The organism is Luteimonas endophytica (assembly GCF_029887875.1).
GTDB lineage: Bacteria > Pseudomonadota > Gammaproteobacteria > Xanthomonadales > Xanthomonadaceae > Luteimonas > Luteimonas endophytica.
This window is the reverse complement of sequence record NZ_JARXRM010000028.1, coordinates 208,150-308,030: the sequence shown is the minus strand read 5'-3', so window position 1 is coordinate 308,030 and position 99,881 is coordinate 208,150. Positions and strand designations below refer to the sequence as shown.

General features: G+C 72.1%; 98 protein-coding genes, 2 tRNA genes and 2 pseudogenes. 63 read left to right on the top strand and 39 right to left on the bottom strand.

The window, feature by feature from the left end; all coding sequences use genetic code 11:
- Positions 1-82 precede the first annotated feature (82 nt).
- A complete protein-coding gene (locus QFW77_RS08865) occupies positions 83-1,033 on the top strand; it encodes an IS481 family transposase (protein ID WP_280572438.1) in 951 nt (316 codons plus the stop codon).
- Here QFW77_RS08865 and QFW77_RS08860 read toward each other — a convergent pair.
- Complete coding sequence (locus tag QFW77_RS08860; protein ID WP_280574168.1) at positions 1,030-3,426, bottom strand: phosphoketolase family protein; 2,397 nt, start codon at positions 3,424-3,426, stop codon at positions 1,030-1,032. The genes QFW77_RS08865 and QFW77_RS08860 overlap by 4 nt on opposite strands.
- 213 nt (positions 3,427-3,639) lie before the next feature.
- Between QFW77_RS08860 and QFW77_RS08855 the strand changes: the two genes are divergently transcribed.
- From QFW77_RS08855 to QFW77_RS08845, 3 genes are all read left to right on the top strand, one after another.
- The gene (locus tag QFW77_RS08855; RefSeq protein ID WP_280574166.1) at positions 3,640-4,551 is read left to right on the top strand and encodes a DUF808 domain-containing protein; all 912 of its coding nucleotides are present in this window, start codon (positions 3,640-3,642) and stop codon (positions 4,549-4,551) included.
- A gap of 171 nt (positions 4,552-4,722) precedes the next feature.
- Positions 4,723-5,907, top strand: coding sequence for a BaiN/RdsA family NAD(P)/FAD-dependent oxidoreductase (locus QFW77_RS08850; protein WP_280574195.1), 1,185 nt, complete (start codon positions 4,723-4,725; stop codon positions 5,905-5,907).
- 374 nt (positions 5,908-6,281) lie between these two features.
- Positions 6,282-8,597, top strand: a complete 2,316-nt coding sequence (locus QFW77_RS08845; protein ID WP_280574165.1) for a methyl-accepting chemotaxis protein — start codon at positions 6,282-6,284, stop codon at positions 8,595-8,597.
- Between the two features lie 194 nt (positions 8,598-8,791).
- On the opposite strand, the gene QFW77_RS08840 is transcribed toward QFW77_RS08845, so the two are convergent.
- Positions 8,792-8,965, bottom strand: coding sequence for a hypothetical protein (locus QFW77_RS08840; protein WP_280574164.1), 174 nt, complete (start codon positions 8,963-8,965; stop codon positions 8,792-8,794).
- Positions 8,966-9,153: 188 nt separating this feature from the next.
- Here QFW77_RS08840 and motA point away from each other — a divergent pair, with 188 nt between their 5' ends.
- From motA to QFW77_RS08815, 5 genes are all read left to right on the top strand, one after another.
- Complete coding sequence (motA, locus tag QFW77_RS08835; RefSeq protein WP_280574162.1) at positions 9,154-10,017, top strand: flagellar motor stator protein MotA; 864 nt, start codon at positions 9,154-9,156, stop codon at positions 10,015-10,017.
- Positions 10,014-10,919, top strand: coding sequence for a flagellar motor protein MotB (gene motB, locus QFW77_RS08830; RefSeq protein ID WP_280574160.1), 906 nt, complete (start codon positions 10,014-10,016; stop codon positions 10,917-10,919). The genes motA and motB overlap by 4 nt, the downstream gene beginning before the upstream one ends.
- Before the next feature lie 194 nt (positions 10,920-11,113).
- Positions 11,114-11,353, top strand: coding sequence for a hypothetical protein (locus QFW77_RS08825; protein WP_280574158.1), 240 nt, complete (start codon positions 11,114-11,116; stop codon positions 11,351-11,353).
- A 5-nt stretch (positions 11,354-11,358) separates the two neighbouring features.
- Positions 11,359-11,688, top strand: a complete 330-nt coding sequence (locus QFW77_RS08820) for a thioredoxin family protein (protein ID WP_280574157.1) — start codon at positions 11,359-11,361, stop codon at positions 11,686-11,688.
- 225 nt (positions 11,689-11,913) lie between these two features.
- Positions 11,914-12,306, top strand: coding sequence for a host attachment family protein (locus QFW77_RS08815; protein ID WP_280574156.1), 393 nt, complete (start codon positions 11,914-11,916; stop codon positions 12,304-12,306).
- Positions 12,307-12,349: 43 nt separating this feature from the next.
- Here QFW77_RS08815 and QFW77_RS08810 read toward each other — a convergent pair whose 3' ends face one another.
- The 4 genes from QFW77_RS08810 to QFW77_RS08795 all read right to left on the bottom strand — a co-directional run bounded on the left by QFW77_RS08810 (position 12,350) and on the right by QFW77_RS08795 (position 17,123).
- Complete coding sequence (locus QFW77_RS08810; RefSeq protein WP_280574155.1) at positions 12,350-12,976, bottom strand: exopolysaccharide biosynthesis protein; 627 nt, start codon at positions 12,974-12,976, stop codon at positions 12,350-12,352.
- A 75-nt stretch (positions 12,977-13,051) separates the two neighbouring features.
- Positions 13,052-13,273, bottom strand: coding sequence for an oxidoreductase-like domain-containing protein (locus tag QFW77_RS08805; protein ID WP_280574154.1), 222 nt, complete (start codon positions 13,271-13,273; stop codon positions 13,052-13,054).
- A gap of 80 nt (positions 13,274-13,353) precedes the next feature.
- Positions 13,354-14,535 (bottom strand): peptidoglycan DD-metalloendopeptidase family protein, encoded by a 1,182-nt coding sequence (locus tag QFW77_RS08800; RefSeq protein WP_280574153.1) that lies wholly within the window; start codon positions 14,533-14,535, stop codon positions 13,354-13,356.
- A gap of 173 nt (positions 14,536-14,708) precedes the next feature.
- Positions 14,709-17,123 (bottom strand): PAS domain S-box protein, encoded by a 2,415-nt coding sequence (locus QFW77_RS08795; RefSeq protein ID WP_280574152.1) that lies wholly within the window; start codon positions 17,121-17,123, stop codon positions 14,709-14,711.
- A 116-nt stretch (positions 17,124-17,239) separates the two neighbouring features.
- On the opposite strand from QFW77_RS08795, the gene QFW77_RS08790 reads away from it, so the two are divergent.
- A complete protein-coding gene (locus QFW77_RS08790; RefSeq protein ID WP_280574151.1) occupies positions 17,240-17,773 on the top strand; it encodes a DUF1993 domain-containing protein in 534 nt (177 codons plus the stop codon).
- Between the two features lie 27 nt (positions 17,774-17,800).
- Here QFW77_RS08790 and QFW77_RS08785 read toward each other — a convergent pair whose 3' ends face one another.
- Positions 17,801-18,319 carry an adenine phosphoribosyltransferase gene (locus QFW77_RS08785; RefSeq protein ID WP_280574150.1) on the bottom strand — a complete coding sequence of 173 codons (519 nt, stop codon included), beginning with the start codon at positions 18,317-18,319 and terminating at the stop codon, positions 17,801-17,803.
- A 239-nt stretch (positions 18,320-18,558) separates the two neighbouring features.
- On the opposite strand from QFW77_RS08785, the gene QFW77_RS08780 reads away from it, so the two are divergent.
- On the top strand, positions 18,559-18,921 hold the full coding sequence (locus QFW77_RS08780) for a glycine zipper 2TM domain-containing protein (RefSeq protein ID WP_280574148.1): 363 nt from the start codon (positions 18,559-18,561) through the stop codon (positions 18,919-18,921).
- A 153-nt stretch (positions 18,922-19,074) separates the two neighbouring features.
- Entirely contained in the window at positions 19,075-19,503 is a 429-nt protein-coding gene (locus QFW77_RS08775; protein ID WP_280574147.1) for a DUF4920 domain-containing protein, read from the top strand.
- A 108-nt stretch (positions 19,504-19,611) separates the two neighbouring features.
- On the opposite strand, the gene QFW77_RS08770 is transcribed toward QFW77_RS08775, so the two are convergent.
- A complete protein-coding gene (locus QFW77_RS08770; protein ID WP_280574146.1) occupies positions 19,612-20,787 on the bottom strand; it encodes a PQQ-dependent sugar dehydrogenase in 1,176 nt (391 codons plus the stop codon).
- A 495-nt stretch (positions 20,788-21,282) separates the two neighbouring features.
- Between QFW77_RS08770 and QFW77_RS08765 the strand changes: the two genes are divergently transcribed.
- From QFW77_RS08765 to QFW77_RS08745, 5 genes are all read left to right on the top strand, one after another.
- Positions 21,283-21,645 (top strand): EF-hand domain-containing protein, encoded by a 363-nt coding sequence (locus QFW77_RS08765; protein ID WP_280574145.1) that lies wholly within the window; start codon positions 21,283-21,285, stop codon positions 21,643-21,645.
- Between the two features lie 152 nt (positions 21,646-21,797).
- Complete coding sequence (locus QFW77_RS08760; RefSeq protein WP_280574144.1) at positions 21,798-22,565, top strand: HAD family hydrolase; 768 nt, start codon at positions 21,798-21,800, stop codon at positions 22,563-22,565.
- 48 nt (positions 22,566-22,613) lie between these two features.
- Entirely contained in the window at positions 22,614-23,330 is a 717-nt protein-coding gene (locus QFW77_RS08755) for an energy transducer TonB (RefSeq protein ID WP_280574143.1), read from the top strand.
- Between the two features lie 172 nt (positions 23,331-23,502).
- On the top strand, positions 23,503-23,946 hold the full coding sequence (locus QFW77_RS08750) for a hypothetical protein (protein ID WP_280574142.1): 444 nt from the start codon (positions 23,503-23,505) through the stop codon (positions 23,944-23,946).
- A gap of 112 nt (positions 23,947-24,058) precedes the next feature.
- Positions 24,059-24,451, top strand: coding sequence for a hypothetical protein (locus tag QFW77_RS08745; RefSeq protein ID WP_280574193.1), 393 nt, complete (start codon positions 24,059-24,061; stop codon positions 24,449-24,451).
- 9 nt (positions 24,452-24,460) lie between these two features.
- Here QFW77_RS08745 and QFW77_RS08740 read toward each other — a convergent pair whose 3' ends face one another.
- Positions 24,461-24,658, bottom strand: coding sequence for a hypothetical protein (locus QFW77_RS08740; protein WP_280574141.1), 198 nt, complete (start codon positions 24,656-24,658; stop codon positions 24,461-24,463).
- On the opposite strand from QFW77_RS08740, the gene QFW77_RS08735 reads away from it, so the two are divergent.
- Positions 24,657-24,953, top strand: coding sequence for a hypothetical protein (locus QFW77_RS08735; protein ID WP_280574140.1), 297 nt, complete (start codon positions 24,657-24,659; stop codon positions 24,951-24,953). The two genes, QFW77_RS08740 and QFW77_RS08735, sit on opposite strands and share 2 nt — an antisense overlap.
- Before the next feature lie 55 nt (positions 24,954-25,008).
- Positions 25,009-25,566, top strand: coding sequence for a hypothetical protein (locus QFW77_RS08730; RefSeq protein ID WP_280574138.1), 558 nt, complete (start codon positions 25,009-25,011; stop codon positions 25,564-25,566).
- Positions 25,567-25,587: 21 nt separating this feature from the next.
- Here QFW77_RS08730 and QFW77_RS08725 read toward each other — a convergent pair whose 3' ends face one another.
- Positions 25,588-27,018, bottom strand: coding sequence for an aspartyl protease family protein (locus QFW77_RS08725; RefSeq protein ID WP_280574137.1), 1,431 nt, complete (start codon positions 27,016-27,018; stop codon positions 25,588-25,590).
- Positions 27,019-27,067: 49 nt separating this feature from the next.
- Between QFW77_RS08725 and QFW77_RS08720 the strand changes: the two genes are divergently transcribed.
- The 6 genes from QFW77_RS08720 to QFW77_RS08695 are packed head-to-tail and all read left to right on the top strand — an operon-like array spanning position 27,068 to position 33,640.
- On the top strand, positions 27,068-27,589 hold the full coding sequence (locus QFW77_RS08720; RefSeq protein WP_280574136.1) for a DUF2975 domain-containing protein: 522 nt from the start codon (positions 27,068-27,070) through the stop codon (positions 27,587-27,589).
- Between the two features lie 10 nt (positions 27,590-27,599).
- Positions 27,600-27,848, top strand: a complete 249-nt coding sequence (locus QFW77_RS08715; protein WP_280574135.1) for a helix-turn-helix domain-containing protein — start codon at positions 27,600-27,602, stop codon at positions 27,846-27,848.
- A gap of 42 nt (positions 27,849-27,890) precedes the next feature.
- Positions 27,891-28,496: a transcriptional repressor LexA gene (gene lexA, locus QFW77_RS08710; protein ID WP_425603299.1), complete on the top strand. Its 606-nt coding sequence runs from the start codon at positions 27,891-27,893 to the stop codon at positions 28,494-28,496.
- Positions 28,496-29,107, top strand: coding sequence for a translesion DNA synthesis-associated protein ImuA (imuA, locus tag QFW77_RS08705; RefSeq protein ID WP_280574132.1), 612 nt, complete (start codon positions 28,496-28,498; stop codon positions 29,105-29,107). The genes lexA and imuA overlap by 1 nt, the downstream gene beginning before the upstream one ends.
- A gap of 10 nt (positions 29,108-29,117) precedes the next feature.
- Positions 29,118-30,524, top strand: coding sequence for a Y-family DNA polymerase (locus QFW77_RS08700; RefSeq protein ID WP_280574130.1), 1,407 nt, complete (start codon positions 29,118-29,120; stop codon positions 30,522-30,524).
- Positions 30,521-33,640 (top strand): error-prone DNA polymerase, encoded by a 3,120-nt coding sequence (locus QFW77_RS08695; protein ID WP_280574128.1) that lies wholly within the window; start codon positions 30,521-30,523, stop codon positions 33,638-33,640. The genes QFW77_RS08700 and QFW77_RS08695 overlap by 4 nt, the downstream gene beginning before the upstream one ends.
- Positions 33,641-33,987: 347 nt before the next feature.
- On the opposite strand, the gene QFW77_RS08690 is transcribed toward QFW77_RS08695, so the two are convergent.
- The gene (locus QFW77_RS08690; RefSeq protein WP_280574125.1) at positions 33,988-35,469 is read right to left on the bottom strand and encodes a phytoene desaturase family protein; all 1,482 of its coding nucleotides are present in this window, start codon (positions 35,467-35,469) and stop codon (positions 33,988-33,990) included.
- Positions 35,470-35,531: 62 nt separating this feature from the next.
- On the opposite strand from QFW77_RS08690, the gene QFW77_RS08685 reads away from it, so the two are divergent.
- The 6 genes from QFW77_RS08685 to QFW77_RS08660 all read left to right on the top strand — a co-directional run bounded on the left by QFW77_RS08685 (position 35,532) and on the right by QFW77_RS08660 (position 41,023).
- A complete protein-coding gene (locus QFW77_RS08685; protein WP_280574123.1) occupies positions 35,532-36,152 on the top strand; it encodes a TetR/AcrR family transcriptional regulator in 621 nt (206 codons plus the stop codon).
- Between the two features lie 193 nt (positions 36,153-36,345).
- Entirely contained in the window at positions 36,346-37,350 is a 1,005-nt protein-coding gene (gene dusA, locus QFW77_RS08680; protein WP_425603298.1) for a tRNA dihydrouridine(20/20a) synthase DusA, read from the top strand.
- A complete protein-coding gene (locus QFW77_RS08675; protein ID WP_280574118.1) occupies positions 37,347-38,258 on the top strand; it encodes an arginine deiminase-related protein in 912 nt (303 codons plus the stop codon). Before dusA ends, QFW77_RS08675 begins: the two co-directional genes overlap by 4 nt.
- A gap of 38 nt (positions 38,259-38,296) precedes the next feature.
- Positions 38,297-38,758: a hypothetical protein gene (locus QFW77_RS08670; RefSeq protein WP_280574117.1), complete on the top strand. Its 462-nt coding sequence runs from the start codon at positions 38,297-38,299 to the stop codon at positions 38,756-38,758.
- A gap of 50 nt (positions 38,759-38,808) precedes the next feature.
- The gene (locus QFW77_RS08665) at positions 38,809-39,495 is read left to right on the top strand and encodes a response regulator transcription factor (protein WP_180677195.1); all 687 of its coding nucleotides are present in this window, start codon (positions 38,809-38,811) and stop codon (positions 39,493-39,495) included.
- A gap of 163 nt (positions 39,496-39,658) precedes the next feature.
- Positions 39,659-41,023, top strand: a complete 1,365-nt coding sequence (locus QFW77_RS08660) for an ATP-binding protein (protein ID WP_280574191.1) — start codon at positions 39,659-39,661, stop codon at positions 41,021-41,023.
- 179 nt (positions 41,024-41,202) lie between these two features.
- Here the strand turns inward: QFW77_RS08660 and QFW77_RS08655 are convergent.
- Positions 41,203-41,999, bottom strand: a pseudogene (locus QFW77_RS08655) (M90 family metallopeptidase).
- Positions 41,966-42,232: a hypothetical protein gene (locus QFW77_RS08650; protein WP_280574115.1), complete on the bottom strand. Its 267-nt coding sequence runs from the start codon at positions 42,230-42,232 to the stop codon at positions 41,966-41,968. Before QFW77_RS08650 ends, QFW77_RS08655 begins: the two are co-directional and overlap by 34 nt.
- A gap of 160 nt (positions 42,233-42,392) precedes the next feature.
- On the opposite strand from QFW77_RS08650, the gene birA reads away from it, so the two are divergent.
- The 7 genes from birA (at position 42,393) to QFW77_RS08615 (ending at position 46,852) form a co-directional block, all read left to right on the top strand.
- A complete protein-coding gene (gene birA, locus QFW77_RS08645; RefSeq protein ID WP_280574113.1) occupies positions 42,393-43,388 on the top strand; it encodes a bifunctional biotin--[acetyl-CoA-carboxylase] ligase/biotin operon repressor BirA in 996 nt (331 codons plus the stop codon).
- The gene (locus QFW77_RS08640) at positions 43,385-44,128 is read left to right on the top strand and encodes a type III pantothenate kinase (protein WP_280574111.1); all 744 of its coding nucleotides are present in this window, start codon (positions 43,385-43,387) and stop codon (positions 44,126-44,128) included. Before birA ends, QFW77_RS08640 begins: the two co-directional genes overlap by 4 nt.
- Before the next feature lie 50 nt (positions 44,129-44,178).
- Positions 44,179-44,961 carry an SPOR domain-containing protein gene (locus tag QFW77_RS08635; protein WP_280574110.1) on the top strand — a complete coding sequence of 261 codons (783 nt, stop codon included), beginning with the start codon at positions 44,179-44,181 and terminating at the stop codon, positions 44,959-44,961.
- Positions 44,962-45,075: 114 nt separating this feature from the next.
- Positions 45,076-45,151 (top strand) — tRNA-Thr (locus tag QFW77_RS08630).
- An 18-nt stretch (positions 45,152-45,169) separates the two neighbouring features.
- Positions 45,170-46,093: an arginase gene (gene rocF / locus QFW77_RS08625; protein WP_280574109.1), complete on the top strand. Its 924-nt coding sequence runs from the start codon at positions 45,170-45,172 to the stop codon at positions 46,091-46,093.
- 171 nt (positions 46,094-46,264) lie between these two features.
- Complete coding sequence (locus tag QFW77_RS08620; protein ID WP_280574107.1) at positions 46,265-46,420, top strand: entericidin A/B family lipoprotein; 156 nt, start codon at positions 46,265-46,267, stop codon at positions 46,418-46,420.
- Positions 46,421-46,654: 234 nt separating this feature from the next.
- A complete protein-coding gene (locus QFW77_RS08615; RefSeq protein ID WP_280574105.1) occupies positions 46,655-46,852 on the top strand; it encodes a CsbD family protein in 198 nt (65 codons plus the stop codon).
- A gap of 122 nt (positions 46,853-46,974) precedes the next feature.
- On the opposite strand, the gene QFW77_RS08610 is transcribed toward QFW77_RS08615, so the two are convergent.
- Complete coding sequence (locus QFW77_RS08610; RefSeq protein WP_280574104.1) at positions 46,975-47,757, bottom strand: hypothetical protein; 783 nt, start codon at positions 47,755-47,757, stop codon at positions 46,975-46,977.
- Between the two features lie 150 nt (positions 47,758-47,907).
- Here QFW77_RS08610 and QFW77_RS08605 point away from each other — a divergent pair, with 150 nt between their 5' ends.
- From QFW77_RS08605 to QFW77_RS08595, 3 genes are all read left to right on the top strand, one after another.
- Positions 47,908-49,245, top strand: a complete 1,338-nt coding sequence (locus QFW77_RS08605) for a tryptophan--tRNA ligase (protein ID WP_280574103.1) — start codon at positions 47,908-47,910, stop codon at positions 49,243-49,245.
- A complete protein-coding gene (locus tag QFW77_RS08600; protein ID WP_280574102.1) occupies positions 49,242-49,550 on the top strand; it encodes a hypothetical protein in 309 nt (102 codons plus the stop codon). The genes QFW77_RS08605 and QFW77_RS08600 overlap by 4 nt, the downstream gene beginning before the upstream one ends.
- Positions 49,551-49,632: 82 nt before the next feature.
- Positions 49,633-50,565: an MBL fold metallo-hydrolase gene (locus tag QFW77_RS08595; protein ID WP_280574101.1), complete on the top strand. Its 933-nt coding sequence runs from the start codon at positions 49,633-49,635 to the stop codon at positions 50,563-50,565.
- A gap of 10 nt (positions 50,566-50,575) precedes the next feature.
- Here the strand turns inward: QFW77_RS08595 and QFW77_RS08590 are convergent, their stop codons facing one another.
- The 7 genes from QFW77_RS08590 to QFW77_RS08560 all read right to left on the bottom strand — a co-directional run bounded on the left by QFW77_RS08590 (position 50,576) and on the right by QFW77_RS08560 (position 60,521).
- Positions 50,576-51,463 (bottom strand): serine/threonine-protein kinase, encoded by an 888-nt coding sequence (locus QFW77_RS08590; RefSeq protein ID WP_280574099.1) that lies wholly within the window; start codon positions 51,461-51,463, stop codon positions 50,576-50,578.
- Positions 51,464-51,490: 27 nt separating this feature from the next.
- A complete protein-coding gene (locus QFW77_RS08585) occupies positions 51,491-52,243 on the bottom strand; it encodes a M23 family metallopeptidase (RefSeq protein ID WP_280574097.1) in 753 nt (250 codons plus the stop codon).
- Between the two features lie 166 nt (positions 52,244-52,409).
- Positions 52,410-52,793, bottom strand: coding sequence for a VOC family protein (locus tag QFW77_RS08580; protein ID WP_280574095.1), 384 nt, complete (start codon positions 52,791-52,793; stop codon positions 52,410-52,412).
- Positions 52,794-53,047: 254 nt separating this feature from the next.
- On the bottom strand, positions 53,048-54,469 hold the full coding sequence (locus QFW77_RS08575; protein ID WP_280574093.1) for a dihydrolipoamide acetyltransferase family protein: 1,422 nt from the start codon (positions 54,467-54,469) through the stop codon (positions 53,048-53,050).
- A gap of 82 nt (positions 54,470-54,551) precedes the next feature.
- On the bottom strand, positions 54,552-55,604 hold the full coding sequence (locus tag QFW77_RS08570) for an alpha-ketoacid dehydrogenase subunit beta (protein WP_425603297.1): 1,053 nt from the start codon (positions 55,602-55,604) through the stop codon (positions 54,552-54,554).
- Complete coding sequence (pdhA, locus tag QFW77_RS08565) at positions 55,601-56,674, bottom strand: pyruvate dehydrogenase (acetyl-transferring) E1 component subunit alpha (protein ID WP_280574189.1); 1,074 nt, start codon at positions 56,672-56,674, stop codon at positions 55,601-55,603. The genes QFW77_RS08570 and pdhA overlap by 4 nt, the downstream gene beginning before the upstream one ends.
- A 286-nt stretch (positions 56,675-56,960) precedes the next feature.
- Positions 56,961-60,521: a Calx-beta domain-containing protein gene (locus tag QFW77_RS08560; RefSeq protein WP_280574091.1), complete on the bottom strand. Its 3,561-nt coding sequence runs from the start codon at positions 60,519-60,521 to the stop codon at positions 56,961-56,963.
- A gap of 119 nt (positions 60,522-60,640) precedes the next feature.
- Between QFW77_RS08560 and QFW77_RS08555 the strand changes: the two genes are divergently transcribed.
- Together QFW77_RS08555 and QFW77_RS08550 are read left to right on the top strand one after the other, a co-directional pair.
- Entirely contained in the window at positions 60,641-61,513 is an 873-nt protein-coding gene (locus QFW77_RS08555; RefSeq protein ID WP_280574089.1) for a tryptophan 2,3-dioxygenase, read from the top strand.
- 263 nt (positions 61,514-61,776) lie between these two features.
- Positions 61,777-63,366 carry an AbgT family transporter gene (locus QFW77_RS08550; protein WP_280574087.1) on the top strand — a complete coding sequence of 530 codons (1,590 nt, stop codon included), beginning with the start codon at positions 61,777-61,779 and terminating at the stop codon, positions 63,364-63,366.
- A 284-nt stretch (positions 63,367-63,650) separates the two neighbouring features.
- Here the strand turns inward: QFW77_RS08550 and QFW77_RS08545 are convergent, their stop codons facing one another.
- Together QFW77_RS08545 and QFW77_RS08540 are read right to left on the bottom strand one after the other, a co-directional pair.
- Positions 63,651-65,138 carry a peptide MFS transporter gene (locus tag QFW77_RS08545; RefSeq protein WP_280574085.1) on the bottom strand — a complete coding sequence of 496 codons (1,488 nt, stop codon included), beginning with the start codon at positions 65,136-65,138 and terminating at the stop codon, positions 63,651-63,653.
- A gap of 169 nt (positions 65,139-65,307) precedes the next feature.
- On the bottom strand, positions 65,308-65,784 hold the full coding sequence (locus tag QFW77_RS08540; RefSeq protein WP_280574083.1) for a MarR family winged helix-turn-helix transcriptional regulator: 477 nt from the start codon (positions 65,782-65,784) through the stop codon (positions 65,308-65,310).
- Between the two features lie 104 nt (positions 65,785-65,888).
- Here QFW77_RS08540 and hppD point away from each other — a divergent pair, with 104 nt between their 5' ends.
- Positions 65,889-67,001 carry a 4-hydroxyphenylpyruvate dioxygenase gene (hppD, locus tag QFW77_RS08535; RefSeq protein WP_280574081.1) on the top strand — a complete coding sequence of 371 codons (1,113 nt, stop codon included), beginning with the start codon at positions 65,889-65,891 and terminating at the stop codon, positions 66,999-67,001.
- Between the two features lie 64 nt (positions 67,002-67,065).
- Here hppD and QFW77_RS08530 read toward each other — a convergent pair whose 3' ends face one another.
- Entirely contained in the window at positions 67,066-67,434 is a 369-nt protein-coding gene (locus QFW77_RS08530) for a DUF5362 family protein (protein ID WP_280574079.1), read from the bottom strand.
- Between the two features lie 78 nt (positions 67,435-67,512).
- Here QFW77_RS08530 and hmgA point away from each other — a divergent pair, with 78 nt between their 5' ends.
- Both hmgA and QFW77_RS08520 read left to right on the top strand, forming a co-directional pair.
- Positions 67,513-68,826 (top strand): homogentisate 1,2-dioxygenase, encoded by a 1,314-nt coding sequence (gene hmgA, locus QFW77_RS08525; RefSeq protein WP_280574077.1) that lies wholly within the window; start codon positions 67,513-67,515, stop codon positions 68,824-68,826.
- A gap of 71 nt (positions 68,827-68,897) precedes the next feature.
- On the top strand, positions 68,898-69,563 hold the full coding sequence (locus tag QFW77_RS08520) for a lectin (protein WP_280574075.1): 666 nt from the start codon (positions 68,898-68,900) through the stop codon (positions 69,561-69,563).
- Positions 69,564-69,602: 39 nt separating this feature from the next.
- Here the strand turns inward: QFW77_RS08520 and QFW77_RS08515 are convergent, their stop codons facing one another.
- The 6 genes and pseudogenes from QFW77_RS08515 to QFW77_RS08490 form a co-directional block, all read right to left on the bottom strand.
- Positions 69,603-69,968, bottom strand: coding sequence for a Na+/H+ antiporter subunit G (locus QFW77_RS08515; protein ID WP_280574073.1), 366 nt, complete (start codon positions 69,966-69,968; stop codon positions 69,603-69,605).
- On the bottom strand, positions 69,965-70,207 hold the full coding sequence (locus QFW77_RS08510; protein WP_280574188.1) for a K+/H+ antiporter subunit F: 243 nt from the start codon (positions 70,205-70,207) through the stop codon (positions 69,965-69,967). The genes QFW77_RS08515 and QFW77_RS08510 overlap by 4 nt, the downstream gene beginning before the upstream one ends.
- Positions 70,208-70,230: 23 nt before the next feature.
- Positions 70,231-70,716 (bottom strand): Na+/H+ antiporter subunit E, encoded by a 486-nt coding sequence (locus QFW77_RS08505; RefSeq protein WP_280574071.1) that lies wholly within the window; start codon positions 70,714-70,716, stop codon positions 70,231-70,233.
- Positions 70,713-72,239, bottom strand: coding sequence for a monovalent cation/H+ antiporter subunit D (locus QFW77_RS08500; protein WP_280574187.1), 1,527 nt, complete (start codon positions 72,237-72,239; stop codon positions 70,713-70,715). Before QFW77_RS08500 ends, QFW77_RS08505 begins: the two co-directional genes overlap by 4 nt.
- Positions 72,239-72,595 carry a Na+/H+ antiporter subunit C gene (locus tag QFW77_RS08495; protein ID WP_280574186.1) on the bottom strand — a complete coding sequence of 119 codons (357 nt, stop codon included), beginning with the start codon at positions 72,593-72,595 and terminating at the stop codon, positions 72,239-72,241. The genes QFW77_RS08500 and QFW77_RS08495 overlap by 1 nt, the downstream gene beginning before the upstream one ends.
- Before the next feature lie 59 nt (positions 72,596-72,654).
- Positions 72,655-75,399: pseudogene (locus QFW77_RS08490) on the bottom strand (monovalent cation/H+ antiporter subunit A); the annotation flags it as partial.
- Between the two features lie 119 nt (positions 75,400-75,518).
- On the opposite strand from QFW77_RS08490, the gene QFW77_RS08485 reads away from it, so the two are divergent.
- Positions 75,519-76,436: an NAD-dependent epimerase/dehydratase family protein gene (locus QFW77_RS08485; RefSeq protein WP_280574069.1), complete on the top strand. Its 918-nt coding sequence runs from the start codon at positions 75,519-75,521 to the stop codon at positions 76,434-76,436.
- 26 nt (positions 76,437-76,462) lie between these two features.
- Here QFW77_RS08485 and QFW77_RS08480 read toward each other — a convergent pair whose 3' ends face one another.
- From QFW77_RS08480 to QFW77_RS08470, 3 genes are all read right to left on the bottom strand, one after another.
- Positions 76,463-77,377, bottom strand: coding sequence for a DMT family transporter (locus tag QFW77_RS08480; RefSeq protein WP_280574067.1), 915 nt, complete (start codon positions 77,375-77,377; stop codon positions 76,463-76,465).
- 4 nt (positions 77,378-77,381) lie between these two features.
- A complete protein-coding gene (locus QFW77_RS08475; RefSeq protein WP_280574065.1) occupies positions 77,382-77,870 on the bottom strand; it encodes an Mpo1 family 2-hydroxy fatty acid dioxygenase in 489 nt (162 codons plus the stop codon).
- A 79-nt stretch (positions 77,871-77,949) separates the two neighbouring features.
- Entirely contained in the window at positions 77,950-78,879 is a 930-nt protein-coding gene (locus tag QFW77_RS08470) for a phosphoribosylaminoimidazolesuccinocarboxamide synthase (RefSeq protein ID WP_280574063.1), read from the bottom strand.
- 125 nt (positions 78,880-79,004) lie between these two features.
- On the opposite strand from QFW77_RS08470, the gene QFW77_RS08465 reads away from it, so the two are divergent.
- The 9 genes from QFW77_RS08465 to QFW77_RS08425 all read left to right on the top strand — a co-directional run bounded on the left by QFW77_RS08465 (position 79,005) and on the right by QFW77_RS08425 (position 86,980).
- Complete coding sequence (locus QFW77_RS08465; RefSeq protein ID WP_280574061.1) at positions 79,005-79,334, top strand: J domain-containing protein; 330 nt, start codon at positions 79,005-79,007, stop codon at positions 79,332-79,334.
- Positions 79,335-79,391: 57 nt separating this feature from the next.
- Entirely contained in the window at positions 79,392-80,066 is a 675-nt protein-coding gene (gene rpe, locus QFW77_RS08460; RefSeq protein WP_280574059.1) for a ribulose-phosphate 3-epimerase, read from the top strand.
- 292 nt (positions 80,067-80,358) lie between these two features.
- The gene (yegS, locus tag QFW77_RS08455) at positions 80,359-81,333 is read left to right on the top strand and encodes a lipid kinase YegS (protein WP_280574057.1); all 975 of its coding nucleotides are present in this window, start codon (positions 80,359-80,361) and stop codon (positions 81,331-81,333) included.
- A 349-nt stretch (positions 81,334-81,682) separates the two neighbouring features.
- A complete protein-coding gene (trpE, locus tag QFW77_RS08450) occupies positions 81,683-83,191 on the top strand; it encodes an anthranilate synthase component I (RefSeq protein ID WP_280574054.1) in 1,509 nt (502 codons plus the stop codon).
- 1 nt (position 83,192) lies between these two features.
- On the top strand, positions 83,193-83,768 hold the full coding sequence (locus QFW77_RS08445) for an anthranilate synthase component II (RefSeq protein ID WP_280574053.1): 576 nt from the start codon (positions 83,193-83,195) through the stop codon (positions 83,766-83,768).
- 248 nt (positions 83,769-84,016) lie between these two features.
- Complete coding sequence (gene trpD / locus QFW77_RS08440; protein ID WP_280574051.1) at positions 84,017-85,069, top strand: anthranilate phosphoribosyltransferase; 1,053 nt, start codon at positions 84,017-84,019, stop codon at positions 85,067-85,069.
- The gene (locus QFW77_RS08435) at positions 85,066-85,416 is read left to right on the top strand and encodes an antibiotic biosynthesis monooxygenase family protein (RefSeq protein ID WP_280574049.1); all 351 of its coding nucleotides are present in this window, start codon (positions 85,066-85,068) and stop codon (positions 85,414-85,416) included. Before trpD ends, QFW77_RS08435 begins: the two co-directional genes overlap by 4 nt.
- A complete protein-coding gene (gene trpC, locus QFW77_RS08430) occupies positions 85,413-86,258 on the top strand; it encodes an indole-3-glycerol phosphate synthase TrpC (protein WP_280574047.1) in 846 nt (281 codons plus the stop codon). The genes QFW77_RS08435 and trpC overlap by 4 nt, the downstream gene beginning before the upstream one ends.
- Positions 86,255-86,980 (top strand): haloacid dehalogenase-like hydrolase, encoded by a 726-nt coding sequence (locus tag QFW77_RS08425; protein WP_280574045.1) that lies wholly within the window; start codon positions 86,255-86,257, stop codon positions 86,978-86,980. The genes trpC and QFW77_RS08425 overlap by 4 nt, the downstream gene beginning before the upstream one ends.
- 168 nt (positions 86,981-87,148) lie before the next feature.
- Here QFW77_RS08425 and QFW77_RS08420 read toward each other — a convergent pair whose 3' ends face one another.
- The 3 genes from QFW77_RS08420 to crp all read right to left on the bottom strand — a co-directional run bounded on the left by QFW77_RS08420 (position 87,149) and on the right by crp (position 89,135).
- Positions 87,149-87,904 (bottom strand): sulfite exporter TauE/SafE family protein, encoded by a 756-nt coding sequence (locus QFW77_RS08420; protein WP_280574044.1) that lies wholly within the window; start codon positions 87,902-87,904, stop codon positions 87,149-87,151.
- Between the two features lie 134 nt (positions 87,905-88,038).
- Positions 88,039-88,500 carry a GNAT family N-acetyltransferase gene (locus tag QFW77_RS08415; RefSeq protein ID WP_280574043.1) on the bottom strand — a complete coding sequence of 154 codons (462 nt, stop codon included), beginning with the start codon at positions 88,498-88,500 and terminating at the stop codon, positions 88,039-88,041.
- A gap of 2 nt (positions 88,501-88,502) precedes the next feature.
- On the bottom strand, positions 88,503-89,135 hold the full coding sequence (gene crp, locus QFW77_RS08410; RefSeq protein ID WP_425600453.1) for a cAMP-activated global transcriptional regulator CRP: 633 nt from the start codon (positions 89,133-89,135) through the stop codon (positions 88,503-88,505).
- 188 nt (positions 89,136-89,323) lie between these two features.
- Here crp and speD point away from each other — a divergent pair, with 188 nt between their 5' ends.
- A complete protein-coding gene (gene speD / locus QFW77_RS08405) occupies positions 89,324-90,115 on the top strand; it encodes an adenosylmethionine decarboxylase (protein ID WP_280574041.1) in 792 nt (263 codons plus the stop codon).
- 176 nt (positions 90,116-90,291) lie between these two features.
- Here speD and coq7 read toward each other — a convergent pair whose 3' ends face one another.
- Positions 90,292-90,936: a 2-polyprenyl-3-methyl-6-methoxy-1,4-benzoquinone monooxygenase gene (gene coq7 / locus QFW77_RS08400; RefSeq protein WP_280574040.1), complete on the bottom strand. Its 645-nt coding sequence runs from the start codon at positions 90,934-90,936 to the stop codon at positions 90,292-90,294.
- Positions 90,937-91,161: 225 nt separating this feature from the next.
- Between coq7 and rplM the strand changes: the two genes are divergently transcribed.
- From rplM to QFW77_RS08370, 6 genes are all read left to right on the top strand, one after another.
- Positions 91,162-91,590: a 50S ribosomal protein L13 gene (gene rplM / locus QFW77_RS08395; RefSeq protein WP_180677147.1), complete on the top strand. Its 429-nt coding sequence runs from the start codon at positions 91,162-91,164 to the stop codon at positions 91,588-91,590.
- Between the two features lie 7 nt (positions 91,591-91,597).
- A complete protein-coding gene (gene rpsI, locus QFW77_RS08390; RefSeq protein ID WP_280574038.1) occupies positions 91,598-91,990 on the top strand; it encodes a 30S ribosomal protein S9 in 393 nt (130 codons plus the stop codon).
- 78 nt (positions 91,991-92,068) lie between these two features.
- Positions 92,069-92,143 (top strand) — tRNA-Gln (locus tag QFW77_RS08385).
- Between the two features lie 139 nt (positions 92,144-92,282).
- Entirely contained in the window at positions 92,283-93,035 is a 753-nt protein-coding gene (locus QFW77_RS08380) for a 2OG-Fe dioxygenase family protein (protein ID WP_280574036.1), read from the top strand.
- Positions 93,036-93,095: 60 nt separating this feature from the next.
- Entirely contained in the window at positions 93,096-93,647 is a 552-nt protein-coding gene (locus QFW77_RS08375; RefSeq protein ID WP_280574035.1) for an ECF-type sigma factor, read from the top strand.
- 29 nt (positions 93,648-93,676) lie between these two features.
- A complete protein-coding gene (locus QFW77_RS08370; protein WP_280574034.1) occupies positions 93,677-96,451 on the top strand; it encodes a serine/threonine-protein kinase in 2,775 nt (924 codons plus the stop codon).
- Between the two features lie 62 nt (positions 96,452-96,513).
- Here QFW77_RS08370 and QFW77_RS08365 read toward each other — a convergent pair whose 3' ends face one another.
- Both QFW77_RS08365 and QFW77_RS08360 read right to left on the bottom strand, forming a co-directional pair.
- Positions 96,514-98,706 (bottom strand): YadA-like family protein, encoded by a 2,193-nt coding sequence (locus QFW77_RS08365; RefSeq protein ID WP_280574033.1) that lies wholly within the window; start codon positions 98,704-98,706, stop codon positions 96,514-96,516.
- A 337-nt stretch (positions 98,707-99,043) separates the two neighbouring features.
- A partial coding sequence (locus QFW77_RS08360) for a YadA-like family protein (protein ID WP_280574032.1) occupies positions 99,044-99,881 on the bottom strand: 838 nt, incomplete at its 5' end.

Below are 99,881 nucleotides of genomic sequence, written 5' to 3'. Positions count from 1 at the left end.
TGTGATCTCTCAGTAGGTTGTTCATCCGGGGTGATCCCGGAACACTGGAGGTGCGACCCATTCAGCACCCCAGGAGCCCCGGATGAACCTGCATAAACATGCCCGTCTTACGCCTCGCGGTCGAGCCCTGCTTGTGGAACGGGTGATCGAGCACGGTCTTCGGGTCGAAGAAGCCGCCCACGCTGCGGGTGTGAGCACTCGAACGGCCTACAAGTGGTTGCGCCGCTTCCGCGAGGAAGGCCCGGGAGGGCTCCAGGACCGTTCGTCGCGCCCGCTTCGCTGCCCCAGTGCCACGCCGGCGCCGGTCGTCGAGCAGGTAGTCGCCCTGCGTCGCCAGCGGCGGACCTATCGCCAGATCTCGCTGGCACTGCCCGTCGGCCGGAGCACGATCGCGCGGCTGATGCGTCGTGCCGGTCTGCATCGACTGGCCGAGCTGGCGCCAGCGCGCCCGGACCACCGCTACGAGTACCCACAGGTGGGTGATCTGTTGCATCTGGACATCAAGAAGCTGGGCCGGTTCTGGCGCCCCGGACATCGCGTCACCGGCGCTCGCCAGGGCACTTCGGATGGCGCCGGTTGGGAGTTCGTCCACCTTGCCATCGACGACCACTCCCGGATCGCCTTCGGTACCGTCGAGAACGACGAACGTGGCACCAGTGCGTGCCGGGCGCTGCTGCAAGCGCTACGGTACTACCGCGGCCTTGGCATCACCTTCGCCCGGGTCATGACCGACAACGGCGCCTGTTACAAGTCCCGGCTGTTCCGCCGGCTCCTGCGCCGACTGGGCCTGCGCCACCTGCGCACGCGCCCCTACACGCCCCGTACCAACGGCAAGGCCGAACGACTGGTCCAGACCACATTGCGCGAGTGGGCTTACGCTCGCTCCTATGACAGCTCAGACCAGCGGCGCCAGGCCCTGCCTCACTGGCTCCATCAGTACAACTGGCATCGACCACATGCCAGCCTCGGCTACCGGCCGCCTATCAGTCGCCTCCAGCGTCCACTGAACAACGTCCTGGGTTTACACACCTAGACGCCCGTGTCCGCAGGCCAGCGCCAGCCGAGGATCTCCGGCATGTCCTCGCCGTGGGCGTGGACGTACTGCCGGTGCGCGATCAGCCGGTGGCGCATCCGCTGCTTGGCGTAGGCCGCCCGGGCACCCAGCCCCGGGACCCGGTCGATCACGTCGATGACCAGGTGGAAGCGGTCGATGTCGTTGAGCACCGCCATGTCGAACGGGGTGGTGGTGGTGCCTTCCTCCTTGTAGCCGCGTACGTGCAGGTGGGCGTGGCCCGCGCGCCGGTAGGCCAGGCGGTGGATCAGCCACGGATAGCCGTGGTAGGCGAAGATGATCGGCCGGTCGCGGGTGAAGATGCCATCGAAGTCGCGGTCGGACAGGCCGTGCGGATGCTCGGACTCCGACTGCAGGGTCATCAGGTCGACCACGTTGACCACCCGCACGCGCAGCTCCGGGAACTCCTCGCGCAGGATCGCCACGGCCGCCAGCGTCTCCAGGGTGGGCACGTCGCCGCAGCAGGCCATCACCACGTCCGGCTCGCCGCCCTGGTCGCTGCTGGCCCATGGCCAGATGCCGACCCCGGCCTCGCAGTGGCGGATCGCCGCCTCCATGTCGAGGTACTGCGGCTGCGGCTGCTTGCCGGCGATGATCACGTTGACCAGATCGCGCGAGCGCAGGCACTGGTCGGCCACGCACAGCAGGGTGTTGGCGTCGGGCGGCAGGTAGACCCGGATCACGTCCGCCTTCTTGTTGACCACGTGATCGATGAAGCCCGGATCCTGGTGGCTGAAGCCGTTGTGGTCCTGGCGCCAGACATGCGAGCTGAGCAGGTAGTTGAGCGAGGCGATCGAGCGCCGCCACGGGATCTCGCGGCACACCTTCAGCCACTTTGCATGCTGGTTGAACATCGAGTCGACGATGTGGATGAAGGCCTCGTAGCAGGAGAACAGGCCGTGGCGGCCGGTCAGCAGGTAGCCCTCCAGCCAGCCCTGGCACAGGTGTTCGGACAGCACCTCCACCACCCGCCCGTCGGGGGAAAGGTGCTCGTCGACCGGCAGCAGCGGGCCGATGTGGCGCTTGCCGCTGGCCTGGTAGATGTCGGCGAGGCGGTTGGATGCGTTCTCGTCCGGAGCGAACACCAGGAAGTTGCGCGCCTCCAGGTTCTTCTCCATCACCTCGCACAGGTAGCCGCCGAGTACGCGCGTGGCCTCGGCGTCGACGGCGCCCGGGGCGGGGACGTCGACCGCGTGGCCGCGGTAGTCGGGCAGGCGCAGGTCGCGGAGCAGGGCGCCGCCGTTGGCGTGGGGCGATGCGCCCATCCGCCGGGTGCCGGCCGGCGCCAGTTCGCGCAGCGCAGCGACCGGGCCGCCGCGTTCGTCGAACAGCTCCTCCGGGCGGTAGCTGCGCATCCAGGCCTCGAGCTGCGCCAGGTGCCCGGGGTGGTCGCGCAGGCCCGCCAGCGGCACCTGGTGCGAACGCCAGGTGCCCGCCACCGGCTTGCCGTCGACGCTGGCGGGGCCGGTCCAGCCCTTCGGCGTGCGCAGCACCAGCACCGGCCAGCGCGGCCGTTTCGAAGGCGCGCCGGCGCGCGCCTCGGCCTGGATCGCGGCGATCCGGTCGAAGACCGTGTCCAGGGTTCGCGCCATGTCCCCGTGCACGGTGCCCGGGTCCTCGCCGCCGACGAAGAACGGCTCGTAGCCGTAGCCGCGGAACAGCTGCTGCAGCTCCTCCAGTTCCATGCGCGCGAAATAGCTCGGGTTGGCGATCTTCCAGCCGTTGAGGTGCAGGATCGGCAGCACGGCGCCGTCGCTGGCGGGGTTGAGGAACTTGCTGGCGTGCCAGCTGGCGGCCAGCGCGCCGGACTCGGCCTCGCCGTCGCCGATCACGCAGGCGACGGTGAGCGCGGGATTGTCGAACACCGCGCCGTAGGCGTGCGCCAGCGAATAGCCGAGTTCGCCGCCCTCGTGGATCGAGCCGGGCGTCTCCGGGGCGACGTGGCTGGGGATGCCGCCGGGGAAGGAGAACTGGCGGAACAGCAGGCGCATGCCCTCGGCGTCCAGCGAGACCTCGGGGTAGACCTCGCTGTAGCTGCCTTCCAGCCAGGTGTTGGCGACCATCGCCGGTCCGCCATGCCCGGGCCCGGCGATGTACAGCATCTCGAGGTCGCGCTCGCGGATCAGCCGGTTGAGGTGCACGTAGATGAAGTTGAGGCCGGGCGTGGTGCCCCAGTGGCCGAGCAGCCGCGGCTTGACGTGGTCGAGCGTCAGCGGCTCGCGCAGCAGCGGATTGTCCTTCAGGTAGATCTGGCCGACCGAGAGGTAGTTGGCCGCGCGCCACCAGGCGTCCATGCGCCGCAGCAGTTCGCGGTCGGGCCCGGTGCTCGTGCTGGTGCTGGCGTTGCTGGGCATGCCTGTCTCCGGGGCCGGCGCGGGGGCGCCGCACGCGGCGCCAGCCCGAGTATGGCCAAGGCCGGGTCATGGTCGCGTGGCGGCGTGGCGCCGCCTTCGCGGCTCAGCGGCGTGCGGCCGGTCGCACGCCGGGCGACCGCCGCGAACGCCCACGGGTGCCACCGCACCCGCCGAATCGGCGAGAATCCCGGTTCTTCCCCAAGGATCCTCCGCATGGCCGGTGCCAGCCTGCTCACCCTGCTCGACGACATCGCCAGCATCCTCGACGACGTGTCGGTGCTGACCAAGGTCGCCGCCAAGAAGACCGCCGGCGTGCTCGGCGACGACCTGGCGCTCAACGCCCAGCAGGTGACCGGGGTCAAGGCCGACCGCGAGCTGCCGGTGGTCTGGGCGGTGGCCAAGGGGTCGGCGCTCAACAAGGTGATCCTGGTGCCGGCGGCGCTGGCGATCAGCGCCTGGCTGCCGTGGGCGGTGCTGCCGCTGATGATGATCGGCGGCGCGTATCTGTGCTACGAGGGCTTCGAGAAGATCGCCCACAAGATCCTGCACCGCGACGAGGCGGCGCGGCGCCACGCCGAGCACCTGCAGGCGATCGCCGACGAAGGCGTCGACGTGGTGGCGCGCGAGCGGCAGAAGATCAAGGGCGCGATCCGGACCGACTTCATCCTCTCGGCCGAGATCATCGTGCTCTCGCTGGGCGTGGTGGCGGGCCAGCCGTTCCTGCAGCGGGTGCTGGTGCTGGTGGCGATCGCCGCGGCGATGACTGTGGGCGTGTACGGGCTGGTGGCGGCCATCGTGAAGCTGGACGACCTCGGGCTGCACCTGGCCGGCCGCGGCGGCGCGCGCGCGGCGATCGGCCGCGCCATCCTGGCCGGCGCACCGTGGCTGATGAAGGGACTGTCGGTGGCCGGCACGGCGGCGATGTTCCTGGTCGGCGGGGGCATCCTGGTGCATGGGGTGCCGGCACTGCATCACGCCATCGAGGCGGCGCTCCCCGACGGAATGCTGGGCTCGCTCGGTGCGGCGCTCGCCAACGCGGCGGCCGGCATCGTCGCCGGTGCGGTGGTGCTCGCCGCGGTCTCGCTGTTCCAGCGCCTGCGCGGCGGCGCGGCAATGGCCCACTGAGCCGGCGGCGACCGATCGCGTCGTGACCGGCCTGCCGCCGCCGGCGATCATCGCGCGGGCCAGGCCGCTGGCTCCGCGGCGAGAGCGGCCCGCGCCGGACCCGGAGCCCCGCGGCGCTTGCCGTGGACAGGCGCATCGCCGGCGATGCTGCGGCGGGGGCCGGTGAGCGCGATGGAGGCACGGGTCGACGTGGCGGTGATCGGCGGCGGCGCGGCCGGGTTGATGTGCGCGCGGGTCGCCGGGGCGCGCGGCCTGCGGGTGCTGGTGCTGGAAGGGGCCAACCGCGTCGGCAAGAAGATCCTGATGTCCGGGGGCGGGCGCTGCAACTTCACCAACACCGGCACCGCGCCGGAGAACTTTCTCTCCGCCAACCCGCACTTCTGCAAGTCGGCGCTGGCGCGGTACACCCCCTGGCAGTTCCTGGAGCTGGTGGAGCGGCACCGCATCGCCTGGCACGAGAAGGAACTCGGCCAGCTGTTCTGCGACGAGTCGTCGAAGCTGATCGTGCGGATGCTGCTGGACGAGTGCGCGCGGGCCGGGGTGCGCATCGAGACGCAGTGCGGCATCGAGCGGGTGGAGGTGCAGGACGACGGCGCCTTCGCGATCGACGGCCGCTTCGGCCGGGTCGTCGCCGGCAAACTCGTCGTCGCCAGCGGCGGACTGTCGATCCCGAGCATGGGCGCGAGCGGTTTTGGCCATGCGCTGGCGCGCCAGTTCGGCCACGCGCTGCAGCCCACCCGTGCCGGGCTGGTGCCGCTGACCCTCAGCGGCCGCCACCTGGAGCGGCTCGGGGACCTGAGCGGCGTGGCGCTGCCGGTCGCCGCGACCTGCAACGGGCAGACGTTCCGCAATGCGATGCTGCTCACGCACCGCGGCGTCAGCGGTCCGGCGATCCTGCAGATCTCGTCCTACTGGCAGCCCGGCGATCCATTGCAGCTGGACCTGCTGCCCGGGCGGGACGCGCTCGCGCTGCTGCAGCGCTGGCAGCGCGAGCGCCCGGCCGCCGAGCTGCGCACGCTGCTGGGCGAGGTGATGCCGAAGCGCTTCGCGCAGCGCCTGTGCGAGCACTGGCTGGCGAGCCGGCCGATGCGGCGATACCTCCCGGCGGAGCTGCAGGCGATGGCCGCGACGTTGCGCGAGTGGCCGCTGGTCGCCAGCGGGACCGAGGGGTACCGCACGGCCGAGGTCACGCTGGGTGGGGTGGATACCGGCGAGGTGTCGTCGTCGAGTTTCGAGTCGCGGCGGGTGCCGGGGCTGTACTTCGTCGGCGAGGTGCTGGACGTGACCGGCTGGCTCGGCGGCTACAACTTCCAGTGGGCCTGGGCGTCGGCGCATGCGGCAGGGGAGGCGCTGTGAGGTCCGCGGGCGCGGGGAGGCGGGCCGGGGAGGCGTGACACGTCGCTCCCCGATGCGCGTTCGGTCGTCACTCATCCCCGGCCCGCCCGGTGGCGATGGAGCGATCTGGCCGGGAAGCGGCTCGCGGAACGCTCGTGCGGCGTCGATTTTGTTTTTCCGCTTTGCGCGAGATGCCGCGTGGCTCTTCCGGCGTTCGGCCGCGCACCTGCGGTCGCCCGCCGGAGCAGTCAGGAACGCCGCGTGGTGCTTGTGGCCGGCTGAACGGTAAAGGTGCGGTTCTTCAGGCCGCCGGGGGCGGGCCGATAAGGCACGTACCGGCAGTTTCCGTCGGCGGCGCGTTCGCCGCCTGCGGCGCCATCACGCAGATGAACGCCATGAGTACGCCCCCCCCGAACAGCTTCGCCGCACTCCGGGCCAGGTTTTCACAAACCGGGCTCAAGACCCGCTTCCTGATCCTGGGGTTGTCCAGCGCCGCCGCCCTGGTCGCCATGGCCGGGTTCGGCCTCTATGCCGAGCGCAACGCGCTGCTGAGCGAGCGCCAGGCCGCGGTGCGCGCCACCGTCGACGTCGCCCACGGCGTGATCGAGGGCTACGTGGCGCTCGCCGCCGACGGCACCCTGGACCAGGCCGAGGCCCGGGCCGGCGCGCTGGCGGCGGTGCGCCGGCTGCGCTACGGCGCCAGCGGCGACGACTACTTCTGGATCAACGACATGCACCCGCGCATGGTCATGCATCCGATCAACGCGAAACTGGACGGACAGGACCTGAGCGAGTACGAGGACCCCGAAGGCACACGGCTGTTCGTGGCCTTCGTCGACCAGGTGCGTGCGCACGGCTCGGGCTTCGTGCCCTACCTGTGGCCCAAGCCGGGCCATGAGGAGCCGGTGGCCAAACTGTCCTACGTGCGCGGCGTGGAGGCCTGGGGCTGGGTCGTGGGCTCGGGCGTCTATCTCGACGACGTCGACGCCGCGGTGTGGGCGACCGGCCGGCAGGTCGGCGGTTTCTTCCTGGTCACCCTGATGCTGCTGCTGGGACTGAGCTGGGCGATCGCCCGGAGCATCGTCCGGCCGGTCTCGGCCGCCACCACGGCCGCGCGTCAGATCGCCGCCGGCCAACTCGACGGCGCGGCGCTGCAGGGCGGGCGCGACGAGGTCGGTCAGCTGCTCGAGGCGATGCAGACCATGCGCGACCGCCTTGGCGCGGTCATCGCCGGCCAGGTGGAGATGGAGCGCCGCCACGATGCCGGTGAGCTCAGCTACCGGATCGACACCGGCGCCTTCGAAGGCGCGTACGCCGAGATGGCCGCCAAGACCAATGCCCTGGCCGCATCGCACATCGACGTGATGAACCGCCTGGCGGAACTGACCCAACGCTACGCGGTGGGCGACCTGTCCGCCGACATGCCGCAACTGCCCGGCGAGAAGGCCGCGCTGACCGAGGCGATGCGCGCGACCAAGCGCAACCTCGGTGCGGTCAACGCGGAGATCGGGCGCCTGGCCGCCGCGGCCGCGCAGGGCGACTTCAGCGCCCGCGGCGACGAATCGCAGTACCAGTTCGCATTCCGCGAGATGGTCACCGCGCTCAACACCCTGATGAGGGAAGCGGATGCCGGCCTCACCGATGTCGGCAGGATCATGGCGGCGCTGGCGGATGGCGACCTGACCCAGCGCGTGGAGCGCAGCCACCAGGGCGCGTTCGGCGAGCTGGCCGGCGACGTCAACCGGACCGTCGAGCGGCTGGCGACCATCGTCCGCGGGATCCAGGCCTCGGTGGCCTCGATCCGCACCGCTTCGGGCGAGATCGCCGCCGGCAACTCGGATCTTTCGGCGCGGACCGAACAGCAGGCCGCGTCGCTGGAGGAGACCGCCAGCTCGATGGAGGAACTGACCTCCACGGTGAAGGCGAACGACGAGGGCGCGCGCCAGGCCAACCAGCTGGCCGCCGGTGCCGGGCAGGTGGCCGAGGCCGGGGGCAAGGTGGTGGCCGAGGTGGTGACCACCATGGGCGCGATCAGCGAATCGTCGAAGCGCATCTCCGACATCATCGGCGTGATCGACGGCATCGCTTTCCAGACCAATATCCTGGCGCTCAACGCCGCGGTGGAAGCTGCGCGCGCCGGCGAACAGGGCCGCGGGTTCGCGGTCGTGGCCTCGGAAGTGCGCAGCCTGGCGCAGCGTTCGGCAGCCGCCGCCAAGGAGATCAAGTCGCTGATCGAGGACTCGACGCGCAAGGTGGCGCTGGGCACCAGCCTGGTGGACCGCGCGGGCACCACCATGCAGGAGATCGTGACCTCGGTGAAACGGGTCAACGACCTGATGAGCGAGATCACCGCGGCCAGCGCCGAGCAGAGCTCGGGCATCGAGCAGGTCAACCTGACGGTGATGCAGCTCGACGAGATGACCCAGCAGAACGCCGCACTGGTGGAGGAAGCGAGCGCCGCGGCGCGCAGCCTGGAGGATCAGGCCGGCGGGCTGGCGACGGCGGTGGCGGTGTTCCGCATCGGCCAGGAGACGGCGGGGCCGCGGCAGCCGGCGTCGCCGACCCCGGCGGCGGCGCGTCCGGTGCCCCGGGCGGCATCCGGCGGAGCTGCCGGAGGGCGCAGTGCGGGCTCAGGTACGCGGCCCGCACCGAAGGCGCCCCCGCCCCGGCCTTCGCTGGCCGCCGCCGAGGACGACTGGCAGGAGTTCTGAACGATTGGCGGCGCCGGCCGGCCGACCTGGCCGGCGGGGCCGCCATCCGCGTGGATCCTTGTGGATCGTGAGCGACTGCTGCGCGAACATGCCCGGCAGGGCGTTTTCCGGTCGCCCGCATCTCGCGGGAGGACGCCGTGATCGATCCGCTCAGCGCCGACTAGGCGCGCCGCCGCCGACGACCAGGCGGACGCTCAACGCCCGCCGCCGCTGTCGGGGTCGCGGATCGGCGGAATGGTCGGATCGGTCGGCTGATCGGGCATCGGATCGATGGGCCGGTCGGGCACCGGGTCGCGGCCCGGGTTCGGCACCTGGCCGGGGATCGGGTCGGGCCGGTCTGGGTCCTGTCTTGGATCGTGGGTCTGCATCGTTATGCGGCTCCGTGGTCCGGTCGCCCGACGATGCGCGCGCGAGCGCGTGGCCTGCGTGAAAACGGAGCGCGGACGGACCGCGCCTGCCGCCGAGGTCGCGGCCACCGGGTCATTTCGCCGGGCCGCTCAATCTGGCCGGCTCGGCGCCGATATCGAATGCGCCCCCGCTCCAGTGTCCCTTCGCCATGCTCGTCATCGCCGGTTTCGTCGTCGTCATCCTCAGCGTGGTGGGCGGCTATCTGCTTTCGCACGGCCAGCTGCTCGCGCTCTGGCAGCCGTTCGAGCTGCTGATCATCGGCGGTGCCGCCCTGGGCGCGTTCGTCGCCGGCAACCCGATGAAGGTGGTCAAGGGCGCCGCCCGCGGTATCCCCGGCCTGCTGAAGGGACCGAAATACACTCGCGACGACTACCTCGAAATCCTGTCGATGGTCTACGACCTGCTGCAGAAGATCCGCCGCGAGGGATTCATCGGCATCGAATCCGACATCGAGCAGCCCGGCAGCAGCGCGCTGTTCGCCCGCTACCCGCGGCTGGCCGCCGACCATCACCTGATGGAGTTCGTGACCGACTGCCTGCGGCTGATGGTGGGCGGCGGCCTGGCGCCGCACGAACTGGAGCAGTTGCTCGAGGTGGAGCTGGAAACCCACCATGCCGAAGCGGCCGAGCCGGCCCACGCCGTGCAGACCCTGGCCGATTCCCTGCCCGGTTTCGGCATCGTTGCCGCGGTGCTCGGGATCGTGATCACGATGGGCATGCTGGGCGGCGAGACCTCGGCGATCGGCGCGCACGTGGCCGCGGCGCTGGTCGGCACCTTCCTCGGCATCCTGCTGGGCTACGGTTTCGTGGGCCCGCTGGCCTCGGCGCTCGCGCACCGCGCCCACGAGGAAGGCAAGGCGTTCGAGATCATCAAGATGGCGCTGGTCTGCAACCTGCGCGGCTATGCGCCGCAGGTGGCGATCGAGTTCGCGCGCAAGCTGCTGTTCTCCGACGTGCGCCCCAGCTTCACCGACCTGGACGTCCGGCTGCGCGCGCGCAAGGCCGCGGGATGAACGCCACCGAACAGCCGATCATCATCGTGCGCCGCGTGCGCAAGGTGGCCGGCAAGCACCACGGCGGCTCGTGGAAGGTCGCCTTCGCCGACTTCGCCATCGCGATGATGGCGTTCTTCCTGGTGATGTGGCTGATGGCGGTCGCCTCGCCGCAGGAGAAGGCCGCGATCTCGGAGTACTTCCGCAATCCCAGCGCGGTGCCCGGCACCAGCCTGGTGCCCTCGGCGGGCGCGATCGGCGCCGGCGGCGCCGCCAACGATGTCATCCGCGTCAGCGGAGCGATGGACCCCCCGACCGGCCCGGGCACCGACATCGGCGGCGCCACCGATGCCGCGGAACAGGCCCTGCGCGAGCAGGACCGGCGCCAGCTCGAGGCGCTCGAGCGCGAACTGGAAGCGGCGATCGAGGCCAGCCAGGCGATGGCGCCGTTCAAGGACCAGCTGCTGCTCGACATCACCCCGGAAGGATTGCGCATCCAGATCGTGGACCGGCAAAACCGGCCGATGTTCGAGCTCGGCCGGGCCGAGCTGATGCCGTACGCCGATGCGATCCTGCGCGAGCTGGTGGTGTCGCTGGACGCGGTGCCCAACCGCCTCAGCCTGGGTGGACACACCGACGAGACGCCCTACCAGGGCGGCGAGCGCAGCTACGGGAACTGGGAGCTGTCGGCCGATCGCGCCAACGCCGCACGCCGCGCGCTGGTGGGCGGGGGGCTGCCGGAAGGGAAGGTGGCCCGGGTGGTCGGGCTCGGCGCTTCGGTGCCGTTCGACAAGGCCGACCCGCGCGGTGCCGTCAACCGCCGCATCAGCCTGATCGTGATGAACCGTGCCGCGGACGAGGCCGCGGCCGAAGGCACGTTCCATGCGGTCGCAGGAGGCGACGCGGTCGCCGCCTTGCGCTGACGGCAGCGCCGCCGCCGCGGCCGCATGACCTGCGGAATCATGGCGACGTGACGTCGAACGGCGCGGCGCGCGCGACCTCGCCGCGGGTCGCCAATTCGCGAGGTGTGCGCCGGCTGGCGGGTGGCCGCTGGCATGTTGGCGAGGGCTTCACCGCAGCCCTGCCAGGGTGGCGCTTTCCGCCGCGGACACCCGCCATGACCGAGCGCAACGAAAAGGCCGACAAGAGCACCGGCGAGAGCCGCCATGAACCGGCCGGTGCGCGGGTGCCGCGCGAGCGCCGGCGACAGGCGAACACGGCGGTGAACGACCAGAAGGCTTCGAAGGGCGACGCGTTCTCGCGTGGCGACAACGTTTCCGGCGAGAGCAACGACCCGAGCCTGGTGCACGGGCCGACCCGGGTCCGCAAGGTGCCTCCGGGCGACGCGGACGCCTGAGCGCAATGGCCTACCAGACCGCCTTCGCAGCGGAGGAGCCGTCGGTCGAGGCGGTGGCGTCGCTGCCCGGTACGACCGTGCTCGAGTTCGGTGCGTCCTGGTGCGGGCACTGCATCGCCGCGCAGCGGCTGGTGCAGCCGTTGCTGGAGACCCGCGGCGACCTGCGCCACCTGCGTATCGAGGACGGCCGTGGCAAGCCGCTCGGGCGCGCCTACCGGGTCAAGCTCTGGCCCACCCTGGTGCTGCTGCGCGACGGCCGGGAAGTGGCCCGACTGGTGCGCCCGCAGGACGCCGGCGAGATCGAACGCGCGCTCGCCGCGTTGGACGCGGGGTAGCCGGACCGACCGGGTCCCGGCGAACGGCGTCCGGCTGGACCCTGGCGTCGGCGGCGTTTCGAGGCGCGGGCGGCGCCGGCCCTCGGGTCGGTCGCGATGAACGGCCGTCGCGCCGGCCACGCCTCGGTGCTTGCCGCCGTCGGGCGGATGGCACGGCCGTCACGCGCGGCCGCCTAGACTGCGGCCCTTCGCGCCGGCACGGCGCATGCGACTTGAGGAGACAGGATGAAGATGCCCGAGGGAACCCTGGTAGTGGTCGCGGACGGCGGCGGCGCGCGCGTGTTCCGCAACGTCGGCGACGAGCGCGCCCCGGCGTTGAGGCAGGAGGGCCTGCTCGAGCTGATGAACATGAACGACGATGGACCGGCCGGCTCGATGCCGTCCGAATCCAGCGGCATGCAGATCGACGAGGCCACCTTCGCCAAGCAGCTGGCGCAGGGCTTGAACGAAGGCGCGCTGAAGAACGCCTACCGGCACCTGGTGCTGATGGCCGACCCGCAGACGCTGGGCCGGATCCGCCCGCTGCTGCACAAGCAGACCGAAGAGCGGCTGCTCGCGGAAGTGGCCAAGACCTTCACCAACGCCCCGCTCGAGGACATCGAGCGCGCGCTGGCGTAGACGCCATCGGGCCGGCTGACCTGACGGCGCCGGCGTCCCGTCTTCAGCCGGCCCAGGGCAGGTTGAACGCCAGCAGCCCGGCGCCCGCCGTGCAGATCGCCGCCGCGGCCAGCACCAGCAGGCCGTCGCCGGCGACCAGGGCGAGGCCGATGACGGTCAGCGCGGCGCCCGCCAGCGAGTTCGCGAACGGCACCAGTTCCATCGGTGGCATGGTCAGCGCGATCGACATGCACACCAGCGCCACCGGGTACGCGGCGGCCCCGCCGGTATCGGCCAGCCGCCGCAGCCGCGGCCGGATCAGGCGGTCGAGCACCCGCGCCGCCGGGCGCAGCGCCCGCACCGCGCGCTGCAGCGGGCCACGCCGCACGGGCCGGCGCAGCGCCCAGCCGGGCAGCCAGAAACTGCGCCGCCGCAGCAGCAGCTGTGCGGCCACCAGCAGGACCACCACCGCCATCGCGGTGGGCAGCCCGGGGATGCCGCTGAGCGGCGACAGCACGATCACTCCCGGAACCAGCAGCAGCGGGCCGAACGAACGCGCGCCGGCCGCGTCGAGCAGATCGGCGACCGACAGCCGCGCCTGCCCCTCGGCGGCGCGGGCGAGACGGTCGAGCAGGTCCTCCATGCCGGCGACCGTGTCGCCGGCCGGCGATACTGGGAAGCGTTGTTCCACGGCGGTGCGCGGGGTGGGTTGCGGCCACCCTAGCGGCGTGGGCATGGGCGCGGCGTGGAGGGGGCGCCGCCGCACTCACCCGCCATCGGTGCCCGCGTCGGCATCCGGGTGGCGCGTGCGCCAGGCGGCAAGCGCCTCGCCGTACAGCGCGAGCTCGTCGGCATACAGGTCGTACACACAGGTCTGGCAGCCGCTCTCGCAGCAGTCGCTCGGCAACGGCTTCGGTGGCGGCTGCGGTCGTGGATCCGGATCGTGGTCGACGGCCCGGCGCCTGGCGTGTTCCGGTGGCGTGGTCACGCCATCGATGATGCCGCATCGGTACGCGGGCGGGGGTGGAGGCGGCTTTTTCCACCGCGGCGGCGGCGCGGCTCCCGGCGCTAGGGCTGCGCGGGCGCGCCGGCTTCGGCCGTGCCTGCCGGGAACGCCAGCACCACGTTCGGCGCCGGGCGCTCGCGCTGGCGCAGCGCGCCCGCGCCGGGCTCCAGCGGCTCCCAGCCCGCGGTGCCCAGGGCCTCGATCGCGGCCAGGCGGCCGAGCAGCTGGAAGCGCGCCAGCTCGAACGGCAGCCCTTCGCCGCCGAGCGGGGAGGGCGAGTCGGCGACGTGGAAGTGCAGGTGCGCGCGCCGCGAATCGCCGGTGGAGCCGAGCGCGCCGAGGACGGCGCCGGCCGCCACCCGTTCGCCGGGATCGACCCGCACGCTGCCGGGGGCGAGATGTTCGTAGAACACGTGGCGGCCGTCGTCCAGGCGCAGCACCACGTGATTGCCGGCGGCATCGGCCAGCGCGCGCTTGGCGGGCGGACCATCGGCACCGGCCTCCGGGTAGTCGTCCCGCGTGGCGACCACGGTCGCGTCCGCGACCGCCAGCACGTCCTCGCCGTAGCCCCACGCCTGTTGCGGGGCAGCGGCGCCGTCCGGCGCCAGGCGCCCGGCGTCGTCCAGCCGGAACCAGTCGATCGCCAGCCGCCCGGGCAGCGTCGCCCGTCCCTCGGCGGCGTAGAACACGCGGCGGTGGCCGCGTTCCCATTCGGGCCCGTAGACCGCCGCCCACGGGCCTCCGCGCAGCGGCGGCCCCAGCGCCGCCGCCCGCGCCCGGATCGCCGTCACGGCGCCTTCCACGACGAAAGTTTCCGCTCCCTCGCCGCCCGCCTCCGCATACCCGATGCGGTGGCGGAGGGCCGCAGGTGCTGTTCCCGGCGGCACCGCCAGTTCCAGGTACAGCACCCGCCGCGCGCCGGGGGGCAGGCTGGCGGGGTCCGCGGCATCGCCCGCGGGAGCGATCGGCGCCAGCCGCGACCGCAGTCGCGGGCCCTCGAACCGCTCCAGTACCACGCCGCTGGCCGCGTCCAGGACCTCCACGGCCCGCGGCGCCAGCGGCTGCCGGGAAAAATTGGTCAGGTGGACCTCGTAGACCAGCAGGTCGCGGCCCTCCACGGCGAACGGCGCCGGCGCCACCGGAACCCGCAACTCGAAGGATTCGCGCACCGCGCCGGCGGCCCGGACGGGCAGCGTCGACAGGCAGGCCAGCGCGAGCATCGCGCCCAAGACAACGTGCCGCATCGGCAAGTTCCGGATGACCGGCGCCCAGGCTAGGGCCCCGGTGACGCGCGCGGATGTGCCGGAAGGCCGGGGTGGGGGCGTCCGATCGTCGACGCGCGCGCTGCTGAAGCCAGGGGCGCGACCAGACCGGCTGCACGCCCAGGAGATGCCCCCCGAACGGCTGCTCCGGCCGGTCAGACGCGGGCACCGCCCGGCCAGGGCGAGGCGCAGCGCTTGCCCGCGCGCTTGGCGATGTAGAGCGCCTCGTCGGCGCGCTTGAGCGCCGCCGACAGCTGGATGCGCGCGGGATCGGCGACGTGGTAGCCGACGCTGCACGACGCCTGGCCGCCGCTGCTGGTGGCGTAGCGCGCCGTCACGGCGGAGACCGCCTCGATGAGCTTGGCGGCGACCCGGCCTGCGGCGGCGTCGTCGGCGACCTGGACCGCGACCACCGCGAATTCGTCGCCGCCCATGCGCGCCAGCAGGTCGTCGTCGCGCAGCGCCTCGTCCAGCGCCGCCGCGACGTCGACGAGCAGGGCATCGCCGACCGCGTGGCCGAGGTCGTCGTTGACCGCCTTGAAGTCGTCCAGGTCCACGAAGAACGCCGCCACCGGCTGTTGCGCCGCGGCCGCAGCCTGCCAGCACCGCTGGGCGCGAATGTCGAAGCCGGACCGGTTGAGCAGGCCGGTCAGCGGGTCGCGGTCGGCGCGGTCGGCCAGTTCGCGCTGCCGCGCCCGCTCCAGGGTGACGTCGCGCAGCATCACGTGCACCCCGTCGACCCGGCCGCGGTGGTCGTGCTGCGGAATGAAGACCGCATGCCAGGTGCGCAGCACCGCGCCGTGCGGATCCTCCAGCTCCACCTCGTGCTGCTCGCCCTCGAGCGCGCGGTAGATCCCCTCGACGAAATACGGCGTGGCCGGCTCCCGGATCAGCTCCACCAGCGGGCTGCCGACGATCTGCGTGGCCGGGCGCTGCAGCTCCTCCAGCCAGCCGCGGTTGGCGAACTCGACCCGGCCGTTGCGGTCCAGGAACATCAGCAGCAGCGGCAGGGCGTCGGCGAGAGTGGCCAGGCGCCGCTGTCCGCGCCTGGTCGCCGCCTGCGCTTCGCGTTCGCGGGTGATGTCCTGGACCGTGCCGACGAAGCCGGTATGCGCGCCGTCCACGGTCACCCGCGCCGCGCGCACCTGCACGGTGACGACGCGTCCATCGGCATGCAGGAAGCGGTGCTCGCCGGAATAGCGGCCCTCTTCGCTGCCGGCCGCCTTTACCCACTCCGCGTGCACGCGCTCGCGGTCGTCGGGGTGAACGGCAGCGGCCCAGCCGTGGCCCAGCGCCTGCGCCCCGTCCAGCCCCGAAAGCCGCTCGAAGGTACGGTTGACGTAGGTGCACATCCCGGCGACGTCGGTATGGAACAGGCCCAGCGGCGCGGCGTCGTTGATCGCGGCCATCTCGGCGGTCCGGGCGCGCAGCGCCTGTTCGGTGCGGCGCTGCTCGGTGATGTCCTGGGCGTAGGCCAGCACGATCGGCGGTTGCCCCGCAGCGCGGAACAGGCGGTTGTGGTAGATCCAGGTGCGCGGCGCGCCGCTGCGGTGCAGCGGCGTGATCAGGCCACGATCCTCGCCGTGGGCGCGGATCCGCGCCAGGTATTCGGCGAACGGCTGCTGTGCCCCGGACGGGAGATATTCCGAGAGGCGGTGCCCGATCATTTCGGCCGCATCGCGTCCCAGCGCGGCGGCGGCGGCGGGATTCAGCGCGATCAGCACGCCATCCAGGTCGTGGGTGCAGAAGCAGCCGAGGCTCTGCTCGAACACCGCGCGATAGCGTTGTTCGCTCTCGGCCAGGCGCTGTTGCGCCTCGCGCTGCGCGGTGACGTCCAGGACGATCGCGATTCGGCAGTCGCGGCCCTGGAAGCGGATCCGGTCGGTGTGGACCTGGACGCTGAGGGCGCGGCCGTCGGCGGTGACGTGGCGGCAGTCGCGGGGGTCGCGACGGTCTCCCGGAGCCGCGCGCAGTTCGTCGATGAACGCGTCGTGCTCCTCCGGGGCGCGGACGTCAAGCGCGCTGAGCGCCAGCATCGCCTCGCGGGAGTAGCCGTAGAACTCCAGCGCCGCCTCGTTCACCGCCAGCAGGGCGAGCGTGTGCTCGTCGTACACGAACACAGGCGCCGGGTTGCGGTCGAACAGCGCCCGCAGTTCCTGGCGGGACTCGCGCTCCTCGTTCTCGTTGCGTTGCCGCACCGAGGCATAGCGCAGCGACCGCTCCAGGGTGTCGGCGCGCGCCTCGGCCTTGCGCAGGTAGTCCTGGGCCCCGGCGGCGATCGCCTGGTCGCCGATGCCGGCTTCGTCGTTGCCGGTCAGCACGATCACCGGCACCCCGGGGTAGCGGCCGACGATGCGTTCGACGCCCTCCAGCCCGCGGCAGTCGGGCAGCCCCAGGTCGAGCAGCACCGCATCGTACGGGCTGGTCGCCAGCATCTGCAGCGCCGCGCCGAGGGTGGGGGCGAAATCGACGCGACGGCTCGCGTGCTGCGCGCGCTTGAGCAACGCCGCGTAGAGCATCGCGTCGCTCCGGGTGTCCTCGACCAGCAGGATGGTCTGCGCCGGGTTCATCCGCCCCAGGGTAATCGAACACGCCGCAGGAAGACGTGCGCGAAGACGCTGTCCGCGGCTACCGGCCGCGTTCGTCCACCGGCTAGGCTTGGCGGCCCGATCGAGGAGACCCATCCATGGCCGCGCCCCTGTCGATGTACCAGGCTTCCGTTCCCGTGTTCTCGCGGATGCTGGGCAACCTGGCCCACCTGCTGCGCCGCGGCATGGCGCATGCCCGCGCGACCGGCACGGCCGAGGCGCTGCTGGATGCGCGGCTGGCGCCCGACATGTACCCGCTGCTGCGCCAGGTGCAGATCGCCACCGATCTGGCCTGCGGCGGCGCCGCGCGGCTGGCGGGCGCCGAACCGGAGCCGATCGCCGACACAGAAGCCGATTTCGACGCGCTGCTGGCCCGCATCGTGCGGGCGCGCGCCTGCCTGGAAGGCTTCGGCCCGGAGCGGATCGACGGCTCGGAGGATCGACCGATCTCCATCCACGTGCCTACCGGCGGTGCGCTGGACTTCGACGGCAGCGGGTATCTCACCGGCTTCGTGCTACCCAACCTCTACTTCCACGTCTGCATGGCCTACGCGATCCTGCGCAACCAGGGGGTGGCGCTGGGGAAGCTAGACTACTTCGGCGTCGAGGCGCCGGCGCCGGCGTCTGATTAGGGTCCGCGGGCGAGGGCGGGCGCCGCGTCAGAGGGTCGCCGCGGCGGTGAGCGGCGGCCAGGCGGGCCAGTGCGCGCGACCGCCCAGCGCCGCCATTTCCACCAGCACCGCCGCGCCCGCGACCTCGGCACCCTGGCGCTCTACCAGCGCCAGCGCCGCCAGCAGGGTCCCGCCGGTGGCGAGCACGTCGTCGACGAGCAATGCGCGCGCCCCGGGCGGCAACGCGTCGGCGTGCATTTCCAGGCGGTCGCTGCCGTACTCGAGCGCGTAGTCCTGGGCCAGGGTGCGCGCCGGCAGCTTGCCGGGCTTGCGGACCGGCACGAACCCGACCTGCAGCGCATGCGCCAGCGCCGCCCCGAGGATGAAGCCGCGCGACTCGATCCCCGCCACCGCGTCCAGCCGGGTGCCGCGCCAGGGGGCGGCCATCGCGTCCACCGCGGCGGCGAACGCGCTCCGGTCGGCCAATGCCGGCGTGATGTCCTTGAAAGCGATTCCGGGTCTGGGGAAGTCGGGGACCTCGCGGATCAGTGCCTGCCACTCGCCCATGCGCCACCCCGCCCGGAAACGCCGCATCGTACAGGCGCTCCCTGGCCGCGCCCGCCGCCGCCACGCTGGCGATTCAGGACGGGTCCAGGGACCGCCTGCGCGCGCAGCGGCGGGATTGCGATGGGAAGCTGCGCCCTGGGCCCGGCGCGTCGCGGTTCGACCGCTGGGCCGGTTCACCGCCCGTTCGCACCGCCGGGGCGAGCATCCGCCGCACCTCCCACCCTGCGAAGGAGTGCGCCATGAAAGCCATCGCCAACCTGATCTGTCTGGGGGCGCTTGCGCTGGCCGGGGCGGCTGCGGCACAGCCGGCCTACGGCCCGGAGGACGAGGGCCGCCGCTTCGACGATGGCAGCCGCGTGGTCTGCGAAGACGTGGAGGTGCAACGCAACAGCACCGACCCCAACCGCGTGGGCGGCACCGTCGCCGGCGCAGTGATCGGCGGCCTGGTCGGCAATCAGGTGGGCAGCGGCGACGGCCGCAAGCTCGCCACCGCGGGCGGCGCGATCGCAGGCGGCGCGATCGGCCGCAAGGTTCAGGGCGACCGGCAGGAGGCCGCCGGGGACCGCATCGTCGAGACCCGCTGCCAGCGCGTCCGGCGCTGAGCTCGGCGCCGTCGCTCGCACCGGGGCGGACATGGATGTCCCGCGGCCGCGGCGGCCGGCGGGCGCAGGCCGGGTCGCGCTGCGGTCGCGCGCCTGGTTGCGTGGCGACCGATCGGCGCTATCTTGGACGCCCCGTTCCATCGAGCGATGCCGATGCGTCCACCCGTCCTTTCACTCGCGCTGCTGCTTGCCTCCGGCGCGGTCCATGCCGGGCCGCAGGTCTATGGCGAACCGCTGCCGCCGGGAGAGGCTGTCCCGGTTTCGGCCGCGATCGCCGATTTCACCGCCCACGCGGAGACGCCGCGCCGCTTCAGCGGCCGCATCGCCCAGGTCTGCCAGGCCAAGGGCTGCTGGATGATGCTGGAGCAGGATGGGCGCGCCGCGCGGGTGATGTTCGGCGACCACGCCTTCTACATCCCCAAGGACAGCACCGGCGCCGCCGAGGTGCACGGCGTGCTGACGCGGCACGAACTGACCGAAGCGGCCGCGCGACACCTGGCCGAGGACGCAGGTCAGGCTGCCCCGGCACCGAGCGTCGAGTACCGGATCGTCGCCGACGGCGTGGAGATCGCCGCGCCCTGACGCGCGTTGCAGCAGGTCTACGCCATGCGCTGCGCGCCGCCCGGCCGGCCGGGTTCGGCGGCGTCGCATGACGCGCGCCGCCGCCAGCGACGGAGTTTGCGCCGGTGCTCAGGCGCTGCCGGCAGGGGTGAGCTTGAACAGCCGTCCCTCGGCGCCGCGCCCGCCATCCTCGAGCAGCCAGATCGCGCCATCCGGGCCCTGTTCGACCTCGCGGATGCGCGTGCCCATGTCGAAACGCTCGGCCTCGCGCGCGCTCCGGCCGTCGAATTCGATCCGCACCAGCGACTGCGACGACAGCCCGCCGATGAAGCCGTTGCCGCGCCAGTCCGGGAACTGCTCGCCGTCGTAGATGATGAAGCCGGCTGGCGAGATCACCGGGGTCCAGCTGATCACCGGTGCGCGGTAGTCGGGATTGGTGCTGTGGTCGGGAATCGGGCGGCCATCGTAGTGTTCGCCGTTGGAGACGATCGGGTAGCCGTAGTTGGCCCCCTTCTCCACCAGGTTGAGTTCGTCGCCGCCCTTGGGGCCCATTTCGTGATTCCACAGGCGCCCTTCGGCATCGAACGCGATGCCGAGCGGGTTGCGATGGCCCAGCGACCAGATCTGCGCGGTCGCGCCGCCCTGCTCGGCGAAGGGGTTGTCGGCGGGCACGCTGCCGTCGTCCTCGAGGCGGACGATCTTGCCCATGGTCGACTGCATGTCCTGCGCCGGGTCGAACTTCTGGCGATCGCCGGACGAGATCCACAGCATGCCCTCGCGATCGAACGCGATGCGGTGGCCGTAGTGGCCCTGGCCGGAGACCTTGGGCGTCTGCCGCCAGATCACCTCCAGGTCCTCCAGGGTTCCGCCGCCGCTGCCGTCCAGGACCAGCCGGGCGCGCGCCACCGCGGCGCCCGCGCCGCCGTCGCCGGCTTCGGCGTAGCTGATGTAGACCATGTGGTTGTCTTCGAAGTCCGGGTGCAGCACCACGTCGCCCAGGCCGCCCTGGCCGCCGTAGGCGACTTCGGGCACACCGCCTATCTCGCCGCTGCTGTCGCGCTCGAGGTCGTACAGTTTCAACGTGCCCGGCTTCTCGGTGATCAGCAGGCGGCCGTCCGGCAGGAAGGTCATCGCCCAGGGCTCGGCGAAGCGGGCGATCTCCTCGACGGCGAAGGGGCGGCCCTCGGCAGCGGGCGCGGCTTCGGTTTCGGATTGGGCCTGGGCGGTCGGCGCGGCGGTGGTGTCGCCGTTGCAGGCGGCCAGCAGGAAGGCGGCGCAGGCCGCGGCGAGCAGGTGCTTGCTCATGGGATGTCTCCGGTGGATCGGTAGGGGCAGGCCCTACGATATCCCGAACCGGAGCCGGCGCGGCGGGAAAGGATTCCCGGGCCTGCCGGCCCCGTGTGCCAGCGAGGGCAGGAGGCGCGCCGCGCTCGCGCCGGACCCCGCCCGAGCCTTCGGGGCAGGCGATCCAGCGGCGCCCTCGCGGGTGCGCATGTAAATGTTGTGTTGCGTTCAGTGCTGGTCGCCTGCCGCCCGCATGGCATGGCGCCGGCGCGGCGCGCGTAAATCACTGACGGGCCGGCGCTCTCCCGGCGCATGCCGCCCGCACCAGTTGCGCACCTAGCGGCAAACGCCGCCGACGTGGTTAACGAAGCGTTCCGCAGCGAATCCGCAATCGTTCGTCATTCAGCCGCGCAGCGACAGGCTGGGCGCCGTGGAATGCAGGCGGTCGACCAGGGGGGCGGTCCGCGTCGATCCATCCGTTCGCATCCGCACTTGGCTACCCAACTGGAGATTCCGATGAACGACAACAGCACACGCAAGCCGCTCGCCGCCCTCATCGCCCTCGCCGCCGCCGCCGCCATGCCGCTGGCATTCGCGCAGGAGGCGACCACCGCGCCGCAGGATCCGACCCAGGCCGCGCCGACCGAACAGGCGGCACCGACCGGCCAGCCGCCGGGCCAGGCCGCCGAGGGCCAGGTCACCTGGGCCGACCTCGACGGCGACGGCGACGGCAACCTCAGCCAGACCGAGGCCTCCGCGCATTCGGCGCTCGCGGGCGTGTTCTCGCAGGCGGATACCGATGGCGACGGCCAGCTGACCCCGGACGAGTACCGCAACTTCGCCGCTTCGCAGGGCGCCGGCGCACCTCCGTCCGAGTAAGTGCCGCTTCATCCCGGCGCCCTGCGGGCGCCGCGTGCAACCCAGGGAGCGGCCGCAGGGCCGCTCTCTTTTTTTGGGAAGCTTGCCCTTCACCCGTGCAAGGTCCCGCCCTCCGGCTGGCGGCGCGCCGCCGGCGTCCCTAGACTTGCGGCATGAAGACGACGGACACGCACGGCATCGCCCTGGTGGGCTTCGACGGCGACGATACGCTGTGGCGCAGCGAGGACTATTTCGACGAGGCGCAATGCGAGTTCGAGGCGATCGTCGGCGCGTACGTCGACCTGGGCGATGCGCGCGCGCGCGAGCGCCTGTACGCGATCGAGAAGGGCAACCTGGCGCTGTTCGGTTACGGGGTCAAGGGCATGGCCCTGTCGATGATCGAGGCCGCCGTGGACATCACCGGCTCGCGGATCGGCGCCGACGCATTGCACCGGATCGTCGAGCTGGCCAAGCGCATGCTGCAGCACCCGGTGGAACTGCTGCCGGGGATCCGCGAGGCGGTCGAGGAGATCGCCGCCGCGCACCCGGTGGTGCTGATCACCAAGGGCGACCTGTTCCACCAGGAGGCCAAGGTGCGGCGCTCGGGCCTGGCCGATCTGTTCGGGCGCATCGAGATCGTCAGCGAGAAGGATCCGGCCACCTACGCGCGCGTGCTCGGCGAGTTCGACCTCGCCCCCGGCCGCTTCGTGATGATCGGCAACTCGCTGCGATCCGACGTCGCGCCGGTGCTGCAGCTCGGCGGCTGGGCGGTGCACATGCCCTATCACCTGACCTGGGAGCACGAGCGCGAGGTCCGGCTCGGCGACGACCTGGAGCGCATGCGCGAGGTGGGCGCGCCGGCCGAACTGCCGGCGGCGGTGCGCGACATCGCGAACGCCAGCGCTGGCGCCGGGGCGCCGCTTGCGAACGCCCGCGCGTGATGGAATGATCGGGGAACCGGCGCAGGCCGGAATCCCGGGGAGGGAAGGATGCGCGCCTGGCTGTTGCTCTCGCTGTTGGTGCTTCTGTCGCCCGCGTTCGCGCAGGACGCCCCGCGCAGCGTCGACCTATGGCTCGGCGCCGAGGTCACCATCGACACCGACGGCCGCATCGCCTCGCTCGAATGGAAGGAGCAGAGCGACACCGACAGGATCGTCATCGACCAAATCGAGCCGATCGTGCGCAGCTGGGAATTCGTGCCGGGGACGGTGGACGGCGTTCCTGCGGTCACTCGCACCGGTCTTTCCTTGCGGACCCGCATCGTGGAAGGAGGGGACGCCATCTCGGTCTACATCGAGGACGCCTCCACAGGAGCCTCGACCACCAGCATGCATCCGCCATCCTATCCGGGAGCGGCCCTGAGGGACCGGGTGAGTGCCGAGGTGATCGCCGAGATCGAGATTGCCGCCGACGGCGCTGTCGTCCTAGTGGGCACCCGTTTCGAGGGCAGTCGCGACACCCTGCATCGCCGGCAGTTCCTGCGCGCGGCGGAGGATGCGGTCCGAGACTGGGAATTCACGCTCGAAGAGGTCGGCGGCCACCCGGTCGCGACGCGCATGAGCGTGCCGATTACCTTCTGCGTCGACCCCTCGGGTTGGTGCCGGCAGCGTGAGCGTGCCGCTGCGATGCGGCCGGTCGCACCTGGTCAGGCGCTCGCGCTCGAGAGCGCGGTAAGCCTCAAGTCGGATCCACGCACCGGCATCTAGCGGCGCTTCACCGATCTCCCTCGCTGGAAACGGTTACGCCGCCGCTGGACTTGCTGCAGGCTGACCCGGCAACGCGCGGTGAAGGCCGGGTTAAAAGCGGATTCATCGCCGGGCCCGCATGGTGCAGGTGAACTCCGCGACTGGCGCTGGAGACCTTGCAGAGGATTCGGCCATGACCCTGTTGACCCGCTGGCTCGCCCCGGTCGCCCTGGCCGCAGGTTTCGGCGCGGCGGCCATCGCCCCCGCGCCGGCCCGCGCGAACGACGACCTGGTCCGGGTGCTCGTCGATGTCGCGGACGTGGTGCTGCGCGGCGACGCGCCCTACTACCGCCATGGCAACTACGGCTACAACGACCGCCTGATCGTGGGCCGCGACCGCTACGGGCGCCCGGTCTATTACCGGCAGGTGCCGCGCCACTACCGGGCGACCCGCTACGATCACTACCGCCCAGGGCCGCCGCGGCACGCGCCGGCCCACGGCTACCGCAGCCGCAACGACGTCCGCTGCGACCGCAACGGCCGCTGCACAGCGCGCTACTACGATCCGCGCTACGATCGCGATCGCTACCGCGGGTACCGGGAGCGCGACCGCCACCGGGTCCGCTGGGGTCACTGAACCGGCGGGCCGGGAGCGCCGTGGCCCGCGCCGCCCCCGTTCATTCGGAGTCGAGATGAAGGCAGGCCCGCTCTCCACTCTGGCGTTCTCCGCCCTGGCCGTCGTTTTCGGCATGGCGGGGGCGCCGGCCGCGGCCGCCGGGCCGCTCTCGTGCCGGCTCGACTTCAGCCTCTCGGGCTGGTCGGCGATCTACCGCACCGCCGACGGCACCGGGACCGTGAGCTGCAGCAACGGCGCGCGCCTGCCGGTGCGGATCAGCGCCCGCGGCGGTGGCCTCAGCGTGGGCAAATCTCGCATCGACGACGGCCGCGGCACGTTTTCCGGCGTCGGCAACATCCGCGACGTGCTGGGCGGCTATGCCGCCGCCGAGGCGCATGCCGGCGCGGTGAGATCCGCGCGCGCCCAGGTCGTGACCAAGGGTCCGGTGTCGCTGGCGCTGGCCGGGACCGGGGAAGGCTGGGATCTGGGGATCGCGTTCGGCAGTTTCGTGATCTCAGAACGCTGAGCGGCGGCGCTACTCCGGCACGTGCTGCGCGTCATCCAGCAGCGGAGCTTCGCGCAGGCTGCTCTGGACGCCTTCGCCGACCTGCAGGGTGAACCAGTGCAGCGCCGCGGCGTAGACGGCGAGCAGCGCGGCAAGGATGGCGAGACCGATCAGCCAGCGGCGCAGGCGGTGCCGCGACGGGCTGGAGTTGGCGCTTGGTTGGTTCATGGCTGGATCCCCCCTGGGACTGGTCGAGTGGCGGGACGTTTGGAACGTCCGCCTTGCCGCCAGCATGGCGCCGGCAGCGTCTGCGCGGCGTGGAGGCGACGCGTCGCTTGCGCTGCGGCACAATCGCCGCCATGCGTCGCGCAGTGCCGCGCTGCGCCTGCACGGCGATGGCGGAAGCGAACGGCTCTACGCGGTGCTGCCGGATGGCCGCCTGCAGGCGCTCGACGGTGCCGGGCGCAGGCTGGGCGGCGGCAGCGGCGGTGCGCTGCAGCCGGCCGGCGCCGCCGGCCCATGAACCATCTACCCGGACGCGGCGCCGCCGCGACCCGGATGCGAAACGAGGAGACCCCATGCACGTGCGCGCCAGGCACACCCGCCACCCGTCCATCCGCCACCGGATCCGCGCGCTCGCGCTGGCCCTGCTGCTGCCGTGGGCGGCCGGCGCCATCGCCCAGGACTACGCGTACGCCTGGGATCCGCGCAGCGGCGACCCCTGGGTCGACGCGCAGCTGGGCGACATCAACGACTACGGCCGCCGCCACCGCGCCCCGTTCATCGACGAGCTGGTGCGCTACCGCGGCGCCCCGCGCGAGCTGGTGACCGAGCTGCTGGCCGAGCGCGGCTGGGCCCCGGGCGACGTCTACTTCGCCTGCTCGATCGCGCAGGTGATCGGCCGATCCTGCCGCTACGTGGTCGGCGAGTGGGATCGCAACCACGGCGAGGGCTGGGGCGCGCTGGCGGCGCGTCTCGGCGTGGCCCCGGGGTCGGAGGCGTTCCTGCGCCTGAAGCAGGGGGTGGTGTCGAGCTACCAGCACTGGGCGCGGCCGCTGGAGCCGGATGCCGAGCTGCGCAAAGCCGCGCCCGCGGCGGAGGCCGATGGCGCGAAGCAGCCCGCCGGAGCGGGTTGAAGCGCCGGCGAGTGCCGCTTTTCAGTCGGCCGGATTCTCCGGGTGGCCGGTGCCGGCCGCGTCCGGCTCCGCTCCCCCCGGGGCGGAGGTCGCTGGCGCGAGCGGTTCGCCCAGCTCCAGCCGCATCCGCGCGAAGTCGATGGTGTAGGCGGAGAATGCATCGAGCACGTCGCCGCCGAGGATCCCCAGGTTGCGGGTGGCGACGTCGGCCGAGTCCTCCACCGCGACCGACAGCTCGGGCAGCACCGTCTCGCGCCCGTCCAGCCGCACCCTGGCGCCGGTCCAGAGCGCCGCCTGGCGCGCGGTGACGCCCCCCGCGCCGCCCACCTGCTGGGTCTGGCGCTGCAGGCCTTCCAGCCGTTCGGGATAGCGTTGCGCGAACCGCGCCGACAGCGACGACTGCGGGGCGCCGGTGTCCAGGTGCAGCGACAGCGGCAGGTCGTCGACCGTCAGCGAGACGTACAGGTCGCTGCCGACCACGCGCAGGTTGCCCGCTGCCGGGTCGGCGGCCGCGCCGACCGCTTCGGGTGCCAGGGTGCCATCGGCGCCGAAGCGGATGCGGCCGAGCGCGCGCAGCACCGGGAAGCCGAGGATCGCGTCGATCCGGTAGCCGCCCGGAATCGGGATCTCCAGCTGGGCGTCGTCGAGCACCAGGAACGCCACGTCGGCCAGGGTGGCGCCGGCGAACTCGAGGCGCTCGGCGATGCCGACCCGGGTCGGCACCGCGTCGCGGCTGCCGCTGCCCACGCTGGCCCCGCCGTCGAGCATGCGCAGGCCAAGCCGCTGCGCCGTGCTGGCCGAGACCACCGAAAGATTGGCCCCGGTGTCGAGCACGGTGTCCTGGCCGGTGCCATTGACGGTCACGGTGGCGCGGGTCAGGCCGACCTTGTCGCGGCGGGTGGGCACCGCTTCGGGGGCGAGCCCCAGCAGCCGCTGCGGCTGCGCCCGGGCCAGCAGGGTGGCGACGGCGTGGAACTGGGATACGTCCTGGGTGCGCCCGTCGGGGTCGCCATGCGCGGCCAGCAGTTTCCCCCAGGCGGCGGTGGCGCGGGCGGCGCCGGCGTAGTCGCCGGCCGCGAAACTGGCGTCGGCGGCGATCGGCCAGGCCAGGAGCAGCAGGGTCGGATCGCTGTCCGCCGCGGGGGCCAGCAGGGGCTCGAGCTGGCGCAGGGCCTCGCCGTGGTCCAGCCGCGCGGCCGCGATCCGGGCGCGCGCGAGCCTGGCCAGCCGCGGCTGGTCGATCCGCGGCAGGACCGCCTCCAGCGCGAAGACGTCCCCCCGGGCGGCCTCCTTCAGCAGGGTCTGGACCTCCGCAGCGGGCAGGGGGGCGGGCCCATCGGCGTGCAGCGGCGCCTGCAGCGCGATCGCGCTGGCCAGCAGCAGGGCCAGCAGCAGCGCAGGGCGGGCCGAACGCGGTGCGGCCGGGCTTGTCGGGAAAGGGCGGGCGGTCATACTTGGATCTCGTGTTGTGCGCAGAAATTATCGTAAAACAGAAATAAATATGAATACAACAAAAAAAACAGCCGGGCTGTACGGCCGTGCGCGCTGGCTGCGGCGGGTGGCGCTCTTCGGGGCGGGGCTGTGCCTGGCGGTGACCCTGCTGGCGGTGTTCGGGCCGGCGGCCGGGGTCCCCGGCCTGCTCGCCGCCACCCTCCACACCGATGGGCTGCCGCACCCCTGGGCGGGGGCGATCGCGCTGCTGCTGGCGGCGCTGGTGGCCGCCGCGCTGTGGCAGCTGGCGAGGATGCTCGGCGAGGTGGAGCGCGGCGCCCTGTTCGCGCCCGGGGCGACGCGGCATTTCCGCCGCTTCGCGCTGCTGTTGCTGGTGGCGGCGCTGCTGCGGCTGCTGCTGCCGCCGCTGGCGGTGCTGGCCCTGGTGGCCCTGGAGCGCAGCGCCACGGTGACCCTGTCGTTCTCCGGCGGCGATGTGCTGGCGCTGTTCGTGGCGGTGGTCCTGTTCTTCGTGGCGCGGCTGTTCGACGAGGCCGCGCGCCTCGAAGAAGACAGCCGCTCGATCGTCTGAGGAGGGCGCGATGGCGATCGTGGTCCGCCTCGACGTGATGCTGGCGCTGCGCAAGGTCCGCTCCAAGGATCTGGCCGCGCACGTCGGCATCACCGAATCCAACCTGTCGCTGCTCAAGTCCGGCAAGGTGCGCGGGATCCGCTTCGAGACCCTCGGCCGGATCTGCGAGTACCTGGACTGCCAGCCCGGCGACCTGCTGGCCTGGGAGCCGGATCCGCCGGGCACCGGGGCCGCGAGCGGGGCCGGCGACGCACCCTAGCCAATCCGGGTGGCGATGGAGTACAAATGTACTCCGATGGACATGCCCCTCAGCCCCCGCCGCGCCCGCGTGCTGGCCCTGATCCGCGACCGCGTCGCGGCGCACGGCCAGCCGCCGACCCTGGCCGAGATCGCCGCCGGCTGCGGCCTGGCCTCGCGCGGGGCCGCGCGCAAGCACGTGCAGGCGCTGGCCGCGGCCGGGCTGGTGGAGGTGACGCCGGGGCAGGCGCGCGGGATCCGCCCGGCCGGGCTGCGCGCCCGCGCCGACCTGCTGCGGCTGCCGGTGCTGGGGCGGGTGGCCGCCGGCGCGCCGATCGGCGCCGATGCCGGCCTGGCCGACACCCTCACCCTCGACGCGCGGCTGTTCGGCCAGGCGCCGGACTACCTGCTGCGGGTGCAGGGCGATTCGATGATCGACGACGGCATCCTCGACGGTGACCTGGTCGGGGTGCGCCGCAGCGCCGACGCCCGCGACGGCCAGACCGTGGTGGCGCGGCTCGACGGCGAGCTGACCATCAAGCGGCTGGCGTTGGGCGCCGAGGCGCTGCGGCTGCTGCCGCGCAACCCGGCCTACGCGCCGATCGTGGTGGGCCCCGGGCAGGAGTTCGCCATCGAGGGCGTGTTCTGCGGCCTGGTGCGGCGCGGCTGATGGGCGCGGTGGTCGCCCTGGATGCGCTGCTGCAGGAGCGCCGGGTCTGGAAGGGCCGGCCGGCGCCGGCGCCGGCCAGCGCCCGGCCCACCGGGCATGCGGCGCTGGATGCGGCCCTGCCCACCGGCGGCTGGCCGGAGGCGGCGCTGTCCGAGATCCTGGTGGAGGCAGACGGCATCGGCGAGCTGCGGCTGCTGTGGCCGGCGCTGGCGCGGCTGGCGCAGGCCGGCGAGCGCATCGTGCTGGTGGCGCCGCCGTACCTGCCCTATGCCGCCGCCTGGCAGGCGGCCGGCATCGACCTGCGCCAGCTGCAGGTGGTGAACACCGCGCGCCCGGCCGAGGCGCTGTGGGCCACCGAGCAGTGCCTGCGCTCGGGCAGCTGCGGCGCGGTGCTGTGCTGGCCGCAGGGCGCCGACGACCGCGCGCTGCGCCGTCTGCAGGTGGCGGCCGAGACCGGCCGCACCCTGGGCTTCGCCACCCGCCCGCTGGCGGCGGCGCGCAATCCCTCGCCGGCGCCGCTGCGCATCGCCATCGACGCGCGCCCGGCGCAGCTGCGGGTACTCAAGTGCCGCGGCGGGCTGGCCCCGCCGCAGGCGCTGCCGTTGCACTGATGGCATCGCCATGCGCTGGGCCTGCATCCTGCTGCCGCAACTGGCGCTCGACGGCGCTCTCCGCCGCCGCGCCGATCCCGAAGCGCCGCTGGTGCTGGTGGCCGGCAGCGCCCAGCGCCGGGTGCTGCACGCCGCCAATCCGGCCGCGCGCGCGCTGGGGCTGCGCCCCGGCATGGCGCTCACCGCCGCGCAGGCGCTGGCCACCGGCTTCGAGGTGCTCGACCACGACCCGCGGGAGGTGCTGCGCTGGCAGCGCTTCCTCGCCGCCTGGGCCTACCGCTTCAGCTCCCAGGTCAGCCTGCGCCATCCGCATGCGCTGATCGTCGAGATCGGCGCCAGCCACGGCCTGTTCGGGCCGTGGCCGCGGTTCGAGGCGCGGCTGCGCGAGGAACTGGCCGCGCTCGGCTTCCGCCACCGCATCGTCGCCGCGCCCAACCCCGCCGCCGCGCGCGCGCTGGCCAACGTCCACGACGGCCTGGCGGTACCCGACGGCGAGGCCCTGCATCGCGCGCTGGGGCAGCTGCCGGCGGCGCGTGCCGGCTTCGCCCCCGAGGTCGCCACGGCGCTGGCGCGGATGGGCCTGCGGCGGCTGGCGCAGGTGCGGGCGCTGCCGCGCGCCAGCCTGGCGCGGCGCTTCCCGGCCGCGGTGCTGGGGCATCTGGACGCGCTGTGGGGAGATGCCGCGCAGCCACTGGAGTGGTACCGGCCGCCGGACCGCTTCGACGCGCGCATCGAGCTCGGTTTCGAGGTGGAGTCGCACCAGGCGCTGCTGTTCCCGCTGCGGCGCCTCACCGCCGACCTGGCCGCGTACCTGGCCGGCCGCGACGGCGGCGTGCAGCGCTTCGAGCTGCACCTGGAGCACGAGGACGCCGCCGACAGCGTGGTCACGGTGGGCCTGCTGGGCACCGAGCGCGAGCCGGCACTGCTGTTCGACGTCGCCCGCACCCGGCTGGAGCGCGCCGGAGTGCCGGCGCCGGTGCGCGGGCTGCGGCTGCTGGCGCGCGAGCTGCCGGCGTTCGCGCCGGCGCACCGCGAGCTGTTCGAGGACCGCCCGCAGCAGTCGATGCCCTGGGAACAGCTGCGCGAGCGCCTGCGCGCGCGCCTGGGCGACGACGCGGTGCACGGCCTGCGCGTGCATCCGGACCACCGCCCCGAACACGCCTGGCGCGGCGAGAGCGCGGCAAAGCCGGGCGCCGGCGTGGCCGCGCCGCGCCCGGGCTGGCTGCTGCCGCGGCCGATCCCGCTGCGCGGCAGGCCGGAACTGCTGGCCGGCCCGGAGCGGATCGAGAGCGGCTGGTGGGACGGCGACGTGCGCCGCGACTACTACCGCGTCGCCACCCGCCAGGGCCAGCAGGCCTGGGTGTACGCGCCGCCGGGCGAGCAGGGCGGCTGGATGCTGCATGGGTGGTTCGGATGAGCGCCGCGCCCGACTACGCCGAGCTGCATTGCCTGTCCAACTTCAGCTTCCAGCGCGGCGCCTCCAGCGCGCCGGAGCTGTTCGTGCGCGCGCTGCAGCAGGGCTACCGCGCGCTGGCGATCACCGACGAATGCACCCTGGCCGGGATCGTGCGCGCCTGGCAGGCGGCGCGCGAGGTCGGCCTGCCGCTGATCGTAGGCAGCGAGCTGCGCCTGGCCGACGGCCCGGCCTGCGTGCTGCTGGTCGAGACCCTGCAGGGCTACCGCACCCTGTGCCGGCTGATCACCGACGCCCGCCGCCGCGCCGACAAGGGCGATTACCGGCTGCTGCGCAAGGATTTCGCCGGCGGCACCGAGGGCCTGCTGGCGCTGTGGCTGCCGGGCGAAGCCGCCGACCCTGCCGAGGGCCGCTGGCTGCAGGCGCTGTTCCCAGGCCGCACCTGGCTGGCGGTGGAGCTGCACCGTGGGCCGGACGACGCCGCACGGCTGGCGCGGCTGCAGGCGCTGGCGCGGCAGCTCGACATGCCGGCGGTGGCCGCCGGCGACGTGCACATGCACGCCCGCGGCCGCCGCGCGCTGCAGGACACCATGACCGCGATCCGCCACCACGTCAGCGTGGCCGAGGCCGGGCAGCGCCTGTTCCCCAACGGCGAACGCCACCTGCGCCCGCGCCAGGTGCTGGCGCAGCTGTATCCGCCGGAGCTGCTGGCCGAGAGCGTGCGCATCGCGCGGCGCTGCACGTTCGACCTGGGCGAACTGAAGCCGCACTACCGGTACCCGCGCGAGCTGGTGCCCGAAGGCCACGACGCCGCCAGTTGGCTGCGCAGCCTGGCGCTGGAAGGCCTGCAGCGGCGCGCCGGGCAGGGCGCGCTGCACGACCTGGACAGGATCGACGCGGTGCGCACGCAGATCGACAAGGAGCTGGCGCTGATCGCGCACAAGGGCTACGAGAACTACTTCCTCACCGTGCACGACATCGTGAACTTCGCGCGCGGCCGTGGAATCCTCTGCCAGGGCCGCGGCTCGGCCGCCAATTCTGCGGTGTGCTTCGCGCTGGGCATCACCGAGGTGGACCCATCGCGGCAGCGGCTGCTGTTCGAACGCTTCATCTCCGCCGAGCGCGACGAACCGCCGGACATCGACGTCGACTTCGAGCACGAGCGCCGCGAGGAAGTGATCCAGTACGTGTTCGGCCACTACGGCCGCCACCGCGCCGCGCTGGCGGCGGTGGTGATCAGCTACCGCGGCGCCGGCGCGGTGCGCGACGTGGCCCGCGCGCTGGGCCTGCCGCAGGACCGCATCGACGCGCTGGCGCGGGTGTTCGAGCGCTGGAGCGTGGAGCTGCCGCCGGATGCGCTGCTGCGCGAGCACGGTTTCGATCCGGACAGCCCGCTGCTGCGCCGGGTGCTGGCATTGACCGCGCAGCTGGTCGGCTTCCCGCGGCATCTGTCGCAGCACCCGGGCGGCTTCGTGATCTCAGAGCACCCGCTGCATACCCTGGTGCCGGTGGAGAACGCGGCGATGGAAGACCGCACCGTGATCCAGTGGGACAAGGACGACCTGGACGCGGTGGGCCTGCTCAAGGTCGACGTGCTGGCGTTGGGCATGCTCACCACGCTGCGCCGCTGCCTGGACCTGCTGCGCAGCCACGGCGGCCCAGACCTGGCGCTGGCGACGATCCCGCCGGAGGACAAGAAGACCTACGACATGATCTCGCGCGCCGACACCATCGGCGTGTTCCAGATCGAATCGCGCGCGCAGATGGCGATGCTGCCGCGGCTGCGCCCGGCCGAGTTCTACGACCTGGTGATCCAGGTGGCGATCGTGCGGCCGGGGCCGATCCAGGGCGACATGGTGCATCCGTACCTGCGCCGCCGCTGCGGCGAGGAGCAGGTGACCTATCCCTCCGAGGCGTTGAAGAAGGTGCTGGTGCGCACGCTCGGCGTGCCGCTGTTCCAGGAACAGGTGATGGAGATCGCGATCGAGGCCGCCGGCTACACCCCGGGCGAGTCCGACGGCCTGCGCCGGGCGATGGCGGCGTGGAAGCGCCATGGCGGTCTGGAGCCGCACCGCGAACGGCTCACCCGCGGCATGCTCGAGCGCGGCTACACCGCCGAGTTCGCCGCGCGCATCTTCGAGCAGATCAAGGGCTTCGGCAGCTACGGTTTTCCGGAGTCGCACGCGGCCAGTTTCGCGCTGCTGGCCTACGCCAGTTCCTGGCTGAAGTGCCATCACCCGGCCGAGTTCGCCTGCGCCATGGTCAACAGCTGGCCGATGGGCTTCTACAGCCCCGACCAGCTGCTGCAGGACGCGCGCCGCCACGGCATCGGCGTGCGTCCGGTGGACGTGCGCCACAGCGACTGGGACTGCAGCCTGGAGCCGGAGGCCGGCGCGAAGCCCGGCCGGCCGTTCGCGATCCGCATCGGCATGCGCCTGGTGCGCGGGCTGCGCGAGGAAGACGCGTTGCGGGTGATGGAGGCACGGTCGCGGCGGCCGTTCGCCGACATCGGCGACCTGTGCGAACGCGCCGGCCTGGACGCCCGCGCCCGCGCGCTGCTGGCCGACGCCGGCGCGCTGCGCGGCCTGGCCGGGCACCGCCACCGCGCGCGCTGGGCGATCGCCGGGGTGGAAGCGCAGCGGCCGCTGTTCGGCGCCGAGACTTCCGCCCCGGAACAGACGGTGCTGCTGCCACCGCCGGGCACAGCAGAGGACGTGGCCGCCGACTACGCCAGCACCGGCACCACCCTCGGCCCGCACCCGCTGCGGCTGCTGCGCGCCAAGCTGCGCGCGCGCCGCTGCCGTGACAGCCGCGACCTGGCCGCGCTGCCGCACGGCCGCAGCGTCACCGTGGCCGGCCTGGTCACCCTGCGCCAGCGTCCGCAGACCGCCAGCGGCGTGACCTTCATGACCCTGGAGGACGAGCACGGCATGGTCAACGTGGTGATCCGCCGCGACATCGCCGAAGCCCAGCGCCGCCCGTTTCTGGAATCGCGCCTGCTGCAGGTCGAGGGCCGGCTGCAGGCGGTGGCCGGCGTGCGGCACCTGGTCGCCCGGCGGCTGCACGATCTCACCGCGCTGCTGCAAGGGCTGGATGTGCGCAGCCGGGATTTCCACTGAGAGCCTCTGCCACAGAGTCGATAGCAGCAGAGGAAACGTCACATTGGCGGATGCTCGCCGCATCGACGAGATCCAGACCAGGCATTCTTCCAGACCGCGGAGGCGGCGGGCCTACCGCGATCGCTTGTGCGAAGCGCCATCGAGGACGTCGCCACCCGGATGGACGGCGCCATCGCGTCGCTCGAAGCCGAACTACCGGCGGATTCTCCGCAAGCCTCGAATCCCCGGTGGTTCGGGGCAACGCGTGGGAATGCGTGTCTTGATTGGTCATTTGCACTGCCCGGGAGGCCAACGAGAAACGGTGACCGGCGATCTTCCGCCCTCATCGTGCTGGATGCGCGATCCGTTCACCGGCGCGCCCGCCGTTGGTCCCGAAGCATCGCATCGGCCGCCTGCAGGCCCGACCAGACGGCCGGCGCGACGCCGTAGCCCGGAAAGGTCGTCTGCCCCGCCAGGTACAGGCCTTCGACGCCGGCGCGGTGCGGGAACAGCCGGTGCGGCGCAACGCCGGGCGCGATGCCGTACAGCGCGCCTTCGTAAAGATGGCGCTGCCGCATGAACTCCGCCGGCCCGATCGCGCGCACCGTCTCCACGGACAGCCCCGGCAGCCGGTGCTGCAGGGCCTCGACGTACCGGTGCACGGTGGATTCGGTTTGTTGGGGCGACCACTCCGAAGCCCGGCCGATCCCCGAGGCGGGTGCGTAGCATTCGATGATCGACTTGCCCGCGGGCGCCAGCCCCGGTACGACCCGCGTCGGCGCGGTGTAGGACAGCCAGTCCGGCCGTGCTTCCCTGGTCTGGTGCAGGAGCCCCTGGCGCGCCAGCGCCGGCACGTGGTTCACGATGAAGGCGCCTGGCCCGGGCGGCGCCGCGCAGCCCAGCTGGATCGAGACCGCGCGATGCGACAGGGGCGCGTTGCGGGCGGTCCGGGCAAGCCGGGAAGGCACCGTTCCGGGCGACAGCAGCCGTTCGACCACCTCGAATCCGGCCGTCGTCGCCAGCACGCGGGCCGTCGCGATGCGCTCGCCGCCGGCGAGGCGGACGCCGCTCACCCGCCCGTCCGCCAGCTCGATGCGCTCCACGGCCTGCCCCAGCCGCACCGCCACCCCCGCGGCATGCGCATGCCGGAGCAGTGCATCGCTGATGGCGCCCATGCCGTGGCGGGGCAGGTGGAAGCCTTCCTCCATCAGCGCCAGCAGGCCGATGATCTGGTTGGCGGGCAGGCGTTCCGGCGGCACCCCGGTGTACAGCAGCAGCGAGCCGACGGCGGCCTGCACGCCCGCGTCCGGAAACCGCCGCTCGATGAGCGCCGCAGCGCTCCCGGCCATCTTCGGCAGGTGGGGGCCGAGCCGCAGCAGGGCATGCCATGGCGAGGGTCCGCGCGGCAGCACGTGTTCGACCAGGGCCCGGTAGACCGGCGCCCAGTCCTGCCGCAGCCGGCCCAGGCCGTCGCGCAGGATCCGGGTCCGCTCCGCGCTGCGGGGCCCCTCCACGCAGGAGGTGGCGGTATCGGTCAGGTGAACCACGCCGCCGTCTTCGAGATGGGATTCGAACGGGCGCTCGATGGCGGCCATCGGCACTTCGTCATCCAGGTCCGCCCCGAGCTGCTCGAACGCCGCGCGCAGCAGGGAGGGCACGGCCACGTACACCGCGCCGTTGTTGAAGCTGAAGCCGTCGACGCGGGTGGTCGAACAGCAGCCGCCATGGGCGGGCTGGGCGTCGAACAGCACCACCGCGCGCCCCGCCCGCGCCACGCGGACGGCGGCCGCCAGGCCCGCCAGGCCGGCGCCGATCACGACGGTCGCAGCGTTCGAGTCAGCGATTCGCATCTGGCAGGGACCACCACCCGCGGCTAAAATAGACAGTGTCAAATAATATACAATGTCAAATTATGGCCGACAAGACCGCAGCAGGACCGCGCTCCGGCAAGCGCCAGCGGACGCGAGACCGGATCGCGCTGGCCGGCGTGGCGCTGTTCCGGGAGCAGGGCTTCGAGGGCACCACCATGGAGCAGATCGCCGCCGCGGCCGACGTCGTGCGCGGGACCCTCTACAACCATTTCCCGGTCAAGGAGGCCATCGTCGTCCACTGGCTCCACGGCCAGCTCGCGGAGGCGCTCGGGCCGTTGATGGAGGAGGCGATGACCCGCCCCACCTTTCTGGCGCGCGTCGCGACGCTGCTCGACGCGTCGGCGGGGTGGTGGGAGCAGCACCGGTCGTTCGCGGCGCCGTACGTCCGTCATCGCTTCCAGGAGGTGCGCGAAGACCAGGGCGAGGAACCCACCTCCGAGATCGTCCCCGCCTACGAAGCGCTGATCCACCTGGGGCAGGAGGCGGGCGAACTCTCCACGGCCATGCCCGCCGGCCGGCTGGCCGCCTATCTGCACTTCCTGTCGCTGTGCGCGCTGCTCGACTGGGTGGCGAACCCGAAGATCTCGCTCCCGCTCAGATACACCGATGCCCTGGAGTTCTTCATGGAGGGCGCGCGTGCGCGCAAGGGACGGCCGAGATGAGGCCGGCCAGCGCCGTGGTCGCGGCCTCGACCAGCTGAAGCGACCGGCGGGAATCGCCGCCCGTCCGCCAGATCAGCCGCGGCTTCGGTCCGAATTCGACCCCGGGGTGGCGGCCGGCGAGAATAGCCGCCGTCTGCCGTGCCCATCCGCCGCTCCCGTCATGACCGCCTCCGGCCAATTTCCGTCCGCTTCGATGCCAGACCCGGCCGCCCTGCGCCTGTCGGTGGCCCCGATGATGGACTGGACAGATACCCACTGCCGGGTGTTCCACCGGCTGCTGGCGCCGCATGCGCGGCTGTACACCGAGATGGTGCACGCCAACGCGGTGATCCACGGCGACCGGTCGCGGCTGCTGGCGATGGACCCGGTGGAGCACCCGGTGGCGCTGCAGCTGGGTGGCAGCGAGCCGGCGCTGCTGGCGCAGGCGGCGGCGATCGGGGCCGCGCACGGCTTCGACGAGATCAACCTCAACTGCGGGTGCCCGTCGGACCGGGTGCAGGCCGGGCGCTTCGGCGCCTGCCTGATGCGCGAACCCGCCCTGGTCGCCGACAGCGTGGCGGCGATGATCGCGGCACTGGCGGACGCGCCGCACGCGGTGCCGGTGACGGTGAAGTGCCGGCTGGGGGTCGACGACGACCACGACTACGGGCGCTTCCGCGGCTTCGTCGACACGGTGGCCGATGCCGGCTGCCGCATCTTCGTGGTGCACGCGCGCAACGCCTGGCTCAAGGGCCTGAGCCCGAAGGAGAACCGCGAGGTGCCGCCGCTGCGCTACGACTGGGCCTGGCGGCTCAAGCGCGAGCGGCCGGCGCTGCGCGTGATCGTCAACGGCGGCATCGCCGCCGCCGCCGAGGCGCGCGCGCACCTCGACCATGCCGACGGCGCCATGCTCGGCCGTGCCGCCTACCACGATCCCTACCTGCTGCACAGCCTGGACCGCGCCTGGTTCGATGGCGCCGAACCGCTGCCGCGCGTGGACCTGCTGCGCGCGCTGCGCCCCTACGCCGAGGCGCAGCTGGCGCGCGGGGTGGCGCTCAAGCACATCACCCGCCATGTGCTCGGCCTGTTCAACAATCGCCCGGGCGGGCGCCGCTTTCGCCAGATCCTCAGCGAGCGCGCGCACCGGCCCGGCGCCGACTGGCGGGTGGTGGAGGAGGCGCTGGCCGCCGCCGCCGGGCCGCGGCGCGCCGCCGCGTGATCACCCGCGATCCCGACGCCTTCCTCCGCTTCGCGCGCGGCTGCGCGCCGGACTTCGGCCCCGCCACGGCGAAGGCGGCGTTCCTGGTGGCGCCGGAGGGGTTCGCCCGCGCCGAGCAGTCGGCCGCCGACAACCGCTACATGGCCGGCGCCGACGATTTCGACGCGGCGCGCGCGCTGGTCCAGCACCGGGCGCTGCAGGCGGCGATGGCGGAAATCCTGCCCACGGTGTGCTTCCCCGGCGACCGGCGGGCGCCGGACGGGCTGTTCCCCAACAACGCCTTCGCCACCGTGCCGGGCCGGCTCGTCGTCGGGCGGATGCGCCACCCGGTGCGCCAGCGCGAGGCCGCCCGCACCGACATCCGCGGCTTCTTCGCCGAGGTGCTGGGCTATGCGGTCGAGGATCTTTCCGCGCAGCCGCACCCGTGCGAACTGACCGGCGCGCTGGTGATCGATCGCGCCCGCGGCCTCGGCTTCTGCGGCCTGTCCGAGCGCTGCGATGCCGAGGGCGCCGCGCTGATGCACCACGCGTTCGGGCTGCGTGCCACCCTGCTGTTCGAACTGGCCCCCGGCGAGTACCACACCAACGTGGTGCTGGCGGTGCTGGCAGGGCGCGCCGCGCTGCTGTGCGACGACGGCCTGGCCGATCCCCGCGTCGCCGCGGCGATCGCGGCGCTGTACGCGCCGCATGTCGCCAGGCTCGGCCCGGGCGAACGCGCCAGTTTCGCCGGCAATGCCCTCGCCCTGTCGGCGGGCACGGTGTGGATGAGCGAGGCGGGCGGGGCCGCGCTGGCGCCACCCCACCGGGACGCCCTGGCGCGGGCCGGGTTCGGGATCCGTACCGTGCCGCTGGACGCCATAGAGGCCGGCGGCGGCTCGCTGCGCTGCTGCATTGCAGAAATCTACTGAACGGGCATGATCGCGGGGTGGCGGCTGAACCGCGGCGCATGGACGCGGAAAAGTTAAGGACGGATTCACCGCGGAAAATCAACAATTTGTGCCCGGATCGACCTGCCGGGGTCCATTCATCCCACCGCCGGGACAACGATATGCCTGTTCGCCGCGCCCTCCTGCTGCTTCCGCTCCTCGCCGCCGTGTCTGCACTGGCGGTGGATGCGCAGGCCCAGGACCGCCGCGAACGCGCTGACCCGCCGGTCGCGGCCGCTGCCCGTCCGGCCGCCCCCCAGCTCCAGGCCCGGCCGCTGCCCCGGCTGCGCAGCCAGGACGGCATGGCCGAGTCCATTCGCCACATCCGCAGTTCCACCCGAGGCACCCTGATCAGCGCCGAGCGCATGCATTCCAACGGCCGCGAGATCAACCGGATCAAGGTGGTCGACGATCGGGGGCGGGTCCGGGTCTACGAGGACGACCCGCAGCAGCGCCGGCGCTCACGTCGCGACGACGATTGAGTTCAGATACTTGAACGCACCGGCCTGACGGCCCCGATCCGGAGCACACCATGCGAATCCTGCTGGTCGAAGACGAAGCCCCCCTGCGCGAAACCTTGGCCGCGCGCCTGAAGCGCGAAGGCTTCGCCGTCGATGCGGCGCAGGACGGCGAGGAGGGCCTGTACATGGGCCGCGAGGTGCCGTTCGACGTCGGCATCATCGACCTGGGCCTGCCGAAGATGTCGGGCATGGAATTGATCAAGGCCCTGCGCGACGAGGGCAAGCAGTTCCCGGTGCTGATCCTCACCGCGCGCTCCAGCTGGCAGGACAAGGTCGACGGCCTCAAGCAGGGCGCCGACGACTACCTGGTCAAGCCGTTCCACGTCGAGGAGCTGCTGGCGCGGATCAACGCGTTGGTGCGGCGCGCCGCCGGCTGGAGCAAGCCGACCTTGGAATGCGGCGCGGTGATCCTGGACCTCGCGGCGCAGACGGTCAGCGTCAACGGCCAGAACGTCGACCTGACCAGCTACGAGTACAAGGTGCTCGAATACCTGATGATGCATGCCGGCGAGCTGGTCTCGAAGGCCGACCTGACCGAGCACATCTACCAGCAGGACTTCGACCGCGATTCCAATGTGCTGGAGGTCTTCATCGGCCGGCTGCGCAAGAAGCTCGACCCGGACGGCACCCTCAAGCCGATCGAGACCGTGCGCGGCCGCGGCTACCGCTTCGCGATTCCGCGGAGCGGTGAGCACTGAGGCGCGGATGCCGCCGGGCGCGGTAGCACCGGGCCGCCGCCGGCGGCCGGCGCGTCCGCGCGTCCCCGCGGTGAGGCCCGTCGCATCCGAGGCGCGGCCGCGCTAGCCTGTCGCGATGGCCGCCGAAAAGCGACGACGCGAACTCCCCTGGCAGCCGCGTTCGCTGCAGGCGCGGCAGCTGCTGGCCGCCAGCCTCGGCCTGATCGCGTTCCTCGCCCTGGCCGGCTATGCCCTCGACCGCGCCTTCGTCGACGTCGCCAGCGAACGCCAGCGCGAAACCCTGCGCCGACTGGCCGAGACTTACGCGGGGATCGTCGAGTTCGCCCGCGACGACACCCTGATCCCGCCCGAATACCAGCCCGACGAGCGCTTCAACCGCCCCGGCACCGGACTGTACGCCGTGGTGGTCACCGGCACCGAACAGTGGGCGTCGCCGTCGGCCCAGGGCCCGCAGCTGCCCGACCTGGCGATGCTCGAGGGTGGCCAGGAGCGTTTCGACGGGCCGCTGCCGATCGTCGACAGCGCCGGCGCCCCGGGCGAGGTGATCCGTTACGGCATGGGTTTCGTGCTGGTGCGCAGCGCCGGCGAGATCCCGTACACGGTCTACATCATGGAGGACGCTGGCAACCTGCCGCAGCAGGTCCAGGTATTCCGCCAGGCGCTGTGGCGCTACCTCGGCGTGGCCGGGCTGATCCTGCTGTTGCTGCAGACGGTGGTGCTGCGCTGGAGCCTGTGGCCGTTGCGCCACGTGATCAACGAGCTGAAGCGGGTGCAGCGCGGCCAGGCAAACCGCATGGGCGAGCTGCATCCGCGCGAGCTGCAACCGCTGACCGACAGCATCAACGCGCTGATCGAGAGCGAGCGCCAGAACCTCGAACACCAGCGCAACACCATGTCCGACCTGGCGCACAGCCTGAAGACTCCGCTGGCGGTGCTGCGCACGCGCCTGGACGCCAACGCCAGCGACGGCGAACTGCGCGAGGAGGTCGAGACCCAGCTGCGGCGCATGAACGACCTGGTCGGCTACCAGCTCGGCCGCGCCGCGTCCGGCGGCCACAAGCTGTTCGCGGCGCCGGTGGAGGTGGAGCCGCATGCGGAACAGATCGTGCAGGGGCTGGAGAAGATCTACGCCAGCAAGGGCGTGATCTGCGAGTTCGACATCGATCCGCAGGCGCGCTTCCACGGCGAGCCGGGCGACCTGCAGGAACTGCTCGGCAACCTGCTGGAGAACGCCTTCAAGTGGGCGCGCTCGCGGGTGCTGCTGACGGTCAAGCCGGGCGAGTCCGCGCTCAACCGCCGTCCCGGGCTGGTGCTCGCGGTGGACGACAACGGCCCGGGCATCGCCCAGGAGCGGATCGCGCACGTGCTGCAGCGCGGCGTGCGCGGCGACGAGCGGGTGCAGGGCCACGGCATCGGCCTGGCGATCGTGCAGGACCTGGTGCACAGCTACCGCGGCGAACTGCAGGTCTCGCAGTCGGAGGAGCTCGGCGGGGCACGCTTCGTGGTGACGCTGCCGGCGGGACTGTGATGACACTCGCGTATGCCACGCGGGGCGGTGCAGCGGCGGTGCCCGTAGGAGCGGCCCACGGCCGCGGAGGCCGCGGGTGGCTCCGGCGGAGCTGGCGGTGATCGCGAGTGCCGGCCAACCGCGCCGGCCGTCGCGTGCATGGCACGCTCCCACGGCGGGCTAGCGGCTCCCGGCGGCGGTCACGCCGCGAAGGGGGAAGGGCCGTAGAAACGCGCCAGATGCTCGGCGACCGCAGGCATCGCCTCCGCCAGCAGCGCCGGATCGCTGAAGTGGTATTCGCTGCAGACCGCGAAGAACTCCTCCGGTGCTTCCGCCGCGTACGGGTCGAGCGCCGGCCGCCGGCCGCGCTCGACGGTGGCGACGAATCGGTCGTAGCTTTCCTGGAAGTCGCGCGCCCACTGACGCTGCCAGGCGCGCGGCAGCGGCGGGGTGCCATCGAGCAACCCGTCGAGTGCGTCGATCTTGTGCGCCATCTCGTGCACCGCCACGCAGAACCCGGCATCGGGCTGCGCCAGGTCGGCCTCCACGTCGGCCCAGGAGAGGACCAGGGGCCCGGCTTCCCAGGCTTCGCCGATCAGCTCGTCGTCCCACTGGTGCAGCACCCCTGCGGCATCGACATGGGTGCGGTTCACCCGGAACGCGTCGGGATAGACGATCAGCTCGGACCAGCCGCGCATGCCTTCGACGCCGAACTCGAGCAGCGGCAGGCAGCACAGCGCGGCGAGGATCGCGGCGCGCCGCCGGTCCAGCCGCAGCCCGCCCACGGCGGTGAGGGTCTTCTCGTGGAGAAAACGTGCAGCCAGGGCCTGCAGCCGCTGTTCGCGCGCGGGATCGAGGCGCGCCACCCACGGCACCGCGGCGCGGGCTTCGCGCCACAGGTCGGGGTCGATGGGAGAGGGGTCGCGCCGCAGGCGCCCGAACAGGCCGCGCACGCGCGCCGGGTCAGCGGAACATGCCCGGCAGGAAGCTGTGCCAGCGCGGGTTGCGGACGGTGCTCTCGGGATTGCCGCCCGCGGCGGTGCCGCGCTCGCCGTTCGCCGCCGGGGGGGCGGTGCGTTCGCCGCTGCGTGCGCCGGTCTCGGCGGCCTTCCTTTCCGCCGCGGTCGGGCAGGCACCGTCGCCGTTGGGGCCGGCCTGGCGGACTTCCCTGGCCATCAGCGGCAGGCTGGCGGAGCAGAGCAGCAGCAACAGCGCGATTCGAAGAGTCATGGCGGCAGCCTGTCTGGGAGCGGCAACGCTTAACGACGCACTATAGCGCGCTTCCGGGCCCGGCGCAGCGTCGCCCATGCTGCAGTGCGGGATCGTCCCGCCGGGAGCCGCCTCGCGGATAATCCGGGTCCTCCGCCCACCGGTCCGGTCGCCCCTTTCGATGAATCCCGAACGCGCCCTGCTCGAACGCCTGCTTGCCGGTACCCCCGTGTCCGGCGACGCGCTGGCGCGCGCCAGCGGCCAGACCCGGGCCGCGGTCTGGAAGCGGATCGAGGCGCTGCGGATGGCCGGGGTTCCGATCGAGGCGAGGCGCGGCCGGGGCTACGTCCTGGCCCAACCCCTGGAGTTGCTGGATGCAGGCCTCATCCGCACCGCGCTCCCGGCCGAGGCCGCGGCGGAGGTCGCCGCGCTGGAAGTGGCCTGGTCGCTGGACTCCACCAGTTCGGAGCTGCTGCGAAGGGCGACGCCGGCCAGCGGGGTTGCGGTGCTGCTGGCGGAACGGCAGAGCGGTGGCCGCGGCCGCCGTGGCCGCGGCTGGGCTTCGCCGCTGGCGGCCAATCTGTACCTGTCGCTGTCGCGGCGCTTCGCCGGCGGGCTGGCGCGGCTGGGAGGGCTCGGCCTGGTGGCGGGGGTGGCGGCGGCCGAGGCGCTGCAGGCGCTGGGGGCCGCGCAGGTGCGCCTGAAATGGCCCAACGACCTGGTAGCGAACGATGCCGGGCCAGGGCTGCGCAAGCTGGGCGGGTTGCTGGTGGAGGGCGGCGGCGAACACGCCGGGCCGGCCCGCGCGGTGGTGGGGCTGGGGCTGAACTTGCGCATGCCGCCCGCCGCGGGCGCGACGATCGACCAGCCATGGACCGATCTTGCCGCGGTCCTGGGCGCCGAGCCGGCGCGCAACCAGGTCGCGGCGCGGCTGATCGCCGCGCTGGTACCGGCGCTGATGCAGTTCGACCGCGAGGGCCTGGCCCCGTTCCTGCCGCGCTTCGCGGCGCTCGATGCGCTGGCCGGGCGCCCGGTACGGATCGCCGGCGCAGGCGGCGGCCACGACGGCATCGCCCTGGGGGTCGCTGCCGACGGTGCCCTGCGGGTGCGCGGTGCCGGCGGCGAGCGGAGCTTCCACGCCGGCGAGGTCAGCGTGCGCGCCGGTGCCCTGCCGTGAGGACCTGGCTGTTCGATCTCGGCAACAGCCGTCTCAAGTTCGCGCCGCTGCATGCGGACGGCGGGATCGGCGAGGTGGTGGCGGTGGACCACGACGGCGCGGGGTTCGCCGCCGGCTGGGAGCAGCGCATGCCCGACCGCTTCGACGCGGCCAGCCTGGCCAGCGTCGCGGCGCCGGCACTGCGGGTGGTCCTGATCGAGGCGCTCGCCGCGCGCTGCGGCCGGCTCTCTGTCGCCTGTACCCTGGCGCGCTGCGATGGCGTCGCCATCGCCTACGCCGATCCGCGCCGCCTTGGCGTGGACCGCTTCCTCGCGCTGCTGGCCGCGCATGCCCGCGGCCCCGGTCCCAGCCTGGTGGTCGGGGTCGGCACCGCGCTGACCATCGACCTGCTCGACGGATCGGGACGTCACCACGGTGGACGGATCGCGCCCTCGCCCGCGCTGATGCGGGAGGCCCTGCACGCGCGCGCTGCGCAACTGCCGGCCGACGGCGGCAGCTACGCCGAGTTCGCCGCCGAGACCCGGGATGCGCTGGCTTCCGGCTGCGAGGGCGCGGCGCTGGCCTTGCTCGAACGCAGCCGCGAGGCGGCGCGCGCCATGCTGGGCGTCGCGCCGCGGCTGCTGCTCCACGGCGGCGGTGCCGCCGCGCTGGCGGGGCGGCTCGATGGCGCGGAACCCGCGCCGACGCTGGTGCTCGAAGGTCTCGCGCACTGGGCGCGGATGGAGCGGGAACCCGTTTGATCGGAGCGCGCCACGCCACGCCCTGGCGTGCGGGCCCTTACAATCGCCCGATGTTCCTCCGCGCATCGATCGTACTGCTGCTGGCCCTGAACCTGGGCGTCGCGCTGTGGTGGGCGCTGCGGCCACCGGCCCAGGACCCGGGCGTGGCCGATCCGCCCGCCGGGGTGCCGCGCCTGCAGTTGCTCGAGGAAGCATCGCCGGAGGCGCGCGCCACCGCGGCCGGGATGACCACGTCCGCGCCGCAGGCGCCCCTGGCGGATGCCGACGCCACCGCCACCGCCGGTGCCGGCCCCGCCGCCGCTGCCGGCGCCGGGTCGGAAGACGCCGGCGCCGTTGCCGGCGAGCCCGCGCCGGCGTCTGCAACCGGTGCCGGGGCACCGGCGCGCTGCCTGTCGCTGGGGCCGTTCGACGATGCCGCGACGCTCGCCGCGGCGCGGCAGGCTCTGCAGCCGCGGGTGTCGCGGCTGCGGACCCGCGAAGTGGTGTCGGCGCCGCGGGGCTGGCGGGTGATGCTGCCGCCACAAGCCGACCGCGCCGCCGCGCAGGCGGTGGCGGAGAAGCTCGGCGCCGCCGGTTTCGACGACCACTTCATCCTCGGCGAGGGCGCCGAAGCCAACGCCATCGCCCTGGGCCGTTTCAGCGGCGAGGCGGCGGCGCGCCGGCACGTCGCGGCGCTGCGCGCCGCCGGATTCGCGGCGCAGGCCGAGCCGCTGGGCGAGACCAGCGTGCGCCACTGGCTGGACGTCGGCGTGGCCGAGGACTTCGATGCCGCCGCCGCGCGCGCCGCCGCGGCGGCGCAGCGGGTGGACGCCCTCGACTGCGCGCAGCTTTGACCGGTCGCGTTGGCCGGCCGCGGGCTTTGACGTGCACGGCATGCTCCGCGAAGGGCAGGGCATCGCCGGGGCGCGCTAGAATGCGCGCCTTCCCGGGAGTTCCGGGCCATTCACGCCGGCATAGCTCAGCTGGTAGAGCAACCGCCTTGTAAGCGGTAGGTCATCCGTTCGATCCGGATTGCCGGCACCATCCCAACGGACAGCGACGATGCCGCGGAACCATCCACCCGTTTCGATCATTGGCGTGCCCACCGATGTCGGCGCCGGCCACCAGGGCGCGCGGATGGGGCCCGAGGCGCTGCGCATCGCCGGCCTGGTCGGCGCGCTGCAGGCGCGGGGGGTCGAGGTGACCGACCGCGGCAACGTCGACGGACCGCGCAACCCCTGGCTGCCGCCGGTCGCAGGCTACCGCCACCTGGAGGAGGTGGTGGCCTGGAACCGGGCGCTGCTGGAAGCCTCCACCGCCGAACTGCGCGCCGGGCGCATGCCGGTGGTGCTGGGCGGCGACCACAGCCTGGCGATGGGCTCGATCATGGCGGTGGCCAACCACTGCCGCGAACGCGGCCGCAAGCTGCGGGTGCTGTGGCTGGACGCGCACTCGGATTTCAACACCAGCCAGGTGACGCCGTCGGGCAACATCCACGGCATGCCGGTGGCCTGCCTGTGCGGGATCGGCCCCGCCGCGCTGACCGGGCTCGGCGGTCATGCCCCGGCGATCGTCCCGCAACAGGTGAAGCAGATCGGCATCCGCTCGGTGGACCAGGAGGAAAAGCGCCTGGTCAAGGAGCACGGCCTGGACATCTACGACATGCGCTACATCGACGAGGTCGGGATGAAGCGGGTGATGGAACAGGCGCTGGCCGGGCTCGACGAGGACACCCACCTGCACGTCAGCTTCGATGTGGATTTCCTCGACCCGGGGATCGCCCCGGGCACCGGCACCACCGTGCCCGGCGGGGTGAACTATCGCGAGGCGCAGCTGGTGATGGAGATGATTGCCGACTCCGGGCGGATGGGCTCGCTCGACGTGGTCGAGGTGAGCCCGGCGCTGGACGACCGCAACATCACCGCCGAACTGGCGGTGGACCTGGTGGAAAGCCTGTTCGGCAAGTCGACGCTGATGCGCGACTGAGCGCTGCCTAGGGTCCGGCCGCCAACCTGAACAGGAGCGCCGCCGGCCGCCGGCGGTGCCCGGCGAAACGACGCATCGTTCACGCCCGCTTGCGCTTTCATGTCCGCACGGGTCGCCGGCAAGGGACGCGATCACCGAGCGCCCCCCATTCCGCCAAAGGAGAAACCCCCCATGAAGCGTTTGACTGCCCTGCTGTTGCTCGCCCTGTTCTCGACCGCCACCCTGACCGCCTGCAATACCGTCGAAGGCGCGGGCAAGGACGTGCAGAAGGTCGGCGACAAGATCGAGGATGCCGCGGAAGACACCGGCGGTACCGATCCGAACTGAGCCACGGCAATTCCCTGTCGGCCGCGATCGCGCGGCATGGACACCAGGCCAAAAGGCCGGCGCGTGCGCCGGCCTTTTCTTGGCCGGGGTCCATCCCCCTGGAGAGCGCTTCCCGGGCGTGTTCAGCCACGTTCATCGACGTCAGGGCCGCCCAACGCAATCTTGACCGGATGCGAAGCTTCCAACCGCGATCCTGCGTCCACGGTAAATCGCCGTGACTGCGGAGGATCAGCAATGAACAAGGACATCATTTCCGGCAAATGGTCCCAGATCAAGGGCAAGGCCCAGGCGAAGTGGGGCGATCTCAGCGACGACGTGTTCGACGTCGCCGAAGGCGACTCGAAGTACCTCGCCGGCAAGCTGCAGGAGCAGTACGGCTGGGAGCGCGAGCGCGCAGAGAAGGAAGTCAGCGAGTTCGAGCGCACGCTCTGACCGAGCGAGCGTCTTCCGGCGACACGCCGGCAGCGATGACGGGAGGGCCGGCGCAAGCCGGCCCTTCTGCGTTGGCGCGGCACCATCAACGGGCATGGTGCCGCACCGGCCGCGCCGCCCGGTCACGGATCGGGCACGAATCCGCCCGGAAAGGCGCGCGGCCGCGGCGCCTGGTACCCGGCGTGGCGCCACGCCGGGATGCCCAGCGCCGCGAGCCGCTGCGGCGTGTCGTAGCGCAACTGCAGGAGTTGCACCGGGTGCCGGCTGGCGCGCACGAACGTGGTATGGCCCACCGGCGCCCATTCGCGCGCGCCGTGGCCGGTGCCGATGCGCTGGCGGGCGGCGTCCCGGCCGTGCGCGGCGTGGTCCCCCATCGCCTGTTCCATCTCGGCGGTCGCCGCCGGCGCCGCGCGGCGTTCGGCGCGCTCCGCGATCGACGGCATCGGTTCGGGCCGGTGCGTCCACCGCTCGCGGAACACCGCCACGCCGATCACGCCGACGTCGTCCGGCCGCCCGGTGCGCGCAGCGTAGCTGTCGGGCAGCGCGGTGAACACGAACTGCGCGACATCGTCGAGCGACTTGCGCCAGCCCGCGATCTCGGTGCTCTGCCTCGGCGCCAGGACGTAGCCGGACTGGGCGGGGTCGGCGGTCTCGCCGGTGACGGCGTTGATGCCGTCGACCGACAGCACCACCAGGACCCGCTCGTCGCTGTTGTTGGTCAGGCGCACCGCGTAGCGGTGCCCGGGGGAGCCTGCGATCCAGGTCTCGCCGCGGTGGCGGTGCTGTTCCAGCCGGCCGCCGTGCTCGCGGTCGACGATGTCCAGGCGCACCGGGTGGCCGGCGCGGGCGGGGGAACAGGCGGTGACGATCGACAGCAGGACGATCGACAGCAGCAGGCGGGCCATGGCGCTTCTCCGGGTTCGGTCCCACTGGCCAACGCGCCGCGGCCGCGAACGGGGTCGAGCGCCGCCCGGCCGGCCCGCTCGGCGGGGTTGCGGCCGTGGCTGCGGCGGCAGCGGTTAAACTTCGCCCCGGTTTTCCCGTCCGGCCCTGCAATGACCCGCCCCCCCGTCCGCGTTCTCACCGGCATCACCACCTCCGGCACCCCGCATCTGGGCAACTACGTCGGTGCGATCCGCCCAGCGGTGGCCGCCAGCCGCGACGCGGCGGTGGAGAGCTACTTCTTCCTCGCCGACCTGCACGCGCTGATCAAGGTACAGGAGCCGGCGCGGGTGCAGCGCTCGACCCTGGAGATCGCCGCGGCCTGGCTGGCCTGCGGCCTGGACCCGCAGCGGGTGCGCTTCTACCGCCAGTCCGACATCCCGGAGATCCCGGAGCTGACCTGGCTGCTGACCTGCGTGGCCGGCAAGGGGCTGCTCAACCGCGCGCATGCGTACAAGGCGGCGGTGGACCGCAACCGCGCCGAAGCCGAGGACGACGACGCCGGTATCAGCGCCGGGCTGTTCATGTACCCGGTGCTGATGGCGGCCGACATCCTGCTGTTCAACGCCGAGCGGGTGCCGGTCGGGCGCGACCAGATCCAGCACATCGAGATGGCGCGCGATTTCGGCCAGCGCTTCAACCATCTCTACGGGGAGCACTTCACCCTGCCCGAGGCGGCGATCGAGGAGCACGTGGCCACGCTGCCGGGCCTGGACGGCCGCAAGATGAGCAAGAGCTACGACAACGTGATCCCGCTGTTCGCGCCACGCGAGCAGCTGTGCAAGCTGGTGTTCTCCATCGTCACCGACTCGCGTGCGCCGGGCGAACCGAAGGACACCGAAGGCTCGGCCCTGTTCGAGATCTATCGCGCCTTCGCCAGCGCCGACGAGACCGCGGCGATGCGCCGGGCCTTCGCCGAGGGCATCGCCTGGGGCGATGCCAAGCAACGGCTGTTCGAGCGGGTCGAGGTGGAGATCGCGCCGCTGCGGGCGCGCTACGAGGCGCTGGTCGCCGAGCCGCAGGTCATCGAGCGGCAGTTGCGCGAGGGCGCCGCGCGCCTGCGCGAGGAGCGCGCCACTCCGTTCCTGGCGCAGCTGCGCCGGGCAGTTGGCCTGGCGCCGCTGGACCGGCCGCTGGCGCAGGCAGGCGCCGACGACGCGTCCGCGCGCCGCGCCGCGCCGCCGCAGTTCAAGCAGTACCGCGAGGCCGATGGCCGCTTCCACTTCAAGCTGGTCGACGGCGAGCGCCTGCTGCTGCAGGGTGCGGGCCAGGCGTCGCCACGCGATGCGGGGCAGCTGATCGCGCGGCTCAAGCGGGGCGGGGCGGCGGCGCTGCACGAGAGCGGCGGCGAGATCGAACTCGACGGCAGCCCGGTCGGCAGGCTCGGCGGCGACGCCACGCTGCAGGACCTCGCCGATGCGTTGGAGCGCCTGGCGCAGGCGGGCGCGTGAACCCGCTGGTCGAACTCAACCTGGCGCTGGTGCTGTTCCTGCCGTGGTTCCTGATCCTCGGCGTGCTGTTCTGGCACTACCCGCGCCAGCCGCGCGGGACCGCGCGACGGCTGTTCGACGGGGCCGCGCTGCTGCTGGCGGTCGCCGCCTTCCTGGCGAGCGTGTACTGGGCGCACGACAGCGCGGACCCCGCCTACGGACGGATGTGGCGACAGGTGCTGGCGACCGCGGTGGGCTACGGGGTGTACCTGGCGGTGATGACCGTCGCATTTCTGGTCCGCGCGCGCTGGTTGCGGCGGCGCTGAGCGCCCCGGCCTGCGACCAAAGCCGAATCCCGGCGCGCGAGGCCCGCAACTAGACTGGGCTTCCCCCTCCCGCGAGCAGGTCATGAGCCCCCTGCATGGCATCGTCACCATCGATACCGGCTACCAGCGGCCGCAGTTCTGTGCCGCCTACCTGATCGTCGAACGCGGGCGCGCGGCCTTCGTCGACTGCGGCACCAACCACAGCGTGCCGCGGCTGCTGGCGGCGCTGCAAGCGCAGGGGCTGGCCGCCGATGCCGTCGACCGGGTGATCCTGACCCACGTGCACCTCGACCATGCCGGGGGCGCGGGCGCGCTGCTGCGCGAACTGCCGAACGCGCGGCTGGTGGTGCACCCGCGCGGCGCGCCGCACATGATCGATCCCTCGCGGCTGGTCGCCAGCGCCAGGGCCGTGTACGGCGACGCGGAATTCTCCGCCAGCTACGGCGAGCTGGTGCCGGTCCCCGAGGCGCGGGTCGAGGAGGCTGCCGACGGCCACGTCGTCGACCTGGCCGGACGGCCGCTGCTGTGCGCAGACACCCCCGGGCACGCCCGCCACCACCTCGCGGTGTGGGACGCGCGCAGCCGCAGCTGGTTCGCCGGCGACATCTTCGGCCTGTCCTACCGCGAGCTGGACACCGCGCGCGGCGCCTTCGCGATCCCGACCACCTCGCCGGTCCAGTTCGACCCGGAGCAGATGCGCGCGTCGGTGCGGCGCATGCTCGGCGAGGCGCCCGAGGCGGTGTTCGTGACCCACTACGGCCGCGTCGCCGACGTGCAGCGGCTGGGCGCGGACCTGATCGCCCAGGTGGAGGCGATGGTGGACGCGGCGCGTGCGCTGGCCGACGATCCGCACCGCCATCAGCGGCTGGTCGAGGCGCTGCAGCGGCTCTACGTCGAGCGCGCCCAGCGTCACGGCGTGGCCGATGCCCGGCAACGGGTGCCGGAGCTGCTCGGGATGGACATCGAACTCAACGCCCAAGGGCTGGAAGTGTGGCTGGACCGCGACCGGGCCTGACCACGGCGGCTCAGTGGCCGTCGCCCGCGGCGTCGGCCTGCGCCGCGGCCTGGCGGTACAGCGCGTACTCGTCCCGGTCCAGTGCGAACCACTGCAGCGCGAACACCGCCGCGGCGCGGTCCTCGGCCGTGGTCGCCGCGTCGCTGGCCATCCACAGCAGGCCGTCCTTGAGCCGGTCGGAACGGGCGCGGGTGGCGACGATGCCGCCGACCGCGGCGCGCCGCACCTCGGGCGCCTGGTCGATCAGGGCGCGGCCGAGCGCCTCCTCCGCGGCCGCAGGGTCGCTCCACTGGGCGAACTGCACCACGCTGCGGCCGCGGATCTCCGGGTCGGGATGCGCGGTCAGCGCCTCGAGGCCGCGCACCAGGGGCGCGGCGTCCTCGACCGGCATGACCGCGGGCGCGGCCAGCTCCACGTAGCGCTGCAGCACCGCGGGGTCGCGCTCGGCCTGCAGGCCCAGAGCCACCGTGTCGCGCACGTCGGGGCGGTCCAGCGGAAACGCCTCGAGCAGGGCGAGGCCGCGGCGCCGGGCCTCGGCCTCGCCGCTGCCGGCCAGCGCCAGGGCGAAGCGCAGCACGTCGTCGTTGCCGACCCCGCGCAGCAGCGCCAGCAGCGCGCCGCGCTCGTCCTCCTCGGCCTCGGTGGCGTAGCGCTGCAGCAGCTGTTGCAGGAACGCAGGATCGCGCAGCGCGCGGCTGCGCTGTTCGCCCGGGCCGGGCGGCGCCGGCCGGGGAGAGGCGCCGGCCCCACTGACGCGCTCAGGCGTCGGCGCCGACGTGCCGGGGGCCGCGGGCGGGCCGCCGCCGTCCGGATCCGCGCGCTGCCCGTACCAGGCGCCGGCGCCGAACCCCACGGCGAGTGCGGCCGCCAGCGCCAGCAGCAGCCGCCCGCCGCTCATTCCGCCTCCGGCGCGCCCGCCCGGCGATCAGCAGCGGGGCGCGACGAAGCCATCGGAGCCGGTATAGGTGTACGCGTCGGGAATGAAGCGGCCGGCGCCGATCCGGTTCCAGATGTTGCTGGTCCCGTAGTAGCCGCTGATGCTCTGGCCGGTGGTCTGGCACTGGATGGAGACGCGGGCGCCGTTGGCCAGCGAGCCGACCACCGAGTAGCTGGTGCTGGGGCCGGCGCGGACGTTGAGGTAGGCGCCGTTGGTGCGCACGGTGCCGCTGGCGCCGCCGCCGCAGCCGTTGCGGCTGGTGTAGTTGCGGGTGCCGTAGTAGTACACCCCCGCGCCGTTGAACTTGATGCTCCTGGCCACGCCGTTGTAGCGCTGCTCGTAGTGCAGGTGCGGGCCGCTCGAGCCGCCGGTGGAACCGACGGTGCCGATCTTCTGCCCGCGCGACACGCGCTGGCCGACCTGCACGCTCCACGAGTTCAGATGCGCGTAGTAGCTGGTCCAGCCGCTGCCGTGGTTGATCACCACGTACCGGCCGTAGCTGGTGTTGCCGAGGTTGCGCACCACGCTCACGGTGCCGGCGGCCGAGGCGACCACGGCGTCGCCGAGGTCGTTGGTGCGGTTGAAATCGATCGAGCGCTGCGGATTGTGGTTGGTACGGGTCTGCCCCGACCAGGTCTGGTTGCAGGGGAACGGCATCTGGAAGGCGGGCGCGGCCTCGGCGGCGGCGGCCAACAGGAGCATCGACGACAGGACGGACAGGCGAAGGACGTGGTGGCGCATGCTGGTCTCCCCGGCAACATGGTGGCGGGCGACACGTCCCCCCGGGGTGTCGCGGCTGGGCGCGGCGGTCGCGCCAGACGACCCTACCCGGCGGGCGCGACGCGGTCTGCTGGGGTAAACCCGTGTCCCGGCGCGACCGGGGTCGCAATCCGCTGCGCCGGCGCCGTCAGTCCCAGGCGTTGAGGTGCGGGCCGAGCGGCTCGCGCTGCGGCCGGACGATGCAGAACCGGTGTCCGGTCGGCGCCTCCATCACCCACCAGCGCTTGACGAAGGCGATCTTCCGCGCCCCCAGCTTCTCCAGGCGCTCGGCTTCGGCATCCACGTCGTCGGCCTCGATGTCCAGGTGGATGCGCGATTCGTGGTCGACCTTCTGCAGCAGCAGGATCGGCTCGTCGCGGTCGGTCTTCAGCGCGGCGTACTTGCCGTCGCCGTCCTCGTCGAAGGTCTGGACCGGCTTGCCGAGCGCCCGGCTCCAGAACTCGGTGGCGGCCTTCAGGTCTTCGACCCGGCAGTCGAGGACGAAGGTGGACAGGCGGCTGTGGTGGGCCATGGGCTTCTCCCGCGGGCGCAGTTGATTATGGAAGTCGCGAAACCGGTGGGGCGGCAGGCCCCGGGGCCGGCTCTCGCAGGAGCGTGCCATGCACGCGAAAGCCCACGCGGTCGAACGCGCCCGGAATCACCGCCACTTCCACCCGAGCGGCCGCGGCATTCGCGCCCATGGGCCGCTCCTACGAGGGGCGGACCAGCTCCGGCCGCCCCCCGCCCACCGATCGCGAATGCCAATCACGAACCGCCAATCACCAATCAAGAGGCCCTCGCCAGGTCGTCCAGCATCGCGCGCAGGAAGCGCGCCGCCTCGCCGCCGGTGCAGGCGCGGTGGTCGAAGGTCAGCGACAGCGGGATCACCTTGTGCGATTCGAATCCGCCGATCACCGGGGTGATCTGGTGGCGGGCGCGGCCGGCGGCGACGATCGCCACGCACGGCGGCACGATCACCGGGGTGGCATAGCGGCCGGCGAACATCCCGAAATTGGACAGCGAGATGGTGTAGCCGGTCAGCTCGCTCGCCGGCAGGCTGCGCTCCATCACCTGCCTGCGCAGGCGGTCGACGCCCTCGCGCACGCCGGCGGCATCGAGCACGTCGGCGTTGCGCAGCGCCGGCACGAACAGGCCGTCGTCGGTGTCCACGGCGATGCCGATGTCGACGTGCGGATGCAGGGTCCGGGTGAGGGCGTCGCCGTCGAACCAGGCGTTGAGCGCCGGCACCGTCTTCGCCGCCGCGCAGATCGCCCGCACCAGCCGCGCGGTCATGTCGTTGCCCGGTGCCCAGGCGTGGATGTCGGCGTCGTCGGCGAGCATCGTCGGCACCACCTTCGCGTGAGCATCCGCCATCACCCGCGCCATGTTGCGGCGTACGCCCTTGAGCTGCTCGGGCTGGCCGCTGGCCGCGACCGAGGGCGGCTGGGTGCGCATCGGCCGGCCCGAAGCCGACAGCGCGGTACGTTCTTCCGCACGGCGCGGCGCCGGCGCCGCATCGCCGCGTCCGGTTGCCGTCTTTTTCGGTGCGCCGCCGGCAGCGCTGCCGGCGCGCGCATTGCCGTCGGCGGCGGCCTGCTTCACGTCGGCCATGGTGACCACCCCGTCGGTGCCGGTGGCGCGCACCCGCGAGAGGTCGACCTTCAGCTTCCGCGCCAGCGCGCGCACCGCGGGCATCGCCTTCACCCCGCCGACCGAACTGGCGCGCTCGCTGTGCACGGTATCGGAGGACTGCATCGCCCCGACCACGGTGCCGCTGTCTGCCCGCTCGCCGTCGCCGTCGCCGGCCTCGCCCTCGGGCGGCGTTTCGCCCTCGTCGGAGATCGCGCCGCCGTCGTCGGAGGCCACCACCTTGTCGCCGCCGCTGGGGGCGGGGCTGCCGGTGCCCTTGGAAGGGCCGTGGTGGTGGCCGGTGTCCTGGCCCTCGGCGCGCTGCGGGAGCGCCGGGTCGATCTCGAACTCGGCCAGCACCGCGCCGGTCTCGATCACGTCGCCGGGTTCGCCGGCCAGCTTCAGCACCTTGCCCGATACCGGCGAGGGCACCTCGACCACCGCCTTGGCGGTTTCCATCGAGACCAGCGGATCGTCGAGGCGGATGGTGTCGCCCACCGCGACCGACCATTCGACGATGGTGGCGTCGGGCAGGCCCTCGCCGAGGTCGGGGAGCTTGAAGGTTTTGGTGTCGGCCATGTCGATCGTCGTCCTGTTCGGCCGGCGCCCGGTCGGGCGCCGGCGGTTGTTTCGTGTTGCGGTCCCGCTGGCCCCGCGGCGCTCAGCCGGCCGCCAGCACCCGCTTCGCGGCCGCGACCACCCGGTCGACGCTGGGCAGGTACTTCATCTCCAGCCGGAACAGCGGGATGTGGGTGTCGTATCCGGTGACGCGCTCGACCGGCGCCAGCAGGTCGTACATCGACTCCTCGGCCAGGCGCGCGGCGATCTCCGCGCCGAAGCCCGCGGTCTTCGGCGCCTCGTGCACGATCACGCAGCGGCCGGTCTTGGCCACCGACTCGGCGATCGTGTCGAAATCGAGCGGCTTGAGGGTGGCCACGTCGATCACCTCGGCGGAGATGCCGTCCGCGGCCAGCCGCTCGGCGGCCTCCAGCGTTTCCTTCACCTGCGCGCCCCAGGTGACCAGGGTGATGTCGTCGCCATCGCGCAGGACGTAGCAGACATCCAGCGGCAGCGCCTCGCCGTCGTCGGGGACCAGCTCCTTGTACTGGCGGTAGATGCGCTTGGGCTCGAAGTAGATCACCGGGTCCGGGTCGCGGATCGCCGCCAACAGCAGGCCGTACGCGCGCGCCGGCGAGGAGGGCATGACCACGCGCAGGCCGGGCACGTTGGTGAAGATCGCCTCGTTGGCCTCGCTGTGGTGCTCCGGCGCGCGGATCCCGCCGCCCCAGGGCACGCGCAGCACCATCGGGCAGTGCAGCCGGCCGCGGGTGCGGGTGCGCAGGCGCACCGCGTGGCAGACGATGTGGTCGACCATCGGGTACATGAAGCCGTCGAACTGGGCCTCGGCCACCGGCTTCATGCCCTGCGCGGCCATGCCCACGGTGAGCCCGGCGATGGTGGTCTCGTCCAGCGGGGTGTCGAGCACGCGCTCGTCGCCGAAGCGCTGTTGCAGCCCGGCGGTGGCGCGGAACACGCCGCCGTTGACGCCGACGTCCTCGCCCAGCACCACCACGCTCTCGTCGTTGCGCATTTCCCAGGCCAGCGCCTGGGTGATGGCCTCGATCAGGGTGATCGGGGTGTCGGGCTTGGTCGGGGCCGCGGCTTCGCCGGCGCCAGGGGAGGACTGCTTCGAGGGCGACTTGGCAGCGCTCACGAGCGCTTCTCCAGGGCGATGGCGGCTTCGCGCTGCGCCAGCAGGTCGGCGGGCGGATCGGCGTACAGATGGTCGAACATCGCCTCGACCGGCTGCACCTTCGACTCCAGATAGGCGTTGATCTCGGCGTCGACGCGCTTGCCGCATTCCTCGGCCCAGGCCTTTTCCTGCTGCTCGTCCCAGAGCTTGCTGGCGGCGAGGAAGGCGCGCAGGCGCGGCACCGGATCGCGCTTCCAGGCTTCCTTTACCTCCTCCTCCGAGCGGTAGCGGCGGGCGTCGTCGGCGGTGGTGTGGTCGTGCAGGCGGTAGGTCAGCAATTCGATGACGGTGCCGCCCTCGCCGCCGCGCGCGCGCTCGGTGGCCCGGCGCATGCCCTCCATCACCGCGACGAGGTCGTTGCCGTCCACCTGCAGGCAGTGCAGGCCGCCGGCGATGCCCTTCTGGGCCAGGGTCTTGGCCCCGGTCTGCGCCGAGCGTGGCACCGAGATCGCCCAGCCGTTGTTGATCACGCACAGCACCAGCGGCAGGGTGTAGGCGCCGGCGGAATTGAGCGCCGCGTAGAAGTCCGTCTTCGAAGAGCCGCCGTCGCCGCAGCAGGCCACCGCCAGCCGCGGCTCGCGGCGCAGCTTGAACGCCAGCGCGGCGCCGGCCGCGTGCAGGCACTGGGTGGAGATCGGTACCGACCACGAGAAGTCATGGCGCGGCCCCTCGAAGTCGTTGCCGCGCTCGTCGCCGCCCCAGTACATCAGGACCTCGCGCGGCCGCACGCCGCGCATGAACTGCGCGCCGTACTCGCGGTAGCTGGGCGCGAACACGTCCTCCGGCCGCATCGAGGCGCCGATGCCGACATGGGTGGCCTCGTGGCCGAGGCTGGAGGCGTAGGTGCCGAGCTTGCCGGTGCGCTGCAGCGCGATCGACTTGGTGTCGAAGGTGCGCACGAACAGCATTTCCTTGAACAGCGGCAGCAGGGCCGCCGGGTCGGCGAAGGCCGCCGGGAAATCGGCGACCGGCTTGCCGTCCGGGCCGAGGTATTGCAGGTATTCGATCTCGAAAGTCGCGGCGACGGTCATGCGCAGGCGGTCGGCTTCGGGGGCCGCCAATCTTAACCGTTCCACCGTAACGGCCCGTTGCGCGTTGCGTCATGACATGAACGCGCGGCTGTGCCGCCCCGGGATCGCAGCGGCTCCGTAGGCGCGTGCCATGCACGCGAGCGCCGGCGCGGTTGGGGATGCCCGGCACCGCCGCCTGCTCGAACGGAGCCATCCGTGGTCTTCGACGCCCTGGGCCGCTTCCATGCGGCGAAAAAGAACCCCGGCCGGAGCCGGGGTTCGAGGAGGGTCGGGGTGTTACGCCGGGTCAGGGCGTGAAGCTCGCCCGCAGCGAGACCCGGGCATGGGCGCGTTCGCCGACCAGGCGGACGTACCAGGTGCCGGCCGCGGGTGCGCCGACGTGGACGACCTCGTTGTTGCCCGGACGCGCCGAGCGGGCGTCGTACTCGTCCGCGGTGGGCGGCTCGCCGTGACGCAGGAACAGGGTCACGTCGCCGCTGCCGCCATAGCTGAGGACGCGCAGGTTGCGCGCGCCTTCCGGCACCTCGATCCGGTACAGGTGCGCCTCGCCGGCCGCGCCTTCCAGCCCGGTCACGGCCACGCCGTTCTGCAGCTCGGGCACCTCGGGCGGCTGCTCGGTCACCTCGATCGAGGCGCTGGCGTCGTTGTCGCCTTCGTCCGGATCGCTGGTCTGCGAGGTGGCGGCGGCCGCGAGCGCCACGCTGGCGCCCACCGTGCTCTCCGGCGCGGTGGCGCTCAGCCCGAACACCGCCTCCGCGCCGGCATCCAGCGCGTCGGCGGTACAGGCGACCGAGGTGCTGTCGCTGCCGCTGGTGGGGGCGTCGCAGCTCCATCCCGCCGGGGCCGAGACCGCCAGGTCGCCGAGCTGCGCATCCAGCGAGAACCCGACGCCCGGGAACAGCGCCTGGTCCGGACCGTCGTTGCTCACCGTGACCGCGTACTCCAGCGCGCCGCCGACCACGACGCTGGACTCGATCGCCTCGGCCATCACCGCCAGGTCGGCGAAGCTGAGCGCGCCCAGGCGCACCAGCAGCACGGTCGGGTCGTGGTCGGACAGCCGCGTCGGGGTCGCCGGATCGTTGCGCGCCACCTCCGGGAAGTCGGCGTTGATGCGCGCGTGGCTGATCGAATGCCCGTCGAGTTCGGGCGAGGCGAGGATCGCCTGGTTGACCAGCACGTGGTCGAGCGCCTGCGCCTGGTAGTCGAACACGAAGGAGTAGCGCTCGTCGGCCGGGGCATCGAGGGTGGTGTTGCGCAGGTCCGGTTCGACCAGGTCGGCACCATCGCCGTTCACGGCGGTCTCGTCGTCCGGCGACGGCTGGCCGGTCACCACGCCCAGCGCGTCGACGTAGCCATCGTTGAACTGGAAGGCGTTGAAGTCGCCCAGCACCACGATGTTGCGCGCCGGGTCGCCCTCCTGCATGCCGTCGATCACGCCGGCCAGGTACTCGGCCTGGGCCTGGCGCTTGGCGCGGACGCGCTGCCCGCCGGTGGCCCAGCCGCTGCTGCCCGGATCCTCGCTGTCGATGCCGCTGAGCGACCTCTGATGCACCACGATCGCGGTCACCGGGAAGCTGCGGCCGTCGGCGAAATGCACCACCGCGTCCATCACCAGCGGCGGGCGGTCGTTGAGCAGGGTGGTGGAGCCGTCGGGGTTGTCCAGCATCGCGTCGGCGCCGACCTGCTCGACCGTGAGCACCTCGACCCGCGGCACGCCCGCGCCCACCTCGCCGGTGCGGGCGAGGAAGCCGACGTCGATGCCGCCGACGTCGTTGCCTTCCTCGAGCCAGGCGACGTAGCCCGGATCGGGCTGGCCGGCGCCGACGGCATCCGCGTTGATGCGCTCTGCCAGGGCCTGCAGCACCGGCAGGTTCTCGACCTCGGTCACGCCGAGGACGTCCGGCGCATGGAGGAACTGGCGGATGCCGAGGGAGGCCTTGCCGAGGCGTCGTTCCAGCGCCTCCGGGGTCAGCACGGGCTCGCCGGTCGCCGGATCGTTCTCGGTGTCGAAGAAGCGTTCGAGGTTGTAGGTGGCGAAGGTGGCGTGGTCGGGCGCCGGCAGCTGCGCCGCCCGCGGCTGGCCGGCCTGGCCGCACTCGACCGCGAGCTCGCCTTCGGGATAGATCGTGTAGCGACGGAAGGTGTAGTCGAGTGGCCCGGTGAGCGACCCGTCGACGATCTGGCAGCCGGCCGCCACGTCGGCCGCCGGCGCGCCGATCGTGGTGCTGTTGACCGCGATCAGCTCGGGGTTGAAATCCCAGCGCGGGATGTCGGTGGCGGTGCTGCCGGAGGGGTCCGGGTCCGGAACCTGGATACCGGGCTCGCGGAATGGCCGCGCGGTGCCGGTCACCACCACCGCGAAGCGACCGTTGCTGTTGCCGGTCGCGGACGGCTCGTTGGTGAAGCCGCCGGTCGGCGCGACCACGGTGAAGGCGGGCGCGGTCACCCGCATCCCCTCCAGGTGCTCGAGCTGCTCCAGCCCGCCGTCGGCGTTCGGGGTGTCCACGGTCAGCGCCACCGGCGCCGGCATCGCATGGCCGCTGGACAGCTGTACCACGGTGGGCGAGACGATCTCGGTCAGCGGCAGCTGGTGCGGGTCGGCGGCCGGGACGTACTCATCGACGGTGCCCTGCACCAGGACCCGGTTGCCGACCGCGGCGGCGTCCGGCGGCGCGCCCCCGGTGAACACGAACACGCCCTCGGAGGTGGCCGGGTCGCCGTCGTCCTCGCCGTCCGCGCCCTGCAGGAAAAAGCCGTTGTTCTTGCGCCCGGTGACGATGCCCTCGGTGGCGACGGCCTGGCCGTCGTACGGCGAGAGCTGTCCGCTGCCCTGGATCTGGTGGATGGCGAGGGTCTCGATGTCGTCGTTGAGGATGGTGCCGGTGGCCTCGGCCCTGGCGATGAGCGCGCCGCCGGCGTTGTCGAGGACCACGAGGAAGGTCTCGTCCGGCTCGGTGACGGCGTCGCCGGTCACGTCGACGGTGACCGTGACCGAACTCTGGCCCTCGTCGATCTGCACCGTGCCGCTGGCGGACGCGTAGTCCTCGCCGGCCACCGCGCTGGCGTCGGCGGTGGCGTAGTCGACGCTTACCCCGCCCGCGCCCGCGGGCTGGTTGAGGCTGATGGTGAAGAAGAACGGGGTGGTGCCCGCGTCGCCTTCGGCGGCACTGGTGTCGGCGATGCTGAGGTAGATCTCTCCGCCGCCGCCGCAGATGTTGGGGACGGTGCTGCTGTTGCGCGGGGCCGGAGTGCCGGTGCCGAAGTCGGCGGCGTTGTCGTCGCTGTCGGTGCAGCCGGCGTCGGCGCGGAACCCCGCGGTGGAGTTGTTCAGTCCGGGCGCGGCGCCGTCGCCCTCGAAATAGTTGGCCCCGCCGAACCCGACCAGGTCGAGGATCAGCGCTTCCTGCGCCGGCGTGCAGGGATTGCTGCCGCCGTTGCAGCCCAGGCTGCTGGTGGAGTCGACCAGGGCGGCCTTGCCCGAGGCGCCCGCCATGTTGATGGTGCCGGAGGCATCGGCCGCGGGCAGCGGCACCCCCGTGCTGCCGCCGGCCAGGGCCACCAGGTAGTAGCCGCCGGGCTCGATGGTGTCGCCGGGCAGCGCCAGCAGCTGCGAAGAGCCTGCACCGAAATTGCCGGTGCCGGTGGCGCTGGCGTACTGGATCGACTTGCCGGACAGTGCGACCGGATCCGCGCCGCGGTTGAACAGCTCGACGTAGTCGTTGGTGAAGGTGGCGCCGCTGTTGCCGCCGCCGCCGTAGACCTGGCTGATGACCACCTGGGCCTGGGCCGAACCGATGCCGCAGGACAACAGCAATGCCAGCCAGAGCTGGCGACCGATACCGCGCATGAGTGGTACTCCCCTGGAAAAGAAAGATGCTTTTCCGGCCCCCCGGCTGGCTTGATTGTGCACCGAAGCGATGGCGATTGCATGACGGCCCCGGTGCCCGGTTGCGGTACCCTGCGCCGATGACCATCGAACGCAACGAACGCCCCCTGGAGGCCGGGATCCACACCGACCTGGACGGCCGCCTGACCTATGCCGGCTACCTGCGCCTGGACCGCCTGCTGGCGGCGCAGCAGCCGCTGTCCGATCCGCCGCACCACGACGAGATGCTGTTCATCGTCCAGCACCAGGTCTCGGAGCTGTGGATCAAGCTGGTGATCCACGAGCTGACCGCGGCGATCGCCCATCTGCGCCGCGACGAGGTCTGGCGCTGCCGCAAGGTGCTGGCGCGCTGCAAGCAGGTGCTGCGGCAGCTGACCGAGCAGTGGTCGGTGCTGGAGACCCTCACCCCGGCCGAATATCTGGAGTTCCGCGGCATCCTCGGCCCGTCTTCCGGGTTCCAGTCGCTGCAGTACCGCACCGTGGAGTTCCTGCTGGGCAACAAGAACGCGGGCATGCTGCGGGTGTTCGCCCACGATCCGGAAGGCCAGGCCGGGCTGCGCGCGGCGCTGGAGGCGCCGAGCCTCTACGACGAGTTCCTGCGCTACCTGGCGCGCTGGGGGCACGCGATTCCGGCACACCACCTGGAGCGCGACTGGAGCCAGCCGCACGCCCTGGACCGGGAGCTGCTGCCGGTGCTCGGCGCGATCTACGAAGACACCGACAGCTACTGGCGCGAGTACTCGCTGTGCGAGGACCTGGTGGATCTGGAGACCCAGTTCCAGCTGTGGCGCTTCCGCCACATGCGCACGGTGATGCGGATCATCGGCTTCAAGCGCGGCACCGGCGGCTCCAGCGGCGTGGGGTTTCTCAAGCAGGCGCTGGAGCTGACGTTCTTCCCGGAGCTGTTCGAGGTGCGCACCCACATCGGCCCGGCCCCGGAGCCGGGCGGCTGACTTCGCCGAGCGGCGGGTCTTCCCCGTAGGAGCGGCCATGGCCGCGAAGCCGCGGAATCCTCCGGCCGGATCGGCAGCGATTCCCGGGGTTCCCGGCCGCGCCGGTCTTCGCGTGCATGGCACGCGCCTGCGAGGGGCGGTCCGGTGGACCGGCGCCGGCCGGCAGGGGCCATGACCCGAAGGCGGCGGGTGGGTCCGGCCCGCCGGCCGGGGCGCGGTGCTGCTAGGATGCGGCGATTCATCCCAGCCACAGGAGCCTGCGCATGAGCCAGCAGCCCAGCCCCGGGGGCGCGATCGCCTCGCGCAACCTGGTGACCCGATTCCTCGATGCGGTCGAGCGCGTCGGCAACAAGCTGCCGGATCCGGCGATGCTGTTCCTGATCCTGATGGTGGTGGTCTGGGTGGTCTCGGCGCTGCTGGCCAATGTCGACTTCGCCGAGCTCGACCCGCGCAGCGGCGATCCGATCCAGATCCGCAACATGCTCGCCGGCGCCAGCTTCACCGAGTTCATGGCGCAGATGGTGCGCACCTTCGTCAATTTCGCACCGCTGGGCGTGGTGCTGGTGGCGATGCTGGGCCTGGGCGTGGCCGAGCACACCGGCTTCATCAGCGCCGGGCTGCGGGCGATCCTGTCGTTCACCCCGAAGATGCTGCTCACCCCGGTGCTGATCGCGGTGGGCGTGCTCAGCCACGTGGCGGTGGACGCCGGCTACGTGCTGGTCATCCCGCTCGGCGCGGTGATCTTCTACGCGGCCGGGAGGCATCCGCTGGCCGGCATCGCCGCGGCGTTCGCCGGCGTCTCCGGCGGGTTCTCGGCAACGCTGTTCGTGCCCTCGAGCCTGGACCCGCTGCTGGCCGGCCTCAGCCAGGAGGCGGCGCGGATCCTCGACCCGACCGTGGTCGTCAATCCGCTCAACAACTACTTCTTCACCACCGCCTCGACCTTTCTGGTGGTCGGGGTGGGCTGGTTCCTGACCGACAAGGTGATCGAGCCGCGGCTGCGCAATACCCAGATCGACGGCGACGTCAGCGAGTTCCAGACCATGGAAGCGCTGGGCCCGCGCGAGCGCAAGGGCCTGCTGCTGGCGGTGCTCGGCATGCTGGTGGCGCTGGCCGTGTTCGCGCTGTCGCTGATGCCCGAGACCTCGGCCTGGCGCGCCCCGGCCGAGGCGGTGCCGGAAGGCGGGCATCCGCTGCTGGTGGCCGCGGCCCCGGTGATGCAGTCGATCGTGGCGCTGATCTTCGTGTTCTTCCTGATCCCGGGCGTGATCTACGGCTACGTCGCCGGCACGGTGAAGAGCCATCGCGACATCATCCAGGGCATGAGCAAGGCGATGGGCAGCATGGCCTACTACATCGTCATGGCGTTCTTCGCCGCGCAGTTCATCTACGCATTCGGCGAGAGCAACCTCGGCGCGCTGATGGCGATCAAGGGCGCCGCCTGGCTGCAGGCGATGGGCTTCCCGATGGGCATCACCCTGATCGGCATCGTGCTGCTGTCCGGCTTCGTCAACCTGATGGTGGGCTCGGCCTCGGCGAAGTGGGCGCTGATCGGCGCCATCATGGTGCCGATGCTGATGCAGCTGGGCGTGTCGCCGGACCTGACCCAGGCCGCGTACCGGGTCGGCGATTCGAGCACCAACATCATCACCCCGCTGCTGCCGTACTTCCCGCTGGTGGTGGTGTTTTGCCAGCGCTACGTGAAGTCGGCCGGCATCGGCACGCTGCTGGCGCTGATGCTGCCGTTCTCGATCACCCTGCTGGTGGTCTGGACCGGCTTCCTGCTGGCCTTCTGGGGGCTGGGCATCCCGCTGGGCGTGGGCGCGACCTACGGCTACCCGGCGGCACCCTGACGGGCGCGGGAACCGGGCGGCGATGCCGGGTGTAGCCCGCCGCGCCGGCTTTCGCATGCATGGCACGCTCCTACGGAGCCGCGGCGAGCTGGCTGGGCCGTAGGAGCGGCCCATGGCCGCGAAGGCCGCGCGAGGCTCCGGTGGGGTGGGCGGCGATTCCGGCCGCGCCGGCTTTCGCGTGCATGGCACGCTCCCACGGAACCGTAGCTTCCCGCTCCTACGGACCGTGGCGCGGGCGTGCCGCTGCGGCGGGAAGGCGGGCCGGGAGCACCTCTGGCCGGGCCTCAGGTACGGCCGCCGGACATGCCCTTGAGCCAGCGCGACAGCAACAGCAGCAGCACGCCGGGCCCCGCCGTCCACAGGAAGATCGACAGGAACATGGATGGCATCTGCGGCAGCGACTCGCGGTCGAACTGCCCGGCGATCAGCCCCGCGAACAGGTTGCCCAGCGAGATCGAGATGAACCACAGGCCCATCATCTGGCCGAGGAACTTGCGCGGCGCCAGCTTGGTCACCGCCGACAGGCCCACCGGGCTCAGGCACAGTTCGCCGGTGGTGTGCAGCAGGTAGGTCAGCACCAGCCACAGCGGCAGTACCCGGTCGCCGGACACGGCCAGCGAGGCTGCGAAGGCCATCACCGCGAAGCCGAGCCCGAGCGAGATCAGGCCGAGGCCGAACTTCACCGGCACCGAGGGATTGAGGTTGCGCGCGCCGAGCCGGATCCAGATCGACGCGAACACCGGTGCCAGCAGGATGATGAAGATCGGGTTGACCGACTGCAGCCACGATGCCGGCATTTCCCAGCCGAGGATCCACCGGTCGGTGTAGCGTTCGGCGAAGATGTTGAGCGAGGAGCCGGCCTGCTCGAAGCCCGACCAGAACATCGCCGAGAACACGTACAGGATCACGAGCAGCCAGACCCGGCGCCTGTCCTGCGCGTCGATCCGGCCGAACATCAGGATGTAGGCGAAGTAGACCACCGCCACCCCGATGATCGCTGCCGCGGCGCCGCGCGCGACCAGCACGGGGTCGAACCCGACCAGTCCGAACAGCACCGCTGCGGCGGCGAGAACCAGTGCCCCCACGGCGATCCAGAAGCCGCGCCATTCGTTGCGCAGACGTCCTGCGTCGGCCGGGTCGGCCACGTCGCGGGTGGGCAGGCGCCCGGCATCGCCGAGCTTGTGCCGCTGTAGCTGGTACTGGATCACCCCCAGCACCATGCCGACCCCGGCGGCGGCGAACCCGTAGTGCCAGTTGGCCCCTTCGCCCAGCCCCCCGACGATGAGCGGACCGATGAAGGCCCCGAGGTTGATGCCCATGTAGAACAGCGAGAATCCGGCATCGCGCCGCGCGCCGCCGTCGGGGTACAGCTCACCGACGATGGTCGAGGCATTGGGCTTGAGCAGGCCGGTACCGACCACGATCAGGAACAGGCCCAGATAGAAGAAGTGCATGTCCGGGACGGCAAGGCTGAAATGTCCCAGAGCGATGACGATGCCGCCGTACCAGACCGCCTTCTGCTGGCCGATCAGCCGATCGGCGATCCAGCCGCCAGGAACCGCGAGCAGGTAGACGCCGGCGGTGTACAACCCGTAGACGGCGCCTGCGTACTCCTCGCTGAACCCGAGTCCGCCGGTCTCGACCGCCGCGACCATGAACAGGAACAGGATCGCCCGCATCCCGTAGTAGGAGAAGCGCTCCCACATTTCCAGGAAGAACAAGGTATACAGGCCGGCGGGGTGCTTCCCCTGGGCGGCGACGGTCTGGTTCATGGACGCTTCCGTATGGACAAACCCAGGCACCATGGCCTCGGCGATTGCGCCGCGTCAATAGCCTGATCGGCGCAAATGAGCCAGCCGGCGACAGGCACGAGGTTGGGAGCGGCCCCGCCGCGGTGCCGCGCTGCGACCCCGGCGCCGCCGGCCGCGCCCGGGAGCGGCGCTACGGCCGCGAAGCCCGATCGAGCTTGCTCAGCAGCCGGTCGAGCACGACGCGCTCGTCGGCGTCCAGGCGCGCCAGCAGCTCGCGCTCGTAGCCCAGCGCCAGCGGTACCACCTGGTCGTACACGCCGTAGCCGGCCTGGCTGAGCTGCAGCACCGAGCGGCGACGATCCTTGCCGTGCATCTCGCGCTCGATCAGCCCGCGCTTGAGCAGCCGCGCCACCGCCCGGCTCACCGCCACCTTGTCCATCGCGGTGCGTTCGGCCACGCCGTTGGCGGACAGCTCCGGGTAGCGGCCCAGCACCGCGATCACCCGCCACTCGGTGATGCCGATCCCGAAGCGTTCGGCATAGGCGTTGGCGATGGTCTGGCTGACGTGGTTGGAGAGCACGCTCAGGCGGTAGGGCAGGAAACGCTCGAGCTCCAGGACCTCGTGGGTGCCGGGGCGCTCCTGCGGTGGGGCGGAATCGTGGGCCATGCTGCATCGCACCTTGCAATTGGTTACAGGTGAAACTATAACTGCGGGTTCGTCAACCGCACGCCGCACTGTAGCGCGCCGTGCCCGCACAGCAGGAGTCGACCATGAGCGCCCAACCCCACGCGCAGTCGCAGGGCCCCAACCTCGGCATGCAGGTGACCACCTTCGAGAACCCGATGGGCATCGACGGCTTCGAGTTCGTCGAGTTCGCCGCCCCCGCGGGCCAGGGCGCGATGCTGCACGACTACTTCCGCCGCATGGGCTTCACCGCGGTGCTCAGGCACCGGTCGCGGCCGATCACGGTCTACCGCCAGGGCGGGGTGAACTTCCTGGTCAACGAGGACCCCGACTCCTTCGCCGCCGACTTCGCCGCCGCGCACGGTCCCAGCGCCTGCGGCTTCGCGATCCGTTTCGGCAAGCCCGCCGGCGAGGTCTACGACAGGGTGCTGGCGAACGGCGGCGAGGCGGTGGACCGCAAGGAATCCACCAAGGCCGTCGGCGTGCCGGTGGTCAAGGGCATCGGCGACTGCATGCTCTACCTGGTCGACCGCTACGGCGACAAGGGTTCGGTGTACGACGAGTACGCGCCGGTCGAGGGCGCCGACCCGGAGCCGGCCGGCTTCGGCCTGACCTTCATCGACCACCTGACCCACAACCTGTACCAGGGCAACATGCAGAAGTGGTCGGACTACTACGAGCGGCTGTTCAACTTCCGCGAGATCCGCTACTTCGACATCAAGGGCGCCAAGACCGGGCTGGTGTCCAAGGCGATGACCGCGCCGGACGGCATCGTGCGGATCCCGCTCAACGAATCCAGCGACCCCAAGAGCCAGATCAACGAATACCTCGATGCCTACAAGGGCGAGGGCATCCAGCACATCGCCTGCTTCACCGACGACATCTACGCCACGGTGGAGAAGATGCGCGAGGCCGGGCTCGAGTTCCTGGACACGCCGGACACCTACTTCGAGATCATCGACGAGCGCATCCCGAACCACGGCGAGGACGTGCCCAGGCTGGCCAGGAACAAGATCCTGATCGACGCCGACCCGGAGACCAAGCAGCGCAAGCTGCTGCAGATCTTCACCCAGAACGCGATCGGCCCGATCTTCTTCGAGATCATCCAGCGCAAGGGCAACGAGGGGTTCGGCGAGGGCAACTTCCAGGCTCTGTTCGAGAGCATCGAGCGCGACCAGATCAAGCGCGGCGTCCTCTGACCGGCGCACCGGAGGCGCCAGGCCATCGCCCCGCCCGCGCGTGCGCGGCGGGCGGGGCGCGGGGTCACCAGCCGTTGCCGGCGCCGGCCAGGCCGGCGAGCATGGCGAAGCCGCCGAGGGCGAACATCGCGCCCATCGCCAGCAGCGCCACCAGCAGCATGATGCCCTGGATCATGAAGAACAGCCGCAGCTTGTCGGTGGCGCGGGCCGCGGTGGCGGCATCGCCGCTGGACACGGCCTGCTCGGCGGCGGCGGCGGCCTGGAACAGCAGCACGCCCAGCCAGATCGGGATCCAGGCCCACAGGATCCCCACGATCGTGAGCACCTGCAGGGCCCCGGAGATGATCATCACCACCCCGAGCAGTTTCAGCCACAGCTTGCCGTTGACCAGCGGCGCCATCACGGCGCCGACGGCATTCGAATCGGTCTGCATCGATAATTCCCCAGTTGAATGTGGTATCCCGAACAGCGCGGCCTGGCGATTGGCGCGGCCGCGCAGGAGAAACCTACCATGACTGCGTCTTCGACTTCCGGCATCGCCGGCTACATGTCCGGATTCGGCAACGAGTTCGCCACCGAGGCCGAGCCGGGCGCCCTGCCGGTGGGGCAGAACTCGCCGCAGCAGGTCCCGCACGGCCTCTACGCCGAGCAGCTCAGCGGCACGGCGTTCACCGCGCCGCGCGCCGAGAACCGCCGCAGCTGGCTGTACCGGATCCGCCCGGCGGCGATGCATGGCGAATTCGCGCCGTTCGCGCAGCCGCGCTTCCACGACGATTTCATGCAGGGTCCGGTCACCCCGGACCAGCTGCGCTGGAGTCCCGCGCCGCTGCCGGACGCGCCGACCGATTTCATCGACGGGCTGTTCACCGTGGCCGGCAACGGATCCGCGGCGGCGCAGCAGGGCGTGGGCATCCACGTCTACGCCGCCAATGCATCGATGCGCGGCCGCTTCTTCTACAGCGCCGACGGCGAACTGCTGATCGTGCCGCAGCAGGGGCGGCTGCGCATCGCCACGGAGATGGGCGTGATCGAAGCGGAGCCGCAGGAGATCGTGGTGCTGCCGCGCGGCGTGCGGTTCCGGGTCGAGCTGCCGGACGGTCCCGCGCGCGGCTACGTCTGCGAGAACTTCGGCGCCCAGCTGCGGCTGCCCGATCTGGGGCCGATCGGCGCCAACGGCCTGGCCAATCCACGCGACTTCCTCGCCCCGCAGGCGGCCTACGAGGACGAGGAGGGAGATTTCGAGCTGGTCGCCAAGTTCCAGGGCCATCTGTGGCGCGCCGATCTGGGCCATTCGCCGCTCGACGTGGTCGGCTGGCACGGCAACTACGCGCCCTACAAGTACGACCTGCGTCGCTTCAACGCGATCGGTTCGATCAGCTTCGACCATCCCGACCCGTCGATCTTCCTGGTGCTCACCTCGCCCAGCGACACCGCGGGCGTGGGCAACCTGGACCTGGCGATCTTCCCGCCGCGCTGGCTGGTGGCGCAGCACACGTTCCGGCCGCCGTGGTTCCACCGCAACGTCGCCAGCGAGTTCATGGGCCTGGTGCACGGCGCCTACGACGCCAAGGCGGAAGGTTTCGCGCCGGGCGGTTGCTCGCTGCACAACTGCATGACCGGGCACGGGCCGGACGCCGCCACCTTCGAGAAGGCCTCGCACGCGGACCTGTCGAAGCCGGACGTGATCGCCGACACCATGGCCTTCATGTTCGAGACCCGCGCGGTGATCCGCCCGACCCGCCAGGCGCTCGACGCCGGGCATCGCCAGCGCGACTACCAGGCCTGCTGGGCGGGGCTGAAGAAGCACTTCCAACCGCCGCGCTGAGCGCCGCGGTTCGCGGCCCGTTCACCCGGCATCGCCGAGGCTTGCCCGCGTCCACGAGCTAGGAGCCGACGATGCACTCCAGGATCCTGTTGACCGCCGCACTCGCATTCGCGCTGTCCGCATGCGCGGACCCCGATCCGCCGCCCGCCCCTGCGACCGCGCCGGCCGGGGACGCGATGGCGGGCGATCCCGCCGCGCCGCCGCCGCTCGACCAGCCGGCCGATGCCGTGCCAGCCGTGGGGGGCGCAGCGCCGGCCGAGCCCGGGGCGATGCCGGCCGAGGGGGCGATCGGTTTCGCCGGCTTCGGCCCGGCACGGTTCGGCGCCGATGCGGAGCAGGTGCGCATGGCCTGGGGCCGCGAGCTGACGGCCATGCCCGAACCGGCCGAGCCGGGTGGCTGCCACTATCTGATGCCGGAGGTGGCGCAGGGCGAGGGCTACCGCGTCGCCTTCATGATCGAGGGCGACCGTTTCGTGCGCATCGACGTCCGCGATCCCGGGATCGGCGCCCCCGGCGGCGGTCGTATCGGCATGGACGCCGGGCAGATCGAGGCGCTGTATCCCGGGCGCGTCGAGACCCGCCCGCACAAGTACGTCGAGGACGCCAGCTATCTGCGCATCGCCGACGACGGCGGCGGCGACGGGGTGCTGGTGTTCGAGACCGATGCCGCCGGCCGGGTCGACGAGTGGCGGGTCGGCGTGGCGCCGCAGGTTGACTATGTCGAGGGGTGTTCCTGACCCCGGAGGGCGGGGCCGGATGCGGCCTCCGCCTGTGCCTCAGCGGCCCGGGCCGTCGTCTTCGCGCGGTTGCGCCTGGTCCGGCCGTGGCGGCGGCGAGGGGCGGGGATCGTCCTCGGCCAGCGACAGCGCCGCCTTGGCCATCAGGTGGGCGCTGATCGGCGCGGTGATGAACAGGAACCCGGTGATCAGCAGCTCGCGCAGCCCGAGCCCGTCGCCGAGCGTGGCGTGGTGGCCGATCGAGGCGATCATCACGCAGCCAACGCCCAGCGTGGACGCCTTGGTCGGGCCGTGCAGGCGCTTGAAGAAGTCCGACAGCTTGACCAGTCCCAGCGAGCCGACCAGCACGAAGAACGCGCCGATCGCCAGCAGTGCGACCATCAGGATCTCGAACGCGGCGCTCATTCGACGATGTCCCGGCGCATGACGTACTTGCTCAGCATCACCGTGCCGACGAAGCCGAGCATCGCGATGATCAACGCGGCCTCGAAATAGATCGACGAGTCCAGGTGCATGCCGAACAGGATCAGCAGCGCGATCGTGTTCACGTACAGCGTGTCCAGGCCGAGGATGCGGTCCGGAACCGATGGCCCGCGCAGCAGCCGCCACAGGCTCAGCAGCATCGCCAGGCCGATCACGTACATCGCGGCGACGACGGCGGTCTCGATCACGGGAAGATCTCCTTCAGCGGCGCTTCGTAGCGCGCCTTGATGGTGGCCACCACGCCCTCCGGATCGCGCAGGTTGAAGCAGTGCACCAGCAGGTGGCTGCGGTCCTCGCTCAATTCCGCCGACACCGTGCCCGGCGTCAGGGTGATGATGCTGGCCAACGCGGTGATCCCGTGGATGTTGGCGATATCCAGCGGGACCTGCACGAAGCCGGGCGAGATCGCCCGCTCCGGCCCCAGGATCAGGCGCGCCACCTCGATGTTCGAGCGGACGATGTCGAGCAGCACGACGGCGCCGAGCTTCAGCAGCACCGGCAGGCGGCCGAAGCTGGCGCGCTCGGGCCGCAGCATGTCCGCGAACAGCGGCAGCACCACCGCCAGGGCCAGGCCCAGCGCGACGGCGGGCACGCTGAACGTCGCGACCAGCAGCAGCCACAGCACGAACACGGCGAGGCTCAGCGGAAGCGATGGCAGGAATCGTTTCATGGCGACGGCGCCCGTTTCACCGGCACGGTCCCGCGGATCGCTTGCACCGCATCGGCCGGCGCCAGCAGCTGCGCCGCGGCGCCATCGGCATAGCGCAGCACCGGCGCGGAGGCCAGCATCAGCACCACCAGGTAGCCCAGCAGCACGCCGGTGGCGATGCGCTGGGCGGCGCGCGGCGGCCGCGGCGCCGCTGCGCCCTCGGCGAACGTCTCGGCGCGCCACACCAGCTGGCTGCCCGACCGGGCCATCGCCACCAGCGCCAGCAGGCTGGTGACCAGCACGGTGGTCCACACCAGCGCGACCCGGCCCTCGGGCACCGCGGCCAGCAGCGCGAACTTGCCGACGAAGCCCGGCAGCGGCGGCAACCCGGCGACCGCGACGCCGGCGACCAGGAACAGCAGGCCGAGCGCGGTCTTGTGGCCGAGCGGCGCGGCGATGTCGAGCCGGTCGCCGGCCTTGCCGCGCTGGCGCCGCACCATGTCGGCGATCAGGAACAGCGCCGCGGTGACGAAGGTGCTCTGCACCAGGTAGTACAGCCCGGCCGCGACCGCCCCCGGCGTCTGCAGCGAGAACGCGACGAACAGGGTCGCCGCCGAGGCGATCACCAGCCAGGCCACCTGCGCCCGCAGCGTCGGCGAGGCGAGCGCGCCGAGCGACGCCAGCAGCAGGGTGGCGATGCCGGCCGCCAGCAGCCAGTCCCAGGCCCAGCCGGCCAGGGCGCCGGCCTCGCTGCCGAACACCAGGGTGTAGACCCGCAGCACCGCGTACACGCCGACCTTGGTCATCACCGTGAACAGCGCCGCCACCGCTGCGGGGGCGTGCGAATAGGTTTCCGGCAGCCACAGGTAGAGCGGCAGCAGCGCGGCCTTGGCGCAGAACACCACCAGCAGGATGCCCGACGCGGCCTGGATCAGCGCCACGTCGGCCGGGTCGGCCGCGGCCACCCGCAGCGACATCTCCGCCATGTTGAGGGTGCCGGTCAACCCGTACAGCAGGCCCAGTGCGATCAGGAACAGGGTCGAGGCGGTGATATTGAAGGCGACGTAGTGCAGGCCGGCGCGCATCCGCGGGCCGCGCCCGCCACTGAGCATCAGCCCGTAGGATGCGATCAGCAGGACCTCGAAGAACACGAACAGGTTGAACAGGTCGCCGGTGAGGAACGCGCCGTTGAGGCCGGCCAGCTGCAGCTGGAACAGGGCGTGGAAATGCGGGGCGCGGCGATCCCAGCCCGAACACGCGTACAGCAGGCAAGGCGCCGCCAGCAGCGCGGTGGTCAGCACCATCAGCGCGCTGGTGCGGTCGACGGTCAGGGCGATGCCGAGACGGGCCGGCCAGTCCCCGAGCAGGTAGACCAGGATCTCGCCGCGGCCCGCCTCGCGCGCGAGCAGCGCCGCCACCGCCAGCAGCGCCGCCATCGCCACCCAGGCCAGGGTGCGCTGCGGCCCGGCGCGGCGCCCGACCAGCAGCATCAGGGCGCCGGCCACCAGCGGCAGCAGGACCGGCAGCACCGGCAGGTGCGCGATCATCGGCGCTCCCCCGCATCGGGTTCGCGCCCGTCGACGTGGTCGCTGCGGTTGTCGGCGCGGCTGCGCATCGCCACCACGATGGTCACCGCGGTCATCGCGAAGGCGATCACGATCGCAGTCAGCACCAGCGCCTGCGGCAGCGGGTCGGTGTAGTTGGCCAGGGTTTCGGCAACGCCTTCGCGCAGCACCGGCGGCTTGCCGATCACCGGCCGGCCGGAAACGAAGATCAGCAGGTTGGTGGCATACGACAGCAGGGTCAGGCCGAGGATGACGTCGAAGCTGCGCGCGCGCAGCAGCAGGTAGACGCCGCAGGCGGTCAGCACGCCGATGCCGCTGGCGAGCGCGAACTCCATCATGCCGGTGCCTCCCCTGGGGTTGCGCCGGCGCTGGTCGCCGGCGGCGCCTTCGGGTGCGGCTTCACTGTCCCCATCATCGACAGGATCAGCATCGCCCCGCCGAACACCACCAGGTACACGCCGACATCGAACCCCAGCGCGCTGGCCAGCGGCAGCGGCCCGATCAGCGGCAGCACCGGGTCGGCATGGCCGCTGCTGAGGAACGGCAGGTCGAACAGCATCGCGGCGATGCCGGTGCCGACCGCGGCCAGCAGGCCGGCGCCGATGCAGCGCACGTAGTCGAAGCCGAGCCGCTGCTCGACGTACTGGGACCCCTGGATCACGTACTGCAGCAGCAGCGGGATCGCCAGCACCAGGCCGGCGATGAAGCCGCCGCCCGGCTGGTTGTGCCCGCGCAGGAACAGGTACACCGACACCGCCAGGGCCAGCGGGAACAGCAGCTGGCTGAGGTTGGCCGGCATCGGCAGCAGCGCCGGACCGCCCGGGATCACCTCCGCGGGCGCCAGCCGCGAGCGCCGCAGCAACGCGTGCACCACCAGGCCGGCGATGCCGAACACCGCGATCTCGCCCAGGGTGTCGAAGCCGCGGAAGTCGACCAGGATCACGTTGACCACGTTGCTGCCGTAGCCCTCGGGCAGCGAACGCGCCAGCAGTTCGCCGGCGATCGTCTGCGAGGGCCGGGTGATCACCGCGTACACCAGCGCAGAGACGCCGAGGCCGGCGGCGCCGGCGATCGCCAGGTCGCGCGCGCGCCGCGGCCGCGATCGGCCCGGCGGGGATTGCTGGGGCAGGTAGTTCAGCGCCAGCAGCATCAGCGCGATCGTCACCATCTCCACCAGCAGCTGGGTCAGGGCCAGATCCGGCGCGGACAGGAACACGAACACCAGGCTCACGGCCAGGCCCACCGCGCCGATCACCACCAATGCCAGCAGGCGCTGCCGGTGCAGCGCCACGGTGGCGATCGAGGCCGCCACCAGCGCCACCCACAGCACCCAGCCCAGCGCCGGCATCGGTTGCCCGGGCCCCGAACCGGCGAACAGCGCGGTGCCGGCCAGCGGGGCGGCGGCCAGGACCAGCGCGGCCAGGATCGTCAGCAGCAGATAGCGCTGCAGGTTGCCGTTGGCGATCGCGTAGGTGAAGCGCCAGGCCAGGCGCAGCAGCGCCAGCACGTTGCCGCGGAACAGCTTGCGCCCGAAGGAGCGGCGGATCACCGCGTGGATGTCGAACAGCCGGCGCAGGCCGAAATACAGCGCCACCCCCAACACCATGCTGCCGATGCTCATCAGCAGCGGCAGGTTGAAGCCGTGCCATACCGCCAGGCTGTAGTAGGGCAGCTCGCCGCCGAGCGCGCCGCGCGCCGCGGTCTCCAGCACCGGGGCGATGGTCAACGCCGGCACGGTGCCCACCGCCAGGCAGGCCACCACCAGGATCTCGACCGGGATCTTCATCCAGCGCGGCGGCTCGTGGACCTCGTGGTCGACATCGCGCGGCCCGGCGCCGAAGAAGGTGTCGTGCACGAAGCGCAGGCTGTAGGCGACGCCGAAGACGCCGGCCAGGAACGCCGCGCCCGCCACCCCCAGCCGCATCGCGTCGTGGCCGCGGATCTCCAGTGCTTCGGCGAAGAACATCTCCTTGGACAGGAACCCGTTGAGCAGCGGCACGCCGGCCATCGCCAGCGAGGCGATGATCGCCAGGGCACTGGTGAACGGCATCAGTCTGCGCAGCCCGCCCAGCCTGCGCATGTCGCGGGTGCCGGCCTCGTGGTCGATGATGCCGGCCGCCATGAACAGCGAGGCCTTGAACACCGCGTGGTTGAGGATGTGGAACACGCCGGCGACCACCGCCATCGGCGTGGACAGCCCGAACAGCAGGGTGATCAGACCCAGGTGCGAGATCGTGGAGTACGCCAGCAGGCCCTTGAGGTCGTGCTGGAAGATCGCGTTCCAGGCGCCGACCAGCAGCGTCGCCGCGCCGATCCCGCTGACGGTGTAGAAGAACAGGTCGCTGCCGGCGAGCGCCGGATGCAGCCGCGCCAGCAGGAACACCCCCGCCTTGACCATCGTCGCCGAGTGCAGGTAGGCCGAGACCGGTGTGGGCGCGGCCATCGCGTGCGGCAGCCAGAAGTGCAGCGGGAACTGCGCGCTCTTGGTGAAGATGCCAAGCAGCACCAGCCCGAGCATCGGCGCATACAGCGGGTGGGCGCGGATCGCGTCTCCCGAGGCCAGCACCACGTCGAGCTGGAAGCTGCCGGCGATCTTCCCCAGCAGCAGCACGCCGCCGAGCAGCGCCAGGCCGCCGGCGCCGGTGATGGTCAGCGCCATGCGCGCGCCCTCGCGCGCGTCCTTGCGGTGGGTCCAGTAGCCGATCAGCAGGAACGAGCTGATCGAGGTCAGCTCCCAGAACACCACCAGCAACAGCAGGTTGCCGGCCAGCACCATGCCCAGCATGGCGCCCATGAACAGCAGCAGGTAGGCGAAGAAGCGCGGGGCGCAGTCGTTCTCGCTCAGGTAGTAGCGCGCGTACATCACGATCAGTACGCCGATCCCCAGCACCAGTCCGGCGAACATCCAGGCCAGTCCGTCCAGGCGCAGGTCGAACAGCAGGCCGGCCCGGGGGATCCAGGCGTGGGTGGCCTGCGGGATCTCCCCCGACATCACCGCCGGCGTGAACCAGGCCAGGATCGCCAGCCCGAGCAGCGGCGCCGATGCAGCCAGCCACGCGGTGGCCGCGCGCGGCACGTTGCGCAGGATCGCGACCAGCAGCGCCAGCACGAACGGCAAGGCCAACAAGAGCTCGAGCATCGGTCTCCTTGTGCGGACTCGCGGCACCCAGGGGGAACGGTGCGCCGAGCCGCGATTCTAGCAGGCGCCGCCGTTGGCCCCGGCGCGGCGCGGGGCCCTGCATCGCCTATCCTTGCGCGATGACGCGAGCATCCGACACTTCCGGGCGCCGGCCGCCGGCGCTGCGCGAGCCCACGCGCACGGCGCTGGTGTTCGGCGGCACCGGGCAGATCGGTGCTGCGCTGCTGGCGAGGCTGCATCACGCGGGTTGGCGAGTGGAGGCGCTGAGCCGTGCCCCGCGCCGCGCCGGGTCCGGTCTGCGCTGGCTGCAGGGCGAGTTCGCGAGGCTCCCGGCGCTGCCGGGCGCCTGCGATGCGATCTTCAGCTGCGGCCCGCTCGACCTGTTCTCGTTCTGGTACGCCGAGGCGCGCATCGAATGCCCGCGGGTCGTCGCGTTCGGGTCCACCAGTCTCGCCACCAAGCGCTCCGCGGAAGATCCGGAGGAGCGCGCGCTCGCCGCGCGGCTGCAGGCGGCGGAGGCGCGGATCCTGGACGCCGCCCACGCCCGCGGAGCGGCCGCCACGCTGCTGCGGCCCACCCTGGTCTACGGTGCGGGTCGCGACCAGAACCTGACCCGCATCGCCACGCTTGCCGCGCGCAGCGGCTTCTTCGTGCTGCCGCGCCGCGCCTGCGGCCTGCGCCAGCCGGTGCACGTGGAAGACCTGGCGCAGGCGGCGTGCGCGGCGGTAGACAGCGCGGCCAGCCGCGGCCGCGCCTATGCGCTGCCCGGCGGCGAGACCCTGCCGTACCGGGAGATGGTGGCGCGCACGCTGGCGGCGCTGTCGCCGCGGCCGCGGCTGGTCGAGCTGCCCGCGCCGGTGTTCCGGCTGGTGCTGCGCGCGGCGCAGGCCGGCGGGCGCCTGCGCGGACTGCCGCCCGGCGCGGTGGCGCGGATGCGCGAGGACCTGGTGTTCGACCTCGCCGAGGCGCGCGCCGACCTGGACTACGCGCCGCGGAGCTTCGCGCCGACCGCGGACATGTTCGTTCCTGCGCGCTAGACCGCGCCGACTCCGGCGCGCCGAAGTCAGGCCGCAGGGCTGGCGTCGTTCACCGGGACCCGGGCCTTGTGCAGCGTGCGCAGCGCGATCACCAGCACCCCGCCCAGCACCATGGCGCCGCCGACCCACATCGCCGGGCCGGGGCGATCGCCCCAGAACGCGATCCCCAGCGCCACCGCGAACACCGGGGTGATCAGCAGGTACGGCGTGACCTGCGCCACCGGGTGGCGCTGCACCAGCATGTAGAACACGCCGTGGCCCAGCAGCGAGGCGAACACCGCCGCGTACAGCGCGCCGCCCCAGGCGATCCAGCTCGCCTCGCGCAGCTGCACGAAGCTGGCAGGTTCGAACGCGGCGCTGATCGCCAGCAGCGGCAGCAGGCTGATGATGGCGGTCCAGCCCTGCTGGCTGACCATGTCCACCCCGCGCAGCTTGCGCATCAGCACGGTGCCGGCCGCCAGCAGCAGCGACGAGACCAGCATCACCGCCAGCGCCGCGGGCGCCGCCAGCACCATCGGGTCGAACCCCAGCACCAGCACCCCGGCAAAGCTGAGCGCGATGGCCAGACCGGTGCGCCAGGCGAAGCGTTCGCCCAGCCACCACCACGCCAGCAGCGCAGCCATCGGCACGTAGCTCTGCATCACGATCGCCGGCGACGACAGGTTGCCGGCCATCCGCAACGCCAGGAAGCTGGTGCCGAAATGCAGCACCCCGTTGACCACCGCCACCGCCGCCAGCAGCGGCCATTGGCCGCGCGGCGGCGGCTTGACGAACCACGCCAGCATCGCCGCCAGCATGGCCATGCGCAGCGCGGTGAACAGGAACGGCGGGATCTCCCGCAGCGCGTGCGCCGAGCTCAGGAAGTTGACCGCCCAGAACAGGCAGACCAGCAGCACCAGCGCCAGGTCGCGCCCGCGCAGGCCGCGCGCGGCGCCGGTCATCGCCTCACCAGCGCCAGCCCAGCCTGCGGTACAGCTTGGACAGCACCCAGGCCGGGCCGATCAGCAGATAGACCAGGTCGGTGAGGAAGCTGGGCTTCTTGCCCTCGATCTTGTGGCCGATGAACTGCGCGATCCAGGCGAGCACGAACACCGCGGCCGCCACCACCAGCAGCCCGCGCGTGCCCAGCGCCAGGTGCAGGCGCCAGGTCAGCGCACCCAGCGCCAGATACGCCACCAGCATGCCGAAGCCGAGCGGCCTCGAGGCGCGGTAGTAGAACAGCCAGGAAGCGAACATCGCGATCCCGGCCCAGATCCCGGGCCGGAAGTACGCGCCGGTGGTGGGGATGCACCACAGCAGCGCGATCACGCTCCACAGGATCGCCGGGACCGCGACCACGTGGATGGCCTGGTTGGTCGGGTTGCGGTGATCGCCGGAATAGCTGGCGAACCAGCGGTCGATCGAGCGTGCGGCGGGTTGCGCGGTGGCGTTCATCGAGCCCTCCGGATCGATCGTCGATGGCGGAACACAGGATATCGCGATCCCGCCGCGGCCGAGCGCCGGCCCCCGGTCCTCAGTCGAGGCGGATCCCGGCCAGCCGCTGCAGCGCCTCGGCATAGCGCGCACGGGTGCGCTCGACCACCTCGGCGGGCAGGTGCGGGCCCGGCGCCTGCTTGTTCCAGTCCAGCGTTTCGAGGTAGTCGCGCACGATCTGCTTGTCGTAGCTGGGCGGGCTGCTCCCGACCTGGTAGGCGTCGGCGGGCCAGTAGCGCGAGGAGTCGGGAGTGAGCATCTCGTCCATCACGTACAGGCGGCCGTCGGCGTCGGTGCCGAACTCGAACTTGGTATCGGCCAGCAGGATGCCGCAGCTGGCGGCGTATTCGGCGGCGAAGCGGTACAGGCGCAGGGTGGCGTCGCGGATCTGCTCGGCGAGCTCGGCGCCGATGGTCCGCACCGCGGTATCGAAGTCGATGTTCTCGTCGTGCTCGCCCACCGCGGCCTTGGTCGAGGGCGTGAAGATCGGCTCGGCGAGGCGCTCGGCCTGGCGCAGGCCACCGGGCAGGCGGATGCCGCTGACGCAGCCGGTGCGCTGGTAGTCCTTCCAGCCGCTGCCGATCAGGTAGCCGCGGGCGATCGCCTCCACCGGCACCGGGCGCAGCTTCCGGGTCACGACCGAGCGCTGGACGTAGGCCGCCGGGTCCACCCCGGCGGGCAGCACCGCGGCGACGTCGACGTCCACCAGGTGGTTGGGCATGAGGTGGGCGGTGCGCTCGAACCAGAAGTTGCTGATCCGGCACAGCATCTCGCCCTTGCCCGGGATCGGGTCGGGCAGTACCACGTCGAACGCCGACAGCCGGTCGGTGGCGACGATCAGCAGGTGCTCGCCGCGCCCGCGCGCCGGCGCCGGCAGGTGGCCGTCGTCGAGATCGAACACGTCGCGCACCTTGCCGCGGTGGCGCAGGGTCAGACCGGGCAGGTCCGCGGCGAGCAGGGTCGTGGCCAAGCAGGCACCCAGGCGGAATCGGGCCGGGCAGTGTAGTGCGGTTGCGGGGCGGATGCATCGGGATCGGGGCGCGGCGGCGGCGCGGCCCGCTCCCCGGTGGCCGCGGCTGCCACTACACTGTGGCGATGAAACGCTGGTACGGAAAACTGCTCGGCTTCATCGCCGGCTGGCTGCTGATGCGGCACCCCGCGGGGGGGCTGATCGGGCTGCTGATCGGCCATGCGTTCGACGCCGACTGGCTGTTTCCGCGCCGGGCCACCCCCTACCGCGTGCTCGGGGTCGGCGAGGACGCCAGCGAAGCGGAGATCGACCAGGCCTACCGCAGGCTGATGGCGCAATACCACCCGGACCGGCTATCCGGGGCGGCACCCGAGCTGCGCGCGGAGGCCGAGAAGAAGGCGCGGGAGATCAACGGCGCCTACGACCGCATCCGCAGCCTGCGCGGGCGCGGCTGACCGATCGATCGGCCCCGGCGCTCCGCCCACCCCATTCATTCGAACTCGAGCCAAACCATGCTGCCAGCCGTCATCGCCCCCTCGATCCTGTCCGCGGACTTCGCCCGCCTCGGCGAGGAGGTGGACCGCGTGCTCGCGGCCGGCGCCGACTGGGTCCACTTCGACGTGATGGACAACCACTACGTGCCCAACCTCACCATCGGTCCGATGGTGTGCGAGGCGTTGCGCAGGCACGGCGTGAGCGCGCCGATCGACGTGCATCTGATGGTCGAGCCGGTGGACCGGATCGTCCCCGACTTCGCGCGCGCCGGCGCTACCCTGATCAGCTTTCATCCAGAGGCGAGCCGCCACGTCCACCGCACCGTGCAGCTGATCCGGGGCGAGGGCTGCAAGGCCGGCCTGGTGCTGAACCCGGCCACCCCGGTGGAGATGCTCGACTACGTGCTCGAGGACCTGGACCTGGTGCTGCTGATGTCGGTGAACCCCGGCTTCGGCGGGCAGGCCTTCATCCCCGCCACCCTGGACAAGCTGCGCCGGGTGCGCGAGCGCATCGACGCCAGCGGCCGCGAGATCCGCCTGGAGATCGACGGCGGCGTGAAGCCCGACAACATCGGCGCGATCGCCGCGGCCGGCGCCGACACCTTCGTCGCCGGCTCGGCGATCTTCGGCCAACCGGACTATGCGGAAGTGATCACGCGGATGCGTCGCGAGATCGCCGCCGCGGGCGGCTGACCGGGGCAGCAGGGATTCCTGTCCCGACCCACGAACAACGCCCGCACGAGCCGGCAGCCGCCCGCGCCCGGGCGAGGACGGCGATCGGTTTCCCGGGTGTGGAGACCCCAAAAAAAGCGCCGGAGGAAACCCCCGGCGCGGCCTTGCGTGCTGGAGGCAATCCCGCCTCCGTCCGTCGTCCCTGCGATGGCCTTCCACGCTACCGGCGGTCGATGACGGGCACATGACATTCACGGCGCGCGCGGTCGCGGCGCTGCTAGCCTGTGGCGCCCATCGAATGCCGGACCCCACCATGCCCCCGACCTGGCGGCTGATCCTCAACGGCAAGTCCGCCGGCGACGAGCGCGTGCGCGAAGCGGTCCATGCGCTCCGCTCGCGTGGCGTGACCCTGGACGTGCGCGTCACCTGGGAGCAGGGCGACGCCGCCCGCCACGTCGACGAGGCGCTGGCCGACGGCGTCGACGCCCTGGTGGCCGGCGGCGGGGACGGCACCCTGAGCGAGATCGTCGCGGCGCTGGCCGGCCGGGACGAGTCCCCTGACGCGCTGCCGGCGCTGGCGCTGCTGCCGCTGGGCACCGCCAACGATTTCGCGGTGGCCGCGGACATTCCGCCGGACCCCATGGAAGCGCTGGAACTGGCGCTGGCGGAGCCCGCGCGGCCGATCGACCTGCTGCGGGTCGAGGCGGGCGGCGCGGTGCGCTGGTGCGCCAACCTCGCCAGCGGCGGCTTCGGCACGAGCATCACCGTCGAGACCAACGAAGGCCTGAAGAAGATGCTCGGCGGCCTGGCCTACCTGCTCACCGGGATCGCGAGGATGGGCCGGATCGAGCCGCTGCAGGCGCGGATCCGGGGCCCCGGCTTCGCCTGGGAGGGCGGCTTCATCGCCCTGGGTGTCGGCAACGGCCGCCAGGCCGGTGGCGGGCAGGCGCTCTGCCCCGACGCCCTGGTCGACGACGGGCAGCTGGATCTGACCGTGGTGCCGGAGCTGGAAGGCGAGGTCGCGGCCACCCTCGGCCGGGTGATCAGCGAGGGCCGCGCCGCCGCGCTCGAGCAGGTCGCGGTGCGCGCGCGCCTGCCGTGGGTGGAGGTCGAGGCGCGCGAGCCGATCTACCTCAATCTCGACGGCGAACCGGTCGAGGCGGATCGGTTCCGGATCGAATGCGTGCCCGGCCGCGTGCGCATGCACCTGCCGGCCGGTTCGCCCCTGCTGAGCGGCGGCCCGGCGTCCGCCACCGCGTCGCCAGAACGCGCCGAAGACTCCACGTGACCCCCCTGCCGGGGCCGCGGCCACCGCCGCGCCGGTACAACGCATAGGAGCGTGCCATGCACGCGAAAGCCGGCGTCGTAGCCAGCACCGGGAATTGCGGCCGACCCGCCCGTGCCTCCCGCGACCTTGGCGGCCATGGGCCGCTCCCGCAATCGATGCGCCAGCGGTTGCGGACGCCGAAGCCGGATCTCCCCGCGGTCCCCCGGGATCGCAAGCCCCGGTCCGAGCCGGTACAGTAGCCCCATGCGCGCCCTTCCGATCCCGCATTCCTCCTCGGCCGACCGGGCCTGGCGATGGTGGCCGCAGACCACCGCCGCTTCCGTCCCCCAGCCCACCGAGGAATCCCCGCGTGATCACGCAGAGCCGCTTCCAGCAGCACGCCGCTGAAGGCCACACCCGCATCCCGGTCGTGCGCGAGGTCCTGTCCGACCTCGACACTCCGCTCTCGGTCTACCTGAAGCTCGCCGACGGCCCGTACACCTACCTGTTCGAGTCGGTGCAGGGCGGCGAGCGCTTCGGCCGCTACTCGATCATCGGCCTGCCTGCCGCCCGCGTGTACGCCTTCCACGGCGCCCGGCTGGAGGTCAGCGAGCACGGCGAGGTGGTCGAGACGCGCGAGGTCGACGACCCGTTCGCGGAGGTGGAGCGCCTGCGCAGCCTGCATTCGGTTCCGGTCCTGGAGGGTCTGCCCGGCTTCAGCGGCGGCCTGGTGGGCTGGTTCGGCTTCGAATGCGTCGGCTGCATCGAGCCGCGCCTGGCCGGCGGCGACAAGGCCGACGAACTCGGCACCCCCGACATCCTGCTGATGGAGTCGGAAGAGGTGGCGGTCTTCGACAATCTCAAGGGCAGGCTGTACCTGGTGGTGCACGCCGACCCGCGCCAGCCGCAGGCCTGGGCGCGCGCCAACCGCCGCCTCGATGCGCTCGCCCATCGCCTGCGCCATGCCGGCGCCGGCTATCCGGAGACCCTGCAGCCGGCCGCGCTGGAGGAGGCCGATTTCGTCTCCGGGTTCACCCGCGAGGGCTTCATTGCCGCGGTCGAGCGCTCGAAGGAATACATCCGCGCCGGCGACATCTTCCAGGTTGTGCTGTCGCAGCGGCTGTCGGTGCCGTTCGCCGCGCGGCCGGTGGACGTCTACCGCGCCCTGCGCGCGCTCAATCCGTCGCCGTACATGTACTTCATCGACACCGGCGACACCCAGGTGGTGGGCTCCTCGCCCGAGATCCTGGTGCGGCTGGAACAGGCCGCGCCGGATGGTGGCGCGGCGGGGCAGGGCGGCCTGGTCACGGTGCGCCCGATCGCGGGCACGCGGCCGCGCGGCCGCACCGCGGAGGAAGATCACGCGCTGGAAGCCGAGCTGCTGGCCGACCCCAAGGAGCGCGCCGAGCACCTGATGCTGATCGACCTGGGCCGCAACGACGTCGGCCACGTCTCGCGCCCGGGCACGGTCGAACTCGGCGAGCGCTTCGGCATCGAGCGCTACAGCCACGTGATGCACATCGTCAGCGAGGTCACCGGCCGCCTGCGCGAGGGCCTCTCCTACGCCGACGTGCTGCGTGCGACCTTCCCCGCCGGCACCGTCAGCGGCGCGCCGAAGATCCGCGCGCTGGAGATCATCCAGGAGCTGGAGCCGGTGCGCCGCAACGTGTACTCCGGCGCGGTCGGCTACATCGGCTGGCACGGCGACGCCGACACCGCCATCGCCATCCGCACCGCGGTGATCCAGGACGGCCGCCTGCACGTGCAGGCCGGCGCCGGCATCGTCCACGACTCCGACCCGCAGAAGGAATGGGAGGAGACCATGAGCAAGGGCAGGGCGCTGTTCCGCGCAGTGGCGCAGGCGGCGCAGGGGCTGTGACATGCTGCTGATGATCGACAACTACGACAGCTTCACCTGGAACCTCGTGCAGTATCTGCAGGGGCTGGGGGCGGAGGTGCGGGTGGAGCGCAACGATGCGCTCGACGTCGACGCGATCGCGCGGCTGCGGCCGGAGCGGATCGTGATCTCGCCCGGCCCGTGCGCGCCCGACCAGGCCGGGGTGTCGCTGGCGCTGGTGGAGCGGCTGGGGCCGAGCACGCCGATCCTCGGCGTGTGCCTGGGCCACCAGGCCATCGGCCAGGCCTACGGCGGCCGCGTGGTGCGCGCGCAGCGGATCATGCACGGCAAGACCTCGCCGGTGCGGCATCGCGGCCAGGGCGTGTTCGCGGCGCTGCCCGACGGCTACGAGGCCACCCGCTATCACTCGCTGGTGGTCGAGCGCGGCAGCCTGCCCGACTGCCTGGAGATCACCGCGTGGACCGAGCTGGACGGGGAGTTCGAGGAGATCATGGGCCTGCGCCACCGCGAGCATCCGGTCGAGGGCGTGCAGTTCCACCCCGAGTCGATCCTCACCGAGCACGGCCACGCGCTGCTGGAGAATTTCCTGCGGCGGTAGGCGGCGTGGTGTACCCCGCGTCGTCATCCCGCCCAGCAGCGCATCCCGGCGCATGCCGGGGATCCATCGCGCTGCCGCCTCCGCCGATGGACGCCGCCGCCGCCGCCGCCGGGTCGCCTGGATCCGGCTTGCGCCGGGATGACGGTCAAAAGCCGCTATGCTTTTCCCGATTCCCGATTCCCGATTCCCGATTCCCGATTCCCGATTCCCGATTCCCGATTCCCGATTCCCGATTCCGTCCGAGCCCCATGCCCATCACCCCCCAAGAAGCCCTGCAGCGCACCATCGAGCACCGCGAGATCTTCCACGACGAAATGGTCTGGCTGATGCGCGAGATCATGTGCGGCAAGGTCTCGCCGGTGATGACGGCGGCGATTCTCTCGGGACTGCGGGTGAAGAAGGAGACCATCGGCGAGATCGCCGGCGCCGCCACCGTGATGCGCGAGTTCGCGCGCCCCGTCGAGGTCGCCGACCGCACCCACCTGGTGGACATCGTCGGCACCGGCGGCGACGGCGCCCACAGCTTCAACATCTCCACCGCGGCGATGTTCGTGGCCGCGGCGGCCGGCGCGCGCGTGGCCAAGCACGGCAACCGCAGCGTTTCGTCGAAGTCGGGCAGCGCCGACGTGCTCGAAACCCTGGGCGCGGCGATCGACCTGCAGCCGGAGCAGGTGGCCCGCAGCATCGCCGAGACCGGCATCGGCTTCATGTTCGCGCCGGTCCATCACCCGGCGATGAAGGCGGTGGCGCCGGTCCGGCGCGAGATGGGGGTGCGGACGCTGTTCAACATCCTCGGGCCGCTGACCAACCCGGCCGGCGCGCCGGCGATCCTGATGGGCGTGTTCCACCCGGACCTGGTCGGCATCCAGGTGCGGGTGCTGCAGCAGCTCGGCGCCGAGCGCGCGATGGTGGTCTGGGGCCGCGACGGCATGGACGAGATCTCGCTCGGCGCCGCCACCCTGGTCGGCGAACTGCGCGACGGGCAGGTGCGCGAGTACGAGATCCACCCGGAGGACTACGGCATCGCCATGGCCTCCAGCCGCAATCTGCGCGTCGCCGATGCGGCGGGATCACGGGCCATGCTGCTGGAGGCGCTGGAGGGCAAGCCAGGGCTGGCGCGCGAGATCGTGGCGCTCAATGCCGGCGCGGCGCTGTACGTGGCGGGGGTGGCCGAGTCGATCGAGGACGGCATCGGCCGCGCCCGCGCGGCGCTGGCGAGCGGCGCCGCGCGCGCGCGCCTCGACACCTTCGTCGCCGCCACGCGCCGGCTGGCCGGCGCCGAACGGGAGGACGGAGAATGAACGACGAGGCCCTGGCGCCGCTGCCGCAGCCGCCCTACTACGCGGTGGTGTTCTCCTCGCGCCGCACCGCCGTTGGCGATGCCGAGTACGGCGAGGCGGCCGAGCGAATGGCGGCGCTTGCGCAGCAGCAGCCGGGATTCCTCGGGATCGAGTCGGTGCGCGGCGCCGACGGCTTCGGCATCACCGTCTCGTACTGGGAAAGCGAGGAGGCGGTGCGCGCCTGGCGCCGCCATGCCGAGCACACCCTGATCCGCGAGCGCGGGCGCAGCGAGTGGTACGAGCGCTACGCGCTGCGCGTGGCCAGGGTGGAGCGCGCCTACGGCTGGGAGGCCGCGGACGCGCCATGAGCTGGATGCCGGACCAGCAGGCCCCTCCCGGCCCCGCCGACATCCTCGCGACGATCCTCCGCCGCAAGGCGGAAGAAGTGGCCGAGCGCCGGGCAGTGCGCCCGCAGGCCGAGCTGGCCGGCCGCGCCGCCGACGCGCCGCCGACGCGCGGCTTCGCCGCCGCCGTCGAGCGCCGCATCGGCGCCGGCGAGCCGGCGGTGATCGCCGAGATCAAGAAGGCCAGCCCGTCGCGCGGCGTGATCCGCGCGGACTTCCGGCCGGGCGAGATCGCGCGCAGCTACGAGCAGGGCGGCGCGGCCTGCCTGTCGGTGCTCACCGACGCCGACTTCTTCCAGGGCGCCGAGGAATACCTGGTCATGGCGCGCGAGAACTGCGGCCTGCCGGTGCTGCGCAAGGACTTCACCATCGATCCCTGGCAGGTGCTGGAGGCGCGCGTGCTCGGCGCGGACTGCATCCTGCTGATCGTCGCCGCGCTCGAGGACGGCCGCCTGGCCGAGCTGGCCGGCCAGGCGCTGGAGCTCGGCATGGACGTGCTGATCGAGGCGCACGACGGCGAGGAGCTGGCGCGGGCCGCGCGGATCGCGGGTTCGGGCGGCCGCATGCCGCTGCTGGGCATCAACAACCGCAGCCTGCGCACCTTCGAGGTGTCCCTGGACACCACCCTTGCGTTGCGCGGGGCGGTGCCCGCGGGGCGCCGGCTGGTCACCGAGAGCGGCATCCACGCCCCGGCCGACGTGGCCCGGCTGCGTGCCGCCGGCATCGATGCGTTCCTGGTCGGCGAGGCGTTCATGCGCGAGGCCGATCCCGGCGCGGCCCTGCGGCGGCTGTTCTTCCCGGCATGAGCGCGCAGTTTCCCCCGGTCCGGAGGGATGCGCCGACGGTGGTGTTCGACTTCGACCATACCCTGTACGACGGCGACTCCGGCAGCCACCTGTTCGCGTGGCTGATCCGGCGGCGGATCTGGCGGACGGCGCTGGCGCTGCTGGCAACGCCGCTGCTGGGGCCGATGGTGGCGTTCCTGCCGACGCGCCGCCGCGGCATCTCGGGCTACGTCTGGATTTCCACGGTGGGTCTGCGCCGCACCCGCACCGTGGACGCGCTGATCGATCTGTACGTGGCCCACGACACGCAGGGAATCCGCGCGCGGCTGCTGCCGCATGCGCTGGAAGTGCTGCACCGCCACCGCGCCGCCGGCGACCGGGTGGTGGTGGCGACGGGGGCGCCGCCGGAGCTGGCGCGCGCGATCCTGGCGTTCGTGGCGCACGAGGCGGTGCCGGTGATCGGCTCGGCACTCGGCCCGCGCTTCGGGGCGGTGGTGGCCACCCGGCACTGCCACGCCGAGGAGAAGATGCGGATGCTGCGCGAGGCGGGCTATGCCGACATCGACGTCGCCTACTCGGACAGCAGCGCCGACCTGCCGCTGCTGAAGGCGGCGCGGGCGCCGGTGGTGGTCAACCCCAAGCACGGCAGCGTCGAGATGTTCCGCAGGGTGCTGCCCGCGGGCACGCCGATCCTCAACTGGGGCTGCCGCGAGCGCGGCGGGGAGTCTCCCCCCGGGGTCTGAAAGCCGCGATGGCGGGCTGAAGAATCCGTGTAGAGGGCGGGCCGGGGGATACGTGCCAAGTCGCTCCCCGATACTCGCTTGGTTGGCACGTATCCCCCGCCACCGCCAGGTATCGACGTCGTCACCGGATAGAAGAGCGCGACGCGTGCATGGCGGGCGGCGTCGGACTCAGCCCGCCGCGAGCACGGACCGGCCGATCTGCCACAGGCTGATCGCCATCACCACCACGCCGACCGCCAGCAGGATCCACCGCTCCGGCAGGAACCGCACCGTCACCGCCGCCAGCGGCGCGGCGATCATCCCGCCGACGAGCAGGCCGAGCACGATGTCCAGGTGCTGCAGGCCCAGCGACAGGAAGAACGTGACCGAGATCGCCACGGTCACCAGGAATTCCGCCGCGTTGACCGTCCCGATCGTGGTCCGCGCCTGGCCGCCGCGGCCGAGCAGGGTCGAGGTGGCCATCGGCCCCCAGCCGCCGCCGCCGCTGGCGTCGAGCAGCCCGGCGAAGAAGCCGAGCACGGGCACCCGGCGCACTTCCCGCCGCGGCCGCCCGCGGGCGGCGGCGCGTCCCAGGATCAGGACCGCCATCACCAGCAGGTAGGCATGAATGAACGGGCGGACGACGTCGCCGGGAAGCACCGTCAGCACATGGGCGCCGAGCGCGCCGCCGATCATCCCGGGCACCGCCAGGCGCAGGAACAGGCGCCGGTCGACGTTGCCCAGGGCCAGGTGCGAGGCGCCAGAGGCGCCGGTCGTGAACACCTCGGCGGTGTGGACCCCGGCGCTCACCGCAGCCGGCGGCAGGCCCATGCCGAGCAGGACCGACGAGGAGACCAGGCCGAAGGCCATGCCCAGGGCGCCGTCGACCAGCTGGGCGCCCAGGCCGATCAGCACGAACCACCAGAACCCGTCGGACAGATCCATCGGCGTGCGCCACGAGGGAAACCCGGAGGATACGGACCAGCGCCGGGGGGCTGCCAGAACTTCCGGTCATGTCGACATGCCCAAGCGCGCCCGGTGCAGCCGCCCGCGGCGCGGCACGGGCACGGCCGGCGGCCTCAGGCGTCGCCGAGCCGCTTGATGAAGCGGAGGGTGCCGTCGCTGTAGCCGCAGGCCTTGTAGAAGGCGTGGGCGTCGGCGCGCTGCGACCCGCTGGTGATCTCCAGGCGGGCGGCGCCGGCGAACCGGGCGCGGCGCTCGGCCTCGCGCAGCAACTGCCTGCCCAGCCCGCGGCCCTGGGCGTCGTTGCGCACCACCAGCGCGGTGATCCGGCAGGTCAGGGTGTCCAGCGGCAGGTAGTACATGAAGTCCAGCGCCAGCAGGCCGCAGACCATCCCGCCGCAGCGGGCCACCACCAGCGCCTGGCGGTCGTTGTCGACGATGCTGCGGATCCGCCCGGCCGCGTCGCGGGCGTCGCAGGGATAGCCCAGTTCGGTCAGCAGCACGGCAACGTCGTCGGCGTCGACCGGCGAGGCGCTGCGCAGATCGGCGTCCGGCAGGGCCTGCAGGTCCGGCCGCACGGTTACCGGGTCCCGTACAGGACGATCGTCTTGCCGCGGGCGTGCAGCTTGCCGTCGACCTGCAGCTTCTTCAGCACCCGCCCCGCCATTTCCCTGGAGCAGCCGACCAGCCGCGCCAGCTCCTGGCGCGAGATCCGCAGCTGGGTGCCCTGCGGATGGCTCATCGCCTCCGGCTCGCGGGTCAGATCGTGCAGGGTGCGGATGATGCGGTCGGTGACGTCGAGGAAGGCCAGGCGCCCGGCCTTGCGGCTGGTGTCGATGAGCCGCCGCGACAGTTGCGCTCCGATCGAGTAGAGGATCTGGGTGGCGTCGTTGGCCAGGCTGCCGTCGAACAGCTGCTGCAGGCGCTCGTAGCTGATCTCGGCCAGTTCGCACTGGACCCGGGTGCGCAGGATCACCTCGCGGCTGTCGGATTCGATGAACAGCCCCATCTCGCCGACGAACTCGCCGCTGCCGAAGTAGCCCAGCACCAGTTCCCGGCCGTCGTCCTCCTCCGCGATGATGCTGACCGAGCCGCTGACCACGTAGTACAGGGTCCCGGCGGGATCGCCCGGGCGGAAGATGTCGGTGCGCGGCGGATAGCGCCGCCGGTGGCAGTGGGCGAGGAACCTTTCGATGGTCGCCGGGGAGGGCATGAGGGGGTGGGAAGCGCGGTGATAGGAGTTGATCAGGGCCACAGGAGTCGGGTTCATTACCTGAACAAATCGGGGGAAGAAGGCGAGAGTAGGCGGTTGCGGGCCGGGGGGCAAACCCCATGGTCGCGGGGGCGAGGCGCTTTGCCCCATAATTCACGTTTTCGCCGTCCAACCCGGGGGTCGACCGCGTGGTCAAACCACTGCCTCGCCTGAAGCTGCAGGGCTTCAACAACCTGACCAAGGCCCTGTCCTTCAACATCTACGATGTCTGCTACGCCGCGTCGGAAGACGAGCGCGGGCGCTATATCGAGTACATCGACGAGGCGTACAACGCCGACCGGCTGACCCAGATCCTCACCGACGTGGCGGAGATCATCGGCGCCAACATCCTCAACATCGCCCGTCAGGACTACGATCCGCAGGGCGCCTCGGTGACGATCCTGATCTCGGAGGAGCCGGTGATCGACCGCAAGGACGCCAAGGGGGTGATTTCCGACGCGGTCGTGGCCCATCTCGACAAGTCCCACATCACCGTCCACACCTATCCGGAGACGCACCCGGACAACGGCATCGCCACGTTCCGGGCCGACATCGACGTCGCCACCTGCGGCGTCATCTCGCCGCTGAAGGCGCTGAACTACCTGATCGAGAGTCTCGAGTCCGACATCGTGGTGATGGACTACCGCGTGCGCGGCTTCACCCGCGACGTGAAGGGCAAGAAGCACTACATCGACCACAAGATCAACTCGATCCAGGACTACCTGGCCAAGAACATCAAGTCCCGCTACGAGATGCTCGACGTCAACGTCTACCAGGAGAACATCTTCCACACCAAGATGCACCTGAAGGACTTCGACCTCGACCAGTACCTGTTCGAGGAAAAGGCCCGCAATCTCTCGTTCAAGGAGCGGATGAAGATCGAGGCCCGGCTCAAGCGAGAGATCGAGGAGCTGTATCACGGGAGGAACCTCGTCGATTGACGAGGTTCCTCCCGCGGATTGGTGATTCGTAGAAGCGGATCACCCAGGCCCGGGTCCGGTCTGGTACGGGCGATCGCGGTCATGGAAGCCGCGGACGTGCGGCAGCAGGGCCGCTGCGCTTCGCGCTTGCCAATCGCGGATCAGCAATCACGCCGCTTGCAGACCGCCAATGCGGCCTACAAACGGTAGGCCACCGCCTTCATCGCCCGCGACGCCAACGCCATCACCGCCGGGATCGGCTGCGGCAGGATCCGGGCGCCGGCGGTTTCGGCGTTGTCGGCGTGGCGCGCCTCGTCGGCCTTCATGACGCCGAGGATCTCGCGGCTGCGCAGGTCGGCGGGCGGCAGGGTCCGCAGGTGCTCCTCCAGATGGGCCTCGACCTGGCGTTCGGTCTCGACCACGAAACCGAGGTTCCAGCCGTCGCCGCGCAGCCCGGCGGCCACGCCGATCGCGTAGCTGCCGGCGTACCAGAGCGGGTTGAGCAGGCTCGGGCGGTCGTCCAGCTCGCGCAGGCGCTCGGCGCACCAGGCCAGGTGGTCGGTCTCCTCCTGCGCCGCCTCCATCAGGTGGGCGCGGGTGGCCGGATCGCGCGCCACCGCGGCCTGGCCCACGTACAGTGCCTGGGCGCAGATCTCGCCGACGTGGTTGATGCGCATCAGCCCGGCGGCGTGGCGCCGCTCGTCGGGGGACAATGCCACCTCGGCGGTGTCCGCGGCGGGATTGGGCCGCGACGCGGCCGGAGCGCCGAACACGGTCTCCAGGGCGTGCTGGGCCTGGCCGAGGAACTGGTCGAGCGGGGAGGGCGAGCGGGCGGCGGACATCGGCTACTCCGGGGTGGTGGGCCGGCGGGCAGAAGATCATCTTCGCCGCAACGGCCGGCCGGGCCAAGGCGGTGCCCCGGGCGGGCCGGTACGGACGCTTGCGGCGCCGGGGCCGGGCCGGTATCATTCCGCCTCTTGCGTTCCGCAATTCACATCGCGAGGCGAAGTTCCGCCGGCCAGGCCGTGGAACCAGCCCGACCAGCGACCGACAGAGATGTTCCAGTCATGAAGACTTTCAGCGCCAAGTCCGAAACCGTCCAGCGTGACTGGTACGTCGTCGACGCCACCGGCAAGACCCTCGGCCGTCTCAGCAGCGAGATCGCCCGCCGCCTGCGCGGCAAGCACAAGCCCGTCTTCACCCCGCACGTCGACACCGGCGACTACATCATCGTGGTCAACGCCGAGAAGGTCGCCGTCACCGGCAAGAAGCTGAGCGACAAGCTCTACCACCGCTTCACCGGCTATATCGGCAACCTCAAGACCGAGACCCTGGCCCAGGCGCTGGATCGCCACCCGGAGCGGGTCATCGAGATCGCCGTCAAGGGCATGCTGCCGAAGAACCCGCTCGGCCGCGCCATGTACCGCAAGCTCAAGGTCTACAAGGGCTCCGAGCATCCGCACACCGCCCAGCAGCCGCAGCCGCTGGAGATCTGAGGCAGATATGGCTATCACCCAAAACTACGGCACCGGCCGCCGCAAGTCCTCCGTCGCGCGCGTCTTCCTGCGCAAGGGCAGCGGCAACATCACCGTCAACGACCGCCCGCTGGACCAGTTCTTCGGCCGCGAGACCGCGCGCATGATCGTGCGCCAGCCGCTCGAGCTGACCCAGAACACCGACAAGTTCGACATCACCGTGACCACCATCGGCGGCGGCACCACCGGCCAGGCCGGCGCCATCCGCCTGGGCATCGCCCGCGCGCTGGTGGAGTACGACGAGTCGCTGAAGCCGGAGCTGCGCAAGGCCGGGTTCATGACCCGCGACGCCCGCGAGGTGGAGCGCAAGAAGGTCGGCCTGCACAAGGCCCGCCGCGCCACCCAGTTCTCCAAGCGTTGATGCGGGCGCGGGCCTTTCGGGGCCCGCTTCGGCCGTTCGGCGACTTTTCAGCGCCGAGGGCGCTACAATCCGCTGCATAGCCCCGTCGCCAAGTGGTAAGGCACCTGACTCTGACTCAGGCATTCGGTGGTTCGAATCCATCCGGGGCTGCCATACAAGTCCATGGCCGCCAGCGCGGCCTCCGGCCGAAGAGCCCGCCGCCAGGCGGGCTTTTTCGTTGGCGGACGGCTCCGACCTGGCCCGGTCGCAGGCGCCCGCCCAGGTTGACTGGCCGGCGCAGCAGGATCATCCGATGACCTCACCGCTGTCCCCGCCCTATGTCGCCCTCGACGCCCTGGCGCCGGCCATGCGCGAGCACGGCTACGCCGTGCTCGCGTCGGACGGGGTCGCTGCCCTGTCGGGGTGCGACCTGGCCGCCTTCGATGCGCTGCGCCCGTCCTGGGAACGCTTGCCGCCCGACGCATGGCTGCTGGACGGCGGCCGCTACCGGCGGCGCCGGCACGCCTGCTTCCTGGTCGAGGCAGGGCGGGTCGGGCCGGTGCCGCATCGCGCGCACTGGCAGCCGCGCGACTACAACGCCCTGCATGGCGGCATGCGCCGCTGGTTCGAACCCGTCGAGCCGGAGACGCAGGCGGCGCCGGCATGGACCGGACTGCTGGCCGGCCTGGGCCGGCTGTGCTCGGCGCTGCGCCCGGCGCGGCCCTGGCACGTGGAGGCGCACCAGTTCCGCATCGACACCAGCGACGGCATCGGCCGGCCGACCCCGGAGGGCGCGCACCGCGACGGGGTCGACTACGTGGCGGTGCTGGTGGTCGGCCGCCATGGCATCAAGGGCGGCGAGACCCGGGTGTTCGAGGCGGAAGGTCCGAACGGCCAGCGCTTCACCCTGGTCGAGCCGTGGTCGCTGCTGTTCCTCGACGACGCCCGGGTGATCCACGAGTCCACCCCGATCCAGCCGCTCGACGGCGCCGGCCACCGCGACACCCTGGTGCTCACCTACCGCGCAGCCGGGTTCCAGGGCGACGACCTCCCGATCCCCGGGTGACCGCGCTGGGATAGGATGCGGGCGGGGCGGCAGCGACGCCGCCCGCGGGGAACGAGCGCTGTGGACCAGGACCTGACCAGGCTGCTGCACGACTGGCGCGCCGGCGACGAGGCGTCGCGCGATCGACTGCTGGCTGAGGTGTACGACACCCTGCGCGGCATGGCCGCGCAGCGCCTGGGCCGCGGCCGCGCCGGCCACACCCTGCAGCCCACGGCGGTGGTCAACGAAGCCCTGCTGCGGATGCTGGGGACCGAGGTCGACTGGCAGGATCGTGCCCACTTCTTCGCCCTGGCGGCACTGAAGATGCGCGCGGTGCTGGTCGACCATGCGCGGGCGCGTGCGGCCGAGAAGCGCGGCGGCGATGTCGCGATGCTGACCCTCTCGCATGCCGAGCGCGAGGGCGCCGATGCGGTGGAGGTCGACGTGCTGGCGCTGCACCAGGCGCTCGAGCGGCTCGCGGCGCGCGACGAGCGCGCCGCACGCGGGCTCGAGATGGCCTATTTCGGCGGCATGCGCCACGAGGAGATCGCCTGCGTGCAGGGGGTGTCGGTGCCGACGGTGGAGCGCGACCTGCGCTTCGCCCGGGCCTGGCTGAGCCGGCAGCTGGCCTGAGGCCGGCCGGCCCGCCGTTTGGAGGCGTCATGGACACCGCACGCTGGCAGGACCTGCGGCAGCTGTTCGACGCGGTCTGCGACGAGCCCCCCGCGCGCTGGGAACGGCGCCTGCGCGCCTTGAGCGACGACCCGGCGTTGATCGCCGAGGCGCTGGAGCTGCTGCACGCGCAGACCGCGTGCTTCGACCGCGCGCTGCAGCCGCTGCGCGAACTCATTGCGTCGCGGCCCGAGGCCGAACTTCTGGTCGGCGAACGCCTCGGCGCCTGGCGGCTGGTCGAGCGCCTTGGAAGCGGCGGCATGGGCACCGTATTCGTGGCCGAGCGCGCCGACGGCCTGTTCCGCCAGCGTGTGGCCATCAAGCTGCTGCGGGGCGCCCCCGGTAGCGGCGCCACCGCCGAGCGCCTCGCGGCCGAGCGCCAGATCCTTGCCGAGCTGCAGCATCCGGACATCGCCCGGCTCTACGACGGCGGCACCACACCGGCGGGCTCGCCGTACCTGGTGATGGAGTACGTGGAAGGCCGGCCGCTGGACGAATACTGTGAGCAGGCCGGCCCGTCCCTGCGCCAGCGCCTGGAGATGTTCCTGCGCATCTGCCGCGCGGTGCAGGCCGCGCACCAGCGCCTGGTGGTGCACTGCGATCTCAAGCCCGGCAACGTGCTGGTGCGCCCGGGCGGCGATCCGGTCCTGTTGGATTTCGGCATCGCCCGGCTGCTGGATGCGGAGGCGCCGGGTGAGGCGAGCGCCTTTTGCACCCCGGCTTACGCAAGTCCGGAGTTGCTCGCCGGAAAGTCCGTCAGCGTGGTCAGCGACGTCTTCAGCCTCGGCATCCTGCTGACCGAATTGCTGGCCTGCCGAAGGAGCGGTCGCGGCGCGGCCGACATCGGCGCGCTGGTGCCGGTGCCTTCCGCGCTCGCGCGCGCGGCCTGCCCCTGGCCCGGGCGCCTGCCGGGCGACCTCGACGCGATCGCCGCCCGGGCATGCGCGCTCGACCCGTATCAGCGGTACCCGTCGGTGGAGGCGCTCGCAGCGGACATCGAGCGGCATATGCAGCGGCGCCCGGTGCTCGCCCGCGCGCCCACGCTGCGCTACCGCACCGGCCGCTGGCTGCATCGGCACTGGCGGGAGAGCGCGGCGGCCGCCACGGTGGTGCTCGCCACCGGTGTTTTCGTCTGGCAGCTGGGGATGGCGCAGGCCCGGGCCGAGCGCGAGGCCGAAGTGGCCAGCCAGGTCGCGGATTTCCTGATAGACGCGTTCAGCGTCGACACCGGTGTGGCGCAGGGCCTGAAGGGCCCAGGCGAGATCAGCGCGCGGGAGGTCCTGGATCGCGGCGTGGCCAGGGTCGGCGCGAGCCTGGCGCACGTCCCGGACATGCAGGCGCGCTTGCGCTTGGTGCTCGCCCGTGCTTACCTGGGGCTCGGCGTGCCGGGTCAGGCGGAGGGGCTGTTACGGCAGGCGGTGGACGACTATCTGCGTGCGGACGTCGCGCGGCCGCTCGACGCCGCAGAGGTGCTGAGCGAGCTGTCGGCACTGATGGCCAACCAGATGCGCGGGGCGGAGGCGCTGGAGGCCGCGCAACGGTCGCTGGCGCTGCGCCAGGCCGGCGGCGACAGCCAAGCTGCGCTGGCCGATGCCTACAACGTGCTCGGACTGGCGCTGCTGAGGAACGCAGACCTCGCCGCGGCGCGCGAGGCGCTCGAACGCAGTCTCGCGATCAGCCGCAGACTGTTCGGCGAGGGGACGATGCCGACGTCCAGCGCGCTTCACAATCTTGGCCTGCTGCACCGCGAAATGGGCGACAACATCGCCTCGGAAGTGCACTACCGCCAGGCGCTCCAGATCCGGCGCCGGCACGGCCTGCGCAGCGATGCGGTGCAGTCCAGCCTGCAGGGACTGGCCGTCACCCTCGGCGCGCAGGGCCGTCATGGCGAGTCAGTGGAGCTGTTGCGCGAGAACCTGGCGCTGGCGGGCGCGCTGTACGGGATCGACAGCGACAAGGTGGCGAAGGCGCGGCTGCGCCTGGGGATCGCGTTGCAGGACCGGGGAGACTACCGAGAGGCGCACCAGCATCTGCAGCGCGCGCTGGCGACCAGCGAGCAGGTCGGTGGCGCGGACGGCCTCGATCATGCCCACATCCTCAATGCCTATGCCGGCCTGCTCGCCGCGCGCGGCGACGCGGCCGGGGCCGAGCGGGCGTACCGGCGGGTGCTGGCGATCCGGCGCAGGCATCTGCCGGCGGCGGACCGTGCGCTGTTGCGCACCGCAGAGGAACTGGCCCTGGTGCTGGCACGCCAGCAACGTGTCGCGGAGGCCGACGGCGCTTTCCAAGGCGCGTTGCCGCGGTGGCGACGGATCTACCGCACGGGAGGGGCGGGGCCCCTGGAACTCGCCGCCGCACAGTTGCGGCATGCCGAATGGCTGCTTCGCCGGGGCGGCTTGGACGCCGCCGAGGCCTCGCTGAAGGCACCGCTGGATGGCCAGCCGCCGATGCAGCTTCGCGCGCGTGCGCTGAAGGCCGAGCTGGCGCAGGCGCGCGGCGACTGGAGTGGGGCGGCGGGGCACTGGGAGGCGCTGATCGAACGCGGCGTGGCCTTGCATGGCGTCGACAGCGTGGTGGTCGCCAAGTGGAGGGTGCCTTACGCCCAGGCGTTGGTGGGCGAGGGAAGGTGGCGCGAAGCCCAGGAGCAGCTGCGCCTTGCCACGCCGTCCCTGCGCCGGGAAATGGTGGTCGAGGCGCCGGTACTGAGGCAGGTGGGCGCGCTCGGGGCTACGTTGACCGCGACTCGCGGCGGGGCCGGTGGATAAAAGGAGCGGAGACAACCGTCTCCGCTCCCGCGTCGCCGACAGCGCCGGTGCCGATCACGGCATCACAGGTCCAGGCCGAAGCCGATGCCGGCCGAACGTTCCGAACCGCTGAAGGCGCCACCCAGGGAGAACGAACCGCGTTGGCCGACGCGCTTGCCGTAGCCCAGCGACAGCGCCCGCTCGCCGCCCTGGAATCCGGCGCCCACGGCGACCCGCCCGCGCGGGCTCTGCGAGCCGGCCGCGTTGATCGCCATGTTGAGCATGGCCGCACCCATCGCGCCCTGGCGGTCGATTCGCCGGTCCTGCCGATGCAGGCGGCGGTCGACGTCGGCGAAGTTGTCCTCCAGCGCGTCCAGCCGCCCGTTGATCGAAGAGGGGTCGAATCCTGCAAGCCCGGCGATCTGCGCATCGGTGTAGGCATTGGCCGCGTCGAGGGTGGCCGCATCGGCGGTTTCCATGTCGCCGCGGATCGCCGCCTCGCGGTTGTCGGTGTAGGCGTTCGCCGCCGTTCCGCCGGTTGCGACGGCGGTGTCGGTGTAGGCATTGGCGGTGGCCAGGGTGGCCTGCAGCTGCGAGACGTTGACGGCGTCGGTAGCACCGGTGCCGACCGCCACGTTGACCAGTCGGCGCTCGCTGCCGGCGCTGCCGATCGACACCGTGTCGGCCTGATCGGCCAGAGAATTCGCGCCGAGCGCGACGGAGTTGGTCGCCGCCGGGAGCGTGGCGCTCGACATGCCCAGCGCGAGGCTGATGGCCCCCTCGGCCTGACTCAGCGCGCCCAGGGCCACCGCGCCATCCGCGAGGGCGCGGCTGGCGCCGCCGATCGCGGTGCTGGCGGTCGCGGCGGCCCAGCTCTGGGCGCCGCTGGCGGTGCTGTTGTCCCCGGTGGCCACGCTCGATGCCCCAGAGGCGGTGGAAAAGTTCGCGCCCGCGTGCGCGCCGGCACCGACCGCGGAGCTGCCCAGCCCGAGCGACTCGCTCGCCATGCCCACCGCGAGCGCGCCTTCGCCGCTCGCCGCGGCGTTGGTGCCCAGCGCGGTGCTGGCGAGCCCGTTCGCGCTGCTGTCGACGCCGAACGCCGCCCCGGAGGCGCCACTGGCGGTACTGCTGCGCCCCACCGCCGTGCTGCTGCTGCCGGTGGCGGAGCTCAGCATTCCCAGCGCGGTGCCGCGCAGGCCGGAGGCATTGCTGCCCGCGCCCAGGGCGGTCGAGTGTTCGCCGGAGGCATCGCTCGCCTGGCCCACGGCAGTGCTGCCAAGACCAGTGGCGACGCTGCCGGCACCCACGGCGGTGCTGGCGGTGGCGGTGGCGCTGCTGCTGCTGCCAAGTGCCGTCGACGAGGTCGCGGTGGCCAGGCTCTGGGTGCCGAGCGCGATGCTTCCGGTCCCCTGCGCCTCGCTCTGGTAGCCGATCGCGGTGGCGTAGTCGCCGGTGGCGCGAGTTTCGCCACCGTACGCCGAGCTGTACTCGCCCGAGGCCTGCGCCCAGAACCCGTTCGCGGTGGAAGCGGCGCCTCCGGCCGAACTGAGGTAGCCGGTGGCCGTAGCGGCGCCTCCACTGGCGGAGCTGCTGGCGCCGGTGGCGGTCGCGAAGGTGTTCGACGCCGAGCTTTGAGCGCCCGTGGCGGTGCTGAGAATCCCGCTTGCGGCGGCGCCGACGCCGGTCGCCGTGGTCGCGTTGGCGGTGGCGCGCGCGCCGGCACCGAATGCACTGGCCTGGTCGCCCGATGCCAGGGTTCTTTCTTCCGCATCCGGAACGCCGTCGTTGTCGGCATCATGCCAGCCGCCGACCGCCGTGCTGCCCGCTCCGGTGGCCTCGCTGAGGTTGCCGATGGCTGTGGCGCGAACTCCAGAGGCGGTGGCATCGCCACCGAACGCTGAGGTGTATTCGGCGGTGGCCTGGCTGAGCATGCCGACGGCGACGCTCTTCTCCTCGCTGGCAGTACTGCCCACGCCCATCGCGACGCTGCGGGTGCCGCTGGCTTCGCTGCCTGCGCCGACCGCCACCGTGAAGTTGGCGAGCGCCTCGCTGCCGTAGCCGATCGCGACAGCCTGGCTGCCGCTGGCGACGCTGTCGTTGCCGCAGCCGATGGCCTGGGAGCCCGGCGCGGACGCGGTGCCGCCGCTCTCGCCGACGGTCTCGTAATCGCAGACATCGCCGGCCGAGGCGGCGCCGCTTGCGGCGAGGCACAGGGCGATGGCCGCGGCCAGCGAGCGGCGCTGGCGGCGGGAAGGAATCATGTGGATGGTTTTCATGTGGTGTCTCCTGGAAAGGTTGTGTCGCGCGGCCGCGGAGGGCATGCCCTCGACCGGGTGTGGACCCGGCCGGGCCTCCCCCGGCTTCCGGGGCGATGACCACGTCGCGCTTGATGAACCAACCGGCGAAGGGCCCGCGGACCCATCACCGGATGAAAGAAATCGACTCTGGGCGGTCGCGGGCATGGCGCGGTCGCGCGAGGACGCAGGCGAGCGCTGCCGCTTCGGTCTCGGCCGCAGCGGAGCGGGCCCGTCTCCGCAAGGCGCGCAACCCCGCTCGGCCCGGTCAACGGCGTTGGCCGCCGTCGACGCCCCGCGTCTGGTCTGGTCCGACCGGTCAGAAGCCGATGCCCACGCCCAGCGTGGTGGAGCGTTCGGATCCGCTGAAGGCGCCGCCGACGGTCAGCGCCGCCCGCTTGCCGATGCGCTGCTGCAGGCCGATCGAGAACGCCTGCTTGCCGTCGTGTTCGCCAACCGCGAAGCCGAGCCTGCTCTGGCCGTCTTCGACCGCGGCGGCGCTGGCGGCCATGCCGATCATCGCGGCATTGAGCGCGCCGACTCGGCCGATGCGCTCGTCCTGCTGCTCGAAGCGTCGGTCGACGCCGGCGCGGAACGCATCGAAGCCCTCGCCGAATCCGGTCAGCTGCTCGATCGCCTGGTCGGTGTAGGCGTTGGCGGCGGAGAGGGCGGCGGCGTCGCCGGCCTCCATGTCGCCGCGGATCGCCGCTTCCCGATCGTCGGTGTAGGCATTGGCGGCGGTCCCCCCGGTGGCCACCGCGGTGTCGGTATAGGCATTGGCCGTGGCGAGGGTGGCCTGCAGCTGGGAAAGATTGACCGCATCGGTGGCCTGGGACGCGGCTGCGACGTTGACGACGCGCCGCTCGCTTCCCGCGGCGCCGACGGAGACGGTATCGGCCTGATCGGCCACCGAATGCGCTCCCAGCGCTACCGACCTCGCCGCGCTGGCGACTGCCTCGGTTCCGAGCGCCGTCGCCTCGACCGCATCGGCGCTGCCTAGCATGCCCACGACGACCGCTCCTTCGGCCGAGGCCTGGCTCTGCGAACCGACCGCGATCGCCTTGCCGCCGCCGGCCTGGCTGAACGACCCGAGTGCGGTGCTGGATCCGCCGGTGGCCGACGCGACGGCGCCGAAGGCGGTATCGCCGAAGGCGCCG

What these genes read in the sequence shown, in the direction of transcription:
- QFW77_RS08865 (WP_280572438.1), top strand. Translation starts at nt 83, where the DNA reads ATGAACCTGCATAAACATGCCCGTCTTACGCCTCGCGGTCGAGCCCTG.
- QFW77_RS08860 (WP_280574168.1), bottom strand. Translation starts at nt 3,426, where the DNA reads ATGCCCAGCAACGCCAGCACCAGCACGAGCACCGGGCCCGACCGCGAA.
- QFW77_RS08855 (WP_280574166.1), top strand. Translation starts at nt 3,640, where the DNA reads ATGGCCGGTGCCAGCCTGCTCACCCTGCTCGACGACATCGCCAGCATC.
- QFW77_RS08850 (WP_280574195.1), top strand. Translation starts at nt 4,723, where the DNA reads ATGGAGGCACGGGTCGACGTGGCGGTGATCGGCGGCGGCGCGGCCGGG.
- QFW77_RS08845 (WP_280574165.1), top strand. Translation starts at nt 6,282, where the DNA reads ATGAGTACGCCCCCCCCGAACAGCTTCGCCGCACTCCGGGCCAGGTTT.
- QFW77_RS08840 (WP_280574164.1), bottom strand. Translation starts at nt 8,965, where the DNA reads ATGCAGACCCACGATCCAAGACAGGACCCAGACCGGCCCGACCCGATC.
- motA (WP_280574162.1), top strand. Translation starts at nt 9,154, where the DNA reads ATGCTCGTCATCGCCGGTTTCGTCGTCGTCATCCTCAGCGTGGTGGGC.
- motB (WP_280574160.1), top strand. Translation starts at nt 10,014, where the DNA reads ATGAACGCCACCGAACAGCCGATCATCATCGTGCGCCGCGTGCGCAAG.
- QFW77_RS08825 (WP_280574158.1), top strand. Translation starts at nt 11,114, where the DNA reads ATGACCGAGCGCAACGAAAAGGCCGACAAGAGCACCGGCGAGAGCCGC.
- QFW77_RS08820 (WP_280574157.1), top strand. Translation starts at nt 11,359, where the DNA reads ATGGCCTACCAGACCGCCTTCGCAGCGGAGGAGCCGTCGGTCGAGGCG.
- QFW77_RS08815 (WP_280574156.1), top strand. Translation starts at nt 11,914, where the DNA reads ATGAAGATGCCCGAGGGAACCCTGGTAGTGGTCGCGGACGGCGGCGGC.
- QFW77_RS08800 (WP_280574153.1), bottom strand. Translation starts at nt 14,535, where the DNA reads ATGCGGCACGTTGTCTTGGGCGCGATGCTCGCGCTGGCCTGCCTGTCG.
- QFW77_RS08795 (WP_280574152.1), bottom strand. Translation starts at nt 17,123, where the DNA reads ATGAACCCGGCGCAGACCATCCTGCTGGTCGAGGACACCCGGAGCGAC.
- QFW77_RS08790 (WP_280574151.1), top strand. Translation starts at nt 17,240, where the DNA reads ATGGCCGCGCCCCTGTCGATGTACCAGGCTTCCGTTCCCGTGTTCTCG.
- QFW77_RS08785 (WP_280574150.1), bottom strand. Translation starts at nt 18,319, where the DNA reads ATGGGCGAGTGGCAGGCACTGATCCGCGAGGTCCCCGACTTCCCCAGA.
- QFW77_RS08780 (WP_280574148.1), top strand. Translation starts at nt 18,559, where the DNA reads ATGAAAGCCATCGCCAACCTGATCTGTCTGGGGGCGCTTGCGCTGGCC.
- QFW77_RS08775 (WP_280574147.1), top strand. Translation starts at nt 19,075, where the DNA reads ATGCGTCCACCCGTCCTTTCACTCGCGCTGCTGCTTGCCTCCGGCGCG.
- QFW77_RS08770 (WP_280574146.1), bottom strand. Translation starts at nt 20,787, where the DNA reads ATGAGCAAGCACCTGCTCGCCGCGGCCTGCGCCGCCTTCCTGCTGGCC.
- QFW77_RS08765 (WP_280574145.1), top strand. Translation starts at nt 21,283, where the DNA reads ATGAACGACAACAGCACACGCAAGCCGCTCGCCGCCCTCATCGCCCTC.
- QFW77_RS08760 (WP_280574144.1), top strand. Translation starts at nt 21,798, where the DNA reads ATGAAGACGACGGACACGCACGGCATCGCCCTGGTGGGCTTCGACGGC.
- QFW77_RS08755 (WP_280574143.1), top strand. Translation starts at nt 22,614, where the DNA reads ATGCGCGCCTGGCTGTTGCTCTCGCTGTTGGTGCTTCTGTCGCCCGCG.
- QFW77_RS08750 (WP_280574142.1), top strand. Translation starts at nt 23,503, where the DNA reads ATGACCCTGTTGACCCGCTGGCTCGCCCCGGTCGCCCTGGCCGCAGGT.
- QFW77_RS08745 (WP_280574193.1), top strand. Translation starts at nt 24,059, where the DNA reads ATGGCGGGGGCGCCGGCCGCGGCCGCCGGGCCGCTCTCGTGCCGGCTC.
- QFW77_RS08735 (WP_280574140.1), top strand. Translation starts at nt 24,657, where the DNA reads ATGGCTGGATCCCCCCTGGGACTGGTCGAGTGGCGGGACGTTTGGAAC.
- QFW77_RS08740 (WP_280574141.1), bottom strand. Translation starts at nt 24,658, where the DNA reads ATGAACCAACCAAGCGCCAACTCCAGCCCGTCGCGGCACCGCCTGCGC.
- QFW77_RS08730 (WP_280574138.1), top strand. Translation starts at nt 25,009, where the DNA reads ATGCACGTGCGCGCCAGGCACACCCGCCACCCGTCCATCCGCCACCGG.
- QFW77_RS08725 (WP_280574137.1), bottom strand. Translation starts at nt 27,018, where the DNA reads ATGACCGCCCGCCCTTTCCCGACAAGCCCGGCCGCACCGCGTTCGGCC.
- QFW77_RS08720 (WP_280574136.1), top strand. Translation starts at nt 27,068, where the DNA reads ATGAATACAACAAAAAAAACAGCCGGGCTGTACGGCCGTGCGCGCTGG.
- QFW77_RS08715 (WP_280574135.1), top strand. Translation starts at nt 27,600, where the DNA reads ATGGCGATCGTGGTCCGCCTCGACGTGATGCTGGCGCTGCGCAAGGTC.
- lexA (WP_425603299.1), top strand. Translation starts at nt 27,891, where the DNA reads ATGCCCCTCAGCCCCCGCCGCGCCCGCGTGCTGGCCCTGATCCGCGAC.
- imuA (WP_280574132.1), top strand. Translation starts at nt 28,496, where the DNA reads ATGGGCGCGGTGGTCGCCCTGGATGCGCTGCTGCAGGAGCGCCGGGTC.
- QFW77_RS08700 (WP_280574130.1), top strand. Translation starts at nt 29,118, where the DNA reads ATGCGCTGGGCCTGCATCCTGCTGCCGCAACTGGCGCTCGACGGCGCT.
- QFW77_RS08695 (WP_280574128.1), top strand. Translation starts at nt 30,521, where the DNA reads ATGAGCGCCGCGCCCGACTACGCCGAGCTGCATTGCCTGTCCAACTTC.
- QFW77_RS08690 (WP_280574125.1), bottom strand. Translation starts at nt 35,469, where the DNA reads ATGCGAATCGCTGACTCGAACGCTGCGACCGTCGTGATCGGCGCCGGC.
- QFW77_RS08685 (WP_280574123.1), top strand. Translation starts at nt 35,532, where the DNA reads ATGGCCGACAAGACCGCAGCAGGACCGCGCTCCGGCAAGCGCCAGCGG.
- dusA (WP_425603298.1), top strand. Translation starts at nt 36,346, where the DNA reads ATGCCAGACCCGGCCGCCCTGCGCCTGTCGGTGGCCCCGATGATGGAC.
- QFW77_RS08670 (WP_280574117.1), top strand. Translation starts at nt 38,297, where the DNA reads ATGGACGCGGAAAAGTTAAGGACGGATTCACCGCGGAAAATCAACAAT.
- QFW77_RS08665 (WP_180677195.1), top strand. Translation starts at nt 38,809, where the DNA reads ATGCGAATCCTGCTGGTCGAAGACGAAGCCCCCCTGCGCGAAACCTTG.
- QFW77_RS08650 (WP_280574115.1), bottom strand. Translation starts at nt 42,232, where the DNA reads ATGACTCTTCGAATCGCGCTGTTGCTGCTGCTCTGCTCCGCCAGCCTG.
- birA (WP_280574113.1), top strand. Translation starts at nt 42,393, where the DNA reads ATGAATCCCGAACGCGCCCTGCTCGAACGCCTGCTTGCCGGTACCCCC.
- QFW77_RS08635 (WP_280574110.1), top strand. Translation starts at nt 44,179, where the DNA reads ATGTTCCTCCGCGCATCGATCGTACTGCTGCTGGCCCTGAACCTGGGC.
- rocF (WP_280574109.1), top strand. Translation starts at nt 45,170, where the DNA reads ATGCCGCGGAACCATCCACCCGTTTCGATCATTGGCGTGCCCACCGAT.
- QFW77_RS08620 (WP_280574107.1), top strand. Translation starts at nt 46,265, where the DNA reads ATGAAGCGTTTGACTGCCCTGCTGTTGCTCGCCCTGTTCTCGACCGCC.
- QFW77_RS08615 (WP_280574105.1), top strand. Translation starts at nt 46,655, where the DNA reads ATGAACAAGGACATCATTTCCGGCAAATGGTCCCAGATCAAGGGCAAG.
- QFW77_RS08610 (WP_280574104.1), bottom strand. Translation starts at nt 47,757, where the DNA reads ATGGCCCGCCTGCTGCTGTCGATCGTCCTGCTGTCGATCGTCACCGCC.
- QFW77_RS08605 (WP_280574103.1), top strand. Translation starts at nt 47,908, where the DNA reads ATGACCCGCCCCCCCGTCCGCGTTCTCACCGGCATCACCACCTCCGGC.
- QFW77_RS08595 (WP_280574101.1), top strand. Translation starts at nt 49,633, where the DNA reads ATGAGCCCCCTGCATGGCATCGTCACCATCGATACCGGCTACCAGCGG.
- QFW77_RS08590 (WP_280574099.1), bottom strand. Translation starts at nt 51,463, where the DNA reads ATGAGCGGCGGGCGGCTGCTGCTGGCGCTGGCGGCCGCACTCGCCGTG.
- QFW77_RS08585 (WP_280574097.1), bottom strand. Translation starts at nt 52,243, where the DNA reads ATGCGCCACCACGTCCTTCGCCTGTCCGTCCTGTCGTCGATGCTCCTG.
- QFW77_RS08580 (WP_280574095.1), bottom strand. Translation starts at nt 52,793, where the DNA reads ATGGCCCACCACAGCCGCCTGTCCACCTTCGTCCTCGACTGCCGGGTC.
- QFW77_RS08575 (WP_280574093.1), bottom strand. Translation starts at nt 54,469, where the DNA reads ATGGCCGACACCAAAACCTTCAAGCTCCCCGACCTCGGCGAGGGCCTG.
- pdhA (WP_280574189.1), bottom strand. Translation starts at nt 56,674, where the DNA reads ATGACCGTCGCCGCGACTTTCGAGATCGAATACCTGCAATACCTCGGC.
- QFW77_RS08560 (WP_280574091.1), bottom strand. Translation starts at nt 60,521, where the DNA reads ATGCGCGGTATCGGTCGCCAGCTCTGGCTGGCATTGCTGTTGTCCTGC.
- QFW77_RS08555 (WP_280574089.1), top strand. Translation starts at nt 60,641, where the DNA reads ATGACCATCGAACGCAACGAACGCCCCCTGGAGGCCGGGATCCACACC.
- QFW77_RS08550 (WP_280574087.1), top strand. Translation starts at nt 61,777, where the DNA reads ATGAGCCAGCAGCCCAGCCCCGGGGGCGCGATCGCCTCGCGCAACCTG.
- QFW77_RS08545 (WP_280574085.1), bottom strand. Translation starts at nt 65,138, where the DNA reads ATGAACCAGACCGTCGCCGCCCAGGGGAAGCACCCCGCCGGCCTGTAT.
- QFW77_RS08540 (WP_280574083.1), bottom strand. Translation starts at nt 65,784, where the DNA reads ATGGCCCACGATTCCGCCCCACCGCAGGAGCGCCCCGGCACCCACGAG.
- hppD (WP_280574081.1), top strand. Translation starts at nt 65,889, where the DNA reads ATGAGCGCCCAACCCCACGCGCAGTCGCAGGGCCCCAACCTCGGCATG.
- QFW77_RS08530 (WP_280574079.1), bottom strand. Translation starts at nt 67,434, where the DNA reads ATGCAGACCGATTCGAATGCCGTCGGCGCCGTGATGGCGCCGCTGGTC.
- hmgA (WP_280574077.1), top strand. Translation starts at nt 67,513, where the DNA reads ATGACTGCGTCTTCGACTTCCGGCATCGCCGGCTACATGTCCGGATTC.
- QFW77_RS08520 (WP_280574075.1), top strand. Translation starts at nt 68,898, where the DNA reads ATGCACTCCAGGATCCTGTTGACCGCCGCACTCGCATTCGCGCTGTCC.
- QFW77_RS08515 (WP_280574073.1), bottom strand. Translation starts at nt 69,968, where the DNA reads ATGAGCGCCGCGTTCGAGATCCTGATGGTCGCACTGCTGGCGATCGGC.
- QFW77_RS08510 (WP_280574188.1), bottom strand. Translation starts at nt 70,207, where the DNA reads ATGTACGTGATCGGCCTGGCGATGCTGCTGAGCCTGTGGCGGCTGCTG.
- QFW77_RS08505 (WP_280574071.1), bottom strand. Translation starts at nt 70,716, where the DNA reads ATGAAACGATTCCTGCCATCGCTTCCGCTGAGCCTCGCCGTGTTCGTG.
- QFW77_RS08495 (WP_280574186.1), bottom strand. Translation starts at nt 72,595, where the DNA reads ATGGAGTTCGCGCTCGCCAGCGGCATCGGCGTGCTGACCGCCTGCGGC.
- QFW77_RS08485 (WP_280574069.1), top strand. Translation starts at nt 75,519, where the DNA reads ATGACGCGAGCATCCGACACTTCCGGGCGCCGGCCGCCGGCGCTGCGC.
- QFW77_RS08480 (WP_280574067.1), bottom strand. Translation starts at nt 77,377, where the DNA reads ATGACCGGCGCCGCGCGCGGCCTGCGCGGGCGCGACCTGGCGCTGGTG.
- QFW77_RS08475 (WP_280574065.1), bottom strand. Translation starts at nt 77,870, where the DNA reads ATGAACGCCACCGCGCAACCCGCCGCACGCTCGATCGACCGCTGGTTC.
- QFW77_RS08465 (WP_280574061.1), top strand. Translation starts at nt 79,005, where the DNA reads ATGAAACGCTGGTACGGAAAACTGCTCGGCTTCATCGCCGGCTGGCTG.
- rpe (WP_280574059.1), top strand. Translation starts at nt 79,392, where the DNA reads ATGCTGCCAGCCGTCATCGCCCCCTCGATCCTGTCCGCGGACTTCGCC.
- yegS (WP_280574057.1), top strand. Translation starts at nt 80,359, where the DNA reads ATGCCCCCGACCTGGCGGCTGATCCTCAACGGCAAGTCCGCCGGCGAC.
- QFW77_RS08445 (WP_280574053.1), top strand. Translation starts at nt 83,193, where the DNA reads ATGCTGCTGATGATCGACAACTACGACAGCTTCACCTGGAACCTCGTG.
- trpD (WP_280574051.1), top strand. Translation starts at nt 84,017, where the DNA reads ATGCCCATCACCCCCCAAGAAGCCCTGCAGCGCACCATCGAGCACCGC.
- QFW77_RS08435 (WP_280574049.1), top strand. Translation starts at nt 85,066, where the DNA reads ATGAACGACGAGGCCCTGGCGCCGCTGCCGCAGCCGCCCTACTACGCG.
- trpC (WP_280574047.1), top strand. Translation starts at nt 85,413, where the DNA reads ATGAGCTGGATGCCGGACCAGCAGGCCCCTCCCGGCCCCGCCGACATC.
- QFW77_RS08425 (WP_280574045.1), top strand. Translation starts at nt 86,255, where the DNA reads ATGAGCGCGCAGTTTCCCCCGGTCCGGAGGGATGCGCCGACGGTGGTG.
- QFW77_RS08420 (WP_280574044.1), bottom strand. Translation starts at nt 87,904, where the DNA reads ATGGATCTGTCCGACGGGTTCTGGTGGTTCGTGCTGATCGGCCTGGGC.
- crp (WP_425600453.1), bottom strand. Translation starts at nt 89,135, where the DNA reads ATGCCCTCCCCGGCGACCATCGAAAGGTTCCTCGCCCACTGCCACCGG.
- coq7 (WP_280574040.1), bottom strand. Translation starts at nt 90,936, where the DNA reads ATGTCCGCCGCCCGCTCGCCCTCCCCGCTCGACCAGTTCCTCGGCCAG.
- rplM (WP_180677147.1), top strand. Translation starts at nt 91,162, where the DNA reads ATGAAGACTTTCAGCGCCAAGTCCGAAACCGTCCAGCGTGACTGGTAC.
- rpsI (WP_280574038.1), top strand. Translation starts at nt 91,598, where the DNA reads ATGGCTATCACCCAAAACTACGGCACCGGCCGCCGCAAGTCCTCCGTC.
- QFW77_RS08380 (WP_280574036.1), top strand. Translation starts at nt 92,283, where the DNA reads ATGACCTCACCGCTGTCCCCGCCCTATGTCGCCCTCGACGCCCTGGCG.
- QFW77_RS08370 (WP_280574034.1), top strand. Translation starts at nt 93,677, where the DNA reads ATGGACACCGCACGCTGGCAGGACCTGCGGCAGCTGTTCGACGCGGTC.
- QFW77_RS08365 (WP_280574033.1), bottom strand. Translation starts at nt 98,706, where the DNA reads ATGAAAACCATCCACATGATTCCTTCCCGCCGCCAGCGCCGCTCGCTG.